Source organism: Corynebacterium sp. UMB2355A (assembly GCF_033877495.1).
In the GTDB taxonomy this organism is placed as follows: Bacteria; Actinomycetota; Actinomycetes; order Mycobacteriales; family Mycobacteriaceae; genus Corynebacterium; species Corynebacterium pseudogenitalium.
In genome coordinates this window covers 2,242,838-2,358,180 of sequence record NZ_CP138855.1, presented here as the reverse complement: position 1 = coordinate 2,358,180, position 115,343 = coordinate 2,242,838, and the positions used below count along the sequence as shown (strand labels likewise).

99 protein-coding genes, 1 tRNA gene and 5 pseudogenes (2 of these 105 running past the window's edge) are annotated in these 115,343 nt (G+C 59.1%); 47 read left to right on the top strand and 58 right to left on the bottom strand.

The genetic code is table 11. The features are described from left to right. The 4 genes and pseudogenes from R0V12_RS11240 to gatC all read right to left on the bottom strand — a co-directional run. A protein-coding gene (locus R0V12_RS11240; protein ID WP_256022144.1) for a bile acid:sodium symporter family protein crosses the window boundary here: on the bottom strand, nucleotides 1–245 show its beginning. Its footprint begins 760 nt before the window's first position; only the first 245 of its 1,005 coding nucleotides appear in the window; it begins with the start codon at nucleotides 243–245; its stop codon lies off the left edge, out of view. A gap of 90 nt (nucleotides 246–335) precedes the next feature. Then, nucleotides 336–1,367 carry a 6-phosphofructokinase gene (locus R0V12_RS11235; protein ID WP_256022142.1) on the bottom strand — a complete coding sequence of 344 codons (1,032 nt, stop codon included), beginning with the start codon at nucleotides 1,365–1,367 and terminating at the stop codon, nucleotides 336–338. A gap of 199 nt (nucleotides 1,368–1,566) precedes the next feature. Continuing rightward, nucleotides 1,567–3,048, bottom strand: a complete 1,482-nt coding sequence (gatA, locus tag R0V12_RS11230) for an Asp-tRNA(Asn)/Glu-tRNA(Gln) amidotransferase subunit GatA (RefSeq protein ID WP_070362589.1) — start codon at nucleotides 3,046–3,048, stop codon at nucleotides 1,567–1,569. Nucleotides 3,049–3,050: 2 nt separating this feature from the next. After that, nucleotides 3,051–3,351, bottom strand: a pseudogene (gene gatC, locus R0V12_RS11225) (Asp-tRNA(Asn)/Glu-tRNA(Gln) amidotransferase subunit GatC). Between the two features lie 189 nt (nucleotides 3,352–3,540). Between gatC and R0V12_RS11220 the strand changes: the two are divergent. Beyond that, entirely contained in the window at nucleotides 3,541–4,206 is a 666-nt protein-coding gene (locus R0V12_RS11220) for an ACT domain-containing protein (protein WP_070362591.1), read from the top strand. On the opposite strand, the gene ligA is transcribed toward R0V12_RS11220, so the two are convergent. Beyond that, nucleotides 4,203–6,251 carry an NAD-dependent DNA ligase LigA gene (gene ligA / locus R0V12_RS11215; RefSeq protein ID WP_070362592.1) on the bottom strand — a complete coding sequence of 683 codons (2,049 nt, stop codon included), beginning with the start codon at nucleotides 6,249–6,251 and terminating at the stop codon, nucleotides 4,203–4,205. The genes R0V12_RS11220 and ligA overlap by 4 nt on opposite strands. Before the next feature lie 50 nt (nucleotides 6,252–6,301). Here ligA and R0V12_RS11210 point away from each other — a divergent pair, with 50 nt between their 5' ends. Next, the gene (locus R0V12_RS11210; protein ID WP_070363535.1) at nucleotides 6,302–6,985 is read left to right on the top strand and encodes a 3'-5' exonuclease; all 684 of its coding nucleotides are present in this window, start codon (nucleotides 6,302–6,304) and stop codon (nucleotides 6,983–6,985) included. Here R0V12_RS11210 and R0V12_RS11205 read toward each other — a convergent pair. Together R0V12_RS11205 and mnmA are read right to left on the bottom strand one after the other, a co-directional pair. After that, complete coding sequence (locus tag R0V12_RS11205) at nucleotides 6,982–7,827, bottom strand: uroporphyrinogen decarboxylase/cobalamine-independent methonine synthase family protein (protein WP_070362593.1); 846 nt, start codon at nucleotides 7,825–7,827, stop codon at nucleotides 6,982–6,984. The genes R0V12_RS11210 and R0V12_RS11205 overlap by 4 nt on opposite strands. After that, the gene (gene mnmA / locus R0V12_RS11200) at nucleotides 7,824–8,915 is read right to left on the bottom strand and encodes a tRNA 2-thiouridine(34) synthase MnmA (RefSeq protein WP_256060357.1); all 1,092 of its coding nucleotides are present in this window, start codon (nucleotides 8,913–8,915) and stop codon (nucleotides 7,824–7,826) included. Before mnmA ends, R0V12_RS11205 begins: the two co-directional genes overlap by 4 nt. A 94-nt stretch (nucleotides 8,916–9,009) precedes the next feature. On the opposite strand from mnmA, the gene R0V12_RS11195 reads away from it, so the two are divergent. The 6 genes from R0V12_RS11195 (at nucleotide 9,010) to R0V12_RS11170 (ending at nucleotide 14,216) form a co-directional block, all read left to right on the top strand. Then, nucleotides 9,010–10,197 carry a sensor histidine kinase gene (locus R0V12_RS11195; RefSeq protein WP_320072631.1) on the top strand — a complete coding sequence of 396 codons (1,188 nt, stop codon included), beginning with the start codon at nucleotides 9,010–9,012 and terminating at the stop codon, nucleotides 10,195–10,197. After that, the gene (locus tag R0V12_RS11190; RefSeq protein WP_070362596.1) at nucleotides 10,194–10,898 is read left to right on the top strand and encodes a response regulator; all 705 of its coding nucleotides are present in this window, start codon (nucleotides 10,194–10,196) and stop codon (nucleotides 10,896–10,898) included. Before R0V12_RS11195 ends, R0V12_RS11190 begins: the two co-directional genes overlap by 4 nt. A gap of 82 nt (nucleotides 10,899–10,980) precedes the next feature. Beyond that, entirely contained in the window at nucleotides 10,981–11,895 is a 915-nt protein-coding gene (locus tag R0V12_RS11185) for an ABC transporter ATP-binding protein (protein WP_252931495.1), read from the top strand. After that, on the top strand, nucleotides 11,892–12,638 hold the full coding sequence (locus R0V12_RS11180; RefSeq protein ID WP_070479188.1) for an ABC transporter permease: 747 nt from the start codon (nucleotides 11,892–11,894) through the stop codon (nucleotides 12,636–12,638). Before R0V12_RS11185 ends, R0V12_RS11180 begins: the two co-directional genes overlap by 4 nt. Nucleotides 12,639–12,640: 2 nt before the next feature. Continuing rightward, nucleotides 12,641–13,390 carry an ABC transporter permease gene (locus R0V12_RS11175; protein WP_320072630.1) on the top strand — a complete coding sequence of 250 codons (750 nt, stop codon included), beginning with the start codon at nucleotides 12,641–12,643 and terminating at the stop codon, nucleotides 13,388–13,390. Nucleotides 13,391–13,406: 16 nt separating this feature from the next. Next, nucleotides 13,407–14,216, top strand: coding sequence for a spermidine synthase (locus tag R0V12_RS11170; RefSeq protein ID WP_320072629.1), 810 nt, complete (start codon nucleotides 13,407–13,409; stop codon nucleotides 14,214–14,216). Here R0V12_RS11170 and R0V12_RS11165 read toward each other — a convergent pair. From R0V12_RS11165 to R0V12_RS11140, 6 genes are all read right to left on the bottom strand, one after another. Next, nucleotides 14,213–15,274, bottom strand: a complete 1,062-nt coding sequence (locus R0V12_RS11165) for a glycoside hydrolase family 25 protein (protein ID WP_070479191.1) — start codon at nucleotides 15,272–15,274, stop codon at nucleotides 14,213–14,215. The genes R0V12_RS11170 and R0V12_RS11165 overlap by 4 nt on opposite strands. A 315-nt stretch (nucleotides 15,275–15,589) precedes the next feature. After that, complete coding sequence (locus R0V12_RS11160) at nucleotides 15,590–17,830, bottom strand: hypothetical protein (protein ID WP_320072497.1); 2,241 nt, start codon at nucleotides 17,828–17,830, stop codon at nucleotides 15,590–15,592. A 633-nt stretch (nucleotides 17,831–18,463) separates the two neighbouring features. After that, nucleotides 18,464–19,588, bottom strand: coding sequence for a cysteine desulfurase family protein (locus tag R0V12_RS11155; protein ID WP_311474777.1), 1,125 nt, complete (start codon nucleotides 19,586–19,588; stop codon nucleotides 18,464–18,466). 5 nt (nucleotides 19,589–19,593) lie between these two features. Further along, on the bottom strand, nucleotides 19,594–20,748 hold the full coding sequence (locus tag R0V12_RS11150) for a THUMP-like domain-containing protein (protein WP_320072628.1): 1,155 nt from the start codon (nucleotides 20,746–20,748) through the stop codon (nucleotides 19,594–19,596). After that, entirely contained in the window at nucleotides 20,745–21,602 is an 858-nt protein-coding gene (locus R0V12_RS11145) for an NUDIX hydrolase (protein WP_256021073.1), read from the bottom strand. The genes R0V12_RS11150 and R0V12_RS11145 overlap by 4 nt, the downstream gene beginning before the upstream one ends. Before the next feature lie 24 nt (nucleotides 21,603–21,626). Next, nucleotides 21,627–22,469 carry an ABC transporter ATP-binding protein gene (locus R0V12_RS11140; protein WP_070362604.1) on the bottom strand — a complete coding sequence of 281 codons (843 nt, stop codon included), beginning with the start codon at nucleotides 22,467–22,469 and terminating at the stop codon, nucleotides 21,627–21,629. A gap of 210 nt (nucleotides 22,470–22,679) precedes the next feature. On the opposite strand from R0V12_RS11140, the gene R0V12_RS11135 reads away from it, so the two are divergent. Both R0V12_RS11135 and glgB read left to right on the top strand, forming a co-directional pair. Then, nucleotides 22,680–24,704, top strand: coding sequence for a maltotransferase domain-containing protein (locus R0V12_RS11135; protein WP_070976349.1), 2,025 nt, complete (start codon nucleotides 22,680–22,682; stop codon nucleotides 24,702–24,704). Nucleotides 24,705–24,738: 34 nt separating this feature from the next. Further along, nucleotides 24,739–26,942, top strand: a pseudogene (glgB, locus tag R0V12_RS11130) (1,4-alpha-glucan branching protein GlgB). A gap of 56 nt (nucleotides 26,943–26,998) precedes the next feature. Here glgB and R0V12_RS11125 read toward each other — a convergent pair. The 19 genes and pseudogenes from R0V12_RS11125 to rho form a co-directional block, all read right to left on the bottom strand. After that, nucleotides 26,999–27,877, bottom strand: a complete 879-nt coding sequence (locus R0V12_RS11125; RefSeq protein WP_256021078.1) for a tetratricopeptide repeat protein — start codon at nucleotides 27,875–27,877, stop codon at nucleotides 26,999–27,001. A gap of 3 nt (nucleotides 27,878–27,880) precedes the next feature. After that, nucleotides 27,881–28,186, bottom strand: a complete 306-nt coding sequence (locus R0V12_RS11120) for an MTH1187 family thiamine-binding protein (RefSeq protein WP_070362607.1) — start codon at nucleotides 28,184–28,186, stop codon at nucleotides 27,881–27,883. Nucleotides 28,187–28,196: 10 nt separating this feature from the next. Beyond that, the gene (locus tag R0V12_RS11115; protein ID WP_413774857.1) at nucleotides 28,197–28,484 is read right to left on the bottom strand and encodes a hypothetical protein; all 288 of its coding nucleotides are present in this window, start codon (nucleotides 28,482–28,484) and stop codon (nucleotides 28,197–28,199) included. A gap of 15 nt (nucleotides 28,485–28,499) precedes the next feature. After that, complete coding sequence (gene nucS, locus R0V12_RS11110; protein ID WP_320072627.1) at nucleotides 28,500–29,192, bottom strand: endonuclease NucS; 693 nt, start codon at nucleotides 29,190–29,192, stop codon at nucleotides 28,500–28,502. A gap of 45 nt (nucleotides 29,193–29,237) precedes the next feature. Then, on the bottom strand, nucleotides 29,238–29,711 hold the full coding sequence (locus R0V12_RS11105) for a DUF2550 domain-containing protein (protein WP_070362609.1): 474 nt from the start codon (nucleotides 29,709–29,711) through the stop codon (nucleotides 29,238–29,240). Nucleotides 29,712–29,880: 169 nt separating this feature from the next. Further along, the gene (locus R0V12_RS11100) at nucleotides 29,881–30,255 is read right to left on the bottom strand and encodes a F0F1 ATP synthase subunit epsilon (RefSeq protein ID WP_070362610.1); all 375 of its coding nucleotides are present in this window, start codon (nucleotides 30,253–30,255) and stop codon (nucleotides 29,881–29,883) included. A 9-nt stretch (nucleotides 30,256–30,264) separates the two neighbouring features. Then, nucleotides 30,265–31,758, bottom strand: coding sequence for a F0F1 ATP synthase subunit beta (atpD, locus tag R0V12_RS11095; RefSeq protein ID WP_070362611.1), 1,494 nt, complete (start codon nucleotides 31,756–31,758; stop codon nucleotides 30,265–30,267). A 3-nt stretch (nucleotides 31,759–31,761) separates the two neighbouring features. Further along, on the bottom strand, nucleotides 31,762–32,736 hold the full coding sequence (locus R0V12_RS11090; protein ID WP_070362612.1) for a F0F1 ATP synthase subunit gamma: 975 nt from the start codon (nucleotides 32,734–32,736) through the stop codon (nucleotides 31,762–31,764). Nucleotides 32,737–32,788: 52 nt separating this feature from the next. Beyond that, nucleotides 32,789–34,460, bottom strand: a pseudogene (atpA, locus tag R0V12_RS11085) (F0F1 ATP synthase subunit alpha). A 9-nt stretch (nucleotides 34,461–34,469) separates the two neighbouring features. Beyond that, on the bottom strand, nucleotides 34,470–35,303 hold the full coding sequence (locus R0V12_RS11080; protein ID WP_070362614.1) for a F0F1 ATP synthase subunit delta: 834 nt from the start codon (nucleotides 35,301–35,303) through the stop codon (nucleotides 34,470–34,472). Between the two features lie 5 nt (nucleotides 35,304–35,308). After that, the gene (locus R0V12_RS11075; protein WP_070362615.1) at nucleotides 35,309–35,878 is read right to left on the bottom strand and encodes a F0F1 ATP synthase subunit B; all 570 of its coding nucleotides are present in this window, start codon (nucleotides 35,876–35,878) and stop codon (nucleotides 35,309–35,311) included. 47 nt (nucleotides 35,879–35,925) lie between these two features. Continuing rightward, nucleotides 35,926–36,168 carry an ATP synthase F0 subunit C gene (locus R0V12_RS11070; protein WP_070362616.1) on the bottom strand — a complete coding sequence of 81 codons (243 nt, stop codon included), beginning with the start codon at nucleotides 36,166–36,168 and terminating at the stop codon, nucleotides 35,926–35,928. A 106-nt stretch (nucleotides 36,169–36,274) separates the two neighbouring features. Then, a complete protein-coding gene (gene atpB, locus R0V12_RS11065; RefSeq protein WP_070362617.1) occupies nucleotides 36,275–37,069 on the bottom strand; it encodes a F0F1 ATP synthase subunit A in 795 nt (264 codons plus the stop codon). A gap of 442 nt (nucleotides 37,070–37,511) precedes the next feature. Then, complete coding sequence (locus tag R0V12_RS11060) at nucleotides 37,512–37,973, bottom strand: Cg1360 family ATP-synthase-associated protein (protein WP_284804939.1); 462 nt, start codon at nucleotides 37,971–37,973, stop codon at nucleotides 37,512–37,514. 11 nt (nucleotides 37,974–37,984) lie between these two features. Continuing rightward, on the bottom strand, nucleotides 37,985–39,127 hold the full coding sequence (locus R0V12_RS11055; protein ID WP_070362618.1) for an MraY family glycosyltransferase: 1,143 nt from the start codon (nucleotides 39,125–39,127) through the stop codon (nucleotides 37,985–37,987). Next, the gene (locus R0V12_RS11050; protein ID WP_070362619.1) at nucleotides 39,128–39,787 is read right to left on the bottom strand and encodes an L-threonylcarbamoyladenylate synthase; all 660 of its coding nucleotides are present in this window, start codon (nucleotides 39,785–39,787) and stop codon (nucleotides 39,128–39,130) included. A 37-nt stretch (nucleotides 39,788–39,824) separates the two neighbouring features. Further along, on the bottom strand, nucleotides 39,825–40,640 hold the full coding sequence (gene prmC / locus R0V12_RS11045; protein WP_413774882.1) for a peptide chain release factor N(5)-glutamine methyltransferase: 816 nt from the start codon (nucleotides 40,638–40,640) through the stop codon (nucleotides 39,825–39,827). Nucleotides 40,641–40,677: 37 nt separating this feature from the next. Further along, entirely contained in the window at nucleotides 40,678–41,751 is a 1,074-nt protein-coding gene (prfA, locus tag R0V12_RS11040) for a peptide chain release factor 1 (RefSeq protein ID WP_070362621.1), read from the bottom strand. Beyond that, a complete protein-coding gene (gene rho, locus R0V12_RS11035) occupies nucleotides 41,751–43,589 on the bottom strand; it encodes a transcription termination factor Rho (RefSeq protein ID WP_070362622.1) in 1,839 nt (612 codons plus the stop codon). The genes prfA and rho overlap by 1 nt, the downstream gene beginning before the upstream one ends. A 304-nt stretch (nucleotides 43,590–43,893) precedes the next feature. On the opposite strand from rho, the gene R0V12_RS11030 reads away from it, so the two are divergent. The 6 genes from R0V12_RS11030 (at nucleotide 43,894) to R0V12_RS11005 (ending at nucleotide 49,144) form a co-directional block, all read left to right on the top strand. Beyond that, nucleotides 43,894–45,636 (top strand): long-chain fatty-acid--CoA ligase, encoded by a 1,743-nt coding sequence (locus R0V12_RS11030; RefSeq protein WP_320072626.1) that lies wholly within the window; start codon nucleotides 43,894–43,896, stop codon nucleotides 45,634–45,636. A gap of 62 nt (nucleotides 45,637–45,698) precedes the next feature. Beyond that, the gene (moaA, locus tag R0V12_RS11025) at nucleotides 45,699–46,817 is read left to right on the top strand and encodes a GTP 3',8-cyclase MoaA (protein ID WP_083433233.1); all 1,119 of its coding nucleotides are present in this window, start codon (nucleotides 45,699–45,701) and stop codon (nucleotides 46,815–46,817) included. Between the two features lie 6 nt (nucleotides 46,818–46,823). After that, nucleotides 46,824–48,056: a molybdopterin molybdotransferase MoeA gene (locus tag R0V12_RS11020; protein ID WP_071573402.1), complete on the top strand. Its 1,233-nt coding sequence runs from the start codon at nucleotides 46,824–46,826 to the stop codon at nucleotides 48,054–48,056. Between the two features lie 17 nt (nucleotides 48,057–48,073). Beyond that, the gene (moaC, locus tag R0V12_RS11015; protein WP_071573401.1) at nucleotides 48,074–48,553 is read left to right on the top strand and encodes a cyclic pyranopterin monophosphate synthase MoaC; all 480 of its coding nucleotides are present in this window, start codon (nucleotides 48,074–48,076) and stop codon (nucleotides 48,551–48,553) included. 10 nt (nucleotides 48,554–48,563) lie between these two features. Further along, nucleotides 48,564–48,980, top strand: a complete 417-nt coding sequence (mobA, locus tag R0V12_RS11010) for a molybdenum cofactor guanylyltransferase (RefSeq protein ID WP_320072625.1) — start codon at nucleotides 48,564–48,566, stop codon at nucleotides 48,978–48,980. Continuing rightward, entirely contained in the window at nucleotides 48,959–49,144 is a 186-nt protein-coding gene (locus R0V12_RS11005; RefSeq protein WP_320072624.1) for a hypothetical protein, read from the top strand. Before mobA ends, R0V12_RS11005 begins: the two co-directional genes overlap by 22 nt. A gap of 7 nt (nucleotides 49,145–49,151) precedes the next feature. On the opposite strand, the gene R0V12_RS11000 is transcribed toward R0V12_RS11005, so the two are convergent. Then, nucleotides 49,152–49,640 carry a molybdopterin-binding protein gene (locus R0V12_RS11000; RefSeq protein ID WP_071573397.1) on the bottom strand — a complete coding sequence of 163 codons (489 nt, stop codon included), beginning with the start codon at nucleotides 49,638–49,640 and terminating at the stop codon, nucleotides 49,152–49,154. Nucleotides 49,641–49,856: 216 nt separating this feature from the next. Here R0V12_RS11000 and R0V12_RS10995 point away from each other — a divergent pair. The 7 genes and pseudogenes from R0V12_RS10995 (at nucleotide 49,857) to R0V12_RS10965 (ending at nucleotide 60,996) form a co-directional block, all read left to right on the top strand. Continuing rightward, nucleotides 49,857–51,146 (top strand): annotated as a pseudogene (locus R0V12_RS10995) (MFS transporter). A 56-nt stretch (nucleotides 51,147–51,202) separates the two neighbouring features. Further along, the gene (locus tag R0V12_RS10990) at nucleotides 51,203–54,937 is read left to right on the top strand and encodes a nitrate reductase subunit alpha (RefSeq protein WP_320072623.1); all 3,735 of its coding nucleotides are present in this window, start codon (nucleotides 51,203–51,205) and stop codon (nucleotides 54,935–54,937) included. Further along, nucleotides 54,937–56,517, top strand: a pseudogene (gene narH, locus R0V12_RS10985) (nitrate reductase subunit beta); the annotation flags it as partial. The gene R0V12_RS10990 and the pseudogene narH, both read left to right, overlap by 1 nt. Before the next feature lie 143 nt (nucleotides 56,518–56,660). Further along, nucleotides 56,661–57,356, top strand: a complete 696-nt coding sequence (narJ, locus tag R0V12_RS10980) for a nitrate reductase molybdenum cofactor assembly chaperone (protein WP_320072622.1) — start codon at nucleotides 56,661–56,663, stop codon at nucleotides 57,354–57,356. 15 nt (nucleotides 57,357–57,371) lie between these two features. Next, on the top strand, nucleotides 57,372–58,130 hold the full coding sequence (gene narI / locus R0V12_RS10975) for a respiratory nitrate reductase subunit gamma (protein ID WP_070362631.1): 759 nt from the start codon (nucleotides 57,372–57,374) through the stop codon (nucleotides 58,128–58,130). Between the two features lie 120 nt (nucleotides 58,131–58,250). Continuing rightward, a complete protein-coding gene (gene modA / locus R0V12_RS10970; protein ID WP_070976325.1) occupies nucleotides 58,251–59,036 on the top strand; it encodes a molybdate ABC transporter substrate-binding protein in 786 nt (261 codons plus the stop codon). Nucleotides 59,037–59,058: 22 nt separating this feature from the next. Then, a complete protein-coding gene (locus R0V12_RS10965; protein ID WP_320072621.1) occupies nucleotides 59,059–60,996 on the top strand; it encodes an ATP-binding cassette domain-containing protein in 1,938 nt (645 codons plus the stop codon). Here the strand turns inward: R0V12_RS10965 and R0V12_RS10960 are convergent. Beyond that, nucleotides 60,993–61,247 carry a MoaD/ThiS family protein gene (locus tag R0V12_RS10960; RefSeq protein ID WP_070479545.1) on the bottom strand — a complete coding sequence of 85 codons (255 nt, stop codon included), beginning with the start codon at nucleotides 61,245–61,247 and terminating at the stop codon, nucleotides 60,993–60,995. The genes R0V12_RS10965 and R0V12_RS10960 overlap by 4 nt on opposite strands. Nucleotides 61,248–61,292: 45 nt before the next feature. Between R0V12_RS10960 and R0V12_RS10955 the strand changes: the two genes are divergently transcribed. From R0V12_RS10955 to R0V12_RS10940, 4 genes are read left to right on the top strand one after another with little or no spacing between them, the layout of a single operon-like run. Next, the gene (locus tag R0V12_RS10955; RefSeq protein WP_320072620.1) at nucleotides 61,293–62,462 is read left to right on the top strand and encodes a molybdopterin molybdotransferase MoeA; all 1,170 of its coding nucleotides are present in this window, start codon (nucleotides 61,293–61,295) and stop codon (nucleotides 62,460–62,462) included. Nucleotides 62,463–62,471: 9 nt separating this feature from the next. Then, nucleotides 62,472–62,954, top strand: coding sequence for a MogA/MoaB family molybdenum cofactor biosynthesis protein (locus R0V12_RS10950; protein ID WP_070976320.1), 483 nt, complete (start codon nucleotides 62,472–62,474; stop codon nucleotides 62,952–62,954). After that, on the top strand, nucleotides 62,944–63,435 hold the full coding sequence (locus R0V12_RS10945; protein ID WP_070362636.1) for a molybdenum cofactor biosynthesis protein MoaE: 492 nt from the start codon (nucleotides 62,944–62,946) through the stop codon (nucleotides 63,433–63,435). The genes R0V12_RS10950 and R0V12_RS10945 overlap by 11 nt, the downstream gene beginning before the upstream one ends. Next, the gene (locus R0V12_RS10940; protein WP_320072619.1) at nucleotides 63,422–64,450 is read left to right on the top strand and encodes a ThiF family adenylyltransferase; all 1,029 of its coding nucleotides are present in this window, start codon (nucleotides 63,422–63,424) and stop codon (nucleotides 64,448–64,450) included. The genes R0V12_RS10945 and R0V12_RS10940 overlap by 14 nt, the downstream gene beginning before the upstream one ends. A 13-nt stretch (nucleotides 64,451–64,463) precedes the next feature. Here the strand turns inward: R0V12_RS10940 and thrB are convergent, their stop codons facing one another. The 4 genes from thrB to argS all read right to left on the bottom strand — a co-directional run bounded on the left by thrB (nucleotide 64,464) and on the right by argS (nucleotide 69,858). Then, entirely contained in the window at nucleotides 64,464–65,393 is a 930-nt protein-coding gene (thrB, locus tag R0V12_RS10935; RefSeq protein ID WP_320072618.1) for a homoserine kinase, read from the bottom strand. Nucleotides 65,394–65,423: 30 nt separating this feature from the next. After that, the gene (locus tag R0V12_RS10930) at nucleotides 65,424–66,776 is read right to left on the bottom strand and encodes a homoserine dehydrogenase (protein ID WP_320072617.1); all 1,353 of its coding nucleotides are present in this window, start codon (nucleotides 66,774–66,776) and stop codon (nucleotides 65,424–65,426) included. An 84-nt stretch (nucleotides 66,777–66,860) separates the two neighbouring features. Further along, on the bottom strand, nucleotides 66,861–68,195 hold the full coding sequence (gene lysA, locus R0V12_RS10925) for a diaminopimelate decarboxylase (protein ID WP_320072616.1): 1,335 nt from the start codon (nucleotides 68,193–68,195) through the stop codon (nucleotides 66,861–66,863). Between the two features lie 10 nt (nucleotides 68,196–68,205). After that, entirely contained in the window at nucleotides 68,206–69,858 is a 1,653-nt protein-coding gene (gene argS, locus R0V12_RS10920) for an arginine--tRNA ligase (protein WP_320072615.1), read from the bottom strand. A 233-nt stretch (nucleotides 69,859–70,091) separates the two neighbouring features. Between argS and R0V12_RS10915 the strand changes: the two genes are divergently transcribed. The 6 genes from R0V12_RS10915 (at nucleotide 70,092) to R0V12_RS10890 (ending at nucleotide 76,590) form a co-directional block, all read left to right on the top strand. Next, complete coding sequence (locus tag R0V12_RS10915) at nucleotides 70,092–71,768, top strand: L-lactate permease (RefSeq protein WP_256041836.1); 1,677 nt, start codon at nucleotides 70,092–70,094, stop codon at nucleotides 71,766–71,768. 48 nt (nucleotides 71,769–71,816) lie between these two features. Then, nucleotides 71,817–72,602: a (Fe-S)-binding protein gene (locus tag R0V12_RS10910; protein ID WP_071568621.1), complete on the top strand. Its 786-nt coding sequence runs from the start codon at nucleotides 71,817–71,819 to the stop codon at nucleotides 72,600–72,602. Continuing rightward, the gene (locus R0V12_RS10905) at nucleotides 72,599–74,128 is read left to right on the top strand and encodes a LutB/LldF family L-lactate oxidation iron-sulfur protein (RefSeq protein WP_320072614.1); all 1,530 of its coding nucleotides are present in this window, start codon (nucleotides 72,599–72,601) and stop codon (nucleotides 74,126–74,128) included. Before R0V12_RS10910 ends, R0V12_RS10905 begins: the two co-directional genes overlap by 4 nt. 2 nt (nucleotides 74,129–74,130) lie before the next feature. After that, nucleotides 74,131–74,775, top strand: coding sequence for a LutC/YkgG family protein (locus R0V12_RS10900; RefSeq protein ID WP_070479493.1), 645 nt, complete (start codon nucleotides 74,131–74,133; stop codon nucleotides 74,773–74,775). A gap of 78 nt (nucleotides 74,776–74,853) precedes the next feature. Beyond that, nucleotides 74,854–76,431: an alpha/beta fold hydrolase gene (locus R0V12_RS10895; protein WP_256041835.1), complete on the top strand. Its 1,578-nt coding sequence runs from the start codon at nucleotides 74,854–74,856 to the stop codon at nucleotides 76,429–76,431. Nucleotides 76,432–76,516: 85 nt separating this feature from the next. Beyond that, nucleotides 76,517–76,590 (top strand) — tRNA-Arg (locus R0V12_RS10890). A gap of 111 nt (nucleotides 76,591–76,701) precedes the next feature. Here R0V12_RS10890 and R0V12_RS10885 read toward each other — a convergent pair. The 6 genes from R0V12_RS10885 to R0V12_RS10860 form a co-directional block, all read right to left on the bottom strand. After that, the gene (locus R0V12_RS10885) at nucleotides 76,702–76,935 is read right to left on the bottom strand and encodes a PspC domain-containing protein (protein WP_070362646.1); all 234 of its coding nucleotides are present in this window, start codon (nucleotides 76,933–76,935) and stop codon (nucleotides 76,702–76,704) included. Nucleotides 76,936–76,958: 23 nt separating this feature from the next. Further along, nucleotides 76,959–77,432, bottom strand: coding sequence for a MarR family winged helix-turn-helix transcriptional regulator (locus R0V12_RS10880; RefSeq protein ID WP_070362647.1), 474 nt, complete (start codon nucleotides 77,430–77,432; stop codon nucleotides 76,959–76,961). A 44-nt stretch (nucleotides 77,433–77,476) separates the two neighbouring features. Further along, nucleotides 77,477–80,113 carry an AAA family ATPase gene (locus R0V12_RS10875; protein ID WP_256041834.1) on the bottom strand — a complete coding sequence of 879 codons (2,637 nt, stop codon included), beginning with the start codon at nucleotides 80,111–80,113 and terminating at the stop codon, nucleotides 77,477–77,479. After that, on the bottom strand, nucleotides 80,114–81,244 hold the full coding sequence (locus tag R0V12_RS10870) for a metallophosphoesterase family protein (protein ID WP_240492721.1): 1,131 nt from the start codon (nucleotides 81,242–81,244) through the stop codon (nucleotides 80,114–80,116). A gap of 74 nt (nucleotides 81,245–81,318) precedes the next feature. After that, entirely contained in the window at nucleotides 81,319–82,182 is an 864-nt protein-coding gene (locus tag R0V12_RS10865) for a hypothetical protein (RefSeq protein WP_320072613.1), read from the bottom strand. After that, nucleotides 82,179–85,304, bottom strand: coding sequence for a DEAD/DEAH box helicase (locus R0V12_RS10860; RefSeq protein ID WP_320072612.1), 3,126 nt, complete (start codon nucleotides 85,302–85,304; stop codon nucleotides 82,179–82,181). The genes R0V12_RS10865 and R0V12_RS10860 overlap by 4 nt, the downstream gene beginning before the upstream one ends. A gap of 105 nt (nucleotides 85,305–85,409) precedes the next feature. Between R0V12_RS10860 and putP the strand changes: the two genes are divergently transcribed. The 3 genes from putP to R0V12_RS10845 are packed head-to-tail and all read left to right on the top strand — an operon-like array spanning nucleotide 85,410 to nucleotide 88,150. Beyond that, the gene (gene putP / locus R0V12_RS10855) at nucleotides 85,410–86,996 is read left to right on the top strand and encodes a sodium/proline symporter PutP (protein WP_320072611.1); all 1,587 of its coding nucleotides are present in this window, start codon (nucleotides 85,410–85,412) and stop codon (nucleotides 86,994–86,996) included. Nucleotides 86,997–86,998: 2 nt separating this feature from the next. After that, nucleotides 86,999–87,634, top strand: coding sequence for an HNH endonuclease family protein (locus R0V12_RS10850; protein WP_070976274.1), 636 nt, complete (start codon nucleotides 86,999–87,001; stop codon nucleotides 87,632–87,634). A 30-nt stretch (nucleotides 87,635–87,664) separates the two neighbouring features. Further along, on the top strand, nucleotides 87,665–88,150 hold the full coding sequence (locus R0V12_RS10845; RefSeq protein WP_070479480.1) for a DUF2269 family protein: 486 nt from the start codon (nucleotides 87,665–87,667) through the stop codon (nucleotides 88,148–88,150). A gap of 3 nt (nucleotides 88,151–88,153) precedes the next feature. On the opposite strand, the gene R0V12_RS10840 is transcribed toward R0V12_RS10845, so the two are convergent. The 5 genes from R0V12_RS10840 to R0V12_RS10820 form a co-directional block, all read right to left on the bottom strand. Continuing rightward, nucleotides 88,154–89,056 carry a trypsin-like serine protease gene (locus tag R0V12_RS10840; protein ID WP_083290979.1) on the bottom strand — a complete coding sequence of 301 codons (903 nt, stop codon included), beginning with the start codon at nucleotides 89,054–89,056 and terminating at the stop codon, nucleotides 88,154–88,156. A gap of 39 nt (nucleotides 89,057–89,095) precedes the next feature. Next, nucleotides 89,096–89,914 carry a trypsin-like serine protease gene (locus R0V12_RS10835; protein ID WP_070362655.1) on the bottom strand — a complete coding sequence of 273 codons (819 nt, stop codon included), beginning with the start codon at nucleotides 89,912–89,914 and terminating at the stop codon, nucleotides 89,096–89,098. A gap of 89 nt (nucleotides 89,915–90,003) precedes the next feature. Then, on the bottom strand, nucleotides 90,004–92,139 hold the full coding sequence (locus R0V12_RS10830; RefSeq protein WP_320072610.1) for a DEAD/DEAH box helicase: 2,136 nt from the start codon (nucleotides 92,137–92,139) through the stop codon (nucleotides 90,004–90,006). Continuing rightward, nucleotides 92,136–93,278, bottom strand: coding sequence for a HAMP domain-containing sensor histidine kinase (locus R0V12_RS10825; protein WP_070479476.1), 1,143 nt, complete (start codon nucleotides 93,276–93,278; stop codon nucleotides 92,136–92,138). Before R0V12_RS10825 ends, R0V12_RS10830 begins: the two co-directional genes overlap by 4 nt. Continuing rightward, complete coding sequence (locus R0V12_RS10820; protein WP_070362658.1) at nucleotides 93,275–93,958, bottom strand: response regulator transcription factor; 684 nt, start codon at nucleotides 93,956–93,958, stop codon at nucleotides 93,275–93,277. Before R0V12_RS10820 ends, R0V12_RS10825 begins: the two co-directional genes overlap by 4 nt. Before the next feature lie 113 nt (nucleotides 93,959–94,071). On the opposite strand from R0V12_RS10820, the gene R0V12_RS10815 reads away from it, so the two are divergent. From R0V12_RS10815 to R0V12_RS10790, 6 genes are all read left to right on the top strand, one after another. Continuing rightward, nucleotides 94,072–95,043 carry a DUF418 domain-containing protein gene (locus R0V12_RS10815; protein WP_070479474.1) on the top strand — a complete coding sequence of 324 codons (972 nt, stop codon included), beginning with the start codon at nucleotides 94,072–94,074 and terminating at the stop codon, nucleotides 95,041–95,043. 15 nt (nucleotides 95,044–95,058) lie between these two features. Then, nucleotides 95,059–95,943 carry a trypsin-like serine protease gene (locus tag R0V12_RS10810; protein WP_070479472.1) on the top strand — a complete coding sequence of 295 codons (885 nt, stop codon included), beginning with the start codon at nucleotides 95,059–95,061 and terminating at the stop codon, nucleotides 95,941–95,943. Between the two features lie 84 nt (nucleotides 95,944–96,027). Continuing rightward, nucleotides 96,028–97,410: an amino acid permease gene (locus R0V12_RS10805; protein WP_176754835.1), complete on the top strand. Its 1,383-nt coding sequence runs from the start codon at nucleotides 96,028–96,030 to the stop codon at nucleotides 97,408–97,410. Nucleotides 97,411–97,498: 88 nt separating this feature from the next. Further along, nucleotides 97,499–98,548 (top strand): DNA cytosine methyltransferase, encoded by a 1,050-nt coding sequence (locus tag R0V12_RS10800; protein WP_070362661.1) that lies wholly within the window; start codon nucleotides 97,499–97,501, stop codon nucleotides 98,546–98,548. 9 nt (nucleotides 98,549–98,557) lie between these two features. Further along, on the top strand, nucleotides 98,558–99,472 hold the full coding sequence (locus R0V12_RS10795; protein ID WP_070976266.1) for a NaeI family type II restriction endonuclease: 915 nt from the start codon (nucleotides 98,558–98,560) through the stop codon (nucleotides 99,470–99,472). Nucleotides 99,473–99,614: 142 nt separating this feature from the next. Continuing rightward, nucleotides 99,615–100,613 carry an L-lactate dehydrogenase gene (locus R0V12_RS10790; RefSeq protein WP_320072609.1) on the top strand — a complete coding sequence of 333 codons (999 nt, stop codon included), beginning with the start codon at nucleotides 99,615–99,617 and terminating at the stop codon, nucleotides 100,611–100,613. 61 nt (nucleotides 100,614–100,674) lie between these two features. Here R0V12_RS10790 and R0V12_RS10785 read toward each other — a convergent pair whose 3' ends face one another. Continuing rightward, nucleotides 100,675–101,487 (bottom strand): nucleoside hydrolase, encoded by an 813-nt coding sequence (locus R0V12_RS10785; protein ID WP_320072608.1) that lies wholly within the window; start codon nucleotides 101,485–101,487, stop codon nucleotides 100,675–100,677. A gap of 9 nt (nucleotides 101,488–101,496) precedes the next feature. Further along, nucleotides 101,497–102,705: an MFS transporter gene (locus R0V12_RS10780; RefSeq protein ID WP_070976261.1), complete on the bottom strand. Its 1,209-nt coding sequence runs from the start codon at nucleotides 102,703–102,705 to the stop codon at nucleotides 101,497–101,499. Between the two features lie 124 nt (nucleotides 102,706–102,829). Between R0V12_RS10780 and R0V12_RS10775 the strand changes: the two genes are divergently transcribed. Beyond that, a complete protein-coding gene (locus R0V12_RS10775) occupies nucleotides 102,830–103,291 on the top strand; it encodes a hypothetical protein (protein WP_320072607.1) in 462 nt (153 codons plus the stop codon). Between the two features lie 8 nt (nucleotides 103,292–103,299). Here the strand turns inward: R0V12_RS10775 and R0V12_RS10770 are convergent, their stop codons facing one another. Continuing rightward, nucleotides 103,300–103,899 carry a hypothetical protein gene (locus R0V12_RS10770; RefSeq protein ID WP_070362667.1) on the bottom strand — a complete coding sequence of 200 codons (600 nt, stop codon included), beginning with the start codon at nucleotides 103,897–103,899 and terminating at the stop codon, nucleotides 103,300–103,302. A 54-nt stretch (nucleotides 103,900–103,953) separates the two neighbouring features. Next, entirely contained in the window at nucleotides 103,954–105,519 is a 1,566-nt protein-coding gene (locus tag R0V12_RS10765; protein ID WP_070362668.1) for a carboxylesterase/lipase family protein, read from the bottom strand. 102 nt (nucleotides 105,520–105,621) lie between these two features. Between R0V12_RS10765 and R0V12_RS10760 the strand changes: the two genes are divergently transcribed. Together R0V12_RS10760 and R0V12_RS10755 are read left to right on the top strand one after the other, a co-directional pair. After that, complete coding sequence (locus R0V12_RS10760) at nucleotides 105,622–106,560, top strand: hypothetical protein (protein WP_320072606.1); 939 nt, start codon at nucleotides 105,622–105,624, stop codon at nucleotides 106,558–106,560. A 520-nt stretch (nucleotides 106,561–107,080) separates the two neighbouring features. Next, on the top strand, nucleotides 107,081–110,794 hold the full coding sequence (locus R0V12_RS10755) for a multifunctional oxoglutarate decarboxylase/oxoglutarate dehydrogenase thiamine pyrophosphate-binding subunit/dihydrolipoyllysine-residue succinyltransferase subunit (protein ID WP_320072605.1): 3,714 nt from the start codon (nucleotides 107,081–107,083) through the stop codon (nucleotides 110,792–110,794). An 84-nt stretch (nucleotides 110,795–110,878) separates the two neighbouring features. Here the strand turns inward: R0V12_RS10755 and R0V12_RS10750 are convergent, their stop codons facing one another. Further along, the gene (locus R0V12_RS10750; protein WP_070479455.1) at nucleotides 110,879–111,622 is read right to left on the bottom strand and encodes a type 2 periplasmic-binding domain-containing protein; all 744 of its coding nucleotides are present in this window, start codon (nucleotides 111,620–111,622) and stop codon (nucleotides 110,879–110,881) included. A gap of 50 nt (nucleotides 111,623–111,672) precedes the next feature. Beyond that, nucleotides 111,673–112,224 (bottom strand): YflT domain-containing protein, encoded by a 552-nt coding sequence (locus R0V12_RS10745; protein ID WP_070976252.1) that lies wholly within the window; start codon nucleotides 112,222–112,224, stop codon nucleotides 111,673–111,675. Nucleotides 112,225–112,284: 60 nt separating this feature from the next. Here R0V12_RS10745 and R0V12_RS10740 point away from each other — a divergent pair, with 60 nt between their 5' ends. Beyond that, nucleotides 112,285–113,433 (top strand): Mrp/NBP35 family ATP-binding protein, encoded by a 1,149-nt coding sequence (locus tag R0V12_RS10740; RefSeq protein ID WP_070479451.1) that lies wholly within the window; start codon nucleotides 112,285–112,287, stop codon nucleotides 113,431–113,433. A gap of 11 nt (nucleotides 113,434–113,444) precedes the next feature. On the opposite strand, the gene tatB is transcribed toward R0V12_RS10740, so the two are convergent. Genes tatB through sigE form a run of 3 tightly spaced genes read right to left on the bottom strand, consistent with a single transcriptional unit; the run spans nucleotide 113,445 to nucleotide 114,885 of the window. Continuing rightward, nucleotides 113,445–113,864, bottom strand: a complete 420-nt coding sequence (tatB, locus tag R0V12_RS10735; RefSeq protein ID WP_070479449.1) for a Sec-independent protein translocase protein TatB — start codon at nucleotides 113,862–113,864, stop codon at nucleotides 113,445–113,447. Between the two features lie 10 nt (nucleotides 113,865–113,874). Next, entirely contained in the window at nucleotides 113,875–114,216 is a 342-nt protein-coding gene (locus tag R0V12_RS10730; protein WP_070362675.1) for a zf-HC2 domain-containing protein, read from the bottom strand. Between the two features lie 45 nt (nucleotides 114,217–114,261). After that, nucleotides 114,262–114,885: an RNA polymerase sigma factor SigE gene (sigE, locus tag R0V12_RS10725; protein ID WP_070362676.1), complete on the bottom strand. Its 624-nt coding sequence runs from the start codon at nucleotides 114,883–114,885 to the stop codon at nucleotides 114,262–114,264. A 102-nt stretch (nucleotides 114,886–114,987) separates the two neighbouring features. Between sigE and R0V12_RS10720 the strand changes: the two genes are divergently transcribed. Then, nucleotides 114,988–115,343, top strand: the 5' portion of a protein-coding gene (locus R0V12_RS10720; RefSeq protein WP_070363543.1) for an O-methyltransferase. 337 nt of this gene lie beyond the right edge of the window; 356 of the gene's 693 nt are visible here — the first part of the coding sequence; it begins with the start codon at nucleotides 114,988–114,990; its stop codon lies beyond the right edge, outside the window.

The following is a 115,343-nucleotide window of genomic DNA, read 5'->3' as shown; positions in this document are numbered from 1 at the left end:
GGGAGCGGACGCGAAAAAACGAGACGAAAATCAACTGGACGCAAGGTAAGCCCCATGCCGAACATCACAATGCCCAGGAGCCACGTAGTCCAACCAGAAATTGGGGCGACCGCGCCAGGTGCTGCTGCACCAAGCGCGAAGCCAATCAGTACTAGCACTGGGAAGCCCAGCGTTGCGAGGTATGCAGCGCGGTCCTGGGCAGTCCCGCTAGATGGTTCTCTTTTCTCACCTACCGAAACAGTCATAGGTCAGACTATAGACACACAAAAGGAGCGCCCGCGCCAGTTTCCGCAAAAATCTTTTGCACTGGCGCGGGCGCTCCACCCAAAAATTTCTTATCCAAACATGCTTCGTGCAGTTTTATACCGGTGTTCCGGAACCGTCTTCAGGTGTGCCACCGCGGACTCGAGCGGCACGAGGTCGATATCCTCACCGTGCAGAGCTACACAGGTATCAAAGTTGTCTTCGTGTGCGGCACGGGCTGCGTGCACGCCGTAACGGGTGGCAAGCACTCGGTCATACGCCGTTGGCGTACCACCGCGCTGGATGTGCCCCAGCACCGTAGTTCGGACATCGTAACCAAGGCGGCGCTTAATCTCGTCAGCGATGATCTGCCCCATCCCGTTGAAGGTCTTGTGGCCGAACTCGTCTTCCTCACCGAGGCCTGCATCCATCGTGCCCTCTTTCGGGATAGCGCCTTCGGCGACAACGATGATGCCGTACTTCTCTCCCATCTGGAAGCGGCGCTCCATTGCCTTGCAAATATCTGCAATGTCGAATGGGTCCTCAGGGATGACCGTGTAGTGTGCACCACCTGCCATACCGGCATGGAGTGCAATCCAGCCGACGTGGCGGCCCATCACTTCGACGATCAAGATGCGGTTGTGTGATTCCGCAGTCGTATGCAGGCGGTCAATCGCGTCGGTAGCAACCGATACTGCGGTGTCAAAGCCGAACGTGTAGTCAGTTGCGGCAACGTCGTTGTCAATGGTCTTTGGAACGCCGACAACCGGAATGCCATTATCGGACAACCACTTGGCACCTTTGAGGGTACCTTCGCCGCCAATGGCGATCAGGGCGTCGATACCGGCGTCATCCATATTCGCCTTAATAGTGTCGATACCGGCTTTGAACTTGTCGGGGTGCAAACGGCCGGTCCCCAGGATGGTGCCGCCGCGCAGCAAAATCGAATCGATAAACGCATCGTCGTACAGGTCAATCCTGCGGTCTTCCATCAGCCCGACCCAGCCATCGAGGTACCCGACAACTGTCGAGCCATATTCCGCGCTGGCAGTTCGGACGATTCCGCGAATGACGGCGTTCAGCCCTGGGCAGTCGCCGCCGGAGGTAAGAGTGGCAAGTCGCATACACACAACCCTAGCGCTTTCAAGGCAAAAGGGCTTATTCCGCATGCCCAAAAATCAAATTACCCCTGGTCACAGGCATCAAATTGATGCTCCCATTCACACACAAATCCACGACATAGACGATTAAGGTGTTATCAAAATGAAAACGACCCCGCGGCAGTAACCTGCGGGGTCGTGGTGGATATGCCAGATAAGAATGCTAGCGTCCAGCCTCAAACGCCGCACCAACACGGTACAGGCGCTCATCTTCAAAAGCAGGAGCAATAATCTGCAGGCCAACAGGAAGACCAGTATCGCTTGCCGTCCCCGCAGGTACGCTCATGCCCGGGAGGCCTGCCAGGTTCAACGGCAAGGTGAAGAGGTCAAAGTTGTACATTGCCAACGGATCGTCGACTTTCTCCCCGATCTTGAACGCAGTCTGAGGAACGGCAGGGCCAGCGATGACATCCACCTTCTCAAACGCCCGACGGAAATCCTGCGCGATGAGGGTGCGCACACGCTGCGCCTGCAGGTAGTAGGCGTCGTAGTAACCAACAGACAACGCATACGTGCCGAGGATGATGCGACGCTTCACCTCCGGACCAAAGCCGTCACCACGGGACGACGCCATAACCTCTTCCGCAGAGTGCTTGCCGTCGTCACCCGTGCGCAGGCCATAGCGCATACCGTCAAAACGCGCGAGGTTCGACGAAACCTCGGACATCTGGATGATGTAGTACGCGCCCATGACGTCGTCGAAGCTCGGGCAGTCCACTTCGACGATCTCTGCGCCCTGACGTTCGAACTGTGCAAAGGCGGCGTCGATACGCTCAGTGACGCCTGGCTGGGTACCTGGGCGCGAGAACTGCTTCACGCGTCCGATCTTCACGCCAGACAGATCGCCCGAAGCGCCCTGTTCAGCGGCAGCTGCGAGCTCCTGTACCGGAGTGTCAACGCTTGTGGCGTCGAACTCGTCGTGGCCGCCAATAATCTCGTGCAGCAACGCCGTGTCGAGGACGTTGTTCGCACACGGTCCAACCTGATCCAGCGACGACGCACAAGCGATCACACCGTAGCGGGAAACACCGCCGTACGTCGGCTTCACACCGACGGTGCCTGTCAGCGATGCCGGCTGACGAATAGAGCCACCGGTATCAGTGCCAATACCAATTGGTGCCTGGCCAGAGGCAAGTGCAGCAGCGGTACCACCGCCAGATCCACCCGGAACACGCTCGAGGTCATGCGGGTTACGGGTGACCTGATAGGCGGAGTTCTCAGTGGAGGAACCCATCGCAAACTCGTCGAGGTTCGTCTTGCCCAGAATTGGGATACCGGCCTCGCGCAACTTGCGGACTACCGTAGCATCGTACGGGCTGCGGTATCCCTCAAGCATCTTCGATGCAGCGGTGGTCGGAGCATCCGTCGTCACCAGCAAATCCTTCAGTGCCAGAGGTACACCAGCCAGCTTTGAAGCCGGTGGCTTACCAGCAGCGACCTGGGCATCCACCTCGTCTGCCGCAGCGAGAGCCTCCTCGGCGCCGACATGTAGGAATGCCCCGAGCTCGTTATCAGTCTCCGCAATGCGGTCCAGGAATGCCTGGGTAACCTCGCGCGACGTCAGCTCGCCGGATTGGATTTTCTGTGCAAGCACGTGAGCTGGAAGCGACACAATGCCTTCAGATGGAAGCGTGTACTCAGTCATGCCTACTCACTTTCTCCAAGGATCTTGTGGAACTACGAAGCGCTCTTCATCAACTTCAGGGGCCTGGTCAAGGGCCTGCGCCTGCGTCAACGTCTTCTTCTCGACGTCCGGCCTCATGCCAGCGTCAATCGAGTGGGGGTGGCTCATCGGCTCCACCCCATCAGTGTCGACCTGTTGCACCTTCGAAACAGCGTCAACAATGGTGTCGAGCTGCTGGGCGATCTGGTCAAGCTCATCCTCCTGCAACGCAATTCGCGCGAGGCGTGCGATGCGGGAGACCTCATCGCGTGAAATCTCAGCCAATGTGAAGTCCAATCTTTACCGTAGGTTAGCCACTAAAACGTGTTCATTCTACGTTATCCCCAGAACCCGCATCGCACTAGGCAACACCACACCATCGCCCCATCCCTTTTCGCCTCATTTTTACAATTGCATGCATATATTCATGTAATTGGCAGCATGCTGTCCGTATGCAGTGCTATAAAAGAGCCTATGTCTTACCTCGTACGAGTGACCTTGCCCGACCTACCCGGCAGTCTTGGCGAACTCGCGGAAGCCTTCGGCGTAATCGACGCAAATATTCAGTCCGTCGACATCGTCGAGACTGATCCAAGCGGTACCGTCACTGACGACATTGTTGTCAGCTTGCCCACCGGAACGATGGTCGACGCACTCATTACAGCAGCTTCAGCCATCGACGGCGTTGAAGTTGATTCGATCCGCCCGTTCACTGGGCGCGTTGACCGCAGTGGGCACATCCGGATGCTGGCGAAAATCGCCGAGCTTGCAAACAATCCGAAGCAGGCACTCGACGAGTTAACCGTGATGATCCCCCAGGCAATGACCTCTTCCTGGGCCGTGGTGCTGAAGCACACCCCCGAAGGACTCGACCGCCTGTGCGCCTCCCAGGCTGCACCAGAAGATGACCAATCCCACCCAATCATGCCACCGCTCGAGCATGCGCGGGTGCTCGTTCCGGACAACGACGCGTGGACACCAGAGTCGTGGTGGCAACTCGATACCGCGCTTGCCATCACTCCCCTCGGCGCCTCCGAGTACATTCTCGTTGTCGGTCGCATCGGCGGCCCTGATTTCCTTGCATCAGAGGTAGCTCAGATCGGAGACTTGGGAACCATCATCGGTTCGATAATTTCCTAGTCTTCAACTCCTTCTGGCCCCTGTTCGAGCAGGCGCGTGAACTCTTCCTCGTTGAGAATCCTGAGGCCGAGCTCACGCGCCTTTTGCTCTTTTGAACCGGCATTTTCGCCGACGACCACAAAGTCCGTCTTCTTTGACACAGACCCCGATGCCTTACCACCACGCGACACGATCGCCTCTTTCGCGCCATCACGCGTGTATTCCTCGAGCGTGCCCGTCACCACCACGGTGATCCCCTCAAGGGTTTGCGGAGCAACGTCGGCGGCATCAACTTCCATCGTCACGCCAGCAGCTGTCCACTTTTCGACGATCTCACGGTGCCAGTCAACGCGGAACCACTCTTGGAACGATTCCGCAATGATGGCGCCTACTCCGTCTGTTTGCGCAAGGTCCTCCAGTGGGGCGTCGACAAGCGCTTCCATGTTGCCGTAACGGGAGGCGAGCGCACGAGCTGCGGTCGGACCGACGTGTCGAATCGAAAGCGCGACGAGGACTCTCCAGAAATCGGCATTTTTCGCAGTGTCGAGGTTCTCCAGTAGCTTGCGGCCAGAGGCATTTACCGCACCTTTCTTCGTGGTGTAGACCTGTGACTTCTTGAGGTCTTCCTCTGTGAGATCAAACAGGTCGCCCTCGTCTTGGATCACACCAGTGTCAATCATGTCCTGCGCGCCCTTTTCGCCCAGCGCCTCAATGTCAAAGGCGCCGCGACTGGCGAGGTACTTCAGACGTTGCGCCAGCTGGGCCGGGCATGAACGCGTATTCGGGCAGCGCCAGTCCGCATCCCCTTCCTTCGCAGGCGCCAACGTTGCCCCGCAACTTGGGCACTCCGCGGGGAACACGAACTCCCGCTCCTCTCCAGTGCGAAGATCTGCGACGGGACCCAACACCTCAGGGATAATCTCGCCAGCTTTACGCACTACGACCGTGTCACCAATGAGGACGCCCTTGCGGCGGACCTCGGTCGGATTGTGCAACGTCGCCATGGCGACAGTCGTACCAGACACGAAAACCGGCTCCATTACCGCGTACGGTGTTACTCGGCCAGTTCGCCCAACGGAAACCTCAATATCGAGCAGTTTCGTCGTGACCTCCTCCGGCGGGTACTTGTACGCGATCGCCCACCGTGGCGCCCGCGACGTCGCTCCTAGTTGGCGCTGTTCCTCAACCGCATCGACTTTTACAACGAGCCCATCCATCTCGTGGATCGCGTCGTGGCGGTGCTGTTCCCAATAGCGAACGGCATCCACCACCGCATCAGCAGTTGCTGCGCGCTTTGTGTATTCAGACACTGGCAGCCCCCAGGCTGCCATCTGCTCGTAGGCTTCGTGCTGGGTCTTCGGGGCAAACCCCTCGCGCGCACCGATGCCGTGGCAAATCATCCGCAGTTTGCGCTTTTTCACATCCTCGGGATCCTTTTGACGCAAGCCTCCGGCAGCCGCGTTGCGCGGATTCGCGAACGGTTTCCCGCCCTCTTCGATGCGAGCAGCGTTGAGATCTGGGAAGTCCTCGGGCCGGATAAAAACTTCCCCTCGCACCTCGACTAGCGCCGGGGCATCGCCCTGCAGCTGGTGCGGAATATCTTCAATGACCTTTGCATTGGCCGTAATGTCCTCGCCCACGCGCCCGTCACCACGCGTAGCAGCGCGAACCAGCTCGCCGTTTTCATACACGAGGTCGATCGAAAGCCCGTCGATCTTGAGCTCTGTCAGATACGGGCCCGGCGCCTTTGCCAGCCAGTCTCGTAGCTCTGCCTCCGAGAAAACATTATCTAGGCTCATCATCCGCTCGAGGTGCTCGACATCGTCGAACGCACCGCCGGTCGGCGCACCGACCTGCATCGTCGGTGAGTCCGGAACAGCGAGCTCGGGGTGCTCTTCCTCAAGTCGCACCAAGCGCTGGAAAAGCTCATCAAACTCGGCGTCACTAATAACGGGTTGGCTGTTGTAGTACAGATCCCGATGGTGACGAACTTGGCTGGCAATCTCATCCCAGAGTCGACGCACATCGACGTCATTAGCAGGCAATTCGTTCACATTTTCGTTCATAACGTGCAAGTCTAGCGTCTCTGTCCGACACGGTTAGTAAGGTAATGTGCATGGCTTTCTTCGACGCATCCCGCATGATGTCCTTCGACCTCGAGACGACTTCTGTGAACCCACGCACTGCTCGTATTGTGACGTCCTCCCTTGTCACGATCGACGGTGCGCAGGCGAACGCGCACGAGGCGCTCGCGGACCCAGGGGTTGAGATCCCCGCAGAGGCTGCCGCGGTCCACGGCATCACCACGGAGTACGCCCGCGCGCACGGCCGCCCGCACGATGAGGTCTTGCAAGAAACAGTTGACATGATTAAGCGCGGTTGGGAGGACGGCCTCACTCTCATCGTTTTTAACGCGCCGTATGACCTTTCTGTGCTGCGACAGCTCACCGGAGACTTCACTGTAACCGGCCCGGTTTTCGACCCTCTCGTCATCGACCGGGCGAAGGACCGCTACAGGAAGGGGAAACGCAACCTCGGCGCTCTGTGCGAGCTGTACGGAGTGAAGCTCGACAACGCTCACGATGCGACGGCTGATGCGACCGCCGCTGCGCGCCTTGCGTGGAAGCAGGTCCGCTCCACCTACCCTGAACTCGCCCAGATGAGCACGGACGAGTTGATGGAGTTTCAGGCCGTGGAGTACTACAAACTCCAAACAGAGTTGCGGGAGTTCTTCGAGTCGAAGGGGCGTGATGTCTCAAACCTCACGACGTCGTGGCCGATGATCGGGGATGCGAGTTAGCGCAGCCCTTCCGCCATTTCAGCGGCTTCACGGTAGTTCGCAGCGGCCTGTTTCAACGTATCCGCGGGTCGTGCCCACACGTCGAAGCTGCAGGCCTCAGGGTCGGTTTGGAGTTCGTCGAGCACGTTCCACACATCCCTTGGCCGCATGGGTGCAAGCGCGAAGCGGCTGCCGCGATCGAGCAGTTGCGCAAAGCGGTCTTTTTCGGCGGTTGATTGTAGGTCCGCAAGGTCTACGGTCTGCCAAGGGACGTTGATCATCATTGGCGCGTGGAGTAGGTACTTACCAAAGCCTGCGAGGCGCTCCTCCGGTTCTGGGTATGCCGGGATGCGTTCGGCATCAGTCGCACCACGCAGTGAGCCTCTCATCACGGCGTCGAGGCTTGGCTCGTCGATTTGCAGCACTGTCGGAGCTAATCGACGCCCCACATCTTCTCGATGATCGTCAATAGCCTGTGCAAGCGCCTCGGTCACATCCCGCAGCGCACCAGTGTCCGTGATCATGCGGTGTCCATTGCGCATCTCAATTTCTGCTGCAAGTGTCCAAGGACCGACAACCTGGACTTTGATCGCATCGAGCTTGCCGGCCCACAGCGATTCCAGGACATCCAGGTCGCGATCCATCTGGTCACGCACCGCCCGGTGCTGGGTGCCAACGCGCCATCCGCGCGGGCCGCGGTCGATGGGAATGTCGAGCAGCGCGGCCGTTCGCCCAATCAGGTCACTCCCGATCCCACGCTCTGGCAGCTGTGGAATGTGTGGCAGCGGTGATTCTGAAAGCACAACGTCCGCGGCAGTGACGAGGTCTGTGCCGGGCAACTCCCCGAGGCCGAACGCCGTCATGGTTGCACGCTCGAAGTCCCACAAATCGTGCCGGACCCCAGCACCACGTCACCGCGCCCGTCCGGGTCAGGCAAGTACAACACGGCAGCCTGCCCTCGCGCGACTCCCTCCAGGGGCGTCTCCAACTCGAGATGCATGCTGTCGCCCTCAACGCGTGCGTGGCAGGCGACGACCCCGCCGTGCGCACGGATCTGTACATTGGCCGCGAACTCACCTTGCATCGCCGGATGCAATACTTTCAGGCGGTCTGCGTCGATCTGCCAGACTTTGAGCGCCTCGCGGGGGCCGACAGTAACCGTGCCCGTGGTGGCGTCGACATCGGTGACGTAGCGCGGCTTTCCGTCCTGGGCTGGCACGCGAAGGTTGAGTCCACGGCGCTGTCCGATGGTGTACTGGAACGCGCCGTCGTGCTCTTTGAGCTCGGTGCCGTCCTGATCGCGCACGATTCCTGGGCGCATACCGATGGACCTACCCAAAAATGCCTGGGTGTTGCCGTCCGGGATAAAGCAAATATCGTAGGAGTCCGGCTTCTGCGCGGTAGCGAACCCGAACGCTGCCGCCTCCTCACGAATCTGAGGTTTTTCCGTATCGCCGACTGGGAAGATGCACTTGTCAAGCTCATCACGCGTCAGCACTCCCAACACATAAGACTGGTCTTTCAGCGGGTCCACCGAGCGCCGCAGGTTCCCGTCTTCGTCGATAGTTGCGTAATGCCCGGTTGCAATGGCGTCGAAACCAAGTGCAATTGCGCGTTCGAGCAGGGCCGCAAACTTGATTTTCTCGTTGCATCGCAGGCATGGATTCGGGGTCTCACCATGCTCGTACGACCACACGAAATTATCAATAACCTCGGCTTTAAAGCGATCGGAAAAGTCCCACACATAAAATGGAATCCCGAGTTTGTCGCACACACGTCGAGCGTCCGCAGAATCCTCCAGCGAGCAACACCCGCGTGCCGACTCTCTGGTGGCCTGCGGGTCCTGTGAGAGCGCCAGATGCACTCCCACAACGTCGTGGCCAGCCTGGACAAGGCGTGCTGCGGCCACCGAGCTGTCCACGCCTCCACTCATCGCCACTAAAACTCGCATGTGGCGGAAGTGTACCCGCGAGTAGAAGGAGAAGGAAAGCGCCCGGCGAATCATACCGTGGCATGACGACAGCCCTGCGCAGGTCGATTAGGTTATGGATATGCCTCCCTTTACTGCCCGCATGCCGATCCGCATGCGTGACGCAAGCATCGCTTTTGTCCTCGGCGTGTGTGCTTCGCTTGGTGTCCTGAGTGCCACGAGATCTGCATGGGCGGTCGTACCTCTCCTGCTGTGGGCTATCGTCGCCCCTTTTTCCCGCTGGCGATGGCCAACTGCAACTGTGCTCACCGCATTCGTCCTATTGGGGATGCGTGCATTCAGCACGAACCTCACGGTAGCGGTGATTGTCGTTGGGGTCTTCACTGCCTACATCATCCGTCGCAATGTTCGCCCAGTTCTTCGCGACTTCGCTGCCATTGCGCTCGTTACAGGAGACCTCGTGGCACTCTCACTCGTATCGCCCGTGCCTCGGAGCATGCCCTTTGAGCAGCAGCTTCCCTACCTCGCGTGGAGCGCCACGTTGCTAGTGGCGGCTGGACTCTTCGGCGAGCTACGCAGGCGGACCGAAGAAGCCGCAACCCGCGAGCTCGAGCAGGCGCTGCGGCAGCAACGGATCGAGCTTCAACAGGCTATGTCTGAGCAACGCGCGTTCCTTGCCCGCGAGATCCACGACGTGGTTACCCATTCGCTCACTGTGATTGTTGCGCAGGCCGATGGCGGACGCTACGGCGGGGACTGCGACAAAGCCCTTCGAGTAATCGGAGAGGTCGGACGGGAATCCCTGGCGCAAATGCGCGAAGTGGTCGCGCTACTTCGTGCGCCCGAGTCGCGGTCGGTGGAACCTTCACCAGTGTCTCTAGATTTCGAAGAGCTGGTTCGTACGAGTCGACTCGGCGGCCTGGATATCACTTACTCGCAAACGGGATCTGCACCAGAGCAGCTACCACTTGCTACGTCCCTTGCGGCCAGACGCGTGGTCCAGGAGGCTCTCACGAATGCGCTCAAACACGGCGACGGCGCTGCTTTGCTTGATGTGACGTGGGAGGAAAAACAAGTGGTAATCCGTGTGAACAATGGATTCGATGGCACTGCAGCAAGCCTTGTCAATGGCCACGGCTTGCGTGGGATGCGGGAGCGCGCCGCTCTTATCGGGGCAACTTTGCAGGCAGGCCCCACCCCCACCAACAACGGGCGTGCAGAGTGGGTCACGCAAGTGCGAATCCCCTACGTTGAGCAAGGTCTCGCCGGAGTGATACACCCCGACACGCTGGAGCATGCATGAGCACAATTCGCTTAGGGATCGTCGACGACCAGGCACTCTTCCTCCACGGTATCCAGCTCGTCATCGACTCCCAGACAGATTTGGGCGTCGATTGGCTGGCCTCGAACGGCGCTGAGGCACTCGAGCAACAGGCATCCCACCCGGTCGATGTAGTGCTGATGGATGTGCAAATGCCCATCCTCGACGGCATTGCCGCGACAGCCGAGTACGCCAGCCGTTTCCCGCAAACCAAGGTCATTATCCTCACCACGTTCGATGACGAGGATTACGTCGTGGACGCACTGCGGGCCGGCGCCAGTGGGTTCTTGCTCAAGGACACACAACCCGAGGAACTTCTCGACGCCATCCGTACCGTCGCTGCTGGCGATGCCGTCATCTCTCCGCGCGCCACCAAACGCATCATTGCTCGGATCTCTCACAGCACGCGCCAAGCCGCACACGCCGACGAGGAGCTTTCAATTTCTGCGACTGACCGCATGGCGCTTGGCGAGCTCACTGCCCGCGAGCGCGAAGTACTCATCGCAATCGGTCGCGGCTGGTCAAACTCGGAGATCTCTGAGCGCATGTTCATTTCCATGCCAACGGTGAAGACGCATGTCGGGAGGATCTTGTCCAAGACCCAGTCGCGCGACCGCGTGCATGCGGCGCTCTTCGCCTATCGCACGGGCCTTGTCGATCGTTCCGATCTCCTCGACGGCTAACCACCATCATCCCCCGGTATGACTTGCAAGATCGTACCAAGCTCCGACGCTTTCGGAGCCTCACTTGGCGATAGTGAACACCATGAACTCACCAATCATTACTACGAAGGGCCTGACGAAGGTCTACGGTGCGCACACAGTCGTCGACAAGCTTTCGCTTGAGGTTCCGCAGGGCGCCGTGCACGGGCTCCTGGGGCCGAACGGCTCCGGCAAATCAACCACAATGAAAATGTTGCTCGGCCTGACCACACCAACTGCCGGGGAGATCACCGTGCTGGGGCAGCCGATGACCCGCTCAACACGCGGCGAGGTACTCGCTAGCATCGGCTCACTCATCGAGTCGCCAGCGGCATACCCGCACCTCACCGGTGCGGAGAACATGAAGATTGTGACGCGTCTATTCAAAGCCGATTCTGCAAACGCGCAGCGCGCGGTACGACTTGTTCGCTTGGAAAAGCACATGGACAAACAGGTCAAGAACTATTCGCTCGGCATGAAGCAACGCCTCGGCATCGCAATCGCGCTCGTACGCGACCCTCAATTGCTCATCCTCGATGAACCAACCAACGGCCTCGACCCTGCAGGTATCGAAGAAATCCGCGAGCTTATCATCAGTCTCGCACGCGACGAAGGCCGTACTGTCCTCGTTTCAAGTCACTTGCTCTCCGAAATGGAGAAGATGGCCACCAGCTTCAGCATTATCAACCAAGGCAAGCTCATATTTCAAGGCTCGAAGCAGCAGCTTTTCGACGCCCACCTCCCCGACGTCTACGTCCAAACCCCACAGGCAGCCGTTGCCACCGAAGTTCTACGAGACTTGCAACCACGCATCGTTTCCGGGGGCGTAGAACTACCCGGACTTACCGAGGAGGCCGTTGCTACTGCATGCGCGCAGCTCGTCCATCACGGAGTCCCAATCTACCAGGTTCTGCGAAAGCACCGCAGCCTGGAAGAAATTTTTATTGGGATGACAGGACGCAAGGGGCTTAGCGCATGAGCATCGAATTCTTGAAGCTGCGTCGTACGCACATCTCGCTACTGGGCGGCGTGCTCTCCCTGGGCATCGTACTGTTCGCTTGTATGAGCTTGTTCTCAGACGGCCAAATCGACGCGTTCACCGCTGCCCCGGAGGCAGCATGGTCGGGCCAACTGATTGCGGTTGCGATGTCGCTCGCATTTCTCACCCCACTGCAATTGGCGCTCATTGCCAGTCGCGCCGTCGATAACGAGCATGCAAGTGGCGGGTGGCTGCTCAACGCGGTTGCTGGCGTCCGCAAGGGCTCGCTGCTGCGACGAAAGTTCCGAGTAGTGGCGCCTCTCATCGTCACGCTCAAGCTGATGGAGTTCACGGCGTGCATCGCGCTACCAGTATTGCTGGGTGCGCCGCTGCCTAGCGGAAGCACAGCTGGAGCCTGGGCAGTGTACGGAGTTGCAGCCGTTGTCACTAGCCTAGCGATCACCAGCGCCATGTTCGTGCTCGCAGCGGTCACTGAATCGCAAGTAGGAGTGCTGGCATTTGGCGTGGCGGGAGGCTTCCTCGGCATCACCTCGCTGCTTTCCCCTGTGTGGCTCGCTGAGATGAACCCCTTCGGCTATTTTGCAGTCCTACTCCCATACACCTTCGCTAACGAAGGCGCAGTTCCTACTCAACCAGGTTGGGCTTCGTGGTGTGTCTACGTCGTGTTGCTCGCTACAGGGTTCGTTGCAATAACGCGAATACTCGACAGGAAAGAAATCTAATCATGGACATGATCGTTAACGAGTTTTGTAAACTTCGGCGCACTTACATCACAATCGTTGCCGTCGCCATCCCACTCGTCTCCGTCGTCTTCGGTGCTGGCAACTACGCCGCCAACTCTGAGACTTTGGAATCCGGGTGGACGAGCTATTGGTCCCAGGCGACGCTGTTTTACGGCATGCTGTTCATGGTGGCGGGTATTTCGATTCTCGCGTCCTCCACGTGGCGCGTTGAGCACCGTGGCGGCAACTGGAACACGTTGCTTACCTCGTCCAGATCGGCGGCGAGTCTGGTCACCGCAAAACTTGCTGTACTCATCGCGATGACCTCAATTATGCAGTGCGTGTTCATCGTCTTGAGCACTATCGGTGGTTGGGTCGCTGGCCTATCAGGCATGCCGCCGATGGCCCTACTCGCATCGTCCTTACTCGCTGTGGTTCCTGCGATGGCAGTGGCCGCGTGGCAAAGCTTCGCTTCAATGCTGGTCCGCAACTTTGCCATGCCAGTCGCCCTTGGCGTGGTGGCCAGCCTCGTCGCTTTTGGTGCAATTGCTGCCGGCGCCACAGTAGCGCAGTTACTGCTTCCTCCCGTCGGCGTGGCCACGATGCTGTGGATGGGCGGTAACGCAGTCGCGGGCTCGGGTGTCCTCGAGTGGAGTGCGGTGTCCGGCGTCCTCGCAAGCACCCTGCTGCTTACTGTCACAGCGTGGCTTGCGTCCGTCGTGTACCTGCGCCATGTCGACGTGAGGGCGTAAGGTACTGTCACTGTGCATGGCAGCAAAAAGTGAATTCCATGAAATCGATACCGGCGTTGCGGAGGTTCTCCACGAACCGGACGGCTCCATGGTGCTCCTCGTCAACGGCGTGCCGAGCTCCCACATCGTCCCCGGCGACCCAGAACGGCTGGACTTCGAATACATGAGGTGGATCGCTGATTTTCTGAACGACCAACAGCTTGTCGACGTCCCCCGCTGGCCAAAACCACGCCTGACGCACCTGGGCGGGGCAGCCTGCACACTGCCCCGCTACTTCGCGTCCAAGTGGAACGGCTCGCGCAACACTGTCGTGGAAATTGACATGTCACTTGCCGAGCTCGCCCGCGAACTTTTCAATATCCCCCGTTCACCGGTCGTTAAAATACGAGTCGGTGACGCCCGCGAAGTCACCGATAGCTTCAAACCCAACACCCGCGACATCATCATTCGCGATGTCTTTTCATCAGCGATCACTCCACGAAACCTGACCACGGTGGAGTTCTTCGAGCAGGCTCGGAGATCACTGAGCCCGTCAGGAATGTATGTGGCAAACTGCGGCAGCCACGCGGATCTCAAAGAAGCGAAGGAAGAACTGGCTGGCATGCTCGAAGTGTGGCCACACGTTGCCGCTATCGCAGACCCACCAATGCTGAAAGGTCGACGCTACGGCAACATCGTCCTTATCGGCGCAAACACACCAATCGAGGCCAGCCCTTCGCTAAACCGTGAACTGCTCAAAGGCGCCGTGCCTGCGCAGTTCAAGCACGAAAAATGGGCCCGTAGCCTTGCTACGAGCCCTCGCTACGACGCGCCTACCGACGTCTAGTGCGCAGCGTTATCCAACAGGATCAGCAGGTCACCAACCTGGTAATCACCAATCATCATGTTACGCAGGTCATCCACGGGCAGTTCGCCCTGAGAAGCCAGGCGCTGGACAAGGCCAGCGATGTTGTTCGCGTCCTTAATATCAAAGCCGAATTTCGCAGCCTCCGACGCAACCTGTGATGCACCCAGGGCACCGGCGGCCAACGCGAGGATCGCGACGACCAGCGCCGTGCTGTTTTGTTCCAGTACCTCAAGCTGATCGGAGTCCGGCACCTGGAACGTCTCAAGGACGCCACCTGCGGAACCGAGATTGCCAGCGGCGAAACCGCCGAACTGTGCACCGGTGCCGTTGAACAGGTTCATATCGACAGTCGCCGGAATACCAGCGACCCGGCCGGAGTCGCTACGCTGCCAGAACGTCAACTTGTCCCAGCCACCGACCGGACGTGGCGGCTGGTTCTGGTATGCGGCAAGCCACAGCGGGTAGCTAGTAAACGCGTTGGTGTTGTTCATCCGCTCGTACCAGAAATAACGGTAGGTATAGAGCATCGGCCGCTTGCCCGATGCACGCTCCAACTCAGTGAGGAAGATCTGCGTCCACGCCGCGAGCTGTGTTGGACCAAGCCCCTCATCGACCTCAAGGTCAAGAACTGGTGGCAGCTGCTGCGCAGGGCCAGCGTTAATGACGTTTGCGAAGTGGCGAGCCTGCGCAATAGGGTCCATCCCCGGTCGCGCATAGTGATATGCACCGACCTTCAAACCTGCATCTGCAGCAGCTTTGACATCTTCTTCGTAAAACGAGTTCTTGTACGTCGTTCCCTCAGTCGCCTTGACGAACGCAAAGTGCTGCCCACCGACCGTTCCAGCCATCTTCCAGTTGATTGGCGCACCACCAGGGCGCTGGTGATCAGCCACATCAACGCCAGAGATCAGACCAGGGATCGATTGAGCATCCGCGTGGGAGCTCAACGATTGAGGTGCAAAAACAGTAAGCGCAAGGGCAAGCGTCGCGGCTACAAAAGCCGCGGTTGCAGAGCGAAGTCTAGGGGCTACATACATACGCGACACTCTAGCGCACACCAGTCACACTATTCACACGCGACACACGCAAACCATGGGGCGCTTCAGCACTATCTGCCTGTGTCTTTACTGGGCACCACATTCCCATCGCGAGGAAGCACGACCTGGGGATTCCCATTGCCAGCCAGAGCAAAACCCGGAATCTGGTGCGCCACCCCACAACCCCTCACGCCACCGAAAAATAGTTCCGATCTTCGGGGAACTATCCTGAACCCCCAACCACAACGAAAAGGGCCCATGCCACCAGGAACACTCCCGGCACCACAGGCCCCACAACCCCTGCCTACAGTCTGGCTAGAAGTGCAGCCCACCAGACATCGCAGCGGCAACACCACCACCAATTAACAGCAGCAGCACCACAATCGGAGCAACAATCGCCGCAATATTCGTCTCACCAGCAGGCGCACCACTTACATCACCAGCACTCGGTGCTGGACGCTGCGTGGTCAACTGCGAGGACTCATGCTTACCAGCCTTCGCCGTCGTCGTCGGCGCAGTCTGCGCATTGTGCTGCGGTTTACGCGGCGCACCAGCCATCGCATCACCATCAACATCAGCATCCATGACCGCGGCAACATCAAACCGGCCAGCAAACGCCTGCGAACCATCCTCATTGACCACACGCACATCCAACGGCAACGACGACGTCTTGACCACACCCACCGTCACCGGCAACTCCACCGTCGCCTCTCCTTGACCAGCAACCGTGACAACCTGCTCGGCCTTCCCAGACGGGTAGATCACCTCAAGGCGCATCCGGGCTGCATCCAACCCAGGATTTGCAACCTTCAAGCTCACCGTATTCTCACCACGGTGAAGCTGCGGGGAATCAGCAACAGCAACCTTGACAGAACCCTGCGCATCTTCTGCCGCCTGCATCGCTTCCTGCTGGGCAGCCAATGCCTTGGCATCAACCTTGCCACCGGCAGCACCGATCGTGGAGTTGTAATCCTTACCAATCTTGCCGGTGTTAATCATCAAGTTGTCCCAGTCAGCTGGCACACGGTAGTCACCTTTGTAGCAGTCCATGCCTGGCTGGTTGCACACCTCCGGCAGTGGGCCACCGGAGACGGCTTCTTCATCCGAGTAGTTAAAGTGGGTGAACTGGTAGAGGTAGTTCATCACCGAGTAGTAGTTCGGCAGGTAATCCGACTGCGGGACCTCGTTGGCGAACTTCATCGAACCATTATGATTCAACCCCAAGGTGTGGCCCAGCTCGTGCATGATCGTGTTACGCAGCTGATCATCGCTGCGCATACGCTCATGCTTGGCAACATAAAACGAGTTATCCGCAACCAGGGCCAACCCGGTACCCCAGTGGCCACGCTGCATCTGATCGCCAATAACACCAACGCGGAAGACTGCCGCACGAGCACCCAGCATCGTGTCAATATTCTCGACCAGCTTCATACCAGGCACCGTGCCCTCAAAGTAGTACGGTGCATACGGCTCAGTCTGCCCACCGTGACGAGTCGGGTAGTTGACAATGTTGGTGTACGTATCACCCGCATCAATGTGCAGGTTGACCCCGTACTGATCGAAGCGGTCCACCAGCTGCTGCAAAATATCGCGACTTGGCCGGTAGCTTGCCGTCGACAGCTGCGCACACACATCAGCATCCGCACCCGCCTTATCGCACCCGGCCTGCTGCCACTGCGAATTCATCCAATTAAGCTGCAGGAACAAATCCGGTCGCTCTGGATCAGCACCCCACTCGTTCAGTGGCATGGCCGTACCGTCGCTTAGGGTAACCCCTTCACGCTCCCAGACATCCGGCAGACCGTCACCATCAGAATCAACAGCACTGTCTTGGGTTGTAACCTCCATGTGCATGGCAGCAGTCAACGTTGCGCCAGCATCAATGCGCTCAAACCAACGACCACGCTGGAAGCTGGCCCCTGCCGGATCCACAAACCCAACCTCACCGGCGGCCGTGGTGCGCTGGAACGCATCGGCTACACCAGACGAGGTTGCATTATCGAACGACACCGCAGTCTCATAGCCAAGCTGTGCCGGGGCAACAACAAACTTCCCATCATCATAGGAGCCGGAAAGCCCGACCTGGGAGTTAATCTGATTCGTCAGATCCGCCTGCACAAACGCCGAGGAATCCTTGTTGTTGGTCACCCGCACAATGACATCGACACGGTTGCCATCAAAGCGGTATTCACGCTCGACCGACACACCAGCGCCCTGGTCTTCACCGCGGTAGATGACCACCTGGGTGTTACCATCACGGTGCGTATCCACGTTAAGGCCAGCCTCTAAATCCACCAACGCACCATCGGCACGCAGGTCCACATACAGTGAGGACTCCTGGCTGCCAGCAATGGAGCGGGCATCCGTAAACTTCAACGTCGAAATACGACCCGGCTGTGTTACCGAGTTGTGAAAGACCGCACCCGGCCCGTCAGCGGTCACTGTGACCGACGAGTCAGCAACAGCCATCTCCGCGTGAGCAACCTGTGCACCATTAGCCGCAACGGCCAACACACACGCTGCTACGCATACCTTCCGTGCAATGCTGTTCATCATCGTTGTCACAATCCTTATACCTTCCATCACGCACCACCCAACCGGTGGAACATGAAACCCTTCGTTGTTCTGCCCCCAAGTTTATGCACCGCAACTATACATGGCTAATCAGCCCACAACGCCCCAACCAAACAGGCAAAAACACGCCTACAAAACCCGGATTGTTCAACACATCTAGCCCTACAACCTGCACACATAGCTTAAAAAACACTCAGAAACCATCGCAGCAAACCCAACATGTTCAACAAACCCACCGACACCTGTCGATGGGTGTTCAACAATCAACCCACCCGTATATTATGCGCTCTAGTGCAACAGTGGGTAAGAGAATACTTAACAAATCGGGATTACCAGGCACGACATGTGTCACTCGACACGTGTCACCGACGCTGTTAATGCACAACCTTTTTATGCCAAAAACCTTTCATGGTCTAGTGTAGCCAAACTTAGGCCCTATGGATGCGTGAGGCAGACCTTTTCGTGATCGTTGAACAGTTGGTACCCCCGTGTTTTACCCCCGTTGGGTTGGGTCGAAAGTATGAAAGGCCCGAACCAGCATGATGCTTGTACTGGTTCGGGCCCGGCAAACAACGCCAACATGTCGACGTTAACTCGCCCACTATCGCGTGAAATCTACATGTTCCCCGCTGCTCGTGCCTTCGCAACTACATCGGCGATGTTCTGGACAAAGTAGTCGACGTCCTCACGTGTGTTCGTTCGCCCCAGCGAAATTCGTAGCGCGCCCAAGCCGAGCGCTTCCTCCACGCCCATCGCCTCAAGCACATGACTCATTCGGGTCACACCACTTGCGCATGTAGACCCAGTTGATACAGCGATGCCCAACGAGTCGAGCAGCATCAGCATCGCGTCCCCGTGGGCACCGCGGAACATGAAGTGGGCATGCCCCTCCACAGCTGGCTCCTGGGTTGTTACCACCACGTCCGGGACCTCACGCTGTACACCTGCCACGAGTGCATCGCGAAGTTCCTTCACGCGTTCGCGTTCACGATCCATCTCAGAGCATGCTTCCGCCAGTGCTGCAGCTGTTGCAGCGGCAGAGGCCACGTCTACCGTCCCTGGTCGCAGTCCACGTTCCTGGCCGCCACCGTGAATCGATGCGGTCGGCGCCGGCGAGCGTTTCGCTAGCAGTAGGCCGGTTCCGCGTGGCCCACCAAACTTATGTGCGCTCGCTGCCAATGTGGTAGCACCGAGGTCGTGGAAGTGAACGGGGACCTTTCCAACGGCCTGCACAGCATCCACATGAACAGGAGTGTTCTGAAGCGCAGCTCTGCGAACAACCTCCTTCACTGGCTGGAGTGCGCCAGTCTCATTGTTTGCCCACATCACTGCGGCCACAGCTGCCGGAGTGTCAAGCGCCTCGAGGTCCGACAGGTGGCCGTCGTCGCCTACCGGGAGCCAATCCACGTGCTGTGCTCCTAGTGCCTTGACAGTCTCGAGCACTGCCGAGTGCTCAACCGGTGAACACACCACCCGGTCCCCTTGCTTGCCACGCATGGCTTCGTAGAGACCGCGGACCGCGATGTTGTCTGCCTCGGTGCCCGAGCCTGTGAAAATCACTTCAACCGGGTCCGCGCCAAGCAACTCCGCGACTTGTTCTCTTGCATCGGCAAGCACCGCGTTGGCTTGGCGTCCCGCCGCGTGTTGCGCACCGGGATTCAACGCACCTGCGTGTTCAACCCAGGCATCGATTGCTACCTGACGCATCGGAGTAGTTGCAGCGTGATCGAGATACTTCATGCGCACTACCCTACGCGCTGATGCTCCCTTGCCTCGCAAATGTATGCAGTCGGGCTGTTGCCTGTTCGCGCAATAAGTACCGCCATCTGTCGGTGCCCTTTCAGCTTCATCTTCTTCCGAAGCTGGTCCGGGTTGACGTCTACCCCGCGTACGAGGATCTCAAGCGCCCCCGCTTGGTAGTTGGCCAGTGCTGCCTTAAGTCGCTTGAACGGCACAGCCTCCAAGAAACGGAAGCCACTCGTTGCTGCGGGAAGCTCATCACCCGTAAGAAATGCGATGTGCGGATCCACCATCCACAAGCTGTGCCGGTGCGCCCAGTGGCGAACTAGCCCGGCGCGGATGATCGCTCCGTCGGGCTCGATCATCCAAGTACCTGGTTCGGCGACAGTGGTGTCGTCAGGCTCGTCCGACCTCACTATCTCTCGCGAACCGTCCGCGCGCAGCACCACCGCTTCGCGAATGCCGGATCCGAAACCTTCTGTGTACAGGCAGGTTTCTTTGACGCCGCCATCGAGAGAGACGACGCTGACGAGCCCACTCCACTCGCTGTAGTCGATTCCGGGTGCACACTTTACTGCGAGTTCTCTGCCACGATGTGCTTCCACGAGGTCTGGCAGGGGTGGTAGGAGTTTTGCTGGGTCGGTGATTCGTCGGCCGTTGGCGCGTCGTGCTGGGTCAGCCACGATGACATCGGCGCGGCTAATGGGTTGCAGTGCATCGGCTTGGCAGAGGAGCACGTTGGCGTCGGCAAGGTTTGCTTGAGCCATCGCAAGCCGTACGCGATCAAGATCGGAGCCTATCCAAGAGAGCTGTTGTTTTCTTATCGACGCCCCTTCGCTTCCCACTGAACAGGTCACGTCGTGGACCGTGGCTGCTCCGAAATCCTTGATCAGCTGCGCTCTGTATTCGGCAACGAGCTGTGGCGTTGCTTGTTGCGCGGCGTCGCTATCGGTAAGCCAATACTCGGGCATCTTCCCACGGGCGCTGCGCTGCGCAGCGAGTAATTCCGAAACGACACGGGCATGATCGCCGAATTCTTTTTCCAGTACGGCTCTGTCGCGAATTAGCGTACTTGGAATGAGTTCGAGGTCCGGTCCAAGCGCCAGAATCTTTTGCAGGTTGTCCCGTAGGAACCCAACCTCGTCCAAAGTAAAACTCATTTGGGCGTCCCGATCCTATCTGTCGGGTGCTGGTGGAAAAACTCGTGGTAGCGCGGATCATCGGCGGGGTCTCCGATGATCGGGCGCATGTCGGCGTTGCGTGCAAGTTTGACCGCATCCTCGAAGGTGTCGCAGGAGCACAGCTGTTGGAGTTGCCCCCAGGTTGATGGCACGAAGCGAACGAGCCCGGCGCGCCATCCTTCCATGAGTAGCTCCGGGGAGAACCAGTTTGCATCGTCTGCCTCGCCGGTTTCCGCGTCTGGTTCTTGTCCGATGGGTGCTTTTGCGAGGAAGCTGAAGGTGTCGAACCAGTTACCTCGGTGCGAGCAACCTACCCAGCGTGCAAACGGGATGAGGAGGTCGCTGCAGACGTTGAGTTCATTGGCCTGCAGCATGTCCGTAAGTGAGATCTCGTGCGAGACGAGTTTGAGCCGTTGGTCGTGGAAAGGACGTGCGTCGCCGAGTAGGGTTCCTTCGTCGTCAACGGCGAGCAGTGTTCCGGTTTCTTCGAACAATTCGCGAACAGCGGCAAACAGCAGGGCATGTGCCTTGTATTTGGTTACGCCGAGCCTTCGTGCAACAGATACTGCCGACTTGCCAATCCACAGGTCGCCGTCATTCCAGGCGCGGGGTGGGAAGTCGCGACTATCGACGCCACCTCCGGGAAAAACCGTCATGCCTGGGTAGTTTTTCATGCTCATGACTCGTTCTTGCATCCACACCTTGATTCCGTCGGGAGTGTCGCGGATAAGGATGACGGTGGCAGACAGGCGTGACCCGTTGAACCCACTGGTTTCCGTTGCGTCGACGGCGTCTGTTGCGTCGACAGAAAATGCGCCGGTTTTGCGGTACACGGTGCTCCACCTCCTCGCGTGGTGTTATGCGCGGTGCGCACCACTTCGTGCGCTTCGTGCACGGCGTGCATAGAACCGGCCGTCGTCGTGCTGCACTTCGATTGGCTGGTGATACGCCTTAGAGACGTTTTCACTGGTCAATACGTCTTCGATAAGACCTTGGGCGATCACTGTTCCTTCGTCGAGCAGCAAGGCATGTGTAAAACCATATGGGATTTCTTCCAGATGGTGGGTGATCATCACCATAGCTGGCGCATCGGGGTCGAGTGCGAGGTCGCCGAGGTATGCGATGAGGTCCTCGCGTCCGCCGAGATCCATACCTGCCGCCGGTTCGTCCATGATGAGCAGTTCTGGGTCGATCATGACCGCGCGGGCGATGAGGACGCGCTTCTTTTCTCCATCTGAGAGCGTTCCCCACGTGCGGTCGATAAGGTGCATAGCCCCGACCTGTTCCAGGACTTCGAGTGCTTGCTCGTAGTCGACGTCCTCGTACTGTTCGCGCCAACGCCCGACGACCGCGTAGCCTGCGGAGACGACGACGTCGCCAACTTTTTCACTTGGCGGAATCATCGAAGCAATCGCTGAGGACGTCAATCCGATTGCCGCGCGAAGGTCACGCATATCTGTTTTACCGATGCGCTCTCCGAGTACGAATGCGACGCCGCGCGATGGGAACTCTTGGGCAGCCGCCATTCGGATCAGTGTGGTCTTGCCGGCGCCATTTGGGCCGACGATGACCCAACGTTCGTCGAGCTCCACCTGCCAGTCGATAGGGCCAACAAGCGTGTTGCCTCCGCGAATAAACTCGACTCCTCGGAAGTCGATAAGCAGATCTGGATCAGTGGTTGGTTCGTTCACGGCTACCATTCTGGCTTCTTTCTACTTCGGCGTCTTGGTGGATAGAAAAACAAGCGACTGAGTTCTCAGTGTAACCATATCGTTGTATGAGAATCGCCACGGATGAAAGCGAACCCTTATGTCGATATTTAACGCGAGAGTTAGCTAGTCTGAGAGAAGAAAGAGCACACCTATAGGTGTGTCCGACTTCCATCGGCCACATGTGAGGACAAAAACGACATGGTTGCACGCTTTGGTATCGACGACGTACGCCCTCAAGTTTCCGGGCGAACTCTTCCGGCAAAGGCGGTGGTAGGTGAGGTTGTGCCAGTCTCTGCCCTGGTGTGGAGAGAAGGCCACGACGCTATCGCTGCAAGTTTGGTTATTACGGATCCGAATGGAGAACAGTACTCCATTCACATGCAGCAAGAACCGTACCGCCCGGACTACACCCATGCGGTGTTTGTCCCCGATGCTCAGGGGCTGTGGCGCTACCGCGTTGATGCGTGGAGTGACGTCATGGCGACGTGGCGCAACGCCGTCACAAAGAAGCTGGAGGCCGGGCAGACTACCGAAGAAATGGCGAACGACATCGCCCACGGCATCCACCTTTTTGAAGCCGCAATTGCGCAGACTCCGGCCCCAGACCGCGAGGTGCTCGAACGGGCCGCTGCGGCGCTTGATAATCCCGCGCTGCCACTGGCTGAACGAATTCTCGCCGGCATTTCTGACGAAGTACTCGAAGTACTCAATGCTTTTCCGCTTCGGGAGCTCGTCACCCATGGGCCTATTTGCGATATCTACGTAGAACGACGCGATGCGCTGGTGAACTCGTGGTACGAGCTCTTCCCGCGTTCCACCGGCGGTTGGGACGATGAAGGCAACCCGGTTCACGGTACCTGGGCTACCACTGCGAAGGCGCTCGATCGCGTTGCTGCAATGGGCTTTGACACGGTCTACTTCCCTCCTATCCACCCAATCGGTGAGATCAACCGGAAGGGCAAAGACAACACACTTGTCGCCGAGGAGGGTGATGTCGGCTCCCCGTGGGCGATCGGTTCACGAGACGGTGGGCACGATGCCTTCCACCCGCAGCTCGGTGGTGAGAAAGAGTTTTGCGCGATGCTTGACCATGCGCACGAACTCGGATTGGAGGTAGCGCTGGATTTGGCCTTGCAGGCTGCGCCGGATCACCCTTGGGCGAGCGAGCACCCCGACTTCTTCACCATCTTGGAAGACGGCACGATTGCTTACGCCGAGAACCCGCCGAAAAAGTACCAGGACATCTACCCGATCAACTTCGATAACAACCCGGAGAAGGTCTACGAGGAGATTTACCGGGTTGTCATGTACTGGGTAGACCTGGGCATCCGAACGTTCCGTGTGGACAATCCGCACACGAAGCCGGTGAACTTCTGGCACTGGTTGATCACCCGCGTCCACGAGACGCACCCCGACGTCATCTTCTTGGCCGAAGCGTTTACCCGCCCACCAGTGATGTACGGGCTGTCGAAGGCAGGGTTCTCCCAGTCCTACACTCACTTCACCTGGAAAGTATCTAAGAGTGACCTCATCGACTTCGCTGAGCACATGGTCGACGTCGCGGATGTCTCGCGCCCGAACCTCTTCGTGAACACGCCTGACATCTTGCACGCCTCGCTGCAGTACGGAGGTCCAGCCGCGTTCGCAATTCGCGCCACGCTTGCCGCCACAATGAGCCCATTGTGGGGCGTATATTCCGGCTTTGAGCTCTTCGAAGGCGAAGCCGTCGCAGAAGGTAGCGAAGAGTACAACCACTCCGAGAAGTATGAACTGCGCCCACGCGACTTCCAGACAGCCCTCGATAACGGGCAGTCTCTAGAGCCTTACATCACTTCGCTGAACCGCTTCCGCAAGGCGCAGCCTGCGCTGCAGCAGCTACGTCAAATTCGCTTCCATCACGTGGACAACGACCAGATCCTCGCATACTCGAAGGTTGATGCGATCTCTGGCAACGCGGTCCTCGTCGTCGTTAATCTTGACCCATGGAACGCGCAGGAAGGCACGCTGTACCTCGACGCGCCGGCAGTTGGTCTCGAATATGGTGCGCAGTTTGCCGTCCATGACTTGGTAACTGACGCGTACTACGACTGGGGATCAGAAAACTACGTGCGCCTCGCACCGGAAGTCAACGTCGCTCACATTCTGAAGCTGCCTGATGTTGCGCCGCAGAAGCGAGAAGCGCTCGCATTCCGACAAATTTCAGATCACGACTACCGCCCATAACAACCGCGACCAAACAGACGCTAGAAAGATCATTATGTCTGCAAAATCAGTCAACCCAGCACTGCTGATCCCAGCACACGACCGGCACCGCCTCCTCGAATGCAAGCACCACGCACCGCACGACTTCTACGGATGGCACGCAACACCCGAGGGCTCCCTCATTCGCACCCGATTCCTGGGCGCAACGAACGTCGAGCTACTCATCCACGATGAGATCCGGCAAATGCAGTCCCTCGGCGACGATATTTGGGCGATCGGCTTGACCGACACCACTGCGCCCGACTATCGCTTCAAGGTGCACTACCCCGAGGGCGACCCGGTGACCGTCGCCGACGCATATCACTTCCTGCCTACACTCGGCACGCTCGACCTGCACCTGATTAGCGAAGGCCGCCACGAGCGCCTCTGGGAGGTGCTCGGCGCCAACGTCCGTACCTACGAGACGACGCTCGGCACCGTCACTGGTACCTCGTTCGCTGTATGGGCCCCGAACGCACAGGGCGTAGCCGTCGTCGGTGACTTCTGTGCATGGAACCCAAACCAGTACCCGATGCGCGTCCTCGGTTCGACTGGAGTGTGGGAGATTTCATCCCGGGCATTGAGGCAGGCACCACGTACAAATTTGCAGTACAGACGTCCGACGGCCGTCGCATCGACAAGGCCGACCCTCTGGCGAAGCAAACGCTGACACCTCCAGAGACCGTCTCCGTGGTTGCCGCCCCTTCCGAGTTCGAGTGGACAGATGAGGATTGGGCGCAAAAGCGCAGCGAAGCAGACCCGACCAACTCCCCAATGAGCGTCTACGAGTGCCACGTCGGCTCATGGAAGAAGGGCGCAACCTTCCAGACGATGCGCGACGAGCTCGTACCGTACCTCATGGAAAACGGCTTCACCCATGTCGAGTTCCTCCCGGTAGCCGAGCATCCATTCGGTGGCTCTTGGGGCTACCAGGTCACGGGGTACTACGCTCCAACCGCCCGTTGGGGAACTCCAGATGATTTCCGCGCACTCGTCAACGACCTACACGCAGCAGGCATCGGGGTCATCGTCGACTGGGTGCCAGCCCACTTCCCGAAGGATGACTGGGCACTCGCCCGCTTCGACGGCACCGCCCTCTACGAGCACCCCGACTGGCGCCGTGGCGAGCAAAAAGACTGGGGCACCTACGTGTTCGACTTCGGGCGCAACGAAGTTCGCAACTTCCTGGTCGCTAACGCCCTGTACTGGTGCGAAGAGTTCCACATCGATGGCCTCCGCGTCGACGCCGTCGCATCAATGCTCTACCTCGATTACTCCCGCCAGCCTGGCGAATGGCTCCCGAACCAGTTTGGTGGGCGCGAAAACTGGGACGCCGTCCAATTCCTGCAAGAGATGAACGCAACGGTTCACCGCAACCACCCAGGCATCGTGACCATCGCGGAGGAATCCACTGCCTGGCCGGGCGTGACCGCGCTGACGGAACACGATGGCCTCGGCTTCTCACTGAAGTGGAACATGGGCTGGATGAACGACACGTTGGAATACTTCTCCCTCGATCCGATTCACCGCTCGTACCACCACAATGAGATCACGTTCTCACTGGTCTACGCGTTTTCCGAGCAGTACGTCCTGCCGTTTAGCCACGACGAAGTAGTCCACGGCAAGGGCTCGCTTTGGCAGCGCATGCCTGGCGATGACTGGAACAAGGCCGCCGGCCTTCGCACGCTCTTCGGCTATATGTTCTCCCACCCAGGCAAGCAGCTCCTCTTCATGGGCTGTGACTGGGGCCAGACCACCGAGTGGGACGAAGCGAACTCAATCAACTGGGACAATATTTCTGACGGCTGGGGCCACGAGTACCACCGCGGTATCCAACAACTGGTTCGCGACCTCAACCGGGTGTACGTCGACACCCCTGCGTTGTACGCGCAGGACAATGTGCCTGCCGGATTCCAGTGGGTCAAGGGCGACGACTCACAGCACAACATCCTCGCCTACCTCCGGTGGGATACCGAGGGCAACCCTGTGCTGGCCGTCATCAACATGTCCGGAGCTTCCCAGCCAAATTACCGGATCGGCCTGCCGGTCGCCGGTGAGTGGGAGCTACTCATCAACACGGACGCAGGCGTCTACGGCGGTGCCAACAACGACCTGCCACACACTGTGCACAGCGACGATGTTCAGTGGGATCACTTCCCTCACTCGATCGAGCTGCACGTACCAGCAATGAGCGCACAGCTGTACAAGCTGAGCCGCTAGAACGCTAGAGCCCGGGCCTCAGGAGTTCCTGCAGGCCCGGACTTTTGCATGTCACGCTAGAACAGAGCACTCGCAAGCTTCGTACGAGCGGCGAGCACACGCGGGTCGCCGGCGTCAAAAAGCCCGAAGAGCTCGAGCAGTCGCTCCTTCGCCTCTGGAGACTGCTTGATCAAGCCCAACAGACGGTCGAATGCTTTCTCAGGCGCACCGGACACGAGCTCAGCATCAGCAGCCACCAGCTGTTTCGCGACATCGTCAGGGTGCTCCGCAGCATCAGCAATAGGATCAACCGTCAAGTTCGCAGGGTCAAGCCGCTTGACGACGGCCACCGTCGCCTTCGCCTGCGCAACTTCTTTGTTACCAGGCTCCTCGCTCAGCATCGCATCGTAGATAGCCGTAGCCTGATCAAAATCACCTGCCTGCATCGCACGAGCTGCCTCTTCCAAACGCGGGTCCTCTGCTGGGGCAGCATCCTCAACGGGTTCCTCGTCTAGGCCCTGCAACTGCCTGCCAACGTTGCTCACCAATGCCTCGAGCCAAGGCTTCAATTCTTCCTCCGACTGATCCCCCTCGAAGCTCGTCAGTGGGCGCCCAGCAGCGAGCGCGAGCGTGGTCGGAACAATCCGTACACCAAGCGCCTGCGCGATCTGCGGAGTGGCATCAGCATCAACGTATGCGTACGCGAATCCTCGCTGACCGGTAGCCAACTTGGTCAACGTCGCCCGTAGCGACTCGGAATCAGCTGAACGCGCACTACCGACATGAACGACAACCGGAATCTGCATTGAGCGCTGCAGTACCTTAGCTTCCAAATCTGCCTCAGTAACCGTAAATACTGGGACAAACCCCTCGCGCTGCATTTCCTCGCGGGCCTCCGCTTGCTTCGCTACCTGAGCTAAATCAACGGCCCCTGCCGTAAATTGTGGTCCTGTCACGTCCTAGTTCTCCTCAAGATGCTTGTTCAAAGACTCCATCTTCTGGTGGAGCATATCTGTAAACCCACGGCGGATATCCGCCTTAATCACCAGCGAAACACGTGGAGACACTTCCTCCACCGCCTGCGTCGCACGCTTAATAACGTCCATGACTTCGTCCCATTCACCCTCAACCGTGGTGAACATGGCTGTCGTCTCATTCGGCAGCCCCGATTCACGAACTACTTTCACGGCGCGTGCCACGGCCTGCGACATCTCCGCGTTCGGCGTGTCAGTGACGGCTGGTGCTACTGAAAATGCTGCAATCATGCCTCATACCCTACCGCCTCGACCAACAATGTTTATGCCAGTGCCGGCGATCATCCGCCCCGCGCCCCACTTCCTTCGGCCACGCAACGACATGGGCTACTCCCGGAGGAATGTTCTGACTACACCCCGGGCACACGTAGAACTTCCGCGCTGCGGAAGAACCAATCTGACGCACTTTGTAGATCTCACCATGCGTCCACCGCGGCCCTTCCATTTCCTGGGTGCCGATAAAGGTGGACCCATCCCGCGGGAGTATATAGCTCGGCTGGATGTTTTGACGCCGATTTCTTCGCGGCACTGCTACATCGCTCCTCTAAAACAGGCGCAGCTCGTCTGATTCAATTCCACGCAGGTCGTCATAGTCCAGCACAATACAGCGAAAACCACGATCTTCCGCGAGCGTGCGGGCCTGAGGCTTAATCTCCTGCGCAGCGAATACACCCTGTACTGGACGAAGTACGCTATCGCGGTTGAGCAGTTCAACATACCTGCTGAGCTGCTCGACGCCGTCGATCCCTCCCCGGCGTTTCACCTCAACGGCAACCGTCTTGCCGTCTGCATCCTTGGCGAGCAGATCAACTGGGCCAATCGCCGTCGGATACTCACGGCGGACGAGCGTAAACCCATCGCCGAGCGTAGAAATATGCTCAGCCAACAGCTCCTGTAGGTGCGCTTCCACTCCGTCCTTCACAAGACCTGGATCTTCACCGAGCTCCACGTTGGTATCAGACACGATCTCCTCGACCGTTATGCGAAGCTGTTCGCCTTTTGGGTTCTCCACGATCCACAACTCGTCCCCCGTGTCGTCCCCATCAATATCCACGACGGCTTGTTCACGTATCGTGCACGGCGGTGTCATCCAGTTCAGTGGTTTATAAGCACGGTCATCTGCGTGGATCGACACAGACCCGTCAGCTTTCATCAAAATAAGGCGAAGCGCAGACGGCAAATGCGCATCAAGACGACCAACATAATCTACTGAACAGCGAGCAATGACAAGACGCATGGATACTAGGCTACCGGTCGTGTCATTCTGTACGGAATTATCCCGCTAGTAGCGCTGATCGCGACCGCGATCGCGCAGCGCACGCCGACGCAGCGCCTCGTAATCAACCTTTTCCTGCCGCTCATCAGGCGCAGACTCAATCCATGAAATCAACGCCATCTGCGCGCGCTTCTGGCCCGCGAATTCAATATCGCCATCGGCACCGTGCAGCAGTACGGCTTCCTTAATCCCTGGCATGAACGACTGCTCTTCTTGACTCAGCGCTCGCATTCCCTCGAAGCTGGTCTGGGTGCGCTCAATGCACATGTCGTACTGGAATGACAAGGACCGCAGTTTATAAAAACGGAGCTCCTCCGCGTGATAGATCAGCACACCGTGGCGCCAACCGTGGACCCCGGTGGCCGGGAGTTGTCGGAACAGGCCTATCGCGCCGGAGTTGCGGAACATTAAAAAGCGCCACACGCACACAGTAATAACAAAGAACACAAAGAACAATGCCACGTACAGTAAAACGATCACATTGCACCTCTGCTTCGTTCAAACCGACCTTGATGAAAGTATGCGCTTCATTTTAGCGACCTTCGCTGCCAGTGCAAGCAACGAAGAAACGGAAAGCCCCGCTGCTAAAACAGCGGGGCTTTACAAGGTTGAGCGTGGCGCTCTACCTTCCTCCTACGCGGTGACCGCGTTAGCGAGATTCACTGCGACGGACGGCAGCAAGCTCGGCCTCTGCACGAGACTTCGCGAGTGCGTCATCAATGTTCTGAAGCTCTGCCTGAGCTTCATCACGATTCACTTCGTGGGCGAAGATGGCGTAATCCGCAAGAATGGTCACTTTGTCACCTTGCACGGAAAGGAACCCACCCTGGACGGCGGCGACGATGCGCTCGCCGTCGATTGGGCGGATGGTCACGACACCATTGTCCTTGAGCTGACCAAGGATGGGTTCGTGGCCAGGCAGAATGCCGATCTCACCTTCGGTAGTCTGAGCAGTCACGATGCTTGCTGGACCCTTCCAGAGCAAACGGTCTACCGAGACTAATTGAGCGGTAAGTTCAGCCATTATTGCCTCCTAGCCCTGCAGCTTCTTGTAGGCAGCCTCAACGTCATCCAAGCCACCCAGGCCGTTGAATGCCTGCTCTGGGTATGCATCGAATTCACCGTTGCACAGCTTCTCGAAGGCGTCGATAGTCTCCTCGAGAGGTACGTAGGAGCCCTCGTCGCCGGTGAACTTCTTAGCGACGAAGAAGTTCTGGCCCAGGAAGCGCTCGATCTTACGAGCACGCATAACCGTGACCTTATCCTCTTCGGAAAGCTCGTCCATACCGAGAATTGCGATGATGTCCTGCAGTTCCTTGTTCTTCTGCAGAATACCGATAACTCGCTGTGCAACCTCGTAGTGACGCTCGCCAACGATACCTGGCTCAAGGATGCGCGAAGTCGAGGTCAGCGGATCCACTGCTGGGTAAATACCCTTGGAAGCAATGGAACGCGAAAGCTCGGTCGTCGCGTCCAGGTGAGCGAAGGTCGTGGCCGGAGCCGGGTCGGTGTAGTCGTCAGCCGGAACATAAACTGCCTGCAGCGACGTAATCGAACGGCCCTTGGTCGAGGTAATGCGTTCCTGGAGAACACCCATCTCGTCTGCCAGCGTTGGCTGGTAGCCCACGGCCGATGGCATACGACCCAGCAGGGTCGAAACCTCAGAACCAGCCTGGGTGAAACGGAAGATGTTATCGATGAACAGGAGCACGTCCTGGTTCTGAACATCGCGGAAGTACTCCGCCATGGTCAGGCCGGACAGCGCGACACGCATACGAACCCCTGGCGGTTCATCCATCTGGCCGAAAACAAGGGCCGTATCTGGAAGAACGCCCATGTCCTCCATCTCGAGGAAGAGGTCCGTACCCTCACGGGTACGTTCGCCGACGCCGGCGAACACGGAGGTACCGGAGAACTCGCGTGCAATACGCGTAATCATCTCCTGGATGAGAACTGTCTTACCGACACCAGCACCACCGAAGAGGCCAATCTTGCCACCCTTCACGTAAGGGGTAAGCAGGTCGATGACCTTAATGCCGGTCTCAAGGATCTCGGTCTTACCTTCCAAGTCCTTGAACGCTGGTGGCTCGCGGTGGATGCCCCAACGCTCACCACCGACACCGACCGATGGGTCGTCCAAGCACTGACCAAGCGCGTTAAACACGTGGCCCTTGACCTGGTCGCCAACCGGAACGGAGATCGGATTGCCGGAGTCGCGTACCTGTGCGCCACGGACCAGACCGTCGGTTGGTGCCATGGCGATCGTGCGGACGAGGCTGTCACCCAAGAACTGGGCTACCTCAAGCACGATGGTGCGGGACATTTCGCCGAGGTCGATGTCAACCTCAAGCGCGTTGTACAAAGCGGGCAGCTCGCCACGCGGGAACTCCACGTCGACGACTGCGCCGATGACGCGCACGACGCGGCCATTCTCAGACCCTGCCGGGTTCTGAGCGAAATCGGACTCATTCTGAGCCTGACCCGTTGGCTCCTCGCCGAGCTCGTCGTAAGAGTGAGCAGTAGTCATGATTTAGTCACTTTCTCCACTACCAGACAGCGCGCCAGCGCCGCCGATAATCTCGGTGATTTCCTGGGTAATTTTTGCCTGACGGGCTTGGTTAGCCTCACGGGACAAGTTGTTCGCCAATTCGGTCGCATTGTCCGTAGCGTTCTTCATCGCCGTACGACGTGAAGCGGACTCCGCTGCAGATGCCTCCAAGAAAATCGAGTACAGCGAGCGAGAAACATACGCCGGAAGCAGTTCGTCCATCAGCGTATCCGCATCAGGTTCGAAATCCATGTCCGGTTGCACATCCCCGCTTGTGGTGAGCATGTCTTCCTGCTCGTACTCGTAATCCTCAAGCACCGGCTCAATTGGGAGCAACTGGTGCACCCTGGCTTCTTGTGTCAACATCGACACAAATTCTGTGTACACCACGTGTACCTGGTCGAAGCCACGAACCTCCTGACCCTCAGGGCCGTGCAGGCCCTCGCGCCACTTAGCGGTCCCTTCAGAGCTCGCCATGAAGCCGTCGATCAGGTGGCGACGAACGTCGTGGGTCGCTTCCCACGAAGGCTTCTGGGACCAACCGGTCCAAGAGCCTTCGACCTCCATATCGCGGAAACGGTAGTGGGTTACGCCCTTACCGCCCGTGATGTAGCGGACGACTTCGTAGCCAGCTTCCTCAAGCATGCGCTCGAGCTCTGCTGCCTTCTTCAACACGTTGTGGTTATACCCGCCGGCCATACCGCGGTCTGATGTGACCACGAGGACTGCTGCGACTCGACCATTCTCACGCTCACGGAGCATGGGGTGATCGAGGGAGCTCGCAGCTGCGAGGCGTTCCATGACGTCTTTCAGCTCGTCGGCATACGGCTTTGCCGCTTCGACGCGCTGCTGTGCCTTGGTGATCTGCGAAGTCGCGATCAGCTCCTGGGCTTTAGTGATTTTCTTCGTGGAGTTTACAGACCTAATACGGTCACGTAGTTCGCGAAGTGTTGCCATGGTTTACTCTCCTCCCTTCCTATATGTAGACGTTTACGTCTTGTTCCAAGAACTACTTCTTGGGACGGCCGACGTTAAGGGTATTTTTCTTGACCTCACGCTTGTCCAGCGGATCCGCCTCTGGCTCGCGCACGATGTGCTCACCGGTGGAGGACTGGAACGAGCGAGCGAAGTCATCATTGACGCGCAGCAGCGTCTGCTTGCTCGTATCGTCGAGCGCAGCGCCACCGGAGATCTGTTCGTAGACTTCCGGAGCGACGGAGCGAATGTGCTCCTGCAGCTCGAACTCGTAGCGACGCACGTCTTCGACGGGAACGACGTCAAAGGCGCCTTCGTTTGCAAGCCAGATAGATACGATCTGGAACTCAACAGGCTGCGGAGCGTTCTCCGACTGCTTGAGGAGCTCTACGAGACGCTGACCGCGCTCGAGCTGGCGCTTCGAAGCTGCATCGAGGTCGGACGCGAACGCAGCGAACGCTTCCAGGTCACGGTATGCAGCAAGGTCGAGACGCAGGTTACCTGCAACCTTCTTCATACCCTTAGTCTGCGCAGCGCCACCGACACGGGACACGGAGATACCCACGTCAATAGCTGGGCGAACACCCTGGTTGAAGAGGTCCGACTGGAGGAAGACCTGGCCATCTGTAATCGAGATGACGTTGGTAGGAATGAACGCACCCACGTCGTTAGCCTTCGTCTCGATGATCGGCAGTGCGGTCAACGAACCTGCACCCAGCTCATCGTTGAGCTTCGCAGCACGCTCCAGCAGACGAGAGTGCAGGTAGAACACGTCACCTGGGTATGCCTCGCGGCCTGGCGGACGACGCAGCAGCAACGAGATGGCGCGGTATGCCTCTGCCTGCTTGGTCAAGTCATCGTAAATCACCAGCACGTGCTTGCCCTGGTACATCCAGTGCTGGCCCAGTGCTGCACCGGAGAACGGTGCGAGCCACTTGAAGCCTGCGGAGTCGGATGCAGGAGCAGCCACGATCGTGGTGTACTCAAGCGCACCATGCTGCTCAAGGGTTGCACGAACACCGGCGATCGTGGAGCCCTTCTGGCCGACTGCGACGTAAATACAACGAACCTGCTTCGACGGGTCACCGGTTTCCCAGAAGTGCTTCTGGTTCAGGATGGTGTCGATGCAGACTGCAGTCTTACCAGTCTTACGGTCACCAATGACGAGCTGACGCTGACCACGACCGATTGGGGTCATGGCGTCAATAGCCTTGATACCGGTCTGCATTGGTTCCTCAACCGGCTGGCGGTCGAGAACGCCTGCAGCCTGGAGCTCAAGTGCGCGCTCTTCGTTGGATTCAATTGGACCAAGGCCGTCAATTGGCTGGCCCAGTGGGTTAATAACGCGGCCGAGGAATTCCTCCCCAACCGGGATGGACAGAACTTCGCCTGTCCGCTTTACTTGGTCGCCCTCGGTGAGGGTCTTCGAAATTACCCAGAACCACGACACCGATCGAATCGGTCTCAAGGTTCTGTGCGACGCCAATGACGCCGTTCGGAAACTCGAGCAGCTCATTCGTCATGCATCCTGGCAGCCCGGAAACCTGGGCAATACCATCTGCAGCCGAAGTCACCACGCCGACCTCCTCACGGGAGGCCTCCGCGGAGTAGCTCGAGGTGTAGTTCGCTATCGCGCTACGGATCTCATCGGAGGAGATCGTCAGCTCCGCCATGTTCTTCCTGCTCTCGGTAGTTTGTTCCAGCATTATCTCTTACTAAAGGGTCGCGTTGGCGAGAAGGTCGGTGCGCATGCGGTTCAACTTACCGCGCGTCGACCCGTCAATTAGTTCATCGCCGACTCGGATGGTCAGTCCACCGAGGAGGCTGGGGTCAACCTCAGAATGGATCGCCATCTCACGACCGTAAATGTTCTCAAGTTTCTGTGCCAGTGCATCGCGCTGCGCATCAGAGAGCGCCTGTGCGGTGACCACACGTGCCACGGCCTTCCCACGCAACGCGGCAACGTCAGCTGCCAGAGCAGCGAGATCGTCTACCGGGTGGTGTTCTGGACGGCCAATGACCTGCAAAGCTAGCGCTTCAGTAACCGTGGTGACCTTGCCGTAAATGACATTCGCAAGCAGACCGCGCTTCTGTGCGGCTGTAGCGGTTCGGTCGGAGAGAAGCTGAGTAAGCTTCCGCTCCTTCTCAAGCAAGGTGGAGAGTTGGTACAGCTCGTTTTCGACCTGCTCCAACTGCCCTTGAGCCTCCGCGCCCTTCATCAGCGCGCGTCGACCTAGGTTGATCAGGCCTGCGCGGAACTCGCGCGGGTTTGACCACTCCTCGGAAGCTGCTGCAGCAAGGATCTGTGCCGTAGGCTCTGCCACCTTGGCACCGAAAACATCGTTGATGATCCCGCGACGCTGCGCGGCATCAAGCGAGTTATCAGCGACAGCGATGCGCAGTGCACGCTCGGCGTCCAGCTGATCCACGGTCAGGAACAATTCCGTACCGAGCTGCAATGCAACAGCAACGGTGTCCCCTGCCCCTTGAATCAGCTGATCAAGCTGCTCAGAAACTTTTGTTTGTGCTTCGCGACTAGCTGCCTTCATTTCGCCTACTTCCTCGTAGAAACGTTGTCGAGTTCGGCGAGGAAAGCATCAATCGTGTTCGAGCGGCGGGTATCATCCGAAAGCTCGGTACCCAGCAGACGCTCTGCCAGACTGATGGAGTTCTGACCCATCTCGTTGCGCAGTTCAGCGACGACCTGCTCGCGGGAAGCCAGAAGCTGCTTTTCGCCTGCTTCAACAATTCGACGAGACTCTTCCTCAGCGCGCTCACGAAGTTCTGCCTGAATCTCCTTGCCCTTTGCCCGGGCAGCTTCACGGATCTCAGCAGCTTCGGCACGTGCCTCAGCGAGTTCAGCGTTGTTCTTTTCTAGAGCAGCCTTAGCCTCGGCCTGGGCAACCTGAGCACGCTCAATGCCGCCCTTGATTCGGTCTTCGCGCTCCGCCAGTACTTCCTGGAACTTCGGAAGGACAAACTTCCAGAAGAGCAAGAACACGATGACGAAGACAACGGTCGACCAAACCACGTCGTACATGGCAGGCAGGAGAATGGACGGCTCCGTCTCAAGCGGAAGCTTCTCTCCCTCTGCCAACACGAAAATATCGTTGACGTTAGTCATTGGTTGCTCCTGATCTAAAAAGTGTACGTGGAATTCGTGAGTTCTTTTTAGAACAGGAAGCCTGCAACGAGGCCAATCAGGGCAAGTGCCTCAACGAAGGCGATACCCAGGAACATGGTGGTACGCAGCTGGCCGGCCATCTCTGGCTGACGTGCCATACCCTCAACGGTCTTACCGACCAGCATGCCGATGCCGATACCAGGGCCGATGGTAGCGAGGCCGTAGCCGATGGTGCCGAGACCGGTGTATTCGGTAGCGGCTGCTGCCTGAGCAAGAATGATGTCGTTCATGTGAAAGTCGTTCCCTTTCTTGGTGTTTGCTTGCAACGCTTCCTGCAAACAAACGAGTGACAATTTGTATGGGGTTTATTCAGTTTGACCAGTAGGTTGCGCTTTGTTAGTGCGCGTCTGCATGCAGCGACAGTTCGATGTACACCGCAGTCAACAGAGCGAAGATGTACGCCTGCAGGAAGATAATGATCAACTCATACAGGGTGAACAGCAACGCCGCGATCAGGGTCAGCCCTGACACACTCGTCCAGGCCGAGATCTGCCAGAAGAAGAAGTTCGTAGCAGAGTACAGCAGAACGAGAATGATGTGGCCAGCCAGGAAGTTCGCCATAAGACGAAGTGCCAGCGTGACCGGACGCAGAATGAACGTCGAGAAGAACTCGATCGGCACAACAAGGAAGTGCAGAGCGAACGGCAACCCAGGAATCACGGTCGAGTGCTTGAAGAAGGCAACGCCGTAGCGCTGCACGCCCGCGTAGATCATCGCAATGTAGGCAACAACAGCCAGCACAATCGGCATACCGATACGTGCGTTTGGCGAGATGTTGAGGCCAGGGATGATCGTGGCGACATTCATGAACAGGATCGTGAAGAAGATTGTCGCGATTACCGGCAAGAAACGCCGGCCCTCTTTCTTCCCCAGCGTGTCTTCGGCGATGTGGATGCGGACGAAATCCACGCCCAACTCACCGATATTCTGCAGACCCTTAGGAACCAGTTTTGGCTTCCTAAAAGCAATAACAAAGAGGACCACCAGTACTGCCGCCATGAACAGGCGAACCAGCATGATACGGTCCAGCGCGAACCAGCCATTGGCGAAATCTTCACCAATAAACTGGTCGAACGTGTGCCCCGGGAAAAATTCTGGACCCAATTGGGGTGCGTGGAATGTACCCTTCATGGCCAAAGTTGTAACGCTCAGCGTTCTCTCCCGTTCTCGGGCCGCACTTAACGTGCGGTGCGATGGACGTCTCCAACAAGCTGTCTCCGTGGCGGACTCCGTCGCACATCTTCTACCACGGGACAGGGGATGTATTTTCGTGCTTCTTCCAGCGAAAAATAAGGAAGCAGCAGACCTTAACTAACCCGCCCGATACTTTAACAGGTCACAGCGTATTTTCACGCTTTAGGGGGTCTTCCAAAGCTTCTTCTGAGCATTTTTCGGTTACACGCCATTAAAATATGGCTGGTACTGGCGTTTTCACCTAAAATGTTACTTCCCCCACACCCGTTCCCAAAAGGGGTAGACACCCACAAATTCGGTAGGAATTCCCCTACATTCCGACATAGAAAAGCGTTGCCACCCCAAGGCGAGGGGGTGGCAACGCAAATGTCTGTATGTCTTAAGGCTTCTGAATATATGCCGTTCGTACGCTCAGTACCCCCATAGCTTCGGCGCCTAACGCAACAACAAGTGCCGCGATTGTAGTTACACCGAATGCTGTCGAGTCGTAAAACGTTGCGTTCCGAAGCCCGAGCAAGATAAGCACGATGACGACCATCTTGATGAGCCAACCGCCGAGGACGACAGCCATCGTGGTTGTAGGGGTGGAATTAGACGTCGCAAGAACACTGATAGCGGTCAACAGCACAAAGCCACCACCAATACCGACCCCCATCAATACAGCCCAAAGACCTGGCGCGCCGCTCACGGCTCCCCATGCCATCAGCGAGATGATAAGCAGCGCCAGCAATGCCAACGTTCCAAAGCGCAGTGCACGCAGCAGCGGCCGCCGTTGGTCCTCATACTGCTCAGTGTCTGACACTTCCAGGTTCGGCGTCACAGGGTTCTTTGGAGTATCCACGATTGGACATCCTACACAGATACAGGGCCAATCTTGCCTTTCAGCCATGGAATGAGCGTCGCAACAAAGGCCACCACCAACGAAAGGACGGTAAAAGCTACAGCAAATCGGGTGGGGACGATTGAAAAGCTCACCGCACCGAGGGCTACTGCAGAAATCCACATATAGAGGACCAAAACAGTGCGTCTGTGTGTATGCCCGAGGCGAAGCAGTCGGTGGTGAATATGTCCGGCGTCTGCCTCCCACGGTCGCTGTCCACGAATCACCCGTCGAATAACCGCCCAAATCAGGTCAAGCAACGGCAAGGCAATTGCAGCAAGCACAACGATGATTGGGCTCACTAATGCCACCATGTCCGCAGCCCCATAGAGTGACATGTTGATCTTGCCCGACGCTGACGTCGACGCGGCTGCCAGCAGCAATCCAATAAGCATCGCGCCTGAGTCCCCCATGAAAATTCGGGCAGGCTCGAAATTATGCGGCAAGAACCCGGCACAAATTCCGACGAGAATCGAGCAAATGATCGCCGGCGGGTAGGCCGAAACAGCACCACCCTGGTCGTGGAGCACAGTGAGGGAGAAGAGAAGGATAGCTCCCCCGGCGATCATCCCCAGGCCAGCAGCGAGTCCGTCAATGCCATCAACAAAGTTCACAGCGTTGATAATCAACACAGTGAAGAACGCGGACAACAACATACCCTGCACTTGATCGAGGATTAGCGTGGTCCCCTCCCCAAACGGGACGTAAAAGACGGTAAAGACCAGTCCAAGAAAGCTCATGAGGCCAGCTACCAAGAGTTGTCCGCACAGCTTTACGACGGCCCCAAGCTCGTAGAGGTCGTCGATAATTCCAAGAATCACGATGCCGCTCGCACCAGCGAAGACTGCCGTCATCTCGGGCGTCACCGGTGCGAACCCACGTGTGAGCGCCGGGAGCTGCTGCGCAAGAAAAAGGGCGCACACGAGCCCTGTAAACATGGCAAGGCCACCGACAGAAGGCGTCGGCTGGGTATGCACATCGCGTTTGCGGATCTCTGCCACCCTGCCCGTCCGAACGAGCGCTGTGCGCACCACGCCTGTGAGCAGGTAGGTGATCGCTGCGGCAACAAGCAGAACCAAGCCCAATTCACGCAGCGGGACTCCGGCGCCGCCCATCTACTTCCTCCGCAACTGCTCTGGGTCAAGTTTTAGGACTTGAGCAATGCGTTCCGTGCTGATAGCTCCCTCTCGCAGGATGACTGGGCTAGGGCCAGAAATATCGATAATCGTTGACGGGGTGCCAACTTCGGCGGGCCCACCCTCGAGATACACGCCGACTGCCTCCCCGAACTGCTGGCGTGCAGCAGCCGCGTTGAGCGCTGGTGGATTGCCCGTCAGGTTCGCCGACGAGACCGCCATCGGGCCAGTTCGCTGCAGAAGTTCAAGCGCCAGGGGTTGATTCGGCATCCGCAACAACACGGTGCCACGAGTGTCGCCGAGATTCCAGGGAAGGCTCGGGGCTTCCGGAACGACGATTGAAAGCCCTCCCGGCCAAAACGCTTCAACGAGAGTTTTAGCGGTGTCCGTGAACTCCCGCACCAGCCCCTGGATAGTAGTCCAAGACCCTACCAACACTGGCACTGGCATATCGGGGCCCCGCCGCTTCGTTGCCAGCAGTGTCGCCACCGCCTGGTTATTAAATGCGTCGGCGCCGATGCCGTAGACGGTGTCAGTAGGAAGGACGATGCAACGCCCCTCTTTCACTGCGGCTTCTGCTGCCTGCAGTCCTTGTTCGCGTTCTTCTGGTTCGAGGCACTGGAAAACCCTACTCGCCATAATGCTCCTCGTCTCCTTTGTTCAGTACCGGACTAGCTTACTCGCTCCGCTTCCGGGCGCAGACAAAGCGTTGCTTTCCGGTGAGGTCCGCTAACCGCTCCACTCGTTCGAACGTGCCGGATGCTGTAACGGCGTCGACAGTCAGGTCAGAAGTTGCGTCATCATGTTCAACTGCAAATACTCCGCCCGGTTTCAGCAGCGCCGCAGCCACCGGCACCAGGCCACGTATCGCATCCATACCGTCGTCTCCGGAAAAGACTGCCTCCGGTGGGTCTACGTAGACCTCTGGGTCCAGACCGTCGGTATTGGGAACGTACGGCGGGTTGCTTACCACCATGTCTACGGTGCCATGCAGCGTAGACAACAAGTTGTGATCAGTCATGTCCCCTTCGACGATCCGGACGTTCAAGCCGAGTTCATCGCGATTTCGTTGGGCATGCTCGCGAGCAGCTTCGGACCGCTCCACCGCGATCACTTCGGCGCACGGTACCGCATTCGCGATGTAGAGCGCGAGCGCGCCCGAACCAGTGCCCAGATCCACGACAGTGGGCGCCTGCGAAGTGGCGGACTGCTGCAATGTCTTCACTGCCCAATCGGCTAGGACCTCGGTCTCCGGCCGCGGGATAAACACGCCCGGTCCGACACGCAGCGTCAAAGGCCCAAACGGCGCGGCTCCAACGATGTGCTGGAGTGGTTCGCGCGATGCCCGGCGTTGAACCGCTGCTTCAAACGCTGTTTCAAACTCCTGGTCAACGTCGAGGAACAGCACGTTCATCGGGGTGTCGTCGAGAAGCCAGGCAGCGATCAACCTCGCGTCGACTGCTGGCGTGGCAACGCCCGCGGCCGCAAGCATCTGCGCGCCACGGGCGATGACCTGTTGAGCGGGTTGTTTACTCGGCTTCAAGTCGTTCCTGCCGCTCGTGTGTCTGCAACGCCGTAATCAGATCGTCCATGTTGCCATCGAGCACCGTGTCAAGGTTGTTCGCCTTGTAGTTGATGCGGTGATCCGAGATACGATTCTCGGGCCAGTTATAGGTCCGAATGCGCTCGGAGCGGTCCATAGTCCGCACCTGGGAAGCGCGTCCCTCGGCGGCTTCGGCCTCGGCCTTCTCGCGCTCGAGCTGGTCAAGGCGAGCTTGCAACACCTGCATTGCGCGGGCGCGGTTCTGAATCTGCGAGCGCTCGTTCTGACAGGTCACCACGATATTCGTCGGCAGGTGGGTAATACGCACGGCGGAGTCAGTGGTGTTCACACCCTGGCCGCCCTTGCCGGAGGATCGGTAGACATCAACGCGAATGTCTTTCTCATCAATATTTACCGACGCCACTTCGTCCGGCTCCGGGAACACATATACACCCGCGGCCGACGTCTGAATGCGGCCCTGCGACTCGGTGACTGGCACGCGCTGCACACGGTGTACGCCACCCTCAAATTTCAGCTTGGACCATGCGCCGTCACGTGACGGCGTCTTCGCCTTCACCGCGACGGTCATATCCTTTACGCCGCCAAGGTCCGACTCAGACAAGTCGAGTACTTCCCAGGTCAAGCCGTGCTTCTCGCAATACTTTTGGTACATGCGGGCGAGGTCACCAGCAAAGAGGGCCGCCTCTTCACCGCCAGCACCGGCCTTGAGCTCCATGATGATGTCATCACCATCGTGCTCGTCGCGAGGTGCGAGCAGGTCCGCGAGTTCCTCCTCAAGCGCGACGATCTCTTTCGCAAGGCGTTCAGCTTCTTCGGCGAACTCTTTGTCTTCGTACGCCATCTCAGCCGCAGCTTCGTGATCTTCCCTCGCCTGGTTCAGCGCGTCGTTGACCTTGATGATCGGCTGCAGTTCGGCGTAGCGCTTTGAAAGCTTCCGGAATTTATCCTGGTCGCCCGCAATATCTGGGTCGCCCATCTGGGCCTGAATGCCCTCGTATTCGGCGACGTAGTCGTCGACAAGCGAAACTTCGCCAGCCATTAGATGTACTCCTCTGCGTCTTGATCAGCCACCATTGGTGCCGAGTTGGCGACGCCCATCAGGAACTCGCCGTTGCTCTTCGTCTTCTTCAACTGCTTGATCAGCATGTCGATGGACTGCTGCGGGTCAAGTGCCGACAGGATTCGACGCAACTTGTGCATCACGCGCGCTTCATCCGGCCCCATGAGCAGGTCATCCTTGCGGGTACCGGACGGGTTGACGTCGACAGCTGGGAAGACCCGGCGTTCCGCGATCTTACGATCAAGCTTCAGCTCGGCGTTACCGGTGCCCTTGAACTCCTCAAAGATGACGGTGTCACCAGCGGAGCCCGTCTCCACCATCGCCGTAGCGATGATCGTAAGCGAGCCACCCTCCTCGATGTTGCGCGCAGCACCCAGGAAGCGCTTCGGCGGGTACAGCGCGTTGGAATCAACACCACCGGACAGGATACGGCCCGATGCCGGCGACGAATTGTTGTACGCGCGACCCAGGCGCGTGATCGAGTCGAGGAGGACTACAACGTCTTGACCCATCTCAACGAGGCGCTTGGCGCGTTCAATCGCGAGCTCCGCGACAGCGGTGTGCTCTGACGGCGGGCGGTCGAAGGTGGAGGCGATAACCTCACCCTTCACACTGCGTTGCATGTCCGTGACTTCCTCAGGACGCTCGTCAACGAGGACGACCATCAGGTAGCACTCTGGGTTGTTCTTCGCGATTGCGTTCGCGATGTTCTGCAGAATTGTCGTCTTACCAGCCTTTGGAGGGGAGACGATCAGTGCACGCTGACCCTTACCAATCGGCATGACCAGGTCGATCACTCGCGTGGTCAGGATGTTTGGCTCTGTCTCCAGGCGCAGACGCTTATTCGGATACAGCGGGGTCAGCTTGTGGAATTGCTTGCGCTGCTTAGCGTCCTCTGGCGTCATGCCGTTCACGGAATCGACACGGACCAACTGGTTGTAGCGCTGGCGGTTGCGGCCAGAGCCATGCTGGTGACCCTGCCCGTTCGCGCGCACCTGACCGATGACCGCATCGCCGGAGCGCAACCCATTCGCCCGAACGAGGCGGTTGTTCACGTACACATCTGCGCTGCTCTGACGGTAACCAGTGGTGCGGATAAATGCAGCATTGTTGTCAATGACGTCGACGATGCCGGCTACTTCCTGCAGCTCTTCTGGTGGAATGTTCTGGTTATCCTGCTGGTCACGGTTGTTGTCACGGCCGCGGCGTCCACGACGGCCGCGGCGTCCACGACGGCCTCCCCCGTCTTCGTCATGGTCGCGGTTGTTACGACCGCCGCGGTCATTGCGTTGGTTGCGGCCGCGGCCACCGTTGCCATCGTTGTTGTTTTCAGACTTCTCGTCGGCCGAGCCGTTATCGTGCTTTTCGGGCTTATCGTTCTTCTCGTCGTTCGAGTGCTTCTGTTCTGCGTCGGCATCGTGGGACTCATGATTGTGTCGCGCACGATTCCGGCGAGCACGGCGTGCCGCAGATCGGGACTCATAGCGCCCCTCGTGCTGCCCGGACTGCTGCTCTTTGCCCTTTTCCTCTTTGCCCGTCTTGTCGCCTTGTTCCTCACTATTTTCAGCGGGATCTGCGGCCTTGCGGGTAGCGCGGCGACGATTGTCGCTGTGAGTTTCCTCTTCTACTGCCTTCGCAGGTTCTACTGCCTTCGCAGGAGCCTTTCCAGGCACGGTGCCAGTAGTAATTGCTTGGATAAGCTCGCCCTTCCGCAGGCCGGAGACACCTTTGAGGCCTTTTTCTGCAGCAAGTTTGCGCAGTTCAGGAATCTTCAGCGCTTGAAGGTCGGTTCCTGCTGCGTTTCCCGTATCTGTCACGGATGTCCTTTCGTCACTTCGCCAGCAAAGAGAGTGAACACTGATTCGAAGCTTTCGTGTGCATTGTGTCGTTTCGTTCACTGTGCGCTGCAAATTCGTTAGCAGTAACTGAATTGCCTGCGCGCTCCCCCATGGTCAGTGAAAACCATGTAATAAAACTACGCCACTGCACGTAGATTGCAAAAAGGGGAAGCGGATCGATGAGGTTGACTGCGCAGCAAAGTTCGTGCGATGCGCGTGATCCGTCTCGTATTGTATCGCATGATTGAATTGCGCGTGCTTAATTCGCGCTAAAGTGGTGCCCATGCTTTCAACGATGCAGGAAGTGCCGTTTTCCGTCGGTCGCATTTTGGAGTATGGGCGCACCGCTCACGCCTCGACGAAGTGTACGACGTGGGGGCCCACGGGCGCCGAAGAGTGCACGTTTGCGGACATTGGCGCGCGGGCCAGCGCTTTTGCCAACGCTGCGGAAAACCTGCTGGGCATTGACGGGGACCAGCGCGTGGCTACGTTCATGTTTAACTGCTCCGAGCATATTGAGGTGATGTTTGGTACCGCCGCGAAAGGCGCCGTCTTCACCCCACTGAATATTCAGTTGATGCCGGACCAGATTGCCTATGTGGTGAACCATTCAGAGGCGAAGGTCATTGTGGCTGATCCGCGGCTGGCTGAAAAGCTTGGCCGAGTGATGGAGATGTGCCCGCTGGTTGAGCACATTGTTTTTATTGGCGTTCTGCTCAGCGACGACGTGCTTGGGTTGTCGTTCGGAGCTGCCAAGGTGCATAGCTACGAGCAGCTTCTCGACGGCCAAGCAACACGGTACTCGTGGCCGGAACTGCCAGAAAACACTGCAGCCGCACTGGTGTATTCGACAGCCACGACTGGCGCGCCAAAAGGCGTGGCGTATTCGCACCGTTCCCTTTGGCTCGAGGCGATGACGCTTCGCTCAACGGATTCACTAGCGATTACGCACGGCGAGTCTTTCCTGTGCTGCATCCCCATCTATCACGTGTTGAGCTGGGGCGTACCGTTTGCAGCGTACGTCACCGGCGCACCGATGGTGCTACCAGGTGCCGACGTTTCCGCACCGACGCTGGCAACGATTATTGCCTCGACGCACCCACGCGTAGCGCACGGCGTACCGACGCTGTGGATCCAGCTAATGGTGCACTATCTGCATACGCCGCCTGAGCGCATGAGTTTGCAGGAGATCTTCGTCGGAGGCTCTCCTGCCCCGCCTGCACTGATCAAGGTGTGGGAGGAACGCTACGGTGTCGACGTCGTCCACGTGTGGGGCATGACGGAAACGTCTACTGTCGGCACGGTGGCACGCCCGCCATCAGGCGCTTCAGGCGAAGCTCGCCAGGCGTATCGTGTGTCCCAGGGACGGTTTGTGCCATGGCTGGAATACCGCGTGGTCAACGATGGAGAGGTGATGGCATCAACTGACCTTTCACAAGGCGAGATGCAGGTGCGAGGAAATTTGGTTGCCAACGGCTACTACCACTCGCCAACCCAAGAACAGGGCGAGTTGGCCTCGACGTTCCGCGGCAAAGAGATTAATGACGCCCGCCACCACTTCACTGAAGACGGCTGGCTACGCACTGGTGATGTCGGAACAGTCACCGCCGATGGCTACATGACGTTGTACGACCGTGCACGCGACGTTATCCGATCTGGCGGCGAATGGATCTATTCCGCACAGGTGGAAAACCTCATCATGGAAGCCGAAGATGTCATCGAGTGCGCTGTGATTGGCTTCCCCGACCGCCAGTGGGGCGAGCGTCCACTGGCTATTACCGTGCTTTTGGACGATATCCCGCGCACCGCGGAAACAGCGGAGCGGCTGCGAAAGAATCTCGCCGATGTGTTACCAACATGGATGGCGCCTGAGTATTGGACGTTCGTCGATGTGATCGACAAGACATCGGTGGGCAAGTTTGACAAGAAGGACCTAAGGAAACACCTCGCCAAGGGCGACTATGAGATTATCGCGCTGCCGGGCCCCGGTAACCGCGGAAGGAAGACACAAACACCCGAGCAATAAATACGGGTTTTTCACTGCTAATTCTTGACCTGGCGTAATTCGTACTTATTATTGACAGCACTATGCCCATTCACCTTCCTCTTGCATCGCCGTTAGCGTCCCGCGCAGCTTCCGACGGTCCGCTCGCACCAAACGCCAGCTTGGACCCAGGTGAGCAGCCCGCCCCGCGCACGCTCGACGATCGTTTTGGGCGTACGGCACGAGACCTCCGGGTCAGCCTTACCGACCGCTGCAACCTGCGTTGCACGTACTGCATGCCTGCAGAGGGCCTTGAATGGATGCCAACTGAAGAGGCACTCACCGACGAGGAGACTATCCGGCTGATCCGCCTGGCTGTGGAGCACCTCGGCATCCGCCAGGTGCGTTTCACAGGGGGCGAGCCACTGCTGCGGCGCTCGTTGGAACGCATCATCAGTGAGACGAAGACCATGCGCACCGACGAGGGCGTCGCACCCTCAACTGCGGTCACCACGAATGCCCTGGGCCTTGCGCGCCGGGCGCAGGGGCTTGCCGACGCCGGCCTCGACAGAGTGAATGTTTCGCTCGATACCACGGATCGGGAGCTTTACGCACAGCTCACCCGCAGAGACCGCATCGACGACGTGTTTGCGGGCATCGACGCCGCAGTGGAAGCAGGCCTTCAGCCGGTGAAGGTCAACGCGGTAGTGATGCCGGGCATCAACGAAGACGGTGTCACAGACCTCGTACGCTTTGCGCTGGAACGCGGGCTGCAGCTGCGTTTTATCGAACAAATGCCGCTGGGCCCACGCGAGCAGTGGAAGCGCACCGACATGGTGACGGCGCATGACTTGGTTGAGCGTCTCCGCCACGATTTCACGCTTGCACCTGCCGTCGAGCCACGGGGTTCTGCACCCGCTGCCCTATGGGATGTCACAGACGGTACTCGCAGCGGCAAGCTTGGGATTATCGCGTCTGTGACACACCCTTTCTGTGGCGCCTGCGACCGAACCCGCCTCACGACTGACGGCTCCATCCGGTCCTGCCTGTTCTCGAAAGCGGCCGACGAGGTCTCGCTCCGCGACGTCATGCGTGGGGGCGCCTCCGACGCGGAGCTCGCGGACCTCTGGTCGAAAGCCATGTGGCTGAAGAAGCCAGGTCACGGCATTGATGACGAGGGCTTCCTGCAGCCGGAGCGCCTCATGAGCGAAATCGGTGGTTAAGAACTAATGAACACTCTTCCTTCTGTCAACGAACATTTGGCCCGTGTCCTGGCTGCGGCGCGGCCCCGCGTTAAGCGCGATGTCCCATTAGGTGACTGCGTAGGCCAGGTACTCGCAGCCGACGTCGTGGCACGGTTCCCAGTGCCACCTTTTTCAAACTCGGCGGTCGACGGCTTCGTAGCCCACGAGTCGGATCTATTCGGTGACGGGCCGTGGGTACTGCCTGTAGCTGGTGAGATCCCGGCCGGACATGACGCAATCGATTGCCCAGCTGGCCATGCAGTCCGAATCATGACTGGCGCACCGATGCCGCAACAGGACAGTCTTCATGTCGTCCCAGTCGAGCAGACGAATATCCCCCGAGGCCCTTATCCTCTCCCTAACGAGGTCCAGATCACTTCTGTTGACCTTGGCCGTTCCCACATCCGACACGCTGGTGAGAATGTCGGCGTCGGTGAAGTCGTTGCGCGAGAGGGAACACGGATTGATGCTGGCACACTCGCCGCACTTGTCGCCACTGGTGTCCGCACTGTGGACGTTTTCGAACGCCCGACCGCCGCAGTCGTCTCTACTGGCGACGAGCTCGTTGCCTGGCCCGGCGACATTCGCGGCGCGCAAATTCCCGATTCAAACCTGCCAATGGTGGCGACGCTTCTGCGCGAAAGCGGCTACGCCAAGGTATTCACGATGCACGCTGATGACGATACGCAATCGACCGAGGTCTTACTCCAGCAGGCCGCGCAGCAGGCAGACATCGTGGTCACTACCGGCGGAGTCAGCGCTGGAGCGTACGACGTAGTCCGCACTATCACAGCCTCCTCACCAGATATGTGGTTCGGCCATGTCGCCCAGCGCCCGGGAAGTCCTCAGGGCGTTGGACGTTGGTCTGACGCTGCATTTATTTGCCTGCCCGGAAATCCAGTTGCGGCGTTCGTCTCGTGCGCGCTGTACGCGATCCCGTTACTGCGTGCGAGTGCAGGAAACCACACGCGTTGCAGCATGGACGAGCGAACAATGGTGGAAGCGGACGTCGATACGCACTTCCCCGCCCCGCGTGCTGATCGTCATGTATTCGTACCTGTGCGCCTGCACACCGAACACGGTGCTGTCCGCGCTGAAGCCTTTGCCGGCGGACATGGCGGCTCCGGATTCGTTGCTTCCCTACCTGCAGTGGACGGAATCGCGGTCCTTGCCCCTGGAACCGACGCCCCCACTCGCATCCCAGTGATGCTGTTTTAAAGAAAGAAAGACTCAACATGAAATTTACCCATCTCAATGCTGCTGGCCAGGCCTACATGGTTGACGTTACGGAGAAGCAGCCAACCGTTCGGAATGCAACCGCGCAAGGTGAAGTCGCTTGCTCGCCTGAGGTGATGAAGGCACTGCGTGAAGGCACCGTGCCGAAAGGCGACGTGTTAGCCGTTGCACGCGTCGCAGGCATTTCGGCTGCGAAGCGCGTGCCGGACTTGCTGCCACTCGCCCACACGATTGGCGTACACGGTTGCGCGGTAGACGTGGAGTTGCGCGAAGACCACGTTTTCATCGAGGCCACCGTTCGCACGGCGGACCGCACCGGTGTCGAGATGGAGGCGCTGACCGCTGTCAGCGTTGCGGCACTTGCCATCGTGGACATGGTCAAGGGTGTCGACCGTTCGGCTTATGTGCACCGGATGGGGATCGTGGCAAAGTCTGGTGGCCGCTCTGGCGACTGGTCGCGCGAGCTTCCCGAGACATAGCGTGCGAGGCGTGCGAAGCGTGCAACACAAGTGGGAGGATGTTGGCGTCATTGTGCTCGCTGGGGGACGCTCGACACGAATGGGCGCCGATAAAGCCCAGGTGAAAGTGAATGGCACCCGCCTCGTTGATGCGGTGTGCGCCCGCATTCCTGATGATGTGCCGCGCATCGTCGTCAGTCCGAAACCGCTGGGAATGCCTACGGTGAGTGAGGATCCGCCGTTCGGGGGTCCCGTCGCAGGGATTGCTGCAGGGCTCTCGCGTATCGACGCCCCCTTCGTCGCTATCGTCTCCGTCGACGCACCACGATCCCCTGAACTGATCCCGGTACTCTCTCAGCCGCTCGCGACGGTGCGGACGTTGCGGTCGTTGAAGCTGCGGATGGGTATCTGCAACCGTTATGTGCGGTGTGGAACCGGGCCTCCTTAGTAGCTGCACTCGACGCTGCGGGCTCACGCGACATTCCCGCGAAGCGCCTCTTCGACGCGGTTGAGCACGTAGTACGAGTCCAGGGCACTGGCGCTGAGCGCGACTACGATACGCGGTTGGAACTCGACGAGCTTGGGGACGTCGAGTTTCCCGCTACCGAGTAGCGTCTGGTTAGCGAACCCACTCTGTCAGACTCGGCCACAGCGCAAGGATGACACCGAGGGTGTCTCGCACGCCACCGTGCGAACTCGGGGCGTTGACGATGAGGCTTGCACCAGGCTCCCGGGAAGTGAGACCAATGAGGCCTCGGCAAAGTCCGGCGCGCGGTGAATGCTCCAGCCCGTCGATCAGTACTTGGGTTTCGATGCCGTGGAGCCGTGTGGAGATGAACTCTTCGCTTACTTCCGGGGTGAGGTTTCGGGGCCCCAGTCCGGTACCACCACAGGTGAGGATGAGCGAGTTCCCGCCTTCCACCGCTTGTGCCATTGCATTGCGGAGCGCTTCGTCGCCTTCTGGAATAATCACGGGTTGTGCGACCTGAAATCCAGCTTCAGTGAGCAACCGACTAGCTTCGGGGGACGCTTTGTCTTTTCGCTCACCCCCAAAAACCCGGTCAGAAACGACGATAACTACCGCTGTAGGGGCCGTAGTTGATTCCATGAAGTGTTCCTTCCCTGCACAAACACCAGCATCTGTACAAATCACCGAATTACGACACACACATGTTGCGTAATTATACACGGCTTTTGTCGTGGATAAGTTGATAGTATCAGTTCAATGCCACTATCTTTAAACGTAGTTGCGGGTTTTTCGAATACTTTTATTTACCCGGAGCACATAGACCTTTATCGCATTTTTTGAAGAGGATTTCACCCCATGTCCAAGCTCGACACCTCCCAACGGGTACTCACCGGTTGAGACACTGAAGATCCAGAAAAGTGGGACGCCGGAATCGCATGGCGCACACTTTGGATCACCACAATTTCGATGTTCTTCGGGTTCGTCACCTGGTACATCGTTGCGGCGGTCGCGCCGCGCCTCAATGAGATCGGGTTCGACCTCACTGCTGCACAGCTTTACTGGCTTACTGCAGTCCCAGGACTGGCGGCTGGTATCTTCCGCCTGATTTGGATGTTCTTGCCACCAGTTCTTGGTACCCGAAAGCTCATTACGCTTTCGACAGCACTCTTCCTCATCCCACTGGTCGGCTGGTATTTTGCGGTCCAGAGTCCTGAGACTTCATTCGCGACGCTCATGATCCTGTCCTTTATGACAGGTATCGGCAGCGGTATCTTCTCAGGCTTTATGCCGTCGACGGGGTACTTCTTCCCGAAGGCAAAGTCCGGTACGGCGCTCGGCCTCCAGGCAGGCCTGGGCAACCTCGGCATGTCGTTCGTGCTGTTGCTGGCACCTTGGCTCATCGGCACCACGATGATCGGCACGATCGAGGCTTCGGATGGTTCAGGTACCGCGATCAACGTGCATAACGTTCCGGCCTTCTTCGTCCCTTGGGTCATCATCATGGTCATCGTGTCCTGGCTGATGCTGAAGGACGTTCCGGTGAAGGCAAACTTCCGCCAGCAGATCGATATTTTCGGAAACAAGAACACTTGGATCCTCACCATCATTTACGTGATGACGTTCGGCGCCATCGCCGGATTCGGCGCTCAGCTCGCACTGTTGATGAAGAACTCCTTCGGCGACAACGCGACGAAGCTGCTCGGTTGGGCATTCATGTACGCCCTGCTCGGGGCCCTGGTTCGCGCTCTGTGGGGCCCACTGTGCGACAAGTACGGCGGTGCAATCTGGACGTTCGTTGCTGGTGTTGGCATGACGGTCACCACTGCAATTGCCGCAATTTTCCTTGCCCGTGGTGGTGACGCCGCGGCACCGTTCTTCTACACCATGCTGGCCATGTCTGTCTTCGCTGGCATCGGCAACGCTGGCACTTTCAAGCAGATGCCAATGATTCTGCCGAAGCGCCAGGCAGGCGGTGTTATCGGGTTTACCGGCGCGATCGGAGCATTCGGGCCGTTCATCGTTGGTGTGCTGCTCACGCTGATGAGTGCGCCCACGTTCTTCTGGGGCTGCGTAGTTTTCTTCACCTTCGCTACGGCACTCGCATGGATCTACTACGCCCGCCCGAACGCACCGTTCCCTGGCTAACAGCCATTTCATTCACGACCCCGTTTTCTCACTTTCATTCAAGGAGATTGTGAACCATGACTGATGCGACACAGTCCAACCCGCTGTTTAAACTTGGTGGGTTCGTTCGCAAAGGCGACGTCACGCCTTCCGGCCAGCAAATTTTCCTCGAAGGTGGCCGCCAAGCCGACGTGTTCTACCGCAACCGTTGGTCCTTCGACAAGATGGTGCGCTCCACACACGGTGTGAACTGCACCGGTTCCTGTTCCTGGAAGGTCTACGTCAAAGATGGCGTCATCACCTGGGAATCCCAGGCCGTTGACTACCCCACCACTGGCCCTGACTTCCCAGAGTACGAACCTCGAGGGTGCCCACGTGGCGCATCCTTTTCCTGGTACACCTACTCGCCTACGCGCATCCGCTACCCGTACGTGCGCAGCGCATTGCTGGAGATGTACCGCCACGAAAAGAAGCAGCACGACGGCGACCCGGTACTCGCCTGGCGTGCGATCCAGGAAGACCCAGTCAAGCGTCGCGCCTACGTCGGTGCCCGCGGCAAGGGTGGCCTGGTGCGCGTTGCTTACGAAGAAGCCGTCGAGATCGCCGCTGCAGCACACGTTTACACCATCAAGCAGTGGGGCCCGGACCGCATTGCAGGTTTCACAGTGATTCCTGCGATGAGCCAGGTCTCGTACTCTGCTGGTACCCGTTTCTTGGGGCTGATTGGCGGCGCGATGCTGTCCTTCTACGACTGGTATGCAGACCTTCCCCCTGCCTCCCCGCAGACATTCGGCGATCAGACTGACGTGCCAGAGTCCGGTGACTGGTTCAACTCTTCTTACCTGATGATGTGGGGCTCGAACATCCCGGTGACCCGCACCCCGGACTCCCACTTCATGACCGAAGTGCGCTACAAGGGCACCAAGATCGTCGTGGTCTCCCCGGACTACAACGATGCCGCGAAGTTCGCCGACGAGTGGATGCGTATGTCGCCCGGTACCGACGGCGCACTCGCCTTCGCAATGGGCCACGTCATTTTGAGCAAGTTCCACGTTGCTCAGCAACCGCAGTACTTCATGGACTACATGCTCAAGTACACGGATGCACCGTTCCTGGTGGAGCTCGATCAGCTCGAGGACGGCACGTTCGCTCCCGGAAAGTTCCTTACTGCAGACAAGCTTGAGGACGCCACCCTGGCCAATAGCGATAACGCCCAGTACCGCCTGCTCAACATTGAAGCCGACGGCACCGTTGTCGACCCTGGCGGTACCATCGCAGACCACTACAAGACCGATCCCGGTAAGTGGAATCTCCGCCATGACAACGCCAACCCTGTGATGTCGATGGCGGACACCGACTCCTACGGCACCGCCGAAGTGTGCTTCCCACGCTTCGATATGGACGCTTCTCGCGAGGCTTTGGACTCGGACGGCCCGATTGGCGCTGGTGTCTACCGCCGCGGTGTCCCAGTCCGCGAGGTCGGAGGCCGCACCGTTACCACCGTGTACGACATCATGCTGGCACACTACGGCGTGAACCGTCCGTCGCTGCAGCTGCCAGGCTCCTGGCCGGCCGACTTTAACGACGCCTCCGAGGTCGGCACGCCCGCATGGGCAGAAGAGCTGTCCAATGTTCCTGTTGCGCAGATCGAACGAATCGCCACCGAGTTTGCACAAAACGCGTTGGACTCGAAGGGCCGTTCCCAAATCATCATGGGCGCGGGCGTGAACCACTACGTCCACGCGGACTCTATCTACCGCACTTTCCTTGCGCTGACTTCCATGTGTGGCACCCAGGGTGTCAACGGCGGCGGTTGGGCGCACTACGTGGGCCAGGAGAAGCTGCGTCCTCAGTCGGGTTGGAGCCAGTACGCGTTCGCGAATGACTGGAACCGTCCACCACGGCACATGATCACCACCGGTTTCTACTACCTGACTACGTCCCAGTGGCGTTACGACAACTCGAAGGCCTCAAGGATGGCCTCGCCGCTGGCACGTAAGGGCGCGTCGGAAGATAAGTACCTGTCGGAGACACTGGTCGAGGCCATGAAACGTGGTTGGATGCCGTCGTACCCGCAGTTCAACCGCAACCCACTGCTGCTTGCTGAGCAGGCGAAGGAAGCGGGCATGGACGTGAAGGACTACGTCGTCGACCAGTTGGAGTCGGGCCAGATGGAGTTCGCTGCGGAGGATCCGGATGCTCCGGAGAACTGGCCTCGCATCCTGCTGAACTGGCGCACGAACCTGATGGGATTGTCGGCGAAGGGCACCGAGTACTTCCTGCGCCACATGTTGGGCGTTGATTCGGATGTCTCCGCGGAGGAGCTGGCCGAGGGTGAGCGCCCGAAGTCGATTCGCTGGCGCGAAGAGGCACCGATGGGCAAGCTCGATCTGATGATGACTACGGACTTCCGTAACACCTCAACCACCCTGGTGTCAGACATCGTCTTCCCTGCGGCTACCTGGTACGAGAAGAACGACTTGTCCACGACGGACATGCACCCGTTCATCCACACCTTTAACGCTGCGATCAACCCGCCGTGGGAGGCTCGAAGCGACTGGGAGATCTTCCGCGATATGTCCGACGCTGTTTCCCGCATGGCCGGCAAGTGGCTGGGAGTGCAGACGGACGTCGTCACTGCGCCTATCTCTCACGACGCTCCGGATGAGATCAACCCGAACATGGCAAACGGCGTGGTGCCCGATGTCAAGGAAGTCGGCATGGTTCCGGGCCAAACGATGGCAAAGTTGGTTCCAGTTGAGCGTGATTACACCAAGATCTTCGAGAAGTGGATGTCTTTCGGCCCACTGACCGAGAAGGCTGGCACGAATGTACACGGCACGCCGTTTAACGTCGAAAAGCAGGTTGGTGAGCTCTTCGGCATGAACGGCGTCGCTGAAACTGCCTCTGCGGGTGACCGGCCTGCACTGAACTCCGCCGTGAAGGCAGCACAGGCGATCCTTCACCTTTCGGGTGTGTCCAACGGTGAGGTTGCGCGCAACGGCTTCGAGAATCTGGGCAAGATGCTCGGCTCGGACACAAGCGAGTTCTGGGAAGGCACCGAGGACGCCCAGATCGTCTGGGACAAGGTCAAGGAACGCCCGCAAGAAGTCATTACCTCTCCTGAGTGGTCCGGCGACAAGCGTGATGGACGCCGCTACACCGCGTTCTCCCTGAACCTGGCGATGGATAAGCCTTGGAACACGCTCTCCGGTCGTATGCACTACTTCATCGACCACGACTGGTTCATCGACTACGGCGAGCAGCTTCCTGTGTTCAAGCCACCGCTTGACCGCATGCGTCTCAACGGCGAGACTCGCCCAGGCGAGGTCCTCAAGGGTGAGGACGGCAACCCGGAGATCACGGTGCGCTACCTCACCCCACACAACAAGTGGTCGATCCACTCCCAGTACTTCGACAACCTCCACGTCCTCTCCATCTCCCGCGGTGGGCAGGTTGTGTGGATGTCTGACACGGATGCACAGAAGATCGGTGTCAAGGACAATGAGTGGGTTGAGCTCTACAACCGCAACGGCGTTGTCTCGGCGCGTGCTGTGGTCACCCACCGTATTCCGGAGGGGACGGTCATCATGAACCACGCGCAGGAACGCACAGTGGGCACACCGCTGAACGAGCGCTCCGGCCGACGTGGCGGCACGCACAACTCGCTGACCCGCATCACCATTAAGCCACTGCATGTGGCTGGTGGCTACGGTCACTTGACTTACGGATTCAACTACATTGGCCCAACCGGCAACAACCGCGACGAGGTTACCCGCATCCGTCGTCGCTCCCAGGAGGTGCAGTACTAATGCGAGTAATGGCGCAAATTGCCATGGTCATGAACCTGGATAAGTGCATCGGATGCCATACGTGTTCGGTGACCTGTAAGCAGGCATGGACCAACCGTGAAGGCACGGAGTACATCTGGTTCAACAACGTTGAAACCCGTCCCGGCGTGGGCTACCCGCGCTCGTGGGAGGACCAGGACAAGTGGAAGGGCGGCTGGAAGCTTGACGGCAGCGGCAAGCTCAAGCCACGCCAGGGTGGGCGTATCAAGCGTCTGGCCACTATTTTCCACAACCCGAACATGCCGACGATCGAGGACTACTACGAGCCGTGGACCTATGAGTACGAGAAGCTCATTAGCGCCCCGGCTGGGCAGAAGACGCAGCCGACTGCGCGTCCGAAGTCGCAGATCACCGGCAAGCCAATCGACACAATCTCCTGGTCTTCGAACTGGGATGACAACCTTGGTGGCTCGACTGCGACCATGGACGAGGACCGCGTCCTGGAGAAGATGAACCTGGAGGTCAAGAAGGAAATTGAAGAGTCCTTCATGTTCTACCTTCCGCGCATCTGCGAGCACTGCCTGAACCCAACGTGTGTGTCTTCCTGCCCGTCGGGCGCGATGTACAAGCGCACGGAGGACGGCATCGTCCTGGTCGACCAGGACAGCTGCCGTGGCTGGCGCATGTGCGTCTCGGGCTGCCCTTACAAGAAGGTGTACTTCAACCACAAGACAGGCAAGGCCGAAAAGTGTACGTTGTGCTACCCGCGTATTGAGGTTGGCCAGCCGACGGTGTGCTCGGAAACCTGCGTGGGCCGCCTGCGCTACCTTGGTGTGCTGCTCTACGACGCGGACCGTGTTGCCGAAGCGGCGTCGACACCCGATGAGAAGGATCTGTTTGAGGCGCAGAAGTCGCTCTTCCTCGACCCTCGCGACCCTGAGGTCGTCCGGGCTGCGACCGAAGAGGGCATCCCTCACTCTTGGATCGAGGCTGCGCAGAACTCCCCGATCTACGATCTGATCTTCACGTACGGTGTGGCGCTGCCGCTACACCCAGAGTTCCGCACACTGCCGATGGTGTGGTACATCCCGTCGCTGTCGCCGATCGTCGATCAGGTGACCAAGACTGGCGCTGACGGCGAAGACCACAAGGTACTGCTCAGCGCGATCTCCAACATGCGTATCCCACTCGAGTACCAGGCTGGCCTGTTCACTGCAGGTGACACCGTCCCAGTCGAGCTTTCGCTGCGTAGGCTCGCCGCGATGCGTTCCTACATGCGCGACATCAACCTAGGCCAGCCGACGAACGAGGCGATTGCGAGCGCAGTCGGTATGACTGGCAAAGACCTGGAAGCGATGTATCGCCTGCTGGCGATCGCCAAGTACGACGACCGCTATGTCATCCCGACCACCTCGCCGGAGACCCCGCGTGGTGTTTCCTCGCTGGATCCGTTTGGTGGCGTCGACCCTGCCAGTGGCGACCTGATGGCCAACCTGGGCATGGGTGCGCCGAGCGCCTGCCACGAAGAGGCCGACAACGCGCAGCCTGGCAAGGTGTCCCTCATGTCGTGGACCGGCGACCGTCCTGACGCGATGTTCCCCACCGCGTTGAAGACTCGCGAGCCGAAGACTGCAAGCGAGAACTACCGCCCTGCTGCTCCGGAAGCATCGACTCCAACGCCGAACCCGGTTGAGGAAGGACCGAGTGCTGACGGCAACGTCGCGCGACGCGAGGGTGAGCAGTAATGAGCACCCGAACCCAAATCGGGGTTGTACCCGAGGATCTAGTGGCACCAGTGGCGTGCGATACGCTGCAGCGTCAGATCGCAGCGATGGCGCTCAGCCTCACGTTGCGGTACCCAGAAGAGGAGTTCTTCTCCACGCTGGAGACCGTCGAGGAGCAGCTCGGGCTGCTTCCAGGCCCTATTGCTGCAGAAATCGCGGAGTTCATCGGCAGGGCACGTAGCCTCGGACTTCTGCCACTCCAGGAGCACTACGTCGAGACCTTCGACCAGCGGCGTCGCTGCGCGCTGCACCTCTCCTACTACTCGGTTGGTGATACCCGCCAGCGCGGTGCCGCGATCTTGGCGTTTCGCCAACAGTTGGCAGGTCTAGGGATGGAAGAGATCTCGGAGGAGCTGCCGGACCACCTTTGCGTCGTCCTGGAAGCGCTTGCGTTCGCTGACTCCGACTCCCAACAGCACGCGTTAGAGATGATTGCCGCGCACCGAGACGGCCTCGAGGTGCTGCGTCACGCTCTGGTCGGACTGGGTAGCCCGTACGCTCACTTGCTCACGGCTGTGTGCATGTTGCTGCCCAGCATCGACGAGGAAACTATCGCTCGCTACATCAACCTGATTCGCCAGGGCCCTCCTGCGGAGATGGTCGGTATTGAAACTACTCCCCTGCCGTTTCCAACGGCATCTCCCAACCACAGTTAAAGGACTGAACTCACTATGACTGGTATTGAAGAATTCCTGTGGGTGGCCTTTCCCTGGTTGGCCATCGCTGCGTTTGTCATCGGCATTATCTGGCGCTGGCGTTATGACCAGATGGGCTGGACTACCCACTCGTCACAGATTTACGAATCGAAGTTGCTGCGGCTTTCCTCGCCACTGTTCCACTGGGGCATGGTCTTCGTGGTCATTGGCCACCTCATGGGCCTAGCGATTCCGAAGACTTGGACCCGAGGCATGGGCATCAGCGATCACGCCTACCATCTCATCGCAACGATTCCTGGCACGATTGCGGGTATCGCCGTGGTGTTGGGGTTGCTCGGCTTGCTCTACCGTCGTGTGGTCAACCGTTCGGTGTTCTTATCGACGGCCACCTCCGACAAGTTCATGTATGTGTTCTTGACAATCGCGATCTGCTCCGGCTTTATCGCGACTGTCTCGACGCAGGTCTTCGGTGTGCCCGGCGGATACGATTACCGCGAAACGATTTCGCCGTGGCTGCGCCAGCTGCTGATTTTCAACCCGATGCCGGACCTGATGGTGCAGGCTCCGTGGCAGTTTAAGGTCCACGTGCTTGCTGGCTTCACATTGATTGCATGTTGGCCATTCACCCGCCTCGTCCACGCATTTTCTGCACCGGTGGGTTACTCCACTAGGCCGTACGTGGTCTACCGCTCGCGCGGTGAAGAGGTCCAGGGCCGCCGCTCTGAGGCCCAGTGGGAGCCGATCCGCTCGAACGGACGTCAATTGAAGCGCTAGTGCTTCAACCCGCTCGCCAGTGCTGCCCCCGGAGCTCTTCTTCCGGGGGCATTCTTCGTGTCTACCCCTTTTTTAAGATAATTTATATTCATATTCAAACCACTACTCGAAGGAGTTCTCATGCGCTCTACTCGCCTTGCCACATTGTTCGTGGCTGCCCTGGCCGCGACCGGTCTGACCGCCTGCGCCGGTGGCACCGATTCCGAAAGCGCCGCCTCAAAAGCACCGACCGCTGAGGCACCCAGCGACCTCATCGTGATGGGCGCGGCTTCCACGCGCGTACTCAACGAGGACCTTTCGGAAATGTCGGAGAACAACCTCGAGTTCGTCAACGCCGGCTCCTCTGACCTGGTGCAGCAACTGAAGGAGGGCGCACCTGGTGACGTGTTGATCACAGCTGACCAGAAGAATATGGACAAAGCTGTCGAGGCGGGCGTCGCAAAGGATCCGAAAGTCGTGGCGACGAACTCGATGGTGCTCGTGGTGCCGAAAGGCAACCCAGCAGGCATCAAGAGCGTCGAGGATGTCCAAAAAGAGGATGTGAACCTGGTTGTGTGTGATGCGCAGGTCCCATGTGGCTCGGTGACCAACGAGCTTGTCGCGGCGAACAATCTCACCATCAACCCTGTATCTCTGGAACACAGCGTCTCCGACACCCTGGGCAAGGTTGTCTCCGGCGAGGCCGACGCTGGCTTCGTGTACCGCACCGACGCTGCTGCAGCTGGTGATGGCGTTGAGGTTCTCAATATCCCTCACGCTAATGAGAAGCCGAACTCCCTCGTCGCCGCTGTAACCACCAACACCACCGACGAGGCTGCCGCGCAGAATCTCTTCGAACTGCTTGCAAGCCCAGAAATGGCCGTGGTGTGGGAGAAGTACGGCTTCACCCCTGCTGCGCAACAGTAACCACCGGGTAGAGTCCGTATTCATGCAGCAATCAACGCTTCGCCAGGCCCCACGCCAGACACCAATGTTGGTGTGGGGCCTGGCGCTTCTTGCACTCGCCGCCATTGTGCTGCCGATCCTGGCGCTTGGTGCACGTGTGCCATGGGACCAGCTCGGTGAGATCCTTGCCTCCGCATCGACACAGCAGTTGCTCCGCGTCACGCTGCGCTCCGCTGTCCTGGCGTGCGTCATCACACTCCTGCTGGGCACACCGCTTGCGCTATGGATGCAACACTTGCGACGAGGTGCAGGCCTTGCGCGAGTACTCGTGCTACTTCCGCTAGCGATGCCGCCGGTCGTCGGTGGTTTAGCGCTCAGCGCGTTTCTCGGACGCCGAGGCTTGGCTGCGCCGCTGTTGGACGCGCTGCATATTCAGTTCGCGTTCGCGTTTCCGGGTGTCGTCGCTGCACATGTGTTCGTTGCGCTGCCGTTCGTTGTCATCACACTTGACGCGGCGCTGCGGCAACTCGATCCGGAGATTACATACTCGGCCGCAGGCGTGGGGCTGAGCCCCTCGACGATTACTCGCAAGATAATCCTGCCTGCAATCGCGCCCTCACTCGTCTCTGCGGCCGGGCTGGCGTTTGCGCGCTCGCTCGGCGAGTTCGGCACCACGTTGACCTTCGCCGGCTCTATGCCTGGCACAACGCGCACCATGCCGTTGGGTATCTATATTGCCCGCGAAGTGGATCAAGACGTCGCGTATGGGCTATCAGCCATCCTCATCGCACTGGCGGTGCTCACACTTGCCGCATCGACGCTGCCGACGGTATTTCTGTCGCGTACGCGCTCCCGTGAAGTCGCTCGCGCCACCCACGAGGTGGACACGGAACGGCTGCGCCTACTGACAAGCCCCGAGGACGGGGGCGTACCCGTCGTCATCGGTGAAACAACGTTCCCTGCGAACGCCACGACGGCGCTCATAGGCTTGAACGGCTCGGGGAAGACCACTCTGGTAGACAGAATTGCAGGGCGCCTCGGCGGTTTGCGCACCTTGATCGGCGACCGCGTGGTTGATGCGGGCACGTCGTCGAGCAAGCTTGTCCCGGCGCACAAACGCGGAGTTGTGTTGCTTACCCAGAACCCCGGTCTGCCACCTACGTCGACCCCACTGAAGGCTGTCGCGATGGTCACTGGCAGCAAACAGCGCGCACTTGAGCTGCTGACCTCAGCGGGCCTGTGCGACCTTGCCGACGTCCCCGTCCGTGCTCTCTCTGGCGGTCAAGCATCGCAGGTGTCGCTAGTACGAGCGCTTGCCCCGCGCCCCCGCGTGCTAATTCTTGACGAACCACTCGCTGCGATCGACGTGAACTCTGCGCATCACTGGCGCCAGGTACTGCGGGCTACGGCGCACGACCGCACCACGATCGTGATTACGCACAACCCATTGGACGTGGCCAACCTTGCGGAATACGTCGCGGTAATGGACCGAGGCAACATCATCAGCCTGCGGCCGACGGCCGAGGAGCTTAAAGTTCCGGCGACACAGTTTTCTGCACGGCTCGCTGGTGTGAACTGGTTGCCCGCTAGCGTGAACTGGATTCCAGCGCACATGGTGGGTGCCGCGCACCAAGGTTCCGTTGCGCGCGTGGCAACCACAGTCGGTGAGCTCACCGGTGTCGCCTCAGAGCAGTGCGAGCAGCATGAGCATGCCGTCGCAGTCTTCGCGCCGCAGGACGTCTCGCTGCACGTCCCAGCCGGAGCAGCGCCGGGAGATTACAACTCGCTGGAGGCCACCGTGGCCACAGTCGATGTCAGTACCTCAGGTGGCCTCACTGTGGAGCTCGACGTCCACGGTGCGGTTGTGGCGCTCCCGGTCCAGCGTCAGGAGGCACTCGATGCGGGCATTGAGCCCGGCGCATCTGTAACGTGCTACGTCAAAACGGATGACATCGCCATCTACCCAAAGCCGACGGATTAGCCCCCGGCGAACGGTGGCAACACATCAACGCGCTCAGCGGACTCGAGCGAGTCAGTCTGCTGGGCACGTTTTCCGTCGATCAGGAAGGTGCAGCGCGCCAGGATGTCTGCGAGCGTTTGGCCTGCGTCGGTGGTGCCGTTGTGGCGCGAAGCGGCGTCGGTAAGCAGTTCCTGCAGTGTGGCAAAGTTCCCAACTTCTTCCTGTGCGACGCCTGTGGCCGCGCGTGCGGCGGCAAAGTAGTGAATTTGCATGTCGTCCATGGTAGCGAACTGGTGGTGGCGCGTAGAGTAGGCGCCATGACACGAACTACTGAGGAGCACCTGAGTGCGGTGCGCGAGGCCGTCGGCCCTCGGCTTTCGGAGCGCATCAGCGTCGTTGAAGCTGGCAAGCAGCAGCGTGTGCTCGCGGCCGATGTTGTTGCCGTGCGCGAGCAACCGACCTTCGATAACTCGCAAATGGACGGGTACGCGTTGACACAGGTGGAAGCGCACACGGCGACGATCGGCCCGACGATTGCCGCAGGCGCTGACCCCGACGAACTGTATCCAGAAGGCCTGCAGGGCGTTGTGGCGCCGATCATGACCGGCGCGAAGCTTCCTCGTGGCACGGTAGCAGTCGTCCCAGTTGAGCGTTGCACCCCGCCGACGTTCGGGGCAACTGGTGAACCTGTCAAGATCCCTGAGGTCAAGCGTGGTCAGTTCATGCGCCTTGCGGGCAGCGATATCCAGCCCGGGGCTTGCATTGCGCATCGCGGTGATGGAGTGACACCGGCGCTTGTTGGCGCCGCGATCAGCCAGGGAATCGAGACCGTTGAGGTCGAGCGCACTGCGCGCATCTTAGTGATCACGGGTGGCGCTGAGGTCTCCCCGAGCGACCAGGCCACAGGCCCCGCGACAATTCCGGACTCGAACGGTCCGATGCTTGAGGCGCTAGCCGCGCGCCATGACATCGAGGTTGTAGCGCGCCTGCTGACCAACGACGATCCTGAGGCGCTCGAGCGAGAGGTCGCAGCAGCGGTTGAGGAGTACCAACCGGATGCGATTGTGACCTCAGGCGGGATCAGCCACGGCAAGTTCGAGGTCATCCGTCAGGTGTTTACGGATGGCTGGTACGGACATGTCGCTCAACAGCCCGGCGGGCCACAAGGCATCTCTGCGTTTCATGGTGTGCCTGTGCTGAGCCTGCCAGGCAACCCGATTTCCACCATCGTGTCATTCGTCCTGTACGTCGCACCAGTGTTGGGACGCGCGTCGGCTCCCGTACGCGTAGCTATAGATACAGATGTCGTTGGAATCGCCGGCAAGGATCAGTTCCTGCGTGGTGAAATTCGAGAGGGCCTTGCGCATCCGTACCACGGTACAAGCTCGCACCTGCTTACCCAGGGTGCCACTGCGACCTGCCTGATCCGCATTCCCGCCGCGGCTACGGTTCCCGCGGGTACACCAGTCATGGTCTATCCGCTGTAGATTGTGCCTATGAATACCAATCAACGTACTGCACGGGTTATCGTGGCTTCTACGCGAGCAGCCGCTGGTGTCTACGAGGACAAGTCAGGTCCGATCGCGGTCGGGTTCCTGCGGGAAGCGGGGTTCGACACCCCCGACGCCACCGTCGTGGCCGATGCCGACCTTTCGGATGCAGTCCATGAGGCACTCGCCGCTTCCCCGTCAGTACTGCTGACCTCGGGCGGAACCGGCATTACACCGGATGACCAAACGGTTGATATTGTGGAGCCTCTGTTGGACCGGCAGCTGCCAGGTATCGTGCACGCGTTCTGGGCCTATGGTCAGCAGCAAGTCGCGACGGCAGTGCTGTCGCGTGCTGTCGCCGGAGTGGCGGGTCGCACGTTTGTCATGACACTGCCAGGTTCACGCGGCGGGGTGAAGGACGGGTGTGCCGTGCTCGCTCCCCTGCTCGACCACATCACTGCACTCATAGAAGGATCACATGAGCACTAGTTCACAACCAGCCTCTACTTCGGACCCACAGTTCGTCGCCGAGCAGGTCAATACCGTCATCGGCGCACGCATTACCGAAACGCCGCTTGAGCAGTTCGCTGCGGATGCGGCCACGGCTACAATGACGCGCTCCATGGGTGCGCTCGTCCGCTTTGAGGGCGTTGTCCGCGACCATGACGGCGGGCAGGCAGTGCGTTCGCTGACGTACGAATCACACCCCAGCGCCCAAGACGAGCTCCGCGCGATTGTCGAAGACATCGCCCAACAACACCCGGTGCGAATCTGGGCCGCCCACCGAGTCGGCTCCGTGCCGATCGGCGAGATGGCGTTCCTGGTCCTCGTGGCCAGTGCGCACCGCGCCGAGGCATTCGCCGCCTGTGAAGAGGTCACCAACAGAGTGAAATCACAGGTCCCAATATGGAAAGAGCAGTCCATGGCGGACGGCGCAACGCAGTGGGTTGGTATCGATGACGCTCGATGAGCGCTACCTACGGCAAACCACACTCATCGGCGAGAGGAAGCAGCAACAACTTTTCGACGCCCACGTCGTTGTTCTTGGCGCCGGAGGCTTGGGGTCTCCGACCCTGCTGTACTTAGCTGGTGCCGGCGTCGGCACGATCACTGTCATCGACGACGACCGGGTGGATCTGTCCAATCTGCACCGGCAGGTCATCCATACCACCGCTGCCATCGGTACCGCAAAGACGGCGTCGGCAAAGGCACAGATGCTGGCGTTGAACCCGAATATCAACGTCCGCACTGTATCTGATCGTCTCACCTGGGATAACGCACTGCAGCTGCTCAGTGACGCTGACATCATCGTCGACGGCACTGACAACTTCCAGACTCGCCACATCGCATCGCACGCGGCCGCGCGCCTGGGCGTGCCGCACGTGTGGGGGTCAATCCTCGGGTTTGAAGCACAACTCACGGTGTTCTGGGCAGGCCACGGGCCAATCTACGAGGACCTCTTCCCCGCTCCACCAGCACCAGGCAGCGTGCCCTCTTGTTCCCAGGCAGGCGTGGTCGGGCCACTTGTGGGCGTTGTCGGGTCCGCGATGGCGATGGAAACCATCAAGCTCATCACCGGACTCGGTTCGCCACTAATTGGCCAGATTGGCTACTTCGACTCACTCACAGGTATGTGGGAGTACGTGCCGCTTGTCGCAGACCCAGAGGTCACTGAGCGCGTGCGTACGAGCGCACCTCTACAAGGACCGGCGGAGGTCACCACCATTCCGGAAGGCGCCACGATTCTCGACGTCCGCGAGCCCGAAGAGTTCGCTGACTTCCACCTTGACGGCGCCATCAACGTGCCGCTCGGCACCATTATCGATGGCTACACACCGCCAGAAGCGCAGCCCGGCACCATTGTGGTGTGCGCCCGAGGGGCGCGCTCAGCGCAAGCTGTTGCAGCGCTCGATGCGCGCGGCGTGACCGGCACAGCGAGCCTGCGCGGGGGCGTCGAACAGTTCCGCCCCCTTTCAGGCCTGTAACAGCCAGGACGGATTAAGCGCGGGTCAGCTCGCCGCGTACCGGACCCGCTACCTCGAGCTCGATGACGCGTAGTTCGGCCTCGCGGGCGTCGTCAAGCAACTCCTCGTCAACGTCCGTCGTGGTCAGAACCAGCGCGGTCGGGCCCGCACCAGAGACGAAGGCTGCGTAGCCGCGGTTGCGCAAGCGGTTGACCCACTCAGCGGTCACCGGCAGCACGTCGGCACGGTACGGCTGGTGCAGGCGGTCGCGGGTGCCCTCCCAGAGCAGCTCGGGGTGGGACTGGATGGCAACCGTCATCACCGCGGTACGCGACACGTTGAAACGCGCGTCCGTGTGCGTGACGTGGCTCGGCAACACCTGCCGCACCGCGTTGGTCGAGGCGTGGAAGTTCGGCACCAGCGCCACCGCACGAATCGAGGGATCCACGGGGACCCCGACAGCCCGGTAGACCGGATGCGATACACCATCGACAGGAATCTCGGTCCAGGAGACAACCGCCCCGCCGAGCACAGATGCGGCAGCATTATCAGGATGCCCCTCGAACGCCGAGGAAAGCTGCACAACTTCCTCTGTGGAAAGCGGGTTACCAGCCAGTGTGTTTGCCGCTACAACGCCTGCGACAGCCGCAGAGGCCGACGAACCAAGCCCACGAGACTGCGGGATGTTGTTCGTGCACACCACGCGAAGGCCTGGAACAGAAACATCAGCAGCCTTGAGGCCAGAACGAATCGCTTTGACTACGAGGTGAGAGCCGTCGCGCGGCAGGTCCTCGGCGCCTTCGCCGAAGATTTCCACCTCAAGCCCGGACTCGATGACCTCAACCTCGACAGTGTCGTAAATGGAGAGAGCGAGCCCCAACGTATCGAAGCCCGGTCCTAAGTTCGCCGACGAACCCGGCACCGTCACAGTCGCCTTTAGGCCTACTTCAATGTCTGTCGCCATGATGTGCTCCTTGTCTGTAGGTATCTCAGCTTAGGCGTCTAGGCGGATCACCGAGTTGATTTGCTGCACATCCGGGTGCTGCGAGAGGCGCTCCACGATGTCACGTAGGTCCTTCTCCAGCGCCTTGTGCGTCACCACGATCAGGTGTGCCTCATCGCCGGACTCCTCCTGGCGCACTGCGGAGAGCGACACGTTTGCCTCCGCAAACTTTCGGGTCAGCTCCGCCAGCACACCAACGCGGTCGTTGACGGTCATGTTCACGTGGTAGCGAGTCGCCACCTCGTCGAAGCCGACCACTGGGTAGTTCGCGTACGGGTTCTCCGCTGGTGCACGGCCGCCGTGCACCTTGTTGCGGGCTGCACCGACCAGGTCGCCCAGCACTGCAGACGCGGTAGGAGCGCCACCAGCACCGTTGCCGTAGAACATCAGGCGGCCAGCAGCCTCAGCTTCGACGAAGATGGCGTTGTACGACTTATCAACGCTCGCCAGCGGGTGCTCGTTCGGGATGAGCGTCGGGTGAACGCGAGCATTAACAGCAGTGGTCTTACCGTTTTCGTCGTAGAGGCGCTCACAGATCGCCAGCAGCTTAATCGTCTGGTTCGACTGCTTCGCCGCGGCAATATCCTCAGCGGTAATCTTCGTGATGCCCTCGCAGGACACATCGTCGAACGTGACTCGTGTGTGGAAGCCCATCGAGGCAAGGATCGCTGCCTTGGAAGCCGCGTCGTGCCCCTCAACGTCGGCGGTCGGATCAGCCTCTGCGTACCCCAAACGGGTCGCCTCAGCGAGTGCTTCCTCGTAGGTCGCTCCAGTCGAAGCCATCGCGTCCAAGATGAAGTTAGTCGTACCGTTCACAATGCCGGAAATGCGCTGAACCTGGTCACCAGCCAACGAACGACGCAACATACCAACAACTGGAATCGCCGCAGCAACCGCTGCCTCATAATAGAGATCGACGCCTACTTCATTCGCGGCGTCGGCAAGCTCAGAACCGTGCGCTGCAACCAGCGCCTTGTTTGCCGTAACAACGGACTTACCTGCCTTCAGAGCAGACAACACCAGTTCACGTGGGTAGTCGATGCCGCCGATGACCTCGACTACAACATCAACGTCATCGCGAGTGATCAGCGAGCGAGCGTCATCAGTCAGCTCAATGCCTTGCGCCTCAGGCGCATCCTTGTGCTTTTCCACGTTGGAGACCGCAACACCGCGCACCTCAAGTGGGCCGCCGATACGCTGCTCAAGATTGTCAGAAAACTCCCGAATGAGGCGAAGCACCTCACTGCCCACAGTGCCTTTCCCCAAAATAGCGACACCGACCGGCTGACCAATTCCCTTACCTGGGTAATTACCGTTACGGCTCTCTGCAGATTCGACCGACATCTCTAGATTCTCTCCTACTTCGATACTGGTACGTTCAGCTACGGCGCAGTGTACCGCTTTGTCTATTTCGCACAGAATACATTCTTATTTATATTCACGCGAGAGAATGTCTTCAACAGTTTCTCGCCGCACCATCGGCTTGATCTTTCCAGCCCGGACCGCGACCACGGCAGGGCGCCCAAATGAGTTGTAATTCGAGCTCATCGGGTAGCAATATGCTCCTGTCGCAGGCATCGCGATCAGGTCGCCGCTGACAATGTCGTCCGGCCACTGAGCATCCTCGATGAGAATATCGCCGGACTCACAGTGGGAACCCACCACTCGAGTTGCCACCGGCTGGCCGCCTGTAAACCTGTTGACCACCCGGCCCTCGTAGACGGCGTCGTAAAGCGCTGGACGAATGTTGTCGCTCATGCCACCGTCAACGGAAATGTAGCGACGCGTCTTGGTGTACGAAATCTCGACGTCTTTGACCACGCCCGCGCTGTATAGCGTAATGGCGGATGGCCCGGCGATCGCACGGCCAGGCTCGACAACCACGGTCGGCGACGAGATGCCGAGTTCACCGGCAACCTCGTCGACGGCAGCCAACAGATCTTTCGCAACCGCAGCAACGTCCAATGGCGCTTCTTCCTCAAGCTGCGCGATGCCATATCCGCCGCCAAGGTCCAAGTACTCAAGCGCAACGCCACGCTCGGTCCAAATCTGCGCATACAGCGCAAGCACACGTTCCGCAGCGAGCTTGAACCCCTCTGCATCAAAGACCTGGGAGCCAACGTGGCAGTGCAGGCCGGTCAGGCGCAGATGCTCCGCATCGATCGCGGCACACGCCGCCTGATAGGCAGAGCCAGACGCCAAAGAAATACCAAACTTTTGGTCCTCGTGGCTCGTCGCGATGAATTCGTGTGTGTGCGCATCTACGCCTGGCTTCACGCGGATAAAGACCTCTTGGGTGGTCCCCATTTCCCCGGCAAGCTCATTGAGCTCTCGAAGCTCCTGGTGAGAATCAAGGACGACGTGCGCTACCCCGGAATCGATGCACAGCTGCAGAAAGCTGCGCGACTTATTATTCCCGTGCACCGTAATCCGCTCTGGCGGAAAGTTTGCAGCAAGCGCAATGCGAAGCTCATTTTCGCTCGCAACATCAAGCGCGAGGCCTTCCTCGTCAACCCAGTGGGCAATGTGCGTGGTCAAGAACGCCTTCGACGCGTAGTGCACATGTGCTGGGTCACCGAACGCCTTTGCCATATCGCGACACCGCGAGCGGAAGTCGTCCTCATCCACCACCATGACGGGCGTACCGTACTCTTCGGCAATCTCTGGAAGGGGCACGCCAGCGATAGTCACGACCCCGTCTTCTTCTCGTTTGGTGTTGCGTGGCCATACGTGCGCGGGAAGCGCATCAAACGCTGCGGTCATGTACTTCCTCCTACATCCGTTCCGGCGCGCTCACGCCGATCATGCCGAGTGCGTTTGCAAGTACCTGGCGCGCCGCCATCGCCAGTGCGAAGCGGGCGGTATGCAACGGCTCAACTTCCTCGCCCGGCTTCGGCAGGATCTGGCAGGCGTCGTAAAACTTGTGGAAGGAGCTAGCTAGTTCCTCCGCGTAGCGCGCGATTCGGTGCGGTTCGCGCAGCTGCGCGGCGGTGCTCACTACCTCTGGGAACTCACCCAGGGTACGAATGAGGTCGCCCTCCTTTTCATGCTCAAGCAACGCAACGTCCGCGCCGTCGGTAGTGACGCCAGCTTCCTTCGCCTTGCGAGCGATGGAGCACAGACGCGCGTGACCGTACTGCACGTAGTACACAGGGTTGTCGGAGGACTGCTTAGTCCACAGGTCAAGGTCAATGTCCAGCGTGGAATCCACAGAGGAGCGCACGAGCGAGTAGCGAGCCCCGTCAACGCCAATAGCGTCCACGAGATCGTTGAGAGTGATGATCGTCCCGGCGCGCTTCGACATCTTGACTGGCTGGCCATCACGCACAAGGTTGACCATCTGACCAATCAGCACCTCGACAGCCTCAGGGTCATAGCCAAGAGCCTGCGCTGCGGCGCGGAGGCGCGCAATGTAGCCGTGGTGGTCCGCGCCAAGCATGTAGATCGCCAGTGTGTGACCGCGGTCAAACTTGTCTGCCACGTACGCGATGTCGCCCGCGATGTAGGCGGCGTCGCCATCGGATTTCAGCACGACACGGTCCTTGTCGTCGCCAAACTGGGAAGAGCGCAACCACCAGGCGCCCTCGTTTTCGTACAGGTTGCCGTTGTCTTTGAGCGTTGTAATCGCCTTATCGACGGCCCCACTCTCAAACAGCGAATTTTCGTGGAAGAACACGTCGAAGTCCACGCCGAACTCGTGTAGGGACTCCTTGATCTGAGCAAACATCATTTCCACGCCTGCGGCACGGAACGTTTCCTGCACGTCTTCGGGGCTGCCATCAAGCGCATTCGGCTGCTTCGCCACAATGTCGGCGGCAATGTCATTGATGTAGGAGCCGCCGTAGCCGTCCTCTGGAGTCGGCTCCCCCTTTGCCGCTGCTACTAGTGAACGTGCGAAGCGGTCAATTTGGCCACCGTGATCGTTGAAGTAGTACTCGCGGGTCACCTCGGCACCGCTCGCCTCTAGCACGCGGCCAAGCGAGTCGCCCACAGCTGCCCAGCGGGTCCCGCCAAGGTGGATCGGGCCGGTTGGGTTCGCCGAGACGAATTCGAGGTTGATACGCTGGCCGTCAAGAAGAGATGAATTGCCGAAGGTCTCGCCTGCCGCCAAGATGTCCGCAACCAGCTGTCCCTGCGCGTCCGTGGCGAGGCGCAGGTTCAAGAACCCTGGGCCTGCGACGTCAGCTTCTGCGATTGCGGGGTTTTCCAGGAGGGCGTCGGCAAGCCACTGTGCAAGCTCGCGCGGGTTCGTACCGGCTTTCTTCGCCACCTGCAGTGCGATATTCGTCGCGTAATCGCCGTGCTCAGGGTTGCGCGGACGCTCGACGGTCACTGCATCGGGCACGACGGATGCGTCGAGATTGTGGTCGGAAAGCACCTTGACGGTCGCTTCATGAACTGTTGGAGCGAGATCAGCTGGAGTCATGGGCAAACAGTCTAATTCACGTGCCGGACATTCTCCCTATTCCCCCATAAATGCCGCGCGACCCCCATTTGACTACCCCCACCATAGGTACTGAAAACGCTACTAGCTTGAACTTCTACAGACCTCATCCATTTGTGTGACCTAGCATACTTTTTGGTTTTCTCATTGCAGATGTCACCACAGTACTTTGGGGAGGTATTTTGTGTAGCCCTCTGACTCCAAGGAGTGTCTCAGTGGACAAGTTTCAAATTATTACCGACGCAGTAGGGGGAAGCCTCGGGCTTTCTGCGCTCGTTTCCACGATTCCCCTTCTCACATTTTTCTTCATGCTGCTCGCGGTCAAGGCCCGCGCGCACACATCCGGCGCAGTAGCGCTGGTCGCAGCTATTGCAGTCGCCGTTTTCGGCTTCAACATGCCAACCGAGATGGCACTTGCGACTGCACTACGCGGCGGATTGTTCGGACTCTTTCCAATCGTGTGGGTGATCTTGACCGCGATCTGGTTTTACCAAATTACGGTTGCATCGCGTCGCTTTGAAGATCTTCGCCTGGTCTTTGACAAGATGGGCAGCGGCGACGTCCGCATCCAAGCAATGCTGATCGCGTTCTGCTTCGGTGGCCTACTCGAGGCCCTCGCTGGATTCGGCGCACCCGTCGCGATTACCGCGACGATGATTCTGGCGCTCGGCATCCCACCTTTGAAAGCCGCAACGGTAGTCCTGATTGCAAATACAGCGCCTGTGGCATTCGGCGCCGTCGCCATCCCCATTACCACCGCGGGCGAGGTCGGTGGCCGCACCCTCGAGCAAACGCAGAACATCGCCGCGATCGTTGGCCACCAGACCCCTCTGCTCGCATTCTTTGTTCCTTTCATCATCGCAGCAATTATCGACGGCTGGCGAGGCATCAAAGAAACCGCGCCTATCGCGGTGGCGATCGGGCTGAGCTTCGGCATTGCCCAGTGGTGGACATCGAACCACTTCGCCTACCAGCTCACGGATGTCGTAGCCTGCATCGTTGCCCTTGGGGCTGCCTTCGTGGCGCTTCGCTTCTGGAAGCCTTCGACTACTGCCGCTCTCCGCGAACGCCTCGGCTTGCCTGAGCACGAGGACAATACTGAACTGCCTGGCACCCGAGTCTGGATGGCGCTGATGCCGTACGCAGTCGTGGTTGTCGTCTTCGGTCTAGCGAACCTGGGCACAACCATCCCGCAGTGGCTGAGCTCGTTCAAGATCAGCCTGACATGGCCTGTTATCGAGCGCGGACTGCTCTTCAACCAGCTGGGTGAGCCAATCAACACCGACTACACCTTCGCCTACATCAACAACCCCGGCACGCTCCTGGTCATTTCTGGCCTCATCGTCGCTATCGCCTACATGATCTTTGACGGAAACGGTCTCTACCAGCTCAACTGGGCACAGGTGGGACGTGAGTTCGTCGATACTTTCTGGCGCATGCGTTGGTCATCCACCACTATCATGTTGGTGCTCGCGTTGGCCTACGTCATGAACTACTCGGGCCAGACCGTTTCGATCGGCGAGTTTTTCGCCAACATGGGCGGCGTATTCGCATTCGCTGCCCCAGTGCTTGGTTGGGTCGGCGTGGCAGTAACCGGCTCCGACACCTCCGCCAACGCGCTCTTCGCCAATCTGCAAGTGACTGCGGCGAATAAGTTGGGGCTGAACCCAGACCTGATGCTGGCGGCGAATACGACCGGTGGTGTCGTCGGCAAGATGATTTCGCCGCAGTCGCTCGCTATTGCCGCAACCGCTGTGAATATGGAGGGTAAAGAATCTGAACTCTTTAAGAAGGTCGCTGGCTTCTCGGCAGCATTCTTGGTAGCAGTGTGCGTAATTGTGTTCCTGCAAACCAACATACTGAGTTTTCTAGCCCCAACTGTTGTACCGTAGACGTATTACCATTATCTGTATCGTTCACGACCAACAAAGGAGTCCACATTGCGAGTAGCACTGTTTTCTACTTGTATCGGTGACGCCCTGTTCCCTGACGCGCACAAGGCTTCAGCGCTTGTTCTCTCTCGTCTGGGCTACGAAGTAGTCTTCCCTGAGGGCCAAACCTGCTGTGGCCAGATGCACGTCAACACGGGCTACCAGGAACAAGCTGTGCCGATCATCCAGACATACGCCGATGCGTTTGCCGACCCTTCCATCGACTATGTCGTGGCCCCCTCCGGCTCCTGCGCAGGCGCAGTTCGCGAACAGCACGTGCGCCTCGCCGAACGATACGGCAACAAAGCACTTGTCGACGGCGCTACGCAAGCAGCGAATAAAACCTACGAGCTCACCGAGTTCATCGTGGACGTCGCTGGCGTGACCAACCTCGGCGCGTTCTTCCCACACAGGGTGACTTACCACGAGTCTTGTCACTCTCGCCGCTTCCTGAAGGTCGGCGACCGCCCTTACAAGTTGCTTGAAGCCGTCGAAGGCATCGAGCTCGTGGACCTGCCGAACGTCGAAGAGTGCTGCGGATTCGGCGGCACCTTCTCGGTGAAACTGCCCGAGGTTTCCGCGGCGATGGTTTCCGACAAGGTGCGCCACATCAAGGAGTCAAAGGCGGAGTTTGTCACTGCCGGTGACTCCTCGTGCTTGATGAACATCGCTGGCGCGATGAGCCGCCAGCACAACGGCATCCGCGCGCTGCATATTGCAGAGATTCTCGCATCCACGAAGGAACACCCGTGGACGCCTACGACCGCTGCGTATTCGAAGGAGAAAATGCTGTGAAAGTTGCACTCGGCAAGCCAACGATGCCCCCAGTGGCGCAAGGACCGAACCACCTGCGTGGCTCGGAGCGCTTCGGACAGGCTGCGCACCACGAACTCGATAACGTTACGAAGCGTCGTAACCTCAACTACGCAACCACTGCTATTCGTGTAAAGCGTCAAAACGTTGTCGACGAGCTCGACGACTGGCAGGAGCTTCGCACCGCTGGCTCCACCATCAAGCAGGATGTTGCGGCTCGCATGCCTGAGCTGCTCGAGGAGTTCGAGCGCAACGTCACCGCGCGTGGCGGCCACGTCCACTGGGCGCGCGACGCCAAGGAAGCCAACGACATCATCGCTTCGCTCATTGAGGAGACAGGCGAGACTGAGGTTGTCAAGATCAAGTCGATGGCAACGCAGGAGATCGCGCTCAACGAAGAGCTGGAGAAGCGCGGCATCCATGCACAGGAAACTGACCTTGCGGAGCTCATCGTGCAGCTTGGTGAGGACTTCCCGTCGCACATTCTCGTGCCCGCAATCCACCGCAACCGCGAAGAAATCCGAAACATCTTCGTGGATAAGATGCCAAACACCGACGACTCACTGACGAACAACCCGGCAGAGCTCGCCGAAGCCTCCCGAACCTTCCTACGCGAACAGTTCATGAAGGCGAAGGTCGCGATCTCGGGTGCCAACTTCGGCATCGCGGAAACCGGTACCGTATCCATCGTCGAGTCCGAGGGCAATGGCCGCATGTGCTTGACCTTGCCGGAAACACTGATCTCAGTGATGGGCATCGAAAAGCTCCTGCCATCGTTCGAGGACCTCGGTGTCTTCCTGCAGTTGCTGCCACGCTCCTCCACCGGTGAGCGCATGAACCCGTACACCTCGCTGTGGTCCGGTGTTACTGAGGGCGACGGCCCGCAGAACTTCCACATCGTGCTCCTGGACAACGGTCGTACCCACGCGATGTCGAATGAGATCGGCCGCGAGGCGCTGAAGTGCATTCGCTGCTCCGCATGTCTCAACGTGTGCCCGGTCTACGAGCGCGCTGGTGGCCACTCCTACGGCTCGACGTACCCTGGCCCAATCGGCGCGATTATCACGCCGCAGCTGACCGGCATGGAGTCCGCCGAGGACCCGAACGCGTCGCTACCGTTCGCATCTTCCCTGTGTGGGCGCTGCAACGAAGTGTGCCCAGTGAAGATCCCGATCACAGACATCCTGCTTGAGCTTCGCCACCAAAAGGTAAAGGAGCACAAGCCTTTCCTGGAATCCACGGCCTTCGGCGCTATTTCCCTGCTGTGGGGCAAGCCTGCACTGTGGAACGCCGCAATGCACGTTGTAGCGCTGGGTCGCGTACTTGGCGGTTTCAAGGGCGAGATTTCCTCGATGCCCGGTTTCGTTGCTGGCTGGACCGACTACCGCGACGTAGCAGTTCCGCCGAAGAGGTCGTTCCGCCAGTGGTGGAATACGGACGAGGCGAAGGACCTCCTCGCTGAGGCCCGTCGCGAAGGCATCCCAGCTAATGTCAGGAAGGATGGCTAACAATGTCAAGCACCCGAAATGAAAGCGCGAAGCGCGAGATTCTTGACCGCATCCGCACTGCACAGAAGCTCTCCCATACCCCAGAGCACGTCGAACCTGTGCGCGAGTACCGCACCACCAGCGACCACACTCCCGAGCAGCTGCGCGAGATTCTCATCGATCGTCTCCTGGACTACAAGGCCACAGTTGTAGAGACAACGGAGGAGACCCTTGCCGCAGACATCGCCGATATTCTGGCGAAGCGCGAGGCAACCGAGATTGTTTACGCCCCGGGTCTCGACACCGCGCTGTTCGAAGAGTTTGCTGGCAGCGCCCGCCCAGACGACCCATCGAGCGATCCGCGTGAGCTCGGCACTATCGGTGCCGCAGTAACGGATTCCCACGTCACTTCAGCACAGACCGGTTCGATCGTGCTCGAAGCTGGCGAGCTGTGCGGCCGCCGTGCACTGTCACTGGTCCCCGATCGCCATGTGGTCATCGTCCGTCCAGAGTCAGTGGTCTACGGCGTGCCGGAAATGATCGCTCGCATCGATCCGGAAAAACCCGCTACCATGATTTCTGGTGGTTCAGCGACCTCAGATATCGAGCTTGTTCGTGTCGAGGGCGTCCACGGGCCCCGCGACCTGATCGTGATGGTTGTGAAGTAGAAACACACCGTCGACATTCCCTACCGATCAGCGCATCGGTAGGGATTTGTCTTTTCGCACCCCAACGGAAGGAATGCAATGCGCACCACAGCTTCAGTAATTGCGGCGCTCGGACTGCTTGGCATGGCCGTCGTAACGCCTGCTACTGCGCAGCCAGCACCGGCTGTGCAGTGGACCAAATGCCCGAAAGAAGTCAAAGATTCAACAGCGCAGTGCGGACACATCGACGTCCCCATGCGCTACAACCAGCCGAACGGCAAAAAGATTCAAATTGGATTCGTACGAGTCCCAGCGAAAACCCAAGCGCGCCGAGGCGCACTGTTTACCAACCCCGGTGGCCCAGGTGGCGACGCCTACGCTTACGCAGCCGGCAACATTCTTGATTTCCCGAAAGAACTCAACAACGAGTGGGACATCATCGGTGTGCAACCCCGTGGCCTGCCCGGCTCGACTGCACTTGAGTGCGCAATTCCCGATGTGAACGATCCTGGCCAGATAGCCAAGCTCACTGCTGACAGTCTCTTCAACGCAGGAGGTTTCAACCGTTCGGCCTGCCAAGGCGACAAGCCTGGCTACCCCGAAACCATCACCACGGAGAACACCGCGCGCGATTGGGAGGAAGTTCGACGCGCGCTGGGCTACCAGCAGATTTCCATCCTCGGTGTCTCCTACGGCACGTACCTTGGTTCCGTATACGCGACGCTATTCCCCCAGCACACCGACAAGGTTGTGCTTGACTCCGCAATGGATCCAACCCGTTCCTGGAACGGCATTGCCGCCGACCAACAAGCAGCGTACGAGAAGGCGCTCAACGAATACTTCGCGTGGGTAGCACTCAACGACACCAAGTATCACATGGGCAACACTCCCCTGAAGGCGTACCAGTACTGGTCGCGCAAGGTAAGCGCGCAAGCGGGAACTAATCCCACCGTCACTCCCCCGCCTGCACGCGTTGGCGATCTGCCAGCGGGCCTGGAGTTCGCCGGGCAGGCTGGCGCGGACGCCATGACAGCAGTCGGGAAAACCCGTGTCGAAGGTGAAGGCGTCATCAGCCGCATGCTGAACCCTGGTGCTGTACAAGCTAAGTCGCCGCTCCTGCAGGAGACCCGCGCTATGCTTCCAACCCCAAAGATGTGGGACTACCTGGCACGGTCCACAAACGGCACCCTGACCGCTGAAGAATCGAAGCAGCCGTCCAAGGAAGAGATTCAGCAGGCGGTGGATCAGATGATGGCGGTCGAGCAGCTGCAGGCTGCCCAGTGGTGCAATGAGAACGTTGTCCCCGGCGACCCAACGCTGCTCCCCTCATTTGCATGGTCACAGCTCACGGGAGACCCGTTTACGTTCTTCAACGCTTCACGCGGCTCAGGGTGGTACTGCAACGGCGCCGGCGCAGTCACCGGAATCGCGCCACTCAACGGGGCGGCATTAAAGACTCGCCCATTGCAGCTGTCCGCGACCCGTGACCCCCAGACGCCGTACTCAGGCCACGGACAACTCGCCCGCAGAATGGGAACCCAGGTAGTCACGATTCACGGCCCGGGCCACGCGCACTTCGGCACCGGCAATAAAGTTGTCGACGCCACCGTCATCAACTACCTGCGCACCGGCAAGGCCGATCGCACTGATGCACCAGGCTACTGGGAGGCCCAATAGCAGCTACTTTCCGCAGTCTTAGGCCAGTTATGTGCCCAGCATATCTGGTGCTAAGATTGCGTCATTGCTTGTGAATAAGCAGTGAGTCTCCGTAGCTCAGCGGATGAGAGCATCGGTTTCCGGTACCGAAGGTCGCAGGTTCGAATCCTGTCGGGGACACAATTTTTCAACCCCCGCTACCTGGTGAAATTCCTGGTAGCGGGGGTTTGTTGGTTTTGACTGATTTTACCTGAAATCGTCTCCCCTACGCTTTCAGAACGCAATTTCGTGCTAAAACTCCGGGGGAATCACAATCCAGGCCACTATATACAGGATGAACAAAGGCACAAACGCCGTGCAGAGCCCAATCAACACCGTGCCGATTCGTACAATCGCAGGGTCGAGTCCAAAGTACTCCGCGATGCCGCCACAGACCCCGCCGATGTATTTGTCCACCATGGAACGCTGTAGCCGCTTCGGTGCCGGGTTCGGTTGGTAGTGAGGTTGGTTCGTCGGATAAGACATGGCGCCTCGCTTTCCTAGAGTCGTTACTTGTTATGCCCAGGGCCGGTTTGCGCACCGAGTACACCCTGAAAAAATCTGGTCAAAGCTGGGATGTCGGCGTCATCAAGGTGGTCGAACACCAGGCGTCGCACGCTTTCAACGTGGCCCGGGGCTGCAGCCTCGAGTCGCTGTAGACCGTCCTCGGTGAGCGCTACCAAGACGCCACGGGCGTCTCCCGGGCTCTTCTGCTTTGATACCAAACCGCGCTTCTCCATGCGGGTGACCTGGTGCGATGTTCGGGATCGGTCCCACTCCAGTGCACCGCATAAGTCACGCAAGCGCATCGTGTACCCATCCACTTCTGAAAGGCTGACCAGCACAGAGAACTCCGAAGTCGACAAGTTTGAGTCTGCCTGGAGTGTGTCGTCGAGCGCGCGCGAAATTTTGCGCGCAGTGGCAAGCATGAGCCGCCACAGGTCTTGCTCGGCGTCGCTGAGCCAGTGGGGTGCGTCAGACATGCACCCCACTGTAGTAGATCAACCAAACAGTTTCATAGCATTAATTAATTGGTTTTTAGCTGCTCAATCTCGTATCGGTTGCTACTGGCAACGCCGTCGTACCGGTTGGGGTAACACGTCAGCACAATCACTTGAGCATGCTTGCCCACCCTGTTAAACAGCGCGTTCATCAGTTGCAGCCGGTGGGGGTCCGTCGCGCCGAGTGCATCGTCTATCACCACAGGTACCGGTGCTGTTCCATCACGGGCGACAAGCTCCGCAATGGCAAAACGGGTCAGCAAGGCGAGCTGCTCCTGTGCGCCACCAGAAAGCTCCTCGATCGGCAGGGACACACCAGCAACGTTGCGGCGGGTGATTTGCAGTTGGTCGTCGAGCTCGAATTCCACATCTCTGCCAAACAGCGCCCCCGCGTAGCCCTCCAGCGCAGCAGCGAACGGCGCCGCGTAGCGCGCATTCGCCTCTTCACGGTAGCGCTGTAGCGTGTCATACAAGAGCTTGGTTGCCTCAGCACGGCGGGTGGTACGGCGGTACTCAGACTCAGCTGCGTCCAACATCGCTTCGGCTCGGTCGACCTTTTCCGCAATACCAGTCGCCATTTCAAAAAAGCTTTTCAGCTCGGCAACGCGTCTATCGGCGGCATTGTAGCGGTCCTGCAAGTTCACGACGCGGGTTTGCGCGCTTTCGAGCAGCGCCTGTGCCATGTCCACGTTGGCCTCGTTTGCCGCCGTGGTGACCTCTTCAAGTTTTGTGCGCGCAGCGCGCAGTCCAGCCTCAGCAGTTGCTTGTGCCTCGCCCAAGTCTTCCGACGTTGTATGTTCCTGTTCTGTTCGCAACTCTTCATCGGCGATACGTACTGCTTCCTCGTGCGTTGCGAGTTTGGTCTCCAGTACAAGCAGTGCCTGGCGGGCCTTTCGCTCCCGGTGCGGCTCCAGCGCAGCCACCGCCACTTCCGCGTCATGCTGGGCATTCTGTAAAGCAGCCTCTGCAGCAGCGGCCTCGTGCTCAGCAGCATCGAGTTCCTTTAAAGCTACGTCTTCCCCCAAGGCCTCAGCGTGCTCTGCGTGTAGTTTCTGCAGCTTTAGGTGACGCTCCTGCAACGCTGACAAGTCCCTGCCTGCGAGGATGTCTTCCCTGCGTCGCTTGGATTCCTCCACGCGTTGAGCAAACGTCCGATGCTCATCACGCTTCGCTCGCGCCTCCGTAACGTCAGCACAACCAAGCTCCGCGAGTAGCTCCTCAAGCGCGCGCTCCGCATCTTCCACCGCGCTGTACTGGTTCGCGCCGCTGGCGCCAGCACTGTAGGTCAGATGAAACTCACCGAATTCAAAGGTGGTGGCGTCGAAAAGCTCGATAGTGCGCTCGCCTTTGACGTGTGTGGGGGCGTCGTCGTGCACGAAGGTGGCGTCATCGGCACGCACGGTCAGTTTCGCGGTCGAGGCTGCACGGATGGTGCGCTGTACCTTTACTTCACTCGCAGCTTCTTCCACTCGAGTCACATCGGCGTCGGTGACGGGACGACTAGGGGCCTCAGCAACGAGTTTTTGATACTCGGCTTGCGCACCGTCAACCTGGTCAAGCACTGCCTGCAGATCTGAGAGTTCCTGTTGGCACAGCGAGTACTCACGCAGAGCGCTGGCACGGCGTGCCTCCTCGCGTGCATTCGTCAGTGCAGCTTGACGCCGCTCCACGGTTTCGGTGAGTGTCGCAATGGTAGCTTCCTCTTCATCACTGGCTTGCTGGGCGGCGCCCTTCTCCTGCTCGAGCGCTGCCTGCTGCTCACCCAACAGTGCGACGCGCTGCTCCAACTTCTTCCTGTTTTCCACATCCTGCGCTGCGCGCTGTGCCGTGAGCTCTGCGTATTTCACAGCTGCTTGCGCAGCCTGAAGTTTTGCGGCAACCTCTTCGGCGCGCTTCGCCTCGGCTTGACTGGACTCAAGATCTCGCTGTGCTTCCGGCAGCTCATCCTGGATCTGCTGCATTTGCTGCTGCAAGCGCTCAACTTCTACGACTTCATTGTCAAACTTCCGCTTTTCCTGCAACAGCGATTCGTACTGTTGCTGCGCTTCTTCTGCTGCTTTCCGGAGCTTGTCGTATTCGCCACGCGGGCGACCTGTGGGTGTGAAGTACGCTGTGTATTCGTCGCTGATGCGCTGCATGAGCGCAGTGTCATCGTAGGCGGCTTCCTCTGCGCTACGTCCAGCGTCCCCGTCAAGGGTCCTCACAACACTTGGGATGCCAGCTGCGCTGATCCCTGCTGCGAACTGCCCCTGGCGCAGGAAGAGCGTCGAGGCGAGCTCCTGGTCAAGGTTTTCCGCGAGGATCCGCGCAAGCTCGTCGTCAGCCTCGCGGCCGGTGTATTGGCGCAGCTGCGGTCTGGTGATGTTGAGCTCCGAGTACTTCCCCTTCCCCCACTGTTTGGCAATGGTGAAGCTGTAATCGCCAACCGTCGCCTCAAGCCGTACCGCAGGCGAAACGTCCCTCCCGATCGGGGTGAGCACGCCAATCTTCTTCCCGCCGGCAGTATGGCGCTCGTTCAGCACTGTCGTCAACGCGTCAAGGATGGTGGATTTGCCCGCCTCGTTGTTGCCATGGATCACGATCACACCGGTATCTGGCAGGTCTCGGAGTTCTAATCGCTGAATACCACGGAAGTTTTCAATGGTGATCGAATGGATGCGCATCTAGTTCACTTCCTTGGAGAATCGGAACAGAAGGTTCACTGCGTCACGGGCTGTCGCAGAGCCTGTGACATCATCTTGCACGGAAGCCTGGCAGATCAGGTCCCGCATCGCCTCGGCCGCGTAACCGCTCAGCGGAAGGTTTTCGAGCTCTTCATCGCTGGGCGCCAAGTGCAAGCTCATGAGGCGCTCACGCTCATACAACGCGGCAAACACCGGCTCAAGCCGCCCTATCGCCTGCTCAAAGGTAGCCATCGCCGCAAGGCCAAGCGTGCCACGCACCGAATACTTCACCACCGTGCGGTCTTTGTGCTCGTAGCGTTCAAGCTGATCCACAATCTTTGCGACGTCCCCTTCGTCACTAACCTCCCAGTCCAGTGCCTCAAACGTCCATGCTCCTGTCTCAACTGGCTCGACGTTCACAGTGCAATCGTCTGCGGAGGACTTCGCAATCTCGACGACGAGGGCATTGCCGGAGTTGACCTCGCCGCCACCACCAGGACCACCGATAGCAAAGTCGTGGAAATCGGTTGTTTCCGGGCTGCCCGAGAACCACACGCGCCCACTCGTGCCGAGTGACTGCGTGGAGTGCGTATCCCCCAACGCGACGTAATCGATCACCCCCGAGGCCAGCTTCTCCTCCAGCAAATCCAGATCGATGAGCGCTTCGGCCTGTTCTTTGCCGTAGCCGTCTACTTGGCCGTGGCCAACGAGGACTCGAATCGTATCCGTCGGCTCCAAGTCACGTACGGCACGGGCACAGAGGTCCTCAGAGGCGTATCGGGCTTTGAGAGGCGCGCCGACAAGCTCAACGCCAGGGACGACCTCTACGGGATCGAAGGAATCGAGCACGTGCACATTCTCAAGGTCATCGGTGGCGTGGAAAATGGAGTCCGCCACCAGCGGGTCGTGGTTGCCCGGGAGCAAGTACACCGGCACTGGCAGGCGCTTCAGCACCTCGAGTGCTCGACCAAGCGTCTCCCGTTCGAGCGCGTTGTGCTCAAACACATCACCGGCGATCACAATACAGTCTGCATCATGCTCCGTGGCTACTTGGCCGAGGCGTTCAACGGCGCGCAAGCGGGCGTCGTCAAACCTCGATTGGGCTTCGGAGCGCAGAAACTTCCGAGTCATGCCAAGCTGCAGGTCAGAGGAGTGGATAAATCGAAACGTGTTCACATACTCACTACTACCAAACGGCTCGGACATTAGTCTTCGGTTTCAGTCAGAGCGTAGAACAGATCTTCGATATCGGAGACAGCCCGCAGCTGGTCGATGTTGGTAAAGGAAATCGTCTGCATCGCCTTGTGCAACATCGTGATGTCAGAATCTTCGATCATCGGAGCGACTTTCGGGGTAGGCAAATCAGGTAACGCGCCGCCTTCCCAAAAGTCCGGCTGCGGGCGCGGTGTAGACGCCGTGACTTCGCCCGGCGCGTCAGGCTGCGCTGCCTCGTGCTGCACAGTCGGTGGCGCCATGCCGGTCAGTCGCGCAATCGAGCTATCCCGAAGTTGGAGAATGAACTCGTGGTGCTCACTCATGCGCTGCGCGGCCTGGTATCCCACGGCCACAATGTGTTTGCAGGCCACGACTGGGTCAGGACAGCTGCAGTGCAGCCGGAACTCTTCGGGCCCGTTGGCGATCAGTGTGTCTAAGGCCTCGTCGGTATATACACCGTTGCGTGCCTTCATCAGCGCGGCTGAATCATGGGCAATCTCAGCAAGCAGCCCGCCTATGTCAGCAGCAGTGCGACGTGGCAGCTCGATCACAGTGTGGAACGGCTCGATTTGTGAGCCCGTCACAACCGCATCAATCCCGCCCAACCGCGGATAGAGCTCGGCGACGTGGCCACCGTTGGCGTACGCAATGCCCCGCTTAATACGACCGGCATCGCTGTAGCGCACTACTGCTTCCCAGATTCCGCGGCCGGCTGCATTCCATGTCGCGGGCACGTCTTTGTACCGCGACCGAGTCTCCGCTGCTTGTTTCGCCTGCTTCTGCTCAGGCGAGCGTCGCCGTGCACCAAAATTGGCGTAGATGACGTTATCTTCGCGTGGCCGTTGTGTGCTCATAAGTTGCGCTCGCCTCCGTTGCCTCGGTAGCTCATCAGTTGTGCAAGGTCGTCCGCGTCGAGCTCCGTGATCCAACCCTCGCCTTCACCGATCACGGCGCCCGCGAGGTGCATCTTGCCGTCCAAGATGTCCTGGATTGACTCCTCCATGGTTCCGCGCGTAATCATCTTGTACACGGTGACGTCCTTCTTCTGGCCAATGCGGAACGCACGGTCCGTCGCCTGGTTTTCCACGGCGGGATTCCACCAGCGGTCAAGGTGGATCACCATCGATGCAGCAGTCAGGTTGAGTCCGGTACCACCTGCTTTGAGGCTCAGCAGCATCGCACGCGGCCCGTTCGGCTCCTGGAAGTGCGCAACCATAGCATCGCGCGCGCTCTTTCCTACCCCGCCGTGGAGGAACGGGATGAGCTCGCCGAGGTAGTCGCTCAGGTATGGCTGCAGGATGTCACCAAACGCTTTGTACTGGGTAAAGATCAACACTCGTTGGTCGGTTCGCACTGCTTCATTGAGCAGCTCCACAAGGCGGGCGACCTTGCCGGACCTGTGGTGGCCGTCGGCAAGTACTGGTGATCCATCGCCCAGAAAGTGAGCCGGGTGGTTGCAGATCTGCTTGATGCGAGTGATCGTGGCAAGCACGAGGCCTTTACGCGCCATACCCTTGCGTTCCTGCAGTTCGCGCTGCATGCGGTCAACGAGTGCGGTGTACAGCGCCGCTTGCTCTGCAGTCATGTCCACTGTCAGTACATGCTCAGCCTTGTCCGGCAGGTCGTCGATAATCGCGGTGTCTGTCTTCAGCCTGCGCAGGATAAATGGCGCGGTGAGGCGCTGCAGGCGCTCCCCCATCTCGTCTGCGAGGCCCTCGTCCCGGCGCGACTCAATTGCCCGAGCGAAGTGGTTGCGGAAGAAGGACTGCGAGCCGAGGATGCCGGGGTTCACAAAGTCGAGGAGGCTGCGCAGTTCAGAGAGCTTGTTTTCAATCGGGGTGCCTGTCAGCGCGATACGGTGGCGAGCTGGCAGCGCTCGCACGCTTTTCGACGCCCTCGTCCCCGCATTCTTAATCGCCTGAGCTTCGTCGAGCACCACATGGTCCCACTCGATCAAAGACAAGTCGATCACATCGCGCGATGCGATCCCATAGGAGGTGATGGTGATGTCATGCTTCTTGAGAGCCTCGCGCAGTTCCTCTCCCTTGTACCGGGCACTGCCGTGGTGGACATATATAGAAAGGTGTGGCACGAACTTCGCAGCTTCGCGTGCCCAGTTGCCCACCACGGAGGTCGGCGCAACAACGAGGGTTGGTCCGGTGCGCTGCCCGCGTTCCTCTTCGACGGCAAGCAGGGTGAGCAGCTGGAGCGTCTTGCCGAGCCCCATGTCATCGGCAAGCACGGCACCTAGGTGGTTGCGGGACATGTAGTAGAGCCAATCCACGCCACGACGCTGGTACTCGCGGAGCTCAGCATGCACAGTTCTTGGGATGTCGACGCGCTCCGGCGCCGGGCGGTCCATTCCGCCGACCAGAGACGTAAACCAACGGGACCCAGTGAACTCAAGCGGCGAGTCTGGCCCACTCTCCAGCGCAAGCTGACGCAGCTCCTCCGCGGTCACCGCGCCGTGTTCCTCTGACGCTTCGAGTTTCTGGTACTCCTCCTCGAGCTGGTCAGCGCGGGCAGCGAGCGCTTCGGCGTCATCTGCTCCCGCATCAGCTGCGAGCTGCGCAGTCGTCCGGGCTTCTTCTGCTTCACGCTTGGCCCGCGCAAGCGCCGTCCCGTGGAGTTTCTCCATGTACCGCTTCGTGCGCTCGAGGTGCTGTGTATCGGCGAGCACCCACTCGCCACGCAACTTGATCAGCCCAGACTTCGACTCGACGAGCCGCTGCATTTCGTCATCCGTCAGTTCAGTGCCGCCGATGCTGACGCGCCAGTCGTAATTGACCAGCTGGCCGAAGCCAAGCCGGGTCACCGCTGTTGCGTCGTACGGGTTCTTCGCTTCCGAAAGGTGCAGCTTCGATGTTGTCTCCGCAGTTGTCCAGGCGCGTGGCAGCATCACCGCGTAGTTCGCAAGCCGAAGCTTGCTCACCTCAGTCTCCACGAATTGCACAATCTCTTCCGCGGACAGGTACACGTCCCAGTCGCCATCGAGCGCAGAGCCCGGCGTTGTCGCGGCACGCCGGTGCGTCGATGGATCAATCAGGTCGGAGACCCTGATGGCGTCGCGAAGCACGGAGTGGAGCTGCTGCACCGTATAGGCGTCATACTCCGACAGCCGGATGGGCCGCGGCGATTCATCGCCGGAGCGCACGTTCACCCGGATCGGCCACTGTGTGAGCGCCTCATCGCCCCCATCTTCTGCGTCTGCGGGCTGCTCCACGATGAACACCAGTTGGAAATTTGTCGCAGTGATTGAGCCGTTCCACTGGCTCATCTGTCGCGAAAACGCGCTAGAGCCTCGCCGTAGCGGCGTCCCGTTAAGCAGCGACTGTACAAAATCGTGCCACGGAAACGGGCGCTCACCGCGCAGCATAGGGGAGTTACGCAGCTGGGCAGACGCGATCCAGTGCACAAATGTGCGCGAGCAGTCTTCGTCGAGCCTTCTGTTGTTTTCCGTAAGTACGCCCGGCGCAGCCGCAATCATGTCCGCGAGCCAACCGCGTTCCTCCACCCCGGTGCCGAGCTGCCACTGCGCGAACCACTGAAAGTCCTGAGACGGCACGTGAATCGATACCCTGCCAGCCTGTACAAACCGCTCAAGCCCGAGAAACATCTGGATGAGCCACAAAAGATCCGGGGCTACCGACGCCCGCTGTTGCTCCGTGAGCCCTTCCGGTGCCGGAACGTCTGGGTCCAGGAGGAAGGACATTGCTCGTAGAAACTGTACTGCCTCATCGGGGGCGAATGCTGCCGTCGGCACCCGGAGCCGCAATAGTTTGCCTTTCGGCGTGCGCAACATGACCTTGCCGCGGTGGCGGAACTTGACCCCTTCGAGCAGTGTGTGGACTGGTTCGGGGAAGGTCCCCTTCGGCACTTCGTCGAGTGTGATGATTTTATGGCCAGCCACCTGCTCGACCCAGACCTGCAAACCAGAATCTGGCAGCCACAGCCCGTGAAGAAGGAATTTTGGCAAGCCCACCCTTATACCATCCTTGATTTCGCTACATCGACTACGGTTCTAACGGTAATCTTTAAAACTCTACTCGCTTATTTTTTCTATTGCTTTAGGGAGGCAAACATGGCCGATAGCTTCTGGCTTGTCCTTGCCATTGTGTTGTATTTCGGTGTCATGGTTGCCATCGGGTTTTATTCGTGGATCCAGACGAGCAAGTATGACGACTACGTTCTTGGCGACCGTGGACTGCACCCATTCGTAGCAGGCCTATCCGCGGGCGCATCAGATATGTCGGGCTGGCTGCTGATGGGGCTGCCGGGCGCATTGTTCGTTTCCGGCATGAGCGAGCTGTGGATCGTTATTGGACTCTTGGCCGGGTCGTGGGCGAACTGGAAGTTTGTCGCACCACGCCTCCGCGCTTATACGGAAGTATCAAATAACTCGATTACCTTGCCGTCCTTCTTCGAGAACCGCACCCGTGACTCCTCACACGTCCTGCGGTTCGTCGCCGCCGTGATCATTATTTTCTTCTTCACGTTCTACGTTTCGTCAGGCATGGTCTCGGGTGGCCGTTACTTCGAATCCACTTTCCACGGTGACTACCTCACAGGCGTACTCATCGTCGGTTCGATTACTGTGCTGTACACGTTCATCGGCGGCTTCCTCGCTGTGAGCTATACCGACGTTGTCCAAGGGGTCTTGATGTTCTTGGCGCTGGTCACGGTGCCACTGATGGCACTGATCTCGCTCGATACCCCCTCTGATATCTTCTCGTTCGCTTCCCACAACGCCTACGGCCCGTGGGAGGCCGGCAACCCGGACTACTTCAACATGATCGCCGGTGTCTCGTTGGCAACCATCATCGGCAACTTGGCGTGGGGCTTCGGCTACCTGGGACAGCCACATATTGTTACCCGCTTCATGGCGCTGCGCTCCCCGGCTGAGGCAGCCAGCGCACGCCGGACCGGAATCAGCTGGGTCACCATCTGCTTTGCAGGTGCGGTGTTCACCGCGCTCGTATCGACGGCCTTCTTCGCCGAAACACCGCACAGTGTCACTGACCAAAGCGGCTTCGAAACCATCTTCTTGGACCTAGCCCGCATCCTCTTCCACCCACTCATTGCAGGTATCGTCCTTACAGCGGTGCTCGCGGCGATTATGTCCACAATGTCCTCCCAACTATTGATCACCTCCTCCGCGCTTATTGAAGACATCTATCGGGCCGTGGCGAAGCAGCGTCCGAGCCAGACGGCGCTGCTGGTGCTCTCGCGCACGATGGTGGTCTTGGTTGCAGCGGTCGCGATGGTGCTGGCAATCAACCCATCGGACACGATCCTGGGCCTGGTCGCGTTCGCGTGGGCAGGCTTCGGCGCAAGCTTCGGTCCCGTTGTAATTGCATCGTTGTACTGGCGTCGTCTCACTGCCCCGGGCGCCATCGCTGGCATGATCGTCGGTGCAATCACGGTATTCGTGTGGGGCTCCTCCGACACGCTGTCCGGCATCATCTACGAAATCGTTCCGGGTATCGCATTCGCGACGATCGCGCTTGTCGCTGTCTCCTTGCTGACCAAGCCGAAGCAGGGCGTCGAAGACGAGTTTGACCATGCTCTTGCAGTGACAAACTTTGCGCTCACCACTCCGGACGCAACGTTCGCTGACGCGCTCAAGGCGACTGCGGGAACCGAAGGGGCCTCCCACGCGTCTAACTAGACGTGCGTGTTTACCTCACTCTGCTACTTATCCTGACCATCGCGTACGCCCCGTTTCCAACGGGGTTTTCGCGTATCGACGCCCCCACGACCCGCCAACGCGTTACTATCATCGGCTACGAGCGGGACAACTTCGGACCAGGCTGGCAGCGCCATGCCACCGGATGTACGACTCGCGAGCATGCCATGGCGTACGCGTTTGAGCAGCCTAATTGCAACGTTCCCCACCGGCAGTGGGAGCCGGTTGACGTTATCGATCCGTACACCCGCGAACGCATCAGACCTAAGGATGTGGAGCTCGACCACCTCTTCCCCCTCTCCGCAGCATGGGACATGGGTGCTTTCGCCTGGAGCGATGAGCAGCGACTCCGGTTCGCGAATGACCCCCACAACCTCATCGTGACCTCGAGCAAGGCGAACCAACAAAAGTCAGACATGCTACCGAGCGAGTGGATGCCTCCATCGATCCCGCAGCAATGCGCATACGCACGGCAGCTAGCACGCGTTGCAAACATGTACGACCTGCGCGTAACCACCAATGACCTTCGCACAATGCGCCGTGCATGCAAGGGATGGCGAGGCGTCGCCGCCCACCTTATTGGAATTGGTATGTTCCCTACCACCAATTCGCCTAGGTGATGGTGGACGTATCAAGTACAGTGGTTGCCTATGACTACTCTGTTAACTTTCCTTCACGTCGCAGCCGCCATCTTGCTGCTGGGCCCGATCGTCGTATCCACCTCGATGTTCCCGCGCCAGGCCGCCGAAGCACAGGCGGGCGATGCGGCCGCTGCCGGTCGCGCGTCGATCCTGTACCGCATCTCGCGCACTTACGGCATCGCGTCATCACTCGTTCCGCTGCTCGGTGTCGCCATCCTCTTCGGCGACTGGGCTGCGTACAAGACGAACTACTTCCTGCACACCTCTATCGTGTTGGCAGTCATCGCCTGGGCACTGCTGCTTTTCGTGGTCATCCCGACCCAGCGCAAGATGGTCGGTACACTCGGTGAGCTGGAGCCAGCCGAGGCCGACCCAGCCGATGTCACCGCGAACTTTGAAAAGTCGAAAGCTAAGGCTTCCGCGTTCGCTGGTGTCTTTAACCTTTTGTGGTTCATCGTGTTGGTGCTGATGTTCTTGCCAGCACCAACTGTGTAGTTACTAGAACTTTATCGACGACGCCAGGCTAAGCAACGCCAACACGATCGGAACAACGATCGCGGCAATCTCACCCGGTGTCATATCGCTGGAGCTTTCGGACTTCGACGAGGAGTCCCGCTCCGAGCTCTTATCAGAGGACAGCAGCCGGTCATAGAGACCGGCTTCATTTATGCCAGCAGCTCCAAAAACCAGGTCCGACGCCTCGGACTGGCTGACTGCCTTTCCTTGAGCGATTGGTGCTCCCCAGAGCCAGTCTTTCCCGTCAATCTTTATGCCATTGATCCGAGTGTAGGTGGAGTTTTCGAACGCAGGACCTATAGAAATGACACCAGCGAATTTCTTTGCCCCGTCCTGTTCTTCGATCCAGATCGGTCCACCGGAATCGCCTGACTTTGGTGACCGTATCGTGGCAGAAAACCCGCCTCCACCACGCGCAGCGCGGTGGAACTTCCCGCACGTGACATCGTTTGTCCCCGTATGGGATGTTTCCCCGTGGTAGCACGTCTTCGCACCCCGCTTGATGGAAGTGGCATCCGCTTTGATGTCACCTGAGTAGATGTTCTCGCCCATCGTGACGCCCCGGTCCCACTCGATCCAGGCGAAGTCGTTCGAGTACTGCCGGTCGTAGCCTGGTGAAATACGCAATGTCCCAATGTCTTTCGACAACGGACGGCTCGTTTTTCGGTCGACCAACAAGATCCTGTCGCCATCGCGTCCACAGTGCGCTGCGGTGTAGCTGACTCCGGCTTCGTGGTCGTTAAAGCCTAGCGTGCATGAACTATATCCAGTGCTAATAGCATCACCCTGGGTCGGCTGGATTGGTGCCGCTGTAGCGCTTGGCACGAGGACTGCAGTCGAGCATGCTGCGACGGCCAGCGAAGATATGAATTTCCTTGTCAACATACTTCTATACTGGCACAGTTCTGCAGGAATGCTAGTGAGCTAGCTGTAATTCACTACACCTGGTAGGAACCCTGCGAGTGCGCTGAACCCGTCCGTCACAGCGCCACGAACCGCATCAGCAGCCGGGCCAACGGCCGAGCCCGAAGCCGGCATCATGAGGTTCTGCGCATACAGGCCCAACAAGCGTGACTCAGCGACGCGAGGCCCATCAGTAGCGTGCACGCCAACGACCAGGTCGCGCGAGCCCAGCAGCGGTACCTTTTGTGCAACCCACTGCGAAGAAACAACGCCAACAAATCCGCGGCCCGGAATCCACAGCGGGCCACCGGAGTCGCCGGGACGGGTCATCGGCGCTTCGACGAAGAACGTATTTCCTTCTGCTCCGCCGAAGCGACCGCACGTGGGGGCGCCCGTCGGCCGGTTCGAGGTTTGCCCGAAGTAGCACACGCGCTCACCGACGGCGATTGTGTTTGGGTTTACCCACGCGTCACCGGAGAACCGGTTGCCGCCGATCTGCACCGGCGCGTCCCACTGGATAGCGGCCCAGTCATTGCCAAGGCGGCCGTCGTACGCCTTCGAGCGATACAGGGTGCCGAGCTGTGGCGAAGCAACCCTCGCGTTGTGGTCCACGATGCGCACACGCGCACCGTCCGGTCCGCAGTGCGCCGCAACCAGGCTTCGCCTGCGAGACGGTTCATTAAATCCGACGGTGCAGTAACCGCCGCCTTCAACCATCACGGCTCCGCCCTGCTCTACTCGCTGCAGGTTCTGTGCCTGCGCAGTTGGCAAGTTCGTTACGACGCCCACTCCGAGCGCAAGCGCCCACCCCAGCGTGAGCAAACGGCGATTCAACTTCATGCCAGTGCAGTCTACTGCACAACCAAGCAATGAAAAACGCACCCGCCGAGTAGTCATTACTCAGCAGGTGCGCTCAGGATCAAGGGCGCTTAGTCCCAGCTGCGGTCATGCCCGCGGCCACCGCGGCGATCGTCACGGTCGTAACCGCCACGTCCCCGCCCGCGTCCACCGCGGCGATCATCGCGGTCGTAACCGCCACGCCCGCGCCCGCGTCCACCGCGGCGATCATCGCGGTCGTATCCACCGCGCCCGCGCCCGCCGCGTCCGCGCGGAGGTGCACCGTGATCACGCTGGATATTGATCAGCTGACCGGAAATACGGGTATCCGTCAAACGATCAAGGACCGCGCTGTCCAGGTTCTTCGGCAGCTCAACCAGGGTGAAGTCCCCACCGATAGTGATGCGACCAAAGTCCTTGGAGCTCAAGCCCCCCTCGTTGGCGAGCGCACCAACGATTGCACCCGGGCGAACATGCTGGCGCTTGCCAACATCCAGGCGGTAGGTGTCGAAGTTCTCCGAATCGTGGTCGAAGCGGCTGCGGCCTCCACGACGGTCATCACGGTCACGCCCGCGGCCACGGCGGTCGTCGCGATCCCACCGATCACGGTCCCGTCGATCGCGACGGTCCTTCGGAGGCTCCTTCATCAGGAACTCGTCACCCGCCAAAGCCTGCGTTGCCAAAGCAGCGGCGATGTCGTCCATCGGCACGTTGTTGGCAGCGGAGTATTCGCGGACCATGGACCTAAACACCTGCACCTCGCTCGCCTCGAGCGACTCGGTGATGGAGTCCATAAACTTCGTCTTGCGGCTCTCGTTGACTTCGTCGACCGTCGGCAGATCCATCTCTTCGATGGTCGCGTTGGTTACGTGCTCAATGGAGCGCAGCATGCGACGCTCACGCGGAGTGACAAAGAGGATCGCCTCACCTGTACGGCCTGCACGCCCGGTGCGGCCAATGCGGTGCACGTATGACTCGGTGTCATTCGGGATGTCGTAGTTCAGCACGTGGCTGATGCGCTCAACGTCCAGGCCACGAGCAGCGACATCGGTAGCGACCAGGATGTCAAGGCGGCCGTCGCGAAGCTGATCGACGGTGCGCTCACGCTGCTGCTGAGCGATGTCACCGTTGATCGCAGCTGCGGAGAACCCGCGGGCACGCAGCTTCTCAGCCAGCTCCTCAGTCTCCTGCTTCGTACGCACGAAGACAATCATTGCCTCAAACTCAGTGACTTCAAGGATTCGGGTGATCGCATCGAGCTTGTTGCGGTGCGCCGTGAACAGGTAACGCTGGGTGATGTTCGTATTGGTGCGCGTCTTCGACTTCACCGTGACTTCGGTCGGGTTGTCGAGGTACTGCTTCGAGATACGGCGAATAGCGTTCGGCATCGTCGCAGAGAACAGCGCAACCTGCTTCTCTTCCGGTGTGTCCTCCAAGATGCGTTCCACGTCTTCCTGGAAGCCCATGTTCAGCATCTCGTCTGCTTCATCGAGGACAAGGAAGCGCAGGTTGGAAATGTCCAACGAACCCTTCTCCAAGTGATCGATGACGCGGCCCGGAGTACCCACGATGATCTGGGCACCGCGGCGCAGACCGGACAACTGGATACCGTATGCCTGGCCACCGTAAATCGGAAGCACGGAGATCCCGCCAAGGTGGTCTGCAAACGACTGGAAGGAGTCTGATACCTGCAGCGCAAGCTCACGTGTAGGCGCGAGGATCAGTGCCTGCGGGTAGCGCTCCTTGCGGTTGATCCGCGAAAGGATCGGCAGCGCGAACGCGGCCGTCTTACCGGTACCCGTTTGCGCAAGGCCGACAACGTCGCGGCCTTCCATCAACAGTGGAATGGTTTCAGCCTGAATCGCGGATGGCTGCTCAAAGCCAACCTTCTTCACGGCATCCACGACTTCTTCAGGCAGATTCAGGTTCTCGAACCCGTTCACTGGCTCTTCAGCGGTCTCGTCTGCCTCTGTGGCCTCGTCCGCCTCGCTCCCAGCGAGGTCCGCCACGTCGCCACCGACGACGTCGGCAAGGCTCAAAATCTGCTCAGTCTCATTAGTTTCGGCATTGGCTGCGTCTTGCGCAGCGCCGGTTTCCTCAGAAACTCCCGCATCCCTGGTGTCCTCACGTGCAGCATCCGCTGCGACATCCTGCGGGTTTTCCTGATTTTCCGACACATTCATATCCGGCTCTTTCTCGCCGCCGGTGGCGTTTTCGGAAGTGATCATTGTTTCCCCACAGTACGCCACCCTGCAGTGATTTTCCTATTCGCCACTGGCAATGTCATCCGCGCCACGAGTCCGCCACCAACTTCAGCGCTTCGCGCCTCGAGCTCCAACTCCCCGTGGTGCGCACGCGCAATCGTATCAACCAGCGCCAGCCCTAGTCCGTGCCCCGGACGCGCACCAGCAACGCGCGCATTCGCCCTGCTAAATGGCTCTACGAGCTGGCTGACTGTGGCAGGGTCCAACACGTCCCCATCATTGACGACGCCCACTTCGACCCCATCACCGGATCCAGTCCGGCAAACACGCACCTGCACAGTCCCGTCCACGCCGTGGATACGAGCATTCTCGATGAGGTTTTGGATCGCGTGGCGCAATAGCACGACGTCGCCGAGGACGTGAATGTCTGGCTCGATGGTGGCGTCGATACCTTCGGCGCTCGAGGCGACAGTGGTAATGAGCTCTGAGATGTCAATGTCGCGCGCCTCGAGTACTTTGGCCTCGGCCTGGCTGAAGTTCAGCAGCGACGTGACCATCTCCGCAGACGACGCATTCACGGTGCGGATGTCGCGGATGGCGTCGCGTAGCTCCTCTGCAGGTGCATTCGGGTCTAGTAGCGCGACATCTGCGATGGTCTGAATGGTAGCGATCGGGGTTTTCAGCTCATGGGACGCGTTTGATGCAAAGCGTTGCCGTGCCGCGATGGAGTGCGCGAGGGACTCCAGCATCGAGTCGAGTGCGTGCGCGAGGTCAGCGACATCGTCAGCGGGGCCTTCGTAGTCGAACCGCTGATCAAGATCGCCAGCAGAGACCAGACGTGCAGTCGCCGCGATGGTACGTACGGGTTTGAGCAACACACCCGCGACGAACCAACCGATGGCGCCGGCGAGCGCCGTCAGCACGCACAGCGCGACGAGCGAGGCGCCGAGCATCACGTTGAGCACCTCGTGTGAGATGGGCACGGAGCCATCAATAAATGCTCCGTCACTGCCGGGAACGCCCCCGACGCCCTCGATGACAGCTTGCACAGGTACCGGAGTCAGGCGCAGGTAGAGGTACACCACCGCAGTCAAACTCAGCCCTGCGGTAAAAACCGTTGCCACGAACAACCACGACGTACGCGCGCGAAGTGAAAGCCTCATTGGTACGGCTCCTCCGCAACGTAGTAGCCAGCGCCGGGCATTGTTTGCACAATCCAAGGCTGCCCCAGCTTGCGCCGCAAGTGCGAGATAGTGACGCGAATCGAATTGGAGAACGGGTCCGCGTTCGCGTCCCATGCCTCTTCTAAGAGCTGCTCCGCGGAAATAACGTGCCCCTGTGCTCGCATCAGCGTTTCAAGCACCGCGAACTCTTTCGGCGACAACGCAATCGACGCGCCGCTTCGGTGGACTTGGTGAGTGCCTCTGTCGAGGATGACGTCGCCGCACGTGAGCGTCGAGGTTGTTTCAGGTGCGGCTCGTCGCAACAAGGCTTTGACGCGAGCCAGCAACTCGGGCAGCTCGAACGGCTTGGTCAGATAGTCGTCCGCCCCAATCTCGAAGCCTTGGAGACGATCCTCGAGCGTTGCGGACGCCGTGAGCATCAGCACCCGCGTGTTTGGGTACAGCTCACGGACGGTTGCACAGACGTCGTCGCCGTGAACCTCGGGGATATCTCGGTCGAGCACGATCACATCTATCGGTTGTGATTCCAGGCGGTCGAGCGCGGAGCGGCCGTCGTAACGCACATCAACGAGCATGTCCTCACGGCGCAGTGCTTTGCCTAACGCATCGGCGAGCAGCGTCTCGTCCTCAACGATCAAAATCTTCGGCGGTGCAGCCACAACAGCCCCTTCCACGTTGGAGTTCTTGTATTCTGCTGTGATTCTAATTGGGGCTTCTTACGGGGTCGCAATGTTAACGCTCTCGCAACATCGCCCTGCATAGCGTGAGGAGCATGTCAAAGACTTCCACACCGGATCTGCGAGTTCACGGTATTGATTACGCGCGAGCCGTAGCACTCGCAGCCATGATCTTCGCGCACCTCACCCATCCTGCTGGCGTCACGGGTCAGTTGCTCTACGGCTTCCCCGCGGCAACGTTCGCGTTCCTGGCTGGCATCTCGATGGAGCTGATGGCCCGGCGCGCCCAAGCGGTAGGCGGCGAGGCTGTCGCGCGCTGTCGCCATGGCTTTTATGTTCGTGGGACGCTACTGATTGTGCTGCATGTGCTCCTCGTGCCGTTCGCTGGCGACATCGAGGTTGTGCTCCTTGTCTTTGGCATCTGCTACCTCTGCTTAGCGACGCTTCCCCACTGGCCAACTGCGCGTTTGGGCTTACTGCTTGCGGGGTTGCTCTTTGCTTCGGCTGCAACGACGGCGCTCGGGACAGTTGTTGCACTACCGGCCGCAGTCTTCGGTGCCCCCTACCCTGTCTTTTCGTGGGCGGCACTCATGGTTGCGGGCATGGTGTCGTGGCGTGTCATCCTCCACCACCCATGGCGTCGTTGGGTCACAGTCATTATCGCGGCGGCGGTGCTGCCTGCGGTGATTGCAGCTCGGCTGCACCTCAACACGGCAGGTGCTGGCCTATTCATCGCCGCGATCGATCCGAATGGGCACACCGGGGGACTCATTTCAGTGATCAGCGAGTGCGCCGTCGCGACTGGTATCACTGCGCTGTGTCTCATCCTCGCACAGTTTGTTCCGTTTGGTTGTGACATGGGCCGGATGCCTCTGACGGTGTACTGCGCACACGTTGTCACGGCCAACGGCCACAGCGGGGTGGTATACGCAGTACTCACGCTGGCAGTTGCTTTCGCCTTCGCTGTGCTGTGGCGCAGCTTCTACGCCCGTGGACCACTCGAGGCCGCGATGCGCATGATCGTGGCTCGCGCAACCCGGACCGATCTTCCTCCGCTCCAACACTAAAGAAAAGGAAAACTCATGAAACTGCACACTTCCACTCGTATTCTTAGCTCCTGCGTCGCTGCCGCGCTCGTAGCACTCCCGGCAGCACCTGCATTGGCAATGCAGTCCGATACGTTCGCTGAGCCTTCGGCAGAGTCCAACGCAGTAGTCTCCGTCCGCACCGCGGACGATGACCCAGACACCGGCGTGTGCACAGGTACCGCCATTGCGTCCCACTGGGTTATTACTGCGCGCCATTGTATGGACCACCTGCCACAAGCTGGTGGGTCCGTGCGTACTGGCCAGGGTGATAACCAGAAGTTTTATGACGTCGATAAGTGGATGACCACCCCGAAAGGCGATATCGCGCTGCTGCACACCTCTGAGGACCTCGGACTCGATGCTTATCCTGAGCTTGCTAGCGATATCCCAGCTGCAGGCAGCGACGCTACTTTCTACGGCTGGTCCTCTGATGGCTCTGGTGCCGGACGCACCCTTCCGTACGCAGACGCTACCGTCGACGGCCCAACCCCGATGATTCTGTTTGACGGCACCGACGGCGTCGAAGCCACCATGAAAGGTGGGGCAGCAACCCAGCCCGGTGATTCCGGCGGCGCGCTCTTCAGTGAGGGCAAGGTCGCAGCCATCGCGTCCGCATCACTGTTTATGGATCCAGACAACCCGGACTCCGCTGAGGAAGGAGTGAGCCCGAAGGTTGCGTTTGCGCCAGTTGCTTCGCAGGCGGACTGGATCCGTGAGCAAATCTCCGCCAAGGAAGACTCGGCCGAAACGACCCCCACAGAAAATGACGGCGGTACGCCGACGTGGATGCTCATCACTGCCGGTGCCGCCGTCGTTATCGCACTGGTAGTTGCCGCAGTTGCACGCTCACGGAAGCGTGATGCTGATACTGCACAGTAGCGCTGCCTGAAAACGCGACCGAACTCACAGAATTACCTGTGAATAATTTACAGAGCAGCGTAATTAAACGTTATGATGTCTGCCATGACTTCCCGCTCGTCGAAGCCCAAGGGGCTTACACACCGCCATATCCACTTCATCGCCCTCGGCTCGGCGATCGGCACCGGGCTCTTCTACGGCTCCGCCGGCGCGATTCAGGCCGCCGGCCCCTCGGTGCTCCTCGTATACTTACTCGGAGGGGCCGTCGTCTACTTTATGTTGCGCGCCCTGGGCGAGATGAGTGTGCAGCACCCGGTTCGTGGGTCGTTCGCGGTGTACACCAGGGAGCACCTTGGTGGCCTGGGCGGGTACATTACCGGGTGGATGTTCGCATTCGAGATGATGATCGTCTGCCTTGCGGACTTGACTGCCATCGGCATTTATATGAAGTTCTGGTTCCCGGACACCCCAGCATGGGTATGGATTACCACTACCCTGCTGGTCATTGGTGCGGCGAACCTCGCATCCGTGCGCTGGTTCGGCGAGCTGGAGTTCGCATTCACGCTCATTAAGGTCGTCGCCGTAATGGCGATGATCGTCGGCGGTGCTGCCATCCTCGCATTTGGTTTGGGTACCGACCCAGAGACGACCGGAATCTCTAACCTCTGGAACGACGGTGGCTTCTTCCCGAACGGCATCGAAGGCATGATCGCAGCGTTCATCCTCGTACTCTTCGCCTTCGGCGGAACTGAGATCATCGGCGTCGCCGGCACCGAAGCAGACGATCCGGACCGCTCGATCCCGAAGGCCGTCAACACCGTACCGCTGCGCATCCTTCTGTTCTATGTCCTCGCCATCCTGGTTATCTTGATGCTCAACCCGTGGCGTGCAATGACTGGTGAAGAAAGCCCCTTCGTTCAGATCTTTGACACACTTGGCGTGAACTGGGCCGCTGCACTGCTCAACTTGGTGGTCATCACTGCTGCCCTTTCTGCAATTAATGCAGACCTGTTCGGCACTGGGCGCGTTCTTACTGGCCTGGCGAAGGAAGGCCTAGCCCCGAAGATCATGAAGCGCACCATCCGCGACATCCCAGTAATGACGACCATTACCCTGTTGCTCGTACTCATCATCGGCGTGGTGCTCAACGCGCTCTATCCGAACATCTTCGAGACCATCGCAGCGCTGGCCACCTTCGCAACCGTGTTTGTGTGGCTGATGATCCTGCTGGCACACGTCGCATCTCGCCGCAACATGTCCGCGGCAGAGCGCGAGACCTTGAGCTTCCCTGTACCGTTCTGGCCCTACGGGCAGTGGTTCGCGATCATTTTCATCTTGTTCACATTCGGCATCATGGTGTGGCTGCCGCAGTATCACATGGCGCTCGCCGTAGGCGTCGCATTCGTGGTAATCATGACTGTGCTCTACTTTGTCACCGGGCGCCCAAAGGCAGTTGCGGCAGCGCACGTCACTTACGAGATGAAGTAGCACATAATTTCGAATAAAAGTATCCATTGTCTGCTGTGCACGCTATCCTATGCCTACATATTCCAAGTTTTAGCCAGAAGGAGACGCGATGCGCCTGTCTACGGTTACTTCCGAGCCCACGTTGACCTCTATCGAGATCTGCGCTGGCGCTGGAGGCCAAGCACTTGGGCTCGAGCAAGCAGGTTTCCAGCATCTAGCCGTGGTGGAAATCGACAACTGGGCAGCAGAGACACTGCGAGCCAATCGCGGCTGCGACCATCCCCATCCGTGGCCAGTACACGAAATGGATGTACATGACTTCGACGGCACCGTATGGCGCGATCAGGTCGATCTCTTTGCAGGTGGCGTTCCGTGTCCGCCCTTTTCCATCGCGGGAAAACAGCTCGGCGCAGACGACGAGCGTGATCTGTTCCCGCAAGCCCTACGACTGGTAGGAGAAATCAATCCAAAAGCCGTCATGCTGGAGAACGTCCGAGGCCTTGGCCAAAAGCGGTTTGATTCCTACCGCAATGAAATTGTCAGTGAGCTCGATCGGATGGGTTACACCACCTACTGGTCACTGTTTCAATCGGCAGACTTCGGTGTCCCCCAACTGCGCCCACGGTTTATTTTGGTAGCCCTGAAACACGAGTTTGCCGAGTACTTCGAATGGCCGACCCCGAATATGCATCACACATCCGTTGGTAGCGCACTTCGCCACCTAATGGGAGAAAATGGCTGGCCGGGAGCGGACGCATGGGCAGATCGAGCCGATACGGTAGCACCGACGCTCGTTGGCGGATCAAAGAAGCACGGTGGACCAGACGTTGGCCCGACTCGAGCAAAGGCAGCATGGAAGAAGCTCGGCGTCCGAGGAACTTCGATCGCAGACAGCGCACCAGGCCCCGACTTCCCTGTCGATGACCCGGACAACCTTCCCCGCCTTACCGTGCGGATGGGCGGCGTTATCCAAGGGTTCCCTGAAGATTGGGATTGGCAAGGTGGCAAGACCGCCCAATGGCGCCAAGTCGGCAATGCATTTCCGCCACCGGTTGCGGCTGCAATCGGAACCGCAATCAAGGACGCACTACTTTCCTGCAATGCCGTAACGAAAGCTCCCGAGGTGGCCCCACAACTGGCGCTTCAAACGCACGCATAGGATCTGCTCATGACACACAACCTTGATGGCGATTTTTCTCATCAACTCGCCGAGCTCTTCCGTAACGAGTTTCCCGACGGCGAAGCAATGGGAAGAATATTTCGACAAACTTTCGACCAGGCCTATGACGGCCAGCACACGGGCCGGTTCGACCCAGCGCAGCTAAGCAAGACAGAACTTGCCCACATTGGATCGTTGGTTGAAATTAACATTCGCCGAGGGTTTGACGGCACTATCACGGACGGCGACAAGATGGACTTCAAGATCCTCGGCCATGAAGTTGACTGTAAATACTCCAAGAACCCCTACGGCTGGATGATCCCGATGGAAGCAGTTGGCCACCACGCCATGCTCTGCCACGCAAGTGAGGTTACTTCCACTTTCCGAGTAGGCTTCGTCAAAATCACCGACGACATCCTCACCGCAGGTGGAAACCGTGACCGCAAGCGAACCATCATGGCAGCAGCACGCAACAAAATTGCGTGGGCCTGGTTCGATCACCCGTACCCGAATAACGTGCTCCTCCATGCGGATGAGGAAACTGTCGCCAAAATTATGGAATTGCCTTCTGGGCAACAGCGCCTCGACATGTTGTTTCGCTCAATCCAGCAGGTGCTCATTCCGCGCGGCATCATTTACACTGTCGCTCAGCAGAAAGACCCAATGAAGCGCATTCGATACAACGGCGGATCAAGGTCACGCCTCCAGGAGGAAGGCATCTTGATCCTTGGGGACTACCGGCGCCACCAAGCTATCGCAGAGGCCCTCTGCCTTCCGATTTGCAAGAATGGCGATAGCCTCGCCGTACGAGTAACTCCAGCTGAACCGCATTTTGTTGGTCCTGCAGTAGATATCGAAGGTCAAACTTGGCGAATCGCCACGGGCGCCGACCCACTCCATCGTGCGCCACGCCTCCCCTTTTAATACCCCAAAGCCATCAATGCCCGGTTGTGCCCGCCTATTTCCGTTATCTTGGTTACATATTTCGATTGGTATTCCCATTGTGGCGGAAAATCTGCAATGATGGGTAGCGGAACATAGTTTTACTGGATTCAGGAGAGATCATATGACTATCACCAATCCGTCCACCCCGTCGAACAACATCACGCCAGGCAACAAGATTGTCTTGATTGGTGCTGGTGATGTCGGCGTCGCGTTCGCATACGCAATCCTCAACCAGGGTATTTGCGACCACCTCGCAATTATCGACCTGAACGAGAAGAAGACGTGGGGTGAGGTCGAGGACCTCAACCACGCAATGCCGTACTCAGGCCACAACACCAAGATCACGGTCGGCACCTACGAGGACTGCCGCGACGCGGCGCTCATCGTCAACTGTGCAGGTGTTGCACAGCGCGACGGCGAAACCCGCCTTGAGCTCGTGGGCCGCAATGTGAAGATCTTCGAGTCCATCAACAAGGAAGTGATGGCCAACGGCTTCAACGGCATCTACCTGGTTGCAACCAACCCTGTCGATGTCCTGACCTACGCCACGTGGAAGCAGACCGGTCTTTCCTCCGCACAGGTCGTGGGTTCCGGCACCATCCTGGACACCGCACGCTGGCGCTGCAACCTCGGCAAGTACTTCGGTGTTTCCGCAAGCTCTGTCCACTCCTACATCATCGGTGAGCACGGCGACACCGAGCTGCCTGTCGTGGCATCCGGCTCCGTCGCTGGCGTTTCGCTACGTCGTCGTCTGGAGAAGGAAGCAGAAACCGATCCGAAGATCTACGAGCGCATCGACGCGATGTTCGTCGCAACCCGCGATGCCGCCTACAAGATCATCGAAGCCAAGGGCTCCACGTCCTTCGGTATCGGTGCTGGCCTTGCCCGCATCACCCGCGCAATCCTGATGAACGAGGACGTCGTACTGCCAGTCTCTGCTCTCCTTGAAGGCCAGTACGGTCAGGAAGGCATCTACATCGGCACCCCGGCTGTTATCAACCGCAACGGTGTCCGCGAGGTTGTCGAGCTGCACCTTGAAGATAGCGAGAAGGAAAAGTTCGATCACTCCGCCAACACCCTTCGTGGCGTGATGGTCGAAGCTGGCCTCACCGAGGCATAAGCCTTTCCCATACCCTTCGATTGCGCCCGCCGGACACACCCCGGCGGGCGTTTTGTCTGCGTTAGTCCTCCGCCCGGAGGTGCCTCGTTACGTCCAGAGCATCATCGCCGCGTGCAAGAGCGTCAAACGTGGCGCAGCAGGCGTCGAAAAGCTTGACGACGTCCTCTTCGTCTACATCCGCGGTGTCGAGCACCAGCGCGTTCGGGTCATCATCTTCCTCGGCAGGCGCGAGCGTCACACACTGCCCACCAGTCTGGATATCACCTAGCGCGACCTGGGCCGCGAGAAGCGAAACGCCAGTAACCGCGGTGGCCCCGACTTCTGCCAGCGGTGCGCACCGTTGCACATCTACCGGCCCCAACGTTTCCGGTGCTGCACAGACGGTGATCGCCACCGGGGTGTCCTGCAGCACCACATCGGAGGCTTCTCGGTCGAGTAGAAGGCTGGATTCAGACACAACGATGTGCTCAAGTGCGTCGAAGTACTCGGGGTAGCGCCGTGAAAACTCGGCGAGGTTTGTCAACGGGCCCGTGCAAATCAAACACAGGTCCCGTGTACCTCGCGCGCACGCGTCGGCCCACAACAGGTCCCAGTCATTCGCGACGTAGCGTTCTGGGACTCGGGCGTCACCCAGTCCAGCATCGCGCGTCGGTTGATGTTTTGGCGCGTCGCAACCTGCTGCGACCGCAACAGCGGGCAGGCCGCAGCGTGCCAACACCCACGCAGCATGCTGGGCACATTGCGCAGCTGAGGCGCTACCGCTTGAGGTTGTCACGCACTCCAATTCAGCCTGCCCACGATGGTGCGCAGCAACGACATATGCCAACGCAAGCGTGTCCTCGACCCCTGGGACGCAGTCAATAATAATTCGCACCGTGCTCCTTTACGCAGTGGACCTGTGCAGAGATTCCTTACCGTACATTGCCCAGAGCAATAGAGCGACCAGAGCAACTACTCCGCAGGCGCCAAACGCGATAGCAAAGCCGAACACCTCCGCCAGAAAGCCGATCACAATCGGTGCCGCAATCTGGCCGGAGTCCTGCACCATCTGATAGGTAGAAATTACCTTGCCACCCGAGCGGTCATTGCCGATGATGTCAGCTAACGTCGCCTGCGAGGCAGGACTCATCAACCCACCGCCAACACCCGCACACACTGAGACCAGCAACAGCACCCACACTGTCGTGGCGAGTCCGAGTGTGCCCGTGAATATTGCCGAGACCGCAAGACCTGCGAGAATGCAAGGACGACGTCCGATTCGGTCAGCCAGCCGACCAGAAAACTGCAGCGTGACGCCCGTGCCCAGCGCGAACGCAGTCAACGCAAGTCCGGATGCCGCGCCACCATTTGCAAATATCGCCGCAGCGAACAGCGGAAGGACCGAAACGCGCGCACCGAAGTTCACAAAACCATTTGTAAAGGCGACGGCGAGCAACGCACGGTACGTGGGTTGCTTCCAGGCTCGGCGCAGTGGCATTGGCGGCCGCTGTATTCTCGGTGTCTCTGGCTTGTGTTGCCGAGACGTAGCAACCCACACGATAGTTGCCGCAAGACCGACACCAACACCGTAGACTGCGAACGGAATTCGGTATCCAAGGAAACTGAGTCCAGCGCCGATGATTGGCCCGAAGATGTTGCCAAGCAAGAATGACGATGCATAAAGTGCATTCGCTCGCCCACGAATGCTGGGAGGAATCACGCGAACGATGAAGGCCTGTGCGGAGAGCGTAAACATCGTGGATCCGAAGCCGGCGATAAAGCGCAACGCCAAAATATGCCAGTACGCCTGAGCAAACGCCACGGCAAACGTTGCAGTCGCAACAATGCTCAACCCGGTGAGGTACACCGGCCGTGATCCGAGCTTATCCACCAGCGCGCCCGCGCCTGGCGCGCCAAGCAAGCGAGCTGCTGCAAACACGGAGATCACCGCTGCAGCGGCCGCCATGGACACGTTGAAGCTGGCGGCGAATTGTGGCAACACCGGGGCGATGAACCCGTAGCCGAGCGCAATGATAAACGCTGCGGTGCACAGCACCCATATCACTGATGGCAGCTTTGGTGACGCGCCGCCCTTATATGTTTGTTCCGTCATACCAGCGACAACACTAGTCTTTCTTCGCGTTCGCGTCCCATTACGCAATAACATTAGCACGGTTGTTCGAATCCATGGGTGATTTGGCCACTCCATGTCTAGCTGCTCTCGTACGCTTCGAAGCATGTTCTACGAATCAACGATTGCTCAAGAAATTATTCATCGCTTTGACGACACCGTCCAAGCCCTCAGCGCCACAGTCAAGCACCCTCGCTCTCTTGCACGACCGACTGGCTCGTGGCGCCCGCCGGTCATCGCATTGCCGCGAGTCATAGACAAGCAACACATCAACCTTGCGCTTACGCGGCGGAGAGTCGGCCCGCGGGCTCAGGCGATGGTGCAAGGTTACGGAGCGTCTGCGCGGCCCGCGTACATCATCGAAGCACGATTCACCGTCCAGTCGGGTGCGCCGGTCAGCCCCGCGGTAGCTGAGGGCTGGATGCGCGCGCTCTACCCCGACGCGACGGAGGACATGCTTCATCTTCTGCCACACCCATACGCGGCAACGTATGTCTGGCTAGTCGACGGCCACTTCAATCCCGTCCGCTCTCCTTCATCCCTGTTCGCCGGACTGAACGTAGCGTAACCGGCTGGCTACTGCCCCGGTTCGTCGTCAAGCGGAAGCATCTGGCTCTCCCAGTCTTCAGCCTGGTCAGCAACCAGATTCAAGACATCAAAAAGCCTGTCGATGTCGGTGAAGCTACCCAAGTTAAGTTCTTCGGGATCTGCTTCCTCATCGTCTCCAGGAACCACAAACTGCACGTGGGCAGTGGCTGTGGCGTCGATAACTTCGACCTCCACGTGGACTTCAGCCTCTGTACCAACTTCTGCGAAGACGAGTTGATGGTTTTCGGCGTCCGGAAAGAATTCAAGCCCGGCGATACGTTCATCTGCAGCCTCGAGCAGGCTGCGGAACACGGTAACCACCTCGTCAGTGGCTATATGCTCAGCGACAGCGGACACAGCATCTTCGGCAGAAAATATAACTGCGACCAATGCTGCTTCAAAGTCCTCATCGTCTTCATCAACGTCAGCAGCCGCGATATACACGTTCGCCGCTGGCAGTTGCTCGTCGATAACAACGAACTGGATCTCAATCTCGGGGGTGATAGGAACAAACATCGTGTCGTCGTGCACACGAGACTCAATACCTTCACGGTCTAGAGCCGCGGCAATGTCTTCTAAAAAGCTCACGAAGAATCCTCTACTCTTCCTCATCGTGGTTGTCACCGGCGGACGATGCCAAGCCTACTGTTCTGGCCCCATGATGCGCATCCACGCTTCGCGGCCCTGCCAGCTACGCATGTCAAAAGCCTCCCATGCCCGGCGTTTGTGACGTTTTGGGTCGTACACGATTGACGGATGTTCGTTGATGATTGCGGTCGCGCGCCCGGGGTGGTCGTCGCCACGAAAATCGTAGCGGGGCCAGTTCGGCCCTGGTTCGCCGGTATGAAAGAACGACCCCCAGTTGCGCTGCATCACTTCAACTACTGCTTCAAACGCAACGGTGGAGCCAAATCGGTCGATCTTCGATGAGCGTGTACCTTCCCGATCGCCAAACACCGCCATCAGGTCGGCTGTGTGCATTGCCCCCAACCCGAGCCGCCGCATTGTCGCCGATGCATATTCAAAGCGGTACATCCAAGTCGGAGCCACCTTACGGTGCTCCCCTGCAGCGATCACCGACGGTCCCCAGAACACGGCGTCTGCGAGAAACTCGGCGAAGTCCGTACGCTGGCTCACGTCGCTATACGCCTGGATGACCGCTGTCGCGTTCTGCGCGTCATATGCCTCGAGCAAGCGGCGTGCTGCACGCTGACGGGCTTTCGTCCGCTGATACAGAGCCTTTGCAAAGCTGGCCTCATCCGCATTGGTCCCGATGATCAACGGCACCGACGCCTGTTGCCCGGCGCGGAACATGTCCAGCGGGTGAGCTGGCAGCGTGGTGCCATCGACCGTCGGCATGAAGCTCAAATTCAGTTCGCGCAGCTCGCGGCCAGTAAACAGCATGGACTGCCCCACTCTAACCAGTTCCTCGGCCGGTACCTCCCGGAGGTGCTCGAGGGTAGATAGTCGCGATAGCCCCATGCCGTCAAGAAGTGTCGACGTCCACATCGCGGCCTGTGCCTTCGTATGAACGGAAGAAAGCGGAGTGGACTGGGCGATTGCCCGGTGGAACAACCCCCGAGCCGCCGGGGCGCACATCATATGGATTACTGAAGCTGCCCCGGCTGACTCGCCCATGATGGTTACGTTATTCGGATCCCCTCCGAAGGCCGCGATGTTTTCGTGCACCCACTGCAGCGCGAGGATCTGGTCCAAAATGGCGGGGTTGGCAGCGCAGTCCTCGCCGATACTGCGCAGATCCAAGTACCCAAGCACCCCGAGGCGAAAGTTTAAGGAGACATAGACGATATCGGTGGCATTAGCCAGAAAGTGCCCCTGGAGTACTTTCTCATGACTCGATCCGCTTACGAACGATCCACCATGAAAATAGATGACGACGGGGAGTACGTCGTCCGTATCAGGCCGAACGATGTCTGCGTGTAGGCAGTCCTCGGTGCCGATTACTGTGTCTTTCCACCCGAAATTCGTCTGCATCGCAGGTGGCCGATAGTTGGTTGTGGTGCGCACACCTGACCACGAAGGCGCAGGCTGTGGGGCCCGAAATCGGTTCTCACCGCCCATATCTGCACCGTAGGGTACCCCGCGCCAAGTGCGAACCCCGGTTTGTGGATCAATAGTGCCAGCAACGATTCCCGAGGTGGTCTGCACCTGGAGGTGCTCCTGCGGATTGTTGCTGTTGAGATGCATGCCTTTTAGCCTAGCCCGGAATTCTGTCTATTCTCGTGGAGTTTCTAAGGCGGGTACGATGAACGCTCGTACCAATAATTAATAAGGAGAAAAACACACAGCATGTTAGAAAAGTTCCGCAAAGACAAGCACGAAGACGACGAAACTGTAGTCGAAATTATTGAAGACGCCCGTGCTGAAGACTTAAGCTCCCTCGAGGAGGAAGCAGGCCCAGCAGGCCGAGCGTTTATCGCAGCAGTAGATAAGGCTGTCCATCTTCAGTCCGGTGCCATTCGGGCTTACGTGAACTGGCTTCGCCGTCAACACCCGGAGCAAAGTCCTGCGGAAATCCAGCACACGATGGACAAGCATTTTAAAAACGTAGTCTCCGCAACAGGTGCAGGCGTGGGCGCAGCAGCCGCGGTGCCTGGCGTAGGGCTCGTCACCGGCGCAGCAGCCGTTGCTGGCGAATCGGTAGTCTTCTTAGACCTTGCCGCGTTTTACACCCTCTCCTCCATGTACTTGCGCGACGTTAATATCGAAGACAAAGAGCGCCGACGCGCAGGCGTGCTCACGGTCATGATGGGCGCCCAGGGCGTTGCGATTGTTGACACGTTGCTCGGCGCGGACCGAGCTCGGCCGAGGGAGTTGGCGTCGAAAAATGTCCTGACGCGCTTTGCTGGCCCGGGCCTCGCCGAAGTCAATGGCATCCTGTCTCGTGTGGCCATGAAGTCGTTTACGAAGCGGTTCCGCCGCGCATGGATTGGCAAGATGCTGCCTCTGGGGCTCGGCGCGATCGCGGGCACCGCCGCCAACCGCAAGCTTGCCGACCACCTGATGGATAACATCGCCGTCGCCCTCGGCACTCCTCCCTCCCAATTCTTGAGCCCTCTTCCGGAAAAGCCTGACCAGGAGGCGGCCTCCTCAGCGCGAATCCAAAGAACCTTCTGCGCTGGGTACTCCGACTCTTTGGTGACGACGACAAAGTACGCGACACCAATCAGCAAGAAATTACCAAATAGCTTCGGCTCCGAAGTTCATTCCCGCCTCCCCCAAAACTGAGGCGGGAATCACGCACTTCCATCTTTCGCCTACCCCCGGTAGCACCTCTGCTTTAGTTGGAGAACCACACCCTGCGCCACCGCCGAAGCACAGCGCCCCCTCAAATACGCGAGCCTGCTTTGGCCCCACCTTCTTGGTCCCCCCGAGACTGCACACGAGCGCTTCTCGACAGCTGCCACCGTGAATGCTGCTCGACGCCCACTCTGTACTTCCCCGCACGCCAGGCCAAAGTCGACGGGCCCGCCTCACCTCTTCAAGAGTTCGAAATCAATCAATCACGAGCAAGCAACCGTTCAAATACTTGTTGTCGAATGAGGACGTATCATTGATAACGGTTCTCATGAGACCCTTCTCACTCAAAACGGAAGATATGCCCATTTGTGGTGTATCAACCGCTAAAGGGGGTAGATCTCACAAGTACGAGGGCTTTTCGGGAATGTAAGGTAGCACTACCTAATCCCAGACAATTAAAGTCGTTGAAAAGTTACATACAACCCAAGAAGAGAGGCGAGCACCTGCCGTGAGCAGCGAAGATACGTTCGGCCAGAACGACTGGCTGGTTGAGGAGATGTTCCAGCAGTACAAACAGGATCCCAACTCCGTTGACGCGGAGTGGCGCGATCTTTTCGAGAAGAAGGGCACCCCGCCGACGGTGACAAACACCCCGGCACCAAAAGGTTCCTCGAAGACTGCGACGAGCGTCACCAGCTCCACGAGCGCTCCTACCCAGGACGGCCGTCAAACCCAGGTAGACCGCGCAGCCGCCGAAGCAGCTCCAAAGCGCACCAAGAAGCCGACCGCTTCCCCGTTGGACAAGCTCGATAGTGTCAAGGTCACTCCAGGCGAGGAACAGCTCAAGGGTGCGTTCCGCACTATCGCGAAGAACATGAACGAATCGCTCGAGGTGCCAACCGCCACCACCGTGCGCGATATGCCGGTCAAGCTCATGTTTGAAAACCGCACGTTGATCAATGAGCACCTCAAGCGCACTCGCGGCGGCAAGGTTTCGTTCACGCATATCCTTGGCTACGCAATCATTCAGTCCACCAAGCTCCACCCGGACATGAATAAGAACTACAAGGAGGACGGCAAGAAGTCCTTCGCAGTTCAGCCTGAGCACATCAACCTGGGTCTAGCAATCGACCTGCCGCAGAAGGACGGGTCCCGCTCCCTGGTCGTCGCTGCGATTAAGGAGTGCGAGAACAAGTCGTTTGCGGAGTTCGTCGAAAGCTACGAAGACATTGTGCGTCGCGCGCGCGACGGCAAGCTCACGATGGACGACTTCTCTGGCGTAACCATTCAGCTGACCAACCCGGGTGGCATCGGTACCCGCCACTCGATTCCGCGTCTGACAAAGGGCCAGGGCACCATCGTTGGTGTCGGCGCAATGGACTACCCTGCAGAGTTTGCAGGTGCCAGCGAGGACCGTTTGGCGGAGCTGGGCGTCGGCAAGCTTGTGACACTGACCTCCACCTATGACCACCGCGTCATCCAGGGTGCAGAGTCTGGCGAGTTCCTGCGCGATATTTCGCAGCTCCTCGTCGACGATAAGTTCTGGGATTCCATCTTCGAGTCCCTCGAGATCCCGTTCCTCCCGATGCGCTGGGCGAAGGACCTGCCGAATTCCGGCGTGAACAAGGACACCCGTGTCATGCAGCTCATCGAGGCGTACCGCTCCCGCGGCCACCTCATTGCTGACACGAACCCGCTTCGTTGGCGCCAGCCGGGCCTGCAGCAACCGGACTCCCGTGACCTGCTGATGGAAACCCACGGCCTGACGCTGTGGGACCTCGACCGCACGTTCCACGTAGGTGGTTTCGGGGGCAAGGAAACAATGACGTTGCGCGAGGTGCTTAGTCGCCTACGTGCTGCCTACACCCTGCACGTCGGTGCTGAATACACCCATATTCTCGACCGCGATGAGCGTGAGTGGCTGCTCGAGCGCATCGAGGCTGGCATGCCGAAGCCGACGAATGCTGAGCAAAAGTACATCCTGCAGAAGCTCAATGCTGCTGAAGCATTTGAGAACTTCCTCCAGACGAAGTACCTCGGCCAGAAGCGCTTCTCCCTCGAGGGTGCCGAAACACTCATCCCATTGATGGACGCGGTGATTGATACCGCCGCTGGCCAAGGCCTCGACGAAGCTGTCATCGGCATGCCGCACCGTGGTCGCCTGAACGTGCTGTTTAACATCGTGGGCAAGCCTGTCGCAACGATCTTCAACGAGTTCGAGGGCAACATGCAGTCCGCACAGCAGGGTGGCTCCGGCGACGTGAAGTACCACCTCGGCTTCGAGGGCAAGCACATCCAGATGTTCGGCGACGGCGAGATCAAGGTCTCGCTGGCCGCGAACCCGTCACACCTCGAGGCTGTTGACCCAGTGCTCGTCGGTATTGCCCGCGCAAAGGCGGACACGCTGCGTGAAAACGGTGTTCGCGACGACAATCCAGTAGTTCCGATTATGCTGCACGGCGACGCCGCATTCGCTGGCCTCGGCATCGTACAGGAGACGCTGAACCTGTCTCGCCTCCCTGGCTACTCCGTTGGTGGCACCGTCCACATCGTTGTGAACAACCAGATTGGTTTCACCACTACCCCTGACTCTGGTCGCTCCTCCTACTACGCCACCGACCTGGCCAAGGGCTTCAACTGCCCAGTGTTCCACGTCAACGGCGACGACCCGGAGGCAGCCGCCTGGGTTGCTCACCTGGCAACCGAATACCGCCGCGCCTTCGGCAAGGACGTCTTCATCAACCTCATCTGCTACCGTCTGCGCGGCCACAACGAGGCAGACGACCCGACCGTGACGCAGCCAGTGATGTACGACCGCATCCACTCCCACGACTCGGTGCGTACCCGCTACACCAAGGACCTCATCGGCCGTGGCGACCTCACGCAGGAAGAAGCCAAGATCGCGGCACAGGACTTCCACGATCAGCTTGACGCAGTCTTCTCCGACGTCAAGTCCGCTGAGGGCAAGCCAAGCGAGCAGACCGGCATCACGGACTCGCAGAAGCTCACTCGTGGCCTGGACACCTCGATCAGCGAGGATACGTTCAAGCGCCTTGCGGATTCGTACGGCAAGCTGCCTGAGGAATTCGAGCCGAACAAGCGCCTGAACAACGTGCTCAAGAAGCGCGGTGGTTCCTTCGAAAACGGCGACATCGACTGGGGCTGGGGCGAGCTGCTCGCTTTCGGTTCCCTTGCAGAGCAGGGCAAGTTTGTCCGCCTTGCAGGTGAGGACTCACAGCGCGGTACGTTCACGCAGCGCCACGCGGTGCTCTACGACCCGAATAACGGCACTCCGTACAACCCACTCGACGCAAACGCGGAAGAGCAGGACAACGGCGGACGCTTCGAGGTGTTCAACTCTGCACTGACCGAATACGCAGGTATGGGCTTCGAGTACGGCTACACCCTTGGCAACAAGGACGCTGTCGTCGCATGGGAGGCGCAGTTCGGCGACTTCGCCAATGGTGCACAGACCATCATCGACGAGTACTTGTCCTCCAGCGAGACTAAGTGGGGCGAGCTTTCCAGCATGATTGCCCTCCTGCCTCACGGCTACGAAGGCCAGGGCCCGGACCACTCCTCCGCCCGTATCGAGCGCTTCCTCCAGCTGGTCGCCGAGGGCTCGATGACGATTGCCCAGCCTTCTACCCCGGCAAACCACTTCCACCTGCTGCGCCGTCAGGCGCTCGGTGAGATGAAGCGCCCGCTCGTCGTCTTCACCCCGAAGTCGATGCTGCGTAACAAGGCGGCGGTCTCGCAGCCTGCAGACTTCATCGAGGTGGACAAGTTCCAGTCAGTTATCGACGACCCCGAGTTCGTACAGCGTGGCAACGTCAAGGTTGACGGCGCAGATCACGACAAGGTCACCACGATCTTGCTGTGTTCCGGCAAGATCTACTACGAACTGGAGAAGCGTCGTAAGAAGGATAAGCGCGACGATGTCGCCATCATCCGTATCGAGATGCTGCACCCGATTCCATTCAACCGCATCCGGGATGCGTTCGAGAACTACCCGAACGCGAAGGAAATTCGCTGGGTTCAGGATGAGCCCGCTAACCAAGGCGCATGGCCGTTCTACAACGAGCACCTGCGCACACTGATTCCGGATATGCCTGAAATGGTCCGCGTCTCTCGCCGTGCGCAGTCGACCACTGCAACCGGCGTGGCGAAGGTCCACCAGGAAGAGGAGAAGACTCTGCTGGATGAGGCGTTTGCGAAGTAAGTAGCGCTTACACGCAATGGCGCCCCAACCGCTTACTGCGGTTGGGGCGCTTCCCTGTTGAGGATTCACTCATTTGGCTTGCGCCTAGGGAGTAGCTGTCGCCTCGGCTTCCCCGCCGTTGGCATCTGGGTTTTCAACGTTGATGCTGGCGTATTCACGGAGCCAATCCGCAGTAACAACGCGCGGTTCTTTGCCCTGCGCGACTTCCTCGCTCATCTCTTCCAACTGCGCTGTGCTGAGCACGCGCGTCATCGCGTTGATGCGCCTGACTTCCTTGCGAGCAAACTTTGATTTGTAGAACAGCGGGATGACGCTGTTAGGAAGGTGCTCGAGCTCCACGTGCGACGCACAGCCCTGCGCAGGGGAAGGGTCAACCGATTGGATGTTGCCGGGCAGCGCACCCGCAAGAAGAGCGAACGTCGCTTCTGACGGATCCGCACCGTCGAGACGATCGTGCGCTATATCGTTGTCGAGCTCCTTCGCTCCGTGTGCGTCTAGCGCTTGCAACAGAACACCAGAGCACGCAACGACCATATCGACGTCTTCTTCTTGCAGCAGTTCGGCTGCATTTCGGGAGTACACGTCATTGAACGGGACTACCCCGGCAGGATGTCCCATCGCTGTAATGATCTCGTAGTAGATCTCCCCCAGCACTACCTGTTCAGGTTCTGAGGTATCAATTCCGATTTTGACGATGTTGCCGCGGGATTCGCCGTTGACAAACTTCACCGGTGAAAGCGAGTCATCTGTGCAGCCAGTCAACCCGCCGACAAGGCTCGTTGCCAGTGCCGCAGCAATCAGTGTACGGAGAGGACGCAGGGACACCATAAATACCTTCTTCGTAGTGTGCTCAGACGAGCCTGGAAAACAGAGTTAGTCTAGCGCGCTGCGTTGTCTTCGGAGGCGTCGCTATCGGTGGCCGACGGCTCAGTTGGCCGTCCAGTGACGCGCTGTGGGTGCATTGCGGCGATCATGTCGCGGGCTCGACGCGCAGCGTCAGGTGCGCAAAGCACATCGTATCGGCGTGCGACGATGCTTGTCGCTGAGGCGAAGTCACGCTTTCCACCTGTAAACGCGTAAGCGATAGCTGCGAAAATTGCTCCGAACACGCCACCCATCGCGACGCACGAGGCGAAGATGCCCCACCCACCTTCTTCCGCGAACAGCGAGAAAATGATGCCGATGAACATGCCCATCCACAGGCCCGATAGTGCGCCGCCACCAAGTACCTTGCCCCACGTGAGGCGGCCCGTAATACTCTCAACCTGCATCAAGTCCACACCGACAATTGTGAGCTTCTCTACCGGAAATTCCTTGTCCGACAGCGTGTCAACTGCTTCTTGTGCCTCCTGGTAGGTATTAAAACTGCCTACCGGCCACCCTGTTGGCACTTCGCGCGCTACCAGGCGGTTGTTGTTGAGTTGGGCCATTCGTTGTCACTCCTCTGCTCGTATGAACATCCAGCTTCTCTGACTATACTGAAGCCCGTTATGGCAAACGCAGAACTCATTTCAGAATTCCAGGTCCGCGAAGCGCTTGCTCGCGTTGACGATCCCGAAATTGGAAAACCCATTACCGAACTCGGGATGGTGGAGTCCGTACGTATCGACGGCCCCAACGTCACCGTCGGCATTTACCTCACCATCGCGGGCTGCCCGATGCGTGACACCATCGAGGGCAACGTCCGCGCAGTCGTAGAGGAAATCGACGGCGTGGAGAACGTGACAGTCACGCTTCACACTATGAGCGCGGAGCAGCGTCGCGAAATGGCCTCGAAGCTGCGTGCACAGCAGCCCGGGCCCGACATCCCTTTCGCTGACCCGTCGTCGCGCACCCGGGTGTTCGCGGTAGCTTCAGGCAAAGGTGGCGTCGGCAAGTCCTCGATGACAGTGAACTTGGCCACTGCAATGGCAGCACAGGGCCTCAGCGTCGGAATTGTCGACGCCGACATTTACGGGCACTCCGTCCCTGGTCTCCTCGGCTCTTCCGACATGGGGCCGACTGTGGTCGAAGAAATGATCATGCCACCGATCGCACACGGCGTGCGCCACATCTCTGTGGGGCAATTTGTGGAGGGCAATGCCCCTGTGGTTTGGCGTGGACCGATGCTCACCCGCGCAATCCAACAGTTCCTGTCTGATGTGTACTGGGGCGATCTTGACGTACTCTTCCTTGACCTTCCACCGGGGACCGGCGATGTGGCGATCACAGTGGCGCAGCTGATTCCAAATGCCGAACTGCTCATTGTTACCACTCCGCAAGCAGCCGCAGCTGAGGTCGCTGAGCGTGCCGGCACAATTTCTCAGCAGACTGAGCAGCGAATTGCTGGCGTCATCGAGAACATGGCCGGGATGGTCATGCCTGACGGCTCCGTCATGAATATCTTTGGTGAAGGTGGTGGCCAGCAGGTTGCGGAGCGCCTGACCGCGCTCACAGATAGTGACGTGCCGCTGCTAGGTTCCATCCCGTTGGATCCGAAGCTACGAGAAAACGGTGACACCGGAACCCCTGTCGTCACAGCAGAACCAGACTCCCCTGCCGCTGCGGCGATCCAGGAGATCGTCACCAAGCTGAAGATTCGCCGTAACTCACTTGCTGGCAAGTCCCTCAACCTTGGTGTGAAGCACACTGACGAATAGATCGGTGGGAACTAGGTAACGTCAGTCCAGGAGAATCCCCCTCCACTGGGCTGTCCCCCGTCCTCCGGCCCTTTCTTTGCCCGGGACTGTGGCTTTGATGGTTGGCGAGCCAGAGGCGCATCGTCTTCCATCATTTTGCGCGGATCAAAACTTTCGAGAAATTCCTCGTCATCTTCGAAGAAAAACTTCGCCATCGCGCGCTTTGGCCCCATCGACGCATACTGCGACACCGTATCCAGTGGCTTGCGTAGCTCCTCAAACTCCTCGAGCTCACCGTTGAGCTCCCGCTTCGCGTTGTTGATCGCCTTGCGCGCAGCGTAAATGGCTGCGCGGACATCCTCGATAACGCTTGGGAGCCGCTCCGGACCAATCACAATGAGGCCGATGATCAGGATGAAAAAGACTTCACCCCAGCCAATACTGGAAAACACGGATCACATCCTACTCTCGGTGCCGCAGCGCCCGAAGCGTGGCGTCAACGGCGGCCACAATCGGTGATCGTTCCTTGTGATGAGCATCTTCACCGCAAGGCTCGGCAGGTTGCATCTCGTGGCACAGGCCGCTGAGCTTCGCCACCAGCGAATCTGGGGCTCGCAGGTCGTCATCCTTGCAGGCCTTTACACGTGCGGACGCTCGCCGCTGCACAAGAACATCTTGGAAGCACTCTGGGCACTCCAACATATGTTTCATAGCGCGACGGCTTGCAGAGCGCGAAAGTTCACCGTCTGCGAAAGCTGCAATTGCTTCAGGGTTCAAATGCTCAGTGGAACAAAACGCTCGCATCGGTAACGCTCCTTTCGCATCCGTAGTCAACCACTATCTCGCGCCCTAGCGTAGTCGAATTAACTCTTCGGTGGCGACGTCATGCCGCGCCTGCTCCTCGAGCGATTCACGCAGCTGAGTTCTACCGCGATGGATGCGTGAACGGACGGTACCCATCTTGACTCCAAGCGTCTCAGCGATTTCTTCGTACGTCATACCGACGACATCGCAAAGCACCACGGCAACGCGGAAGTCCGGACTCAATTCATCGAGTGCGTGCTGCAGGGCAGGATCGAGGTGCGCGACGTTATACGCCTGCTCCGGAGTCATATCAGTGCCGGGAACGCGCTCATAGTCTTCCGGGAGTGCTTCCATCCGGATCTTCGCCCGGTGGCGCACCATATCAAGGAACAGATTCGTTGTAATCCGATGAAGCCAGCCACCGAACGCACCCGGTTGGTAACTCTTTAAGTTACGGAACACGCGGATGAAGGTTTCTTGCGTAAGATCTTCCGCGTCGTGCTGGTTACCTGAAAGACGGTACGCAAGGCGATACACACTGTCGGCGTGCTCTGCGACGAGCTCAGCCCACGAAGGCATCGCCCCCACCCCAGCATCAAATGCAGCCGTACCGCGCAAATCTTCGGGCGCGACGGAATCATGTTGGGCGGCAGCATCATCAGGTTGCATGCTTCATATTGTGGCAGATTGAAATCGCATTCACCAAAGGAAAATTCGTAAAGGTTACTGCATGCGCGTAGCACACACGCTGTGAGGACAGTTCTGGTTATGATGTTGGCTGTGAGTGCGACCGCTTTTGATCAGTTGACAAATTACATCCATCAGTCTTTCACTGATGCCGAGCAACAGCCGTTCCCTGCTGCTTTCCGCGAAGCGTTGAAGTACGCCAGCGTAGAAGCGCAGGAGAACGGAGTCCGTGCGCCGTCGGTCATCGTCGGCACGTTACTTTCGACGCTCGCTGCAGCCTGCCCAAGTGGTCAGTCGCAAGGCGCAGTCGCCATCACTCCGGCTGCGGGCGTCGTCGGGCTCCACCTGCTGCGTGGTCTTCCAGAGCGCGCATCGCTTACCTGCATCGAACCCGAGGTCACGCTACAAACCGGCGCAAAGGAGGCATTCCGTGCCGCCGA

Bases quoted from the DNA above. Each gene is read 5' to 3' on its own strand.
- R0V12_RS10835 (WP_070362655.1), bottom strand. From the start codon at position 89,914: ATGAAGTTGAATCGCCGTTTGCTCACGCTGGGGTGGGCGCTTGCGCTC.
- R0V12_RS10760 (WP_320072606.1), top strand. From the start codon at position 105,622: ATGTTAGAAAAGTTCCGCAAAGACAAGCACGAAGACGACGAAACTGTA.
- R0V12_RS11190 (WP_070362596.1), top strand. From the start codon at position 10,194: ATGAGCACAATTCGCTTAGGGATCGTCGACGACCAGGCACTCTTCCTC.
- atpD (WP_070362611.1), bottom strand. From the start codon at position 31,758: ATGACTACTGCTCACTCTTACGACGAGCTCGGCGAGGAGCCAACGGGT.
- R0V12_RS10745 (WP_070976252.1), bottom strand. From the start codon at position 112,224: ATGGCCCAACTCAACAACAACCGCCTGGTAGCGCGCGAAGTGCCAACA.
- putP (WP_320072611.1), top strand. From the start codon at position 85,410: ATGGCCGATAGCTTCTGGCTTGTCCTTGCCATTGTGTTGTATTTCGGT.
- R0V12_RS10800 (WP_070362661.1), top strand. From the start codon at position 97,499: ATGCGCCTGTCTACGGTTACTTCCGAGCCCACGTTGACCTCTATCGAG.
- R0V12_RS10950 (WP_070976320.1), top strand. From the start codon at position 62,472: ATGAATACCAATCAACGTACTGCACGGGTTATCGTGGCTTCTACGCGA.
- prmC (WP_413774882.1), bottom strand. From the start codon at position 40,640: ATGCTTGCGGCCGCGGGCGTTGCCACGCCAGCAGTCGACGCGAGGTTG.
- R0V12_RS11150 (WP_320072628.1), bottom strand. From the start codon at position 20,748: ATGAGTTTTACTTTGGACGAGGTTGGGTTCCTACGGGACAACCTGCAA.
- R0V12_RS10880 (WP_070362647.1), bottom strand. From the start codon at position 77,432: ATGTCTGACGCACCCCACTGGCTCAGCGACGCCGAGCAAGACCTGTGG.
- R0V12_RS11210 (WP_070363535.1), top strand. From the start codon at position 6,302: ATGGCTTTCTTCGACGCATCCCGCATGATGTCCTTCGACCTCGAGACG.
- R0V12_RS10790 (WP_320072609.1), top strand. From the start codon at position 99,615: ATGACTATCACCAATCCGTCCACCCCGTCGAACAACATCACGCCAGGC.
- R0V12_RS10840 (WP_083290979.1), bottom strand. From the start codon at position 89,056: ATGTTGACAAGGAAATTCATATCTTCGCTGGCCGTCGCAGCATGCTCG.
- R0V12_RS10960 (WP_070479545.1), bottom strand. From the start codon at position 61,247: ATGCAAATTCACTACTTTGCCGCCGCACGCGCGGCCACAGGCGTCGCA.
- R0V12_RS11135 (WP_070976349.1), top strand. From the start codon at position 22,680: ATGGTTGCACGCTTTGGTATCGACGACGTACGCCCTCAAGTTTCCGGG.
- R0V12_RS11120 (WP_070362607.1), bottom strand. From the start codon at position 28,186: ATGATTGCAGCATTTTCAGTAGCACCAGCCGTCACTGACACGCCGAAC.
- R0V12_RS10765 (WP_070362668.1), bottom strand. From the start codon at position 105,519: ATGCATCTCAACAGCAACAATCCGCAGGAGCACCTCCAGGTGCAGACC.
- R0V12_RS11000 (WP_071573397.1), bottom strand. From the start codon at position 49,640: ATGGAATCAACTACGGCCCCTACAGCGGTAGTTATCGTCGTTTCTGAC.
- R0V12_RS10845 (WP_070479480.1), top strand. From the start codon at position 87,665: ATGACTACTCTGTTAACTTTCCTTCACGTCGCAGCCGCCATCTTGCTG.
- R0V12_RS11175 (WP_320072630.1), top strand. From the start codon at position 12,641: ATGGACATGATCGTTAACGAGTTTTGTAAACTTCGGCGCACTTACATC.
- R0V12_RS11050 (WP_070362619.1), bottom strand. From the start codon at position 39,787: ATGGCGAGTAGGGTTTTCCAGTGCCTCGAACCAGAAGAACGCGAACAA.
- R0V12_RS10805 (WP_176754835.1), top strand. From the start codon at position 96,028: ATGACTTCCCGCTCGTCGAAGCCCAAGGGGCTTACACACCGCCATATC.
- moaC (WP_071573401.1), top strand. From the start codon at position 48,074: ATGAAATTTACCCATCTCAATGCTGCTGGCCAGGCCTACATGGTTGAC.
- atpB (WP_070362617.1), bottom strand. From the start codon at position 37,069: ATGAAGGGTACATTCCACGCACCCCAATTGGGTCCAGAATTTTTCCCG.
- R0V12_RS10875 (WP_256041834.1), bottom strand. From the start codon at position 80,113: ATGCGCATCCATTCGATCACCATTGAAAACTTCCGTGGTATTCAGCGA.
- R0V12_RS11030 (WP_320072626.1), top strand. From the start codon at position 43,894: ATGCTTTCAACGATGCAGGAAGTGCCGTTTTCCGTCGGTCGCATTTTG.
- thrB (WP_320072618.1), bottom strand. From the start codon at position 65,393: ATGGCGACAGACATTGAAGTAGGCCTAAAGGCGACTGTGACGGTGCCG.
- R0V12_RS10940 (WP_320072619.1), top strand. From the start codon at position 63,422: ATGACGCTCGATGAGCGCTACCTACGGCAAACCACACTCATCGGCGAG.
- R0V12_RS11220 (WP_070362591.1), top strand. From the start codon at position 3,541: ATGTCTTACCTCGTACGAGTGACCTTGCCCGACCTACCCGGCAGTCTT.
- R0V12_RS11080 (WP_070362614.1), bottom strand. From the start codon at position 35,303: ATGAAGGCAGCTAGTCGCGAAGCACAAACAAAAGTTTCTGAGCAGCTT.
- R0V12_RS11160 (WP_320072497.1), bottom strand. From the start codon at position 17,830: ATGATGAACAGCATTGCACGGAAGGTATGCGTAGCAGCGTGTGTGTTG.
- R0V12_RS10740 (WP_070479451.1), top strand. From the start codon at position 112,285: ATGGCAAACGCAGAACTCATTTCAGAATTCCAGGTCCGCGAAGCGCTT.
- R0V12_RS10825 (WP_070479476.1), bottom strand. From the start codon at position 93,278: ATGAGGCTTTCACTTCGCGCGCGTACGTCGTGGTTGTTCGTGGCAACG.
- R0V12_RS11165 (WP_070479191.1), bottom strand. From the start codon at position 15,274: ATGTATGTAGCCCCTAGACTTCGCTCTGCAACCGCGGCTTTTGTAGCC.
- R0V12_RS10870 (WP_240492721.1), bottom strand. From the start codon at position 81,244: ATGACTCGGAAGTTTCTGCGCTCCGAAGCCCAATCGAGGTTTGACGAC.
- gatA (WP_070362589.1), bottom strand. From the start codon at position 3,048: ATGACTGAGTACACGCTTCCATCTGAAGGCATTGTGTCGCTTCCAGCT.
- R0V12_RS10815 (WP_070479474.1), top strand. From the start codon at position 94,072: ATGTCAAAGACTTCCACACCGGATCTGCGAGTTCACGGTATTGATTAC.
- R0V12_RS11100 (WP_070362610.1), bottom strand. From the start codon at position 30,255: ATGGCTGAACTTACCGCTCAATTAGTCTCGGTAGACCGTTTGCTCTGG.
- R0V12_RS10885 (WP_070362646.1), bottom strand. From the start codon at position 76,935: ATGTCTTATCCGACGAACCAACCTCACTACCAACCGAACCCGGCACCG.
- R0V12_RS11185 (WP_252931495.1), top strand. From the start codon at position 10,981: ATGAACTCACCAATCATTACTACGAAGGGCCTGACGAAGGTCTACGGT.
- R0V12_RS10780 (WP_070976261.1), bottom strand. From the start codon at position 102,705: ATGACGGAACAAACATATAAGGGCGGCGCGTCACCAAAGCTGCCATCA.
- R0V12_RS10930 (WP_320072617.1), bottom strand. From the start codon at position 66,776: ATGTCGGTCGAATCTGCAGAGAGCCGTAACGGTAATTACCCAGGTAAG.
- R0V12_RS11075 (WP_070362615.1), bottom strand. From the start codon at position 35,878: ATGACTAACGTCAACGATATTTTCGTGTTGGCAGAGGGAGAGAAGCTT.
- R0V12_RS11235 (WP_256022142.1), bottom strand. From the start codon at position 1,367: ATGCGACTTGCCACTCTTACCTCCGGCGGCGACTGCCCAGGGCTGAAC.
- R0V12_RS10795 (WP_070976266.1), top strand. From the start codon at position 98,558: ATGACACACAACCTTGATGGCGATTTTTCTCATCAACTCGCCGAGCTC.
- R0V12_RS11070 (WP_070362616.1), bottom strand. From the start codon at position 36,168: ATGAACGACATCATTCTTGCTCAGGCAGCAGCCGCTACCGAATACACC.
- R0V12_RS10945 (WP_070362636.1), top strand. From the start codon at position 62,944: ATGAGCACTAGTTCACAACCAGCCTCTACTTCGGACCCACAGTTCGTC.
- nucS (WP_320072627.1), bottom strand. From the start codon at position 29,192: ATGCGTCTTGTCATTGCTCGCTGTTCAGTAGATTATGTTGGTCGTCTT.
- R0V12_RS11170 (WP_320072629.1), top strand. From the start codon at position 13,407: ATGGCAGCAAAAAGTGAATTCCATGAAATCGATACCGGCGTTGCGGAG.
- R0V12_RS11180 (WP_070479188.1), top strand. From the start codon at position 11,892: ATGAGCATCGAATTCTTGAAGCTGCGTCGTACGCACATCTCGCTACTG.
- R0V12_RS11205 (WP_070362593.1), bottom strand. From the start codon at position 7,827: ATGACGGCGTTCGGCCTCGGGGAGTTGCCCGGCACAGACCTCGTCACT.
- R0V12_RS10900 (WP_070479493.1), top strand. From the start codon at position 74,131: ATGTCAAGCACCCGAAATGAAAGCGCGAAGCGCGAGATTCTTGACCGC.
- R0V12_RS11155 (WP_311474777.1), bottom strand. From the start codon at position 19,588: ATGAAGTATCTCGATCACGCTGCAACTACTCCGATGCGTCAGGTAGCA.
- R0V12_RS11020 (WP_071573402.1), top strand. From the start codon at position 46,824: ATGAACACTCTTCCTTCTGTCAACGAACATTTGGCCCGTGTCCTGGCT.
- R0V12_RS10990 (WP_320072623.1), top strand. From the start codon at position 51,203: ATGACTGATGCGACACAGTCCAACCCGCTGTTTAAACTTGGTGGGTTC.
- R0V12_RS10965 (WP_320072621.1), top strand. From the start codon at position 59,059: ATGCAGCAATCAACGCTTCGCCAGGCCCCACGCCAGACACCAATGTTG.
- modA (WP_070976325.1), top strand. From the start codon at position 58,251: ATGCGCTCTACTCGCCTTGCCACATTGTTCGTGGCTGCCCTGGCCGCG.
- R0V12_RS11090 (WP_070362612.1), bottom strand. From the start codon at position 32,736: ATGGCAACACTTCGCGAACTACGTGACCGTATTAGGTCTGTAAACTCC.
- mnmA (WP_256060357.1), bottom strand. From the start codon at position 8,915: ATGCGAGTTTTAGTGGCGATGAGTGGAGGCGTGGACAGCTCGGTGGCC.
- argS (WP_320072615.1), bottom strand. From the start codon at position 69,858: ATGACTCCAGCTGATCTCGCTCCAACAGTTCATGAAGCGACCGTCAAG.
- narI (WP_070362631.1), top strand. From the start codon at position 57,372: ATGACTGGTATTGAAGAATTCCTGTGGGTGGCCTTTCCCTGGTTGGCC.
- ligA (WP_070362592.1), bottom strand. From the start codon at position 6,251: ATGAACGAAAATGTGAACGAATTGCCTGCTAATGACGTCGATGTGCGT.
- R0V12_RS10775 (WP_320072607.1), top strand. From the start codon at position 102,830: ATGTTCTACGAATCAACGATTGCTCAAGAAATTATTCATCGCTTTGAC.
- R0V12_RS10730 (WP_070362675.1), bottom strand. From the start codon at position 114,216: ATGCGAGCGTTTTGTTCCACTGAGCATTTGAACCCTGAAGCAATTGCA.
- lysA (WP_320072616.1), bottom strand. From the start codon at position 68,195: ATGACCGCAGCGTTTGATGCGCTTCCCGCGCACGTATGGCCACGCAAC.
- sigE (WP_070362676.1), bottom strand. From the start codon at position 114,885: ATGCAACCTGATGATGCTGCCGCCCAACATGATTCCGTCGCGCCCGAA.
- R0V12_RS11195 (WP_320072631.1), top strand. From the start codon at position 9,010: ATGGATATGCCTCCCTTTACTGCCCGCATGCCGATCCGCATGCGTGAC.
- R0V12_RS10865 (WP_320072613.1), bottom strand. From the start codon at position 82,182: ATGAGCACACAACGGCCACGCGAAGATAACGTCATCTACGCCAATTTT.
- R0V12_RS11055 (WP_070362618.1), bottom strand. From the start codon at position 39,127: ATGGGCGGCGCCGGAGTCCCGCTGCGTGAATTGGGCTTGGTTCTGCTT.
- R0V12_RS10810 (WP_070479472.1), top strand. From the start codon at position 95,059: ATGAAACTGCACACTTCCACTCGTATTCTTAGCTCCTGCGTCGCTGCC.
- R0V12_RS10955 (WP_320072620.1), top strand. From the start codon at position 61,293: ATGACACGAACTACTGAGGAGCACCTGAGTGCGGTGCGCGAGGCCGTC.
- narJ (WP_320072622.1), top strand. From the start codon at position 56,661: ATGAGCACCCGAACCCAAATCGGGGTTGTACCCGAGGATCTAGTGGCA.
- R0V12_RS10895 (WP_256041835.1), top strand. From the start codon at position 74,854: ATGCGCACCACAGCTTCAGTAATTGCGGCGCTCGGACTGCTTGGCATG.
- R0V12_RS10830 (WP_320072610.1), bottom strand. From the start codon at position 92,139: ATGATCACTTCCGAAAACGCCACCGGCGGCGAGAAAGAGCCGGATATG.
- prfA (WP_070362621.1), bottom strand. From the start codon at position 41,751: ATGGCTGGCGAAGTTTCGCTTGTCGACGACTACGTCGCCGAATACGAG.
- R0V12_RS10750 (WP_070479455.1), bottom strand. From the start codon at position 111,622: ATGGTGTCCCTGCGTCCTCTCCGTACACTGATTGCTGCGGCACTGGCA.
- moaA (WP_083433233.1), top strand. From the start codon at position 45,699: ATGCCCATTCACCTTCCTCTTGCATCGCCGTTAGCGTCCCGCGCAGCT.
- R0V12_RS11140 (WP_070362604.1), bottom strand. From the start codon at position 22,469: ATGGTAGCCGTGAACGAACCAACCACTGATCCAGATCTGCTTATCGAC.